Origin of the sequence: Natronomonas gomsonensis, assembly GCF_013391635.1 — an archaeon.
Lineage (GTDB): Archaea > Halobacteriota > Halobacteria > Halobacteriales > Haloarculaceae > Natronomonas > Natronomonas gomsonensis_A.
This window is the reverse complement of the sequence record NZ_JACAWU010000001.1, coordinates 434,275-547,693: the sequence shown is the minus strand read 5'-3', so window position 1 is coordinate 547,693 and position 113,419 is coordinate 434,275. Positions and strand designations below refer to the sequence as shown.

At 61.9% G+C, this 113,419-nt stretch carries 104 protein-coding genes, 16 tRNA genes, 3 rRNA genes and 1 other RNA gene (2 of these 124 running past the window's edge); 57 read left to right on the top strand and 67 right to left on the bottom strand.

The features are described from left to right. From HWX69_RS03030 to HWX69_RS03015, 4 genes are all read right to left on the bottom strand, one after another. Positions 1–775, bottom strand: partial view of a matrixin family metalloprotease gene (locus tag HWX69_RS03030; RefSeq protein ID WP_178915637.1) — the 5' portion only. The gene continues 239 nt to the left of window position 1, outside the view; 775 of the gene's 1,014 nt are visible here — the first part of the coding sequence; the start codon lies at positions 773–775; its stop codon lies beyond the left edge, outside the window. 95 nt (positions 776–870) lie between these two features. Beyond that, positions 871–1,239, bottom strand: an RNA gene (gene rnpB, locus HWX69_RS03025) — RNase P RNA component. Between the two features lie 160 nt (positions 1,240–1,399). Further along, complete coding sequence (locus HWX69_RS03020; protein ID WP_178915636.1) at positions 1,400–2,539, bottom strand: nicotinate phosphoribosyltransferase; 1,140 nt, start codon at positions 2,537–2,539, stop codon at positions 1,400–1,402. A 69-nt stretch (positions 2,540–2,608) separates the two neighbouring features. Then, positions 2,609–4,054 carry an Hvo_1808 family surface protein gene (locus HWX69_RS03015; RefSeq protein ID WP_178915635.1) on the bottom strand — a complete coding sequence of 482 codons (1,446 nt, stop codon included), beginning with the start codon at positions 4,052–4,054 and terminating at the stop codon, positions 2,609–2,611. Between the two features lie 106 nt (positions 4,055–4,160). Between HWX69_RS03015 and HWX69_RS03010 the strand changes: the two genes are divergently transcribed. Together HWX69_RS03010 and HWX69_RS03005 are read left to right on the top strand one after the other, a co-directional pair. Beyond that, complete coding sequence (locus HWX69_RS03010) at positions 4,161–4,739, top strand: cysteine hydrolase family protein (RefSeq protein WP_178915634.1); 579 nt, start codon at positions 4,161–4,163, stop codon at positions 4,737–4,739. A gap of 113 nt (positions 4,740–4,852) precedes the next feature. Beyond that, positions 4,853–6,133 (top strand): MFS transporter, encoded by a 1,281-nt coding sequence (locus HWX69_RS03005; RefSeq protein ID WP_178916592.1) that lies wholly within the window; start codon positions 4,853–4,855, stop codon positions 6,131–6,133. On the opposite strand, the gene HWX69_RS03000 is transcribed toward HWX69_RS03005, so the two are convergent. Then, positions 6,130–6,588 (bottom strand): PaaI family thioesterase, encoded by a 459-nt coding sequence (locus tag HWX69_RS03000; RefSeq protein WP_178915633.1) that lies wholly within the window; start codon positions 6,586–6,588, stop codon positions 6,130–6,132. The two genes, HWX69_RS03005 and HWX69_RS03000, sit on opposite strands and share 4 nt — an antisense overlap. 104 nt (positions 6,589–6,692) lie before the next feature. Between HWX69_RS03000 and HWX69_RS02995 the strand changes: the two genes are divergently transcribed. Next, positions 6,693–6,974, top strand: a complete 282-nt coding sequence (locus HWX69_RS02995) for a hypothetical protein (RefSeq protein WP_178915632.1) — start codon at positions 6,693–6,695, stop codon at positions 6,972–6,974. A 25-nt stretch (positions 6,975–6,999) separates the two neighbouring features. Here HWX69_RS02995 and HWX69_RS02990 read toward each other — a convergent pair whose 3' ends face one another. Further along, positions 7,000–7,656: a lactate utilization protein gene (locus HWX69_RS02990; protein ID WP_178915631.1), complete on the bottom strand. Its 657-nt coding sequence runs from the start codon at positions 7,654–7,656 to the stop codon at positions 7,000–7,002. A gap of 168 nt (positions 7,657–7,824) precedes the next feature. Here HWX69_RS02990 and HWX69_RS02985 point away from each other — a divergent pair, with 168 nt between their 5' ends. The 4 genes from HWX69_RS02985 (at position 7,825) to HWX69_RS02970 (ending at position 10,880) form a co-directional block, all read left to right on the top strand. Beyond that, entirely contained in the window at positions 7,825–8,001 is a 177-nt protein-coding gene (locus HWX69_RS02985) for a DUF5786 family protein (protein ID WP_178915630.1), read from the top strand. A 157-nt stretch (positions 8,002–8,158) separates the two neighbouring features. Next, positions 8,159–9,391: an MBL fold metallo-hydrolase gene (locus HWX69_RS02980; protein ID WP_178915629.1), complete on the top strand. Its 1,233-nt coding sequence runs from the start codon at positions 8,159–8,161 to the stop codon at positions 9,389–9,391. A 70-nt stretch (positions 9,392–9,461) separates the two neighbouring features. Beyond that, positions 9,462–10,031 (top strand): 5' nucleotidase, NT5C type, encoded by a 570-nt coding sequence (locus HWX69_RS02975; RefSeq protein WP_178915628.1) that lies wholly within the window; start codon positions 9,462–9,464, stop codon positions 10,029–10,031. Positions 10,032–10,061: 30 nt separating this feature from the next. Next, positions 10,062–10,880: an aldo/keto reductase gene (locus tag HWX69_RS02970; RefSeq protein ID WP_178915627.1), complete on the top strand. Its 819-nt coding sequence runs from the start codon at positions 10,062–10,064 to the stop codon at positions 10,878–10,880. Positions 10,881–10,887: 7 nt separating this feature from the next. Here the strand turns inward: HWX69_RS02970 and HWX69_RS02965 are convergent, their stop codons facing one another. The 5 genes from HWX69_RS02965 to HWX69_RS02945 form a co-directional block, all read right to left on the bottom strand. Further along, a complete protein-coding gene (locus tag HWX69_RS02965; RefSeq protein WP_178915626.1) occupies positions 10,888–11,205 on the bottom strand; it encodes a CPCC family cysteine-rich protein in 318 nt (105 codons plus the stop codon). Between the two features lie 25 nt (positions 11,206–11,230). Continuing rightward, entirely contained in the window at positions 11,231–11,512 is a 282-nt protein-coding gene (locus HWX69_RS02960) for a DUF6360 family protein (RefSeq protein ID WP_178915625.1), read from the bottom strand. A gap of 51 nt (positions 11,513–11,563) precedes the next feature. Then, the gene (locus HWX69_RS02955) at positions 11,564–12,436 is read right to left on the bottom strand and encodes a lipase family protein (RefSeq protein WP_178915624.1); all 873 of its coding nucleotides are present in this window, start codon (positions 12,434–12,436) and stop codon (positions 11,564–11,566) included. A gap of 480 nt (positions 12,437–12,916) precedes the next feature. Then, positions 12,917–15,535 (bottom strand): valine--tRNA ligase, encoded by a 2,619-nt coding sequence (locus tag HWX69_RS02950; RefSeq protein WP_178915623.1) that lies wholly within the window; start codon positions 15,533–15,535, stop codon positions 12,917–12,919. Between the two features lie 136 nt (positions 15,536–15,671). Next, positions 15,672–17,111 carry an alpha/beta hydrolase family protein gene (locus HWX69_RS02945; RefSeq protein ID WP_178915622.1) on the bottom strand — a complete coding sequence of 480 codons (1,440 nt, stop codon included), beginning with the start codon at positions 17,109–17,111 and terminating at the stop codon, positions 15,672–15,674. Between the two features lie 149 nt (positions 17,112–17,260). Between HWX69_RS02945 and gnd the strand changes: the two genes are divergently transcribed. The 4 genes from gnd (at position 17,261) to HWX69_RS02925 (ending at position 21,110) form a co-directional block, all read left to right on the top strand. Next, positions 17,261–18,163: a phosphogluconate dehydrogenase (NAD(+)-dependent, decarboxylating) gene (gnd, locus tag HWX69_RS02940; RefSeq protein ID WP_178915621.1), complete on the top strand. Its 903-nt coding sequence runs from the start codon at positions 17,261–17,263 to the stop codon at positions 18,161–18,163. A 43-nt stretch (positions 18,164–18,206) separates the two neighbouring features. Next, positions 18,207–18,821 carry a histidine phosphatase family protein gene (locus HWX69_RS02935; protein ID WP_178915619.1) on the top strand — a complete coding sequence of 205 codons (615 nt, stop codon included), beginning with the start codon at positions 18,207–18,209 and terminating at the stop codon, positions 18,819–18,821. A 193-nt stretch (positions 18,822–19,014) separates the two neighbouring features. Further along, positions 19,015–19,911, top strand: coding sequence for a universal stress protein (locus HWX69_RS02930; RefSeq protein ID WP_178915618.1), 897 nt, complete (start codon positions 19,015–19,017; stop codon positions 19,909–19,911). Beyond that, positions 19,908–21,110 carry an inorganic phosphate transporter gene (locus tag HWX69_RS02925; RefSeq protein ID WP_178915616.1) on the top strand — a complete coding sequence of 401 codons (1,203 nt, stop codon included), beginning with the start codon at positions 19,908–19,910 and terminating at the stop codon, positions 21,108–21,110. Before HWX69_RS02930 ends, HWX69_RS02925 begins: the two co-directional genes overlap by 4 nt. A gap of 3 nt (positions 21,111–21,113) precedes the next feature. On the opposite strand, the gene HWX69_RS02920 is transcribed toward HWX69_RS02925, so the two are convergent. The 3 genes from HWX69_RS02920 to HWX69_RS02910 form a co-directional block, all read right to left on the bottom strand. Then, the gene (locus tag HWX69_RS02920; protein WP_178915614.1) at positions 21,114–21,551 is read right to left on the bottom strand and encodes a universal stress protein; all 438 of its coding nucleotides are present in this window, start codon (positions 21,549–21,551) and stop codon (positions 21,114–21,116) included. Positions 21,552–21,625: 74 nt separating this feature from the next. Next, positions 21,626–22,486 (bottom strand): ATP-dependent sacrificial sulfur transferase LarE, encoded by an 861-nt coding sequence (larE, locus tag HWX69_RS02915; protein WP_178915612.1) that lies wholly within the window; start codon positions 22,484–22,486, stop codon positions 21,626–21,628. Positions 22,487–22,534: 48 nt separating this feature from the next. Further along, positions 22,535–23,773, bottom strand: coding sequence for an MFS transporter (locus HWX69_RS02910; RefSeq protein WP_178915610.1), 1,239 nt, complete (start codon positions 23,771–23,773; stop codon positions 22,535–22,537). A 92-nt stretch (positions 23,774–23,865) separates the two neighbouring features. Here HWX69_RS02910 and HWX69_RS02905 point away from each other — a divergent pair, with 92 nt between their 5' ends. The 6 genes from HWX69_RS02905 (at position 23,866) to HWX69_RS02880 (ending at position 28,510) form a co-directional block, all read left to right on the top strand. Next, a complete protein-coding gene (locus HWX69_RS02905) occupies positions 23,866–24,129 on the top strand; it encodes a hypothetical protein (RefSeq protein WP_178915608.1) in 264 nt (87 codons plus the stop codon). Positions 24,130–24,201: 72 nt separating this feature from the next. Beyond that, positions 24,202–25,110: an ABC transporter ATP-binding protein gene (locus tag HWX69_RS02900; RefSeq protein ID WP_178915606.1), complete on the top strand. Its 909-nt coding sequence runs from the start codon at positions 24,202–24,204 to the stop codon at positions 25,108–25,110. Next, positions 25,107–25,961 (top strand): ABC transporter permease, encoded by an 855-nt coding sequence (locus tag HWX69_RS02895; RefSeq protein WP_178915605.1) that lies wholly within the window; start codon positions 25,107–25,109, stop codon positions 25,959–25,961. The genes HWX69_RS02900 and HWX69_RS02895 overlap by 4 nt, the downstream gene beginning before the upstream one ends. Positions 25,962–26,006: 45 nt before the next feature. Continuing rightward, on the top strand, positions 26,007–26,426 hold the full coding sequence (locus HWX69_RS02890) for an Hsp20/alpha crystallin family protein (protein WP_178915603.1): 420 nt from the start codon (positions 26,007–26,009) through the stop codon (positions 26,424–26,426). A 262-nt stretch (positions 26,427–26,688) separates the two neighbouring features. Next, the gene (gene ilvA, locus HWX69_RS02885) at positions 26,689–27,897 is read left to right on the top strand and encodes a threonine ammonia-lyase (RefSeq protein WP_178915602.1); all 1,209 of its coding nucleotides are present in this window, start codon (positions 26,689–26,691) and stop codon (positions 27,895–27,897) included. A gap of 196 nt (positions 27,898–28,093) precedes the next feature. Continuing rightward, positions 28,094–28,510 (top strand): DUF5684 domain-containing protein, encoded by a 417-nt coding sequence (locus HWX69_RS02880; protein WP_178915600.1) that lies wholly within the window; start codon positions 28,094–28,096, stop codon positions 28,508–28,510. Positions 28,511–28,521: 11 nt separating this feature from the next. Here the strand turns inward: HWX69_RS02880 and HWX69_RS02875 are convergent, their stop codons facing one another. Further along, positions 28,522–30,024 carry a glutamate--cysteine ligase family protein gene (locus HWX69_RS02875; protein ID WP_178915599.1) on the bottom strand — a complete coding sequence of 501 codons (1,503 nt, stop codon included), beginning with the start codon at positions 30,022–30,024 and terminating at the stop codon, positions 28,522–28,524. Between the two features lie 96 nt (positions 30,025–30,120). On the opposite strand from HWX69_RS02875, the gene HWX69_RS02870 reads away from it, so the two are divergent. The 4 genes from HWX69_RS02870 to HWX69_RS02855 all read left to right on the top strand — a co-directional run bounded on the left by HWX69_RS02870 (position 30,121) and on the right by HWX69_RS02855 (position 34,943). After that, a complete protein-coding gene (locus HWX69_RS02870) occupies positions 30,121–31,101 on the top strand; it encodes a hypothetical protein (RefSeq protein WP_178915597.1) in 981 nt (326 codons plus the stop codon). Further along, positions 31,098–31,949 (top strand): mechanosensitive ion channel family protein, encoded by an 852-nt coding sequence (locus HWX69_RS02865; protein WP_218644657.1) that lies wholly within the window; start codon positions 31,098–31,100, stop codon positions 31,947–31,949. The genes HWX69_RS02870 and HWX69_RS02865 overlap by 4 nt, the downstream gene beginning before the upstream one ends. A 44-nt stretch (positions 31,950–31,993) precedes the next feature. Next, positions 31,994–33,343: a PQQ-dependent sugar dehydrogenase gene (locus HWX69_RS02860; protein WP_178915596.1), complete on the top strand. Its 1,350-nt coding sequence runs from the start codon at positions 31,994–31,996 to the stop codon at positions 33,341–33,343. Between the two features lie 109 nt (positions 33,344–33,452). Next, entirely contained in the window at positions 33,453–34,943 is a 1,491-nt protein-coding gene (locus HWX69_RS02855) for a site-specific integrase (protein ID WP_178915595.1), read from the top strand. 453 nt (positions 34,944–35,396) lie between these two features. Here the strand turns inward: HWX69_RS02855 and HWX69_RS02850 are convergent, their stop codons facing one another. The 4 genes from HWX69_RS02850 to HWX69_RS02835 form a co-directional block, all read right to left on the bottom strand. Continuing rightward, the gene (locus tag HWX69_RS02850) at positions 35,397–35,534 is read right to left on the bottom strand and encodes a hypothetical protein (protein ID WP_178915593.1); all 138 of its coding nucleotides are present in this window, start codon (positions 35,532–35,534) and stop codon (positions 35,397–35,399) included. A gap of 585 nt (positions 35,535–36,119) precedes the next feature. Continuing rightward, the gene (locus tag HWX69_RS02845) at positions 36,120–36,473 is read right to left on the bottom strand and encodes a hypothetical protein (protein ID WP_178915591.1); all 354 of its coding nucleotides are present in this window, start codon (positions 36,471–36,473) and stop codon (positions 36,120–36,122) included. After that, complete coding sequence (locus HWX69_RS02840; RefSeq protein WP_178915589.1) at positions 36,466–39,045, bottom strand: DNA primase family protein; 2,580 nt, start codon at positions 39,043–39,045, stop codon at positions 36,466–36,468. The genes HWX69_RS02845 and HWX69_RS02840 overlap by 8 nt, the downstream gene beginning before the upstream one ends. Before the next feature lie 940 nt (positions 39,046–39,985). Next, positions 39,986–40,300 carry a hypothetical protein gene (locus HWX69_RS02835; protein ID WP_178915587.1) on the bottom strand — a complete coding sequence of 105 codons (315 nt, stop codon included), beginning with the start codon at positions 40,298–40,300 and terminating at the stop codon, positions 39,986–39,988. A gap of 78 nt (positions 40,301–40,378) precedes the next feature. Between HWX69_RS02835 and HWX69_RS02830 the strand changes: the two genes are divergently transcribed. Continuing rightward, on the top strand, positions 40,379–40,708 hold the full coding sequence (locus tag HWX69_RS02830; protein WP_178915585.1) for a hypothetical protein: 330 nt from the start codon (positions 40,379–40,381) through the stop codon (positions 40,706–40,708). Between the two features lie 61 nt (positions 40,709–40,769). Further along, a complete protein-coding gene (locus HWX69_RS02825; protein ID WP_178915584.1) occupies positions 40,770–41,132 on the top strand; it encodes a DUF7344 domain-containing protein in 363 nt (120 codons plus the stop codon). Here HWX69_RS02825 and HWX69_RS02820 read toward each other — a convergent pair. The 4 genes from HWX69_RS02820 to HWX69_RS02805 all read right to left on the bottom strand — a co-directional run bounded on the left by HWX69_RS02820 (position 41,129) and on the right by HWX69_RS02805 (position 45,767). Further along, positions 41,129–41,359, bottom strand: a complete 231-nt coding sequence (locus tag HWX69_RS02820) for a hypothetical protein (protein ID WP_178915582.1) — start codon at positions 41,357–41,359, stop codon at positions 41,129–41,131. The two genes, HWX69_RS02825 and HWX69_RS02820, sit on opposite strands and share 4 nt — an antisense overlap. Next, positions 41,356–41,943 (bottom strand): TATA-box-binding protein, encoded by a 588-nt coding sequence (locus HWX69_RS02815; protein WP_178915580.1) that lies wholly within the window; start codon positions 41,941–41,943, stop codon positions 41,356–41,358. The genes HWX69_RS02820 and HWX69_RS02815 overlap by 4 nt, the downstream gene beginning before the upstream one ends. 40 nt (positions 41,944–41,983) lie before the next feature. Further along, positions 41,984–45,436, bottom strand: a complete 3,453-nt coding sequence (locus tag HWX69_RS02810; RefSeq protein ID WP_178915579.1) for an Eco57I restriction-modification methylase domain-containing protein — start codon at positions 45,434–45,436, stop codon at positions 41,984–41,986. A 61-nt stretch (positions 45,437–45,497) separates the two neighbouring features. Then, positions 45,498–45,767, bottom strand: coding sequence for a hypothetical protein (locus HWX69_RS02805; RefSeq protein ID WP_178915578.1), 270 nt, complete (start codon positions 45,765–45,767; stop codon positions 45,498–45,500). Between the two features lie 108 nt (positions 45,768–45,875). Between HWX69_RS02805 and HWX69_RS02800 the strand changes: the two genes are divergently transcribed. The 6 genes from HWX69_RS02800 to HWX69_RS02775 all read left to right on the top strand — a co-directional run bounded on the left by HWX69_RS02800 (position 45,876) and on the right by HWX69_RS02775 (position 51,518). Then, entirely contained in the window at positions 45,876–46,292 is a 417-nt protein-coding gene (locus tag HWX69_RS02800; protein ID WP_178915576.1) for a hypothetical protein, read from the top strand. A gap of 102 nt (positions 46,293–46,394) precedes the next feature. Beyond that, positions 46,395–46,628, top strand: a complete 234-nt coding sequence (locus tag HWX69_RS02795; protein WP_178915574.1) for a hypothetical protein — start codon at positions 46,395–46,397, stop codon at positions 46,626–46,628. A gap of 440 nt (positions 46,629–47,068) precedes the next feature. Next, entirely contained in the window at positions 47,069–47,371 is a 303-nt protein-coding gene (locus HWX69_RS02790) for a hypothetical protein (protein ID WP_178915573.1), read from the top strand. 147 nt (positions 47,372–47,518) lie between these two features. Then, the gene (locus tag HWX69_RS02785; protein ID WP_178915571.1) at positions 47,519–47,785 is read left to right on the top strand and encodes a hypothetical protein; all 267 of its coding nucleotides are present in this window, start codon (positions 47,519–47,521) and stop codon (positions 47,783–47,785) included. A gap of 1,014 nt (positions 47,786–48,799) precedes the next feature. Then, positions 48,800–49,579 carry a serine integrase family protein gene (locus HWX69_RS02780; RefSeq protein WP_218644656.1) on the top strand — a complete coding sequence of 260 codons (780 nt, stop codon included), beginning with the start codon at positions 48,800–48,802 and terminating at the stop codon, positions 49,577–49,579. A gap of 334 nt (positions 49,580–49,913) precedes the next feature. Then, positions 49,914–51,518 (top strand): sensor histidine kinase, encoded by a 1,605-nt coding sequence (locus HWX69_RS02775; RefSeq protein WP_348642971.1) that lies wholly within the window; start codon positions 49,914–49,916, stop codon positions 51,516–51,518. Between the two features lie 204 nt (positions 51,519–51,722). On the opposite strand, the gene HWX69_RS02770 is transcribed toward HWX69_RS02775, so the two are convergent. After that, positions 51,723–52,052 carry a hypothetical protein gene (locus tag HWX69_RS02770; RefSeq protein ID WP_178915570.1) on the bottom strand — a complete coding sequence of 110 codons (330 nt, stop codon included), beginning with the start codon at positions 52,050–52,052 and terminating at the stop codon, positions 51,723–51,725. A gap of 180 nt (positions 52,053–52,232) precedes the next feature. Here HWX69_RS02770 and HWX69_RS02765 point away from each other — a divergent pair, with 180 nt between their 5' ends. After that, entirely contained in the window at positions 52,233–52,526 is a 294-nt protein-coding gene (locus HWX69_RS02765; RefSeq protein ID WP_178915568.1) for a hypothetical protein, read from the top strand. A 202-nt stretch (positions 52,527–52,728) separates the two neighbouring features. Continuing rightward, positions 52,729–53,073 (top strand): HalOD1 output domain-containing protein, encoded by a 345-nt coding sequence (locus tag HWX69_RS18425; RefSeq protein ID WP_178915566.1) that lies wholly within the window; start codon positions 52,729–52,731, stop codon positions 53,071–53,073. 186 nt (positions 53,074–53,259) lie between these two features. Here the strand turns inward: HWX69_RS18425 and HWX69_RS02755 are convergent, their stop codons facing one another. Together HWX69_RS02755 and HWX69_RS02750 are read right to left on the bottom strand one after the other, a co-directional pair. Then, positions 53,260–53,430: a hypothetical protein gene (locus HWX69_RS02755; protein WP_178915565.1), complete on the bottom strand. Its 171-nt coding sequence runs from the start codon at positions 53,428–53,430 to the stop codon at positions 53,260–53,262. 534 nt (positions 53,431–53,964) lie between these two features. Beyond that, positions 53,965–54,037 (bottom strand) — tRNA-Gln (locus tag HWX69_RS02750). A gap of 130 nt (positions 54,038–54,167) precedes the next feature. Here HWX69_RS02750 and HWX69_RS02745 point away from each other — a divergent pair. Continuing rightward, positions 54,168–54,746: an IMP cyclohydrolase gene (locus HWX69_RS02745; RefSeq protein ID WP_178915563.1), complete on the top strand. Its 579-nt coding sequence runs from the start codon at positions 54,168–54,170 to the stop codon at positions 54,744–54,746. 12 nt (positions 54,747–54,758) lie between these two features. Here the strand turns inward: HWX69_RS02745 and HWX69_RS02740 are convergent, their stop codons facing one another. Then, positions 54,759–55,841 carry an ATP-binding protein gene (locus tag HWX69_RS02740; protein WP_178915561.1) on the bottom strand — a complete coding sequence of 361 codons (1,083 nt, stop codon included), beginning with the start codon at positions 55,839–55,841 and terminating at the stop codon, positions 54,759–54,761. A 170-nt stretch (positions 55,842–56,011) separates the two neighbouring features. Between HWX69_RS02740 and HWX69_RS02735 the strand changes: the two genes are divergently transcribed. Next, complete coding sequence (locus HWX69_RS02735; protein ID WP_178915559.1) at positions 56,012–56,671, top strand: metallophosphoesterase family protein; 660 nt, start codon at positions 56,012–56,014, stop codon at positions 56,669–56,671. Positions 56,672–56,684: 13 nt separating this feature from the next. On the opposite strand, the gene HWX69_RS02730 is transcribed toward HWX69_RS02735, so the two are convergent. After that, entirely contained in the window at positions 56,685–57,869 is a 1,185-nt protein-coding gene (locus HWX69_RS02730) for an aspartate kinase (RefSeq protein WP_178915557.1), read from the bottom strand. Between the two features lie 183 nt (positions 57,870–58,052). Between HWX69_RS02730 and HWX69_RS02725 the strand changes: the two genes are divergently transcribed. Next, positions 58,053–58,439 (top strand): hypothetical protein, encoded by a 387-nt coding sequence (locus HWX69_RS02725; protein WP_178915555.1) that lies wholly within the window; start codon positions 58,053–58,055, stop codon positions 58,437–58,439. Here the strand turns inward: HWX69_RS02725 and HWX69_RS02720 are convergent. Beyond that, entirely contained in the window at positions 58,436–59,023 is a 588-nt protein-coding gene (locus tag HWX69_RS02720; protein WP_178915554.1) for a DUF7474 family protein, read from the bottom strand. The genes HWX69_RS02725 and HWX69_RS02720 overlap by 4 nt on opposite strands. Before the next feature lie 419 nt (positions 59,024–59,442). Between HWX69_RS02720 and priL the strand changes: the two genes are divergently transcribed. Continuing rightward, positions 59,443–60,507, top strand: coding sequence for a DNA primase regulatory subunit PriL (gene priL, locus HWX69_RS02715; RefSeq protein WP_178915552.1), 1,065 nt, complete (start codon positions 59,443–59,445; stop codon positions 60,505–60,507). On the opposite strand, the gene HWX69_RS02710 is transcribed toward priL, so the two are convergent. Beyond that, complete coding sequence (locus tag HWX69_RS02710; protein WP_156707921.1) at positions 60,501–60,698, bottom strand: DUF7472 family protein; 198 nt, start codon at positions 60,696–60,698, stop codon at positions 60,501–60,503. The two genes, priL and HWX69_RS02710, sit on opposite strands and share 7 nt — an antisense overlap. 314 nt (positions 60,699–61,012) lie before the next feature. Here HWX69_RS02710 and HWX69_RS02705 point away from each other — a divergent pair, with 314 nt between their 5' ends. Next, a complete protein-coding gene (locus HWX69_RS02705; RefSeq protein ID WP_246286404.1) occupies positions 61,013–61,549 on the top strand; it encodes an SWIM zinc finger family protein in 537 nt (178 codons plus the stop codon). Here HWX69_RS02705 and HWX69_RS02700 read toward each other — a convergent pair whose 3' ends face one another. The 4 genes from HWX69_RS02700 to HWX69_RS02685 all read right to left on the bottom strand — a co-directional run bounded on the left by HWX69_RS02700 (position 61,550) and on the right by HWX69_RS02685 (position 64,878). Then, positions 61,550–61,717, bottom strand: coding sequence for a DUF7556 family protein (locus HWX69_RS02700; RefSeq protein ID WP_178915548.1), 168 nt, complete (start codon positions 61,715–61,717; stop codon positions 61,550–61,552). 145 nt (positions 61,718–61,862) lie between these two features. After that, on the bottom strand, positions 61,863–62,378 hold the full coding sequence (gene hjc, locus HWX69_RS02695) for a Holliday junction resolvase Hjc (protein WP_178915546.1): 516 nt from the start codon (positions 62,376–62,378) through the stop codon (positions 61,863–61,865). Between the two features lie 56 nt (positions 62,379–62,434). Further along, the gene (locus HWX69_RS02690; RefSeq protein ID WP_178915544.1) at positions 62,435–63,712 is read right to left on the bottom strand and encodes a D-arabinono-1,4-lactone oxidase; all 1,278 of its coding nucleotides are present in this window, start codon (positions 63,710–63,712) and stop codon (positions 62,435–62,437) included. Beyond that, a complete protein-coding gene (locus tag HWX69_RS02685) occupies positions 63,700–64,878 on the bottom strand; it encodes an alanine racemase (protein ID WP_178915542.1) in 1,179 nt (392 codons plus the stop codon). Before HWX69_RS02685 ends, HWX69_RS02690 begins: the two co-directional genes overlap by 13 nt. Before the next feature lie 100 nt (positions 64,879–64,978). On the opposite strand from HWX69_RS02685, the gene HWX69_RS02680 reads away from it, so the two are divergent. Beyond that, positions 64,979–65,692 carry an endonuclease NucS domain-containing protein gene (locus tag HWX69_RS02680; RefSeq protein ID WP_178915540.1) on the top strand — a complete coding sequence of 238 codons (714 nt, stop codon included), beginning with the start codon at positions 64,979–64,981 and terminating at the stop codon, positions 65,690–65,692. Positions 65,693–65,818: 126 nt separating this feature from the next. After that, entirely contained in the window at positions 65,819–66,826 is a 1,008-nt protein-coding gene (gene endA / locus HWX69_RS02675) for a tRNA-intron lyase (RefSeq protein WP_178915539.1), read from the top strand. Between the two features lie 2 nt (positions 66,827–66,828). Here the strand turns inward: endA and HWX69_RS02670 are convergent, their stop codons facing one another. Continuing rightward, complete coding sequence (locus HWX69_RS02670) at positions 66,829–67,773, bottom strand: methyltransferase domain-containing protein (protein ID WP_246286443.1); 945 nt, start codon at positions 67,771–67,773, stop codon at positions 66,829–66,831. 124 nt (positions 67,774–67,897) lie between these two features. On the opposite strand from HWX69_RS02670, the gene HWX69_RS02665 reads away from it, so the two are divergent. Both HWX69_RS02665 and HWX69_RS02660 read left to right on the top strand, forming a co-directional pair. Beyond that, complete coding sequence (locus HWX69_RS02665) at positions 67,898–68,461, top strand: TATA-box-binding protein (protein ID WP_178915536.1); 564 nt, start codon at positions 67,898–67,900, stop codon at positions 68,459–68,461. 43 nt (positions 68,462–68,504) lie between these two features. Further along, a complete protein-coding gene (locus HWX69_RS02660; protein WP_178915535.1) occupies positions 68,505–68,855 on the top strand; it encodes a DUF7473 family protein in 351 nt (116 codons plus the stop codon). 15 nt (positions 68,856–68,870) lie between these two features. Here the strand turns inward: HWX69_RS02660 and HWX69_RS02655 are convergent, their stop codons facing one another. From HWX69_RS02655 to HWX69_RS02645, 3 genes are all read right to left on the bottom strand, one after another. Continuing rightward, positions 68,871–69,728 carry a hypothetical protein gene (locus HWX69_RS02655; RefSeq protein WP_178915533.1) on the bottom strand — a complete coding sequence of 286 codons (858 nt, stop codon included), beginning with the start codon at positions 69,726–69,728 and terminating at the stop codon, positions 68,871–68,873. Between the two features lie 69 nt (positions 69,729–69,797). Continuing rightward, positions 69,798–70,643: an ATP phosphoribosyltransferase gene (gene hisG / locus HWX69_RS02650; RefSeq protein ID WP_178915531.1), complete on the bottom strand. Its 846-nt coding sequence runs from the start codon at positions 70,641–70,643 to the stop codon at positions 69,798–69,800. A gap of 30 nt (positions 70,644–70,673) precedes the next feature. Then, positions 70,674–71,048, bottom strand: coding sequence for a hypothetical protein (locus HWX69_RS02645; protein ID WP_178915529.1), 375 nt, complete (start codon positions 71,046–71,048; stop codon positions 70,674–70,676). 113 nt (positions 71,049–71,161) lie between these two features. Between HWX69_RS02645 and HWX69_RS02640 the strand changes: the two genes are divergently transcribed. From HWX69_RS02640 to HWX69_RS02610, 7 genes are all read left to right on the top strand, one after another. Continuing rightward, the gene (locus tag HWX69_RS02640) at positions 71,162–72,454 is read left to right on the top strand and encodes an amidohydrolase (protein ID WP_178915528.1); all 1,293 of its coding nucleotides are present in this window, start codon (positions 71,162–71,164) and stop codon (positions 72,452–72,454) included. Between the two features lie 134 nt (positions 72,455–72,588). Beyond that, positions 72,589–73,815, top strand: a complete 1,227-nt coding sequence (locus HWX69_RS02635) for a hypothetical protein (RefSeq protein ID WP_178915526.1) — start codon at positions 72,589–72,591, stop codon at positions 73,813–73,815. A gap of 56 nt (positions 73,816–73,871) precedes the next feature. Further along, on the top strand, positions 73,872–75,152 hold the full coding sequence (locus tag HWX69_RS02630) for an adenosylhomocysteinase (RefSeq protein WP_178915524.1): 1,281 nt from the start codon (positions 73,872–73,874) through the stop codon (positions 75,150–75,152). Between the two features lie 52 nt (positions 75,153–75,204). Next, the gene (locus HWX69_RS02625) at positions 75,205–76,254 is read left to right on the top strand and encodes a hypothetical protein (protein ID WP_178915523.1); all 1,050 of its coding nucleotides are present in this window, start codon (positions 75,205–75,207) and stop codon (positions 76,252–76,254) included. Between the two features lie 234 nt (positions 76,255–76,488). Then, positions 76,489–78,009, top strand: a complete 1,521-nt coding sequence (gene pheS, locus HWX69_RS02620) for a phenylalanine--tRNA ligase subunit alpha (protein ID WP_178915522.1) — start codon at positions 76,489–76,491, stop codon at positions 78,007–78,009. Continuing rightward, complete coding sequence (locus HWX69_RS02615; protein ID WP_178915520.1) at positions 78,009–79,823, top strand: phenylalanine--tRNA ligase beta subunit-related protein; 1,815 nt, start codon at positions 78,009–78,011, stop codon at positions 79,821–79,823. Before pheS ends, HWX69_RS02615 begins: the two co-directional genes overlap by 1 nt. 44 nt (positions 79,824–79,867) lie before the next feature. Then, a complete protein-coding gene (locus HWX69_RS02610; RefSeq protein ID WP_178915518.1) occupies positions 79,868–80,620 on the top strand; it encodes an SDR family NAD(P)-dependent oxidoreductase in 753 nt (250 codons plus the stop codon). Between the two features lie 6 nt (positions 80,621–80,626). Here HWX69_RS02610 and HWX69_RS02605 read toward each other — a convergent pair whose 3' ends face one another. Together HWX69_RS02605 and HWX69_RS02600 are read right to left on the bottom strand one after the other, a co-directional pair. Continuing rightward, positions 80,627–81,679, bottom strand: coding sequence for a quinone-dependent dihydroorotate dehydrogenase (locus HWX69_RS02605; protein WP_178915517.1), 1,053 nt, complete (start codon positions 81,677–81,679; stop codon positions 80,627–80,629). 56 nt (positions 81,680–81,735) lie between these two features. Beyond that, complete coding sequence (locus tag HWX69_RS02600; protein ID WP_178915515.1) at positions 81,736–81,933, bottom strand: hypothetical protein; 198 nt, start codon at positions 81,931–81,933, stop codon at positions 81,736–81,738. 236 nt (positions 81,934–82,169) lie between these two features. On the opposite strand from HWX69_RS02600, the gene HWX69_RS02595 reads away from it, so the two are divergent. The 7 genes from HWX69_RS02595 to HWX69_RS02565 all read left to right on the top strand — a co-directional run bounded on the left by HWX69_RS02595 (position 82,170) and on the right by HWX69_RS02565 (position 89,913). Then, positions 82,170–82,484, top strand: coding sequence for a non-histone chromosomal MC1 family protein (locus tag HWX69_RS02595; RefSeq protein WP_156707899.1), 315 nt, complete (start codon positions 82,170–82,172; stop codon positions 82,482–82,484). 931 nt (positions 82,485–83,415) lie between these two features. Then, positions 83,416–84,881 (top strand): 16S ribosomal RNA (locus HWX69_RS02590). Between the two features lie 103 nt (positions 84,882–84,984). Then, a tRNA-Ala gene (locus HWX69_RS02585) sits at positions 84,985–85,056 on the top strand. Between the two features lie 205 nt (positions 85,057–85,261). Further along, positions 85,262–88,181 (top strand): 23S ribosomal RNA (locus HWX69_RS02580). 111 nt (positions 88,182–88,292) lie between these two features. Continuing rightward, positions 88,293–88,414: ribosomal RNA gene (gene rrf, locus HWX69_RS02575) — 5S ribosomal RNA — on the top strand. The 16S, 23S and 5S rRNA genes sit together here with 1 tRNA gene alongside, the layout of an rRNA operon. Before the next feature lie 147 nt (positions 88,415–88,561). Next, the gene (locus HWX69_RS02570) at positions 88,562–89,755 is read left to right on the top strand and encodes an acyl-CoA dehydrogenase family protein (protein ID WP_178915514.1); all 1,194 of its coding nucleotides are present in this window, start codon (positions 88,562–88,564) and stop codon (positions 89,753–89,755) included. An 82-nt stretch (positions 89,756–89,837) separates the two neighbouring features. Next, positions 89,838–89,913: transfer RNA gene (locus HWX69_RS02565), tRNA-Cys, on the top strand. 157 nt (positions 89,914–90,070) lie between these two features. Here the strand turns inward: HWX69_RS02565 and HWX69_RS02560 are convergent. From HWX69_RS02560 to HWX69_RS02475, 18 genes are all read right to left on the bottom strand, one after another. Continuing rightward, complete coding sequence (locus HWX69_RS02560) at positions 90,071–90,247, bottom strand: hypothetical protein (RefSeq protein WP_178915512.1); 177 nt, start codon at positions 90,245–90,247, stop codon at positions 90,071–90,073. Between the two features lie 353 nt (positions 90,248–90,600). Continuing rightward, positions 90,601–90,864, bottom strand: coding sequence for a hypothetical protein (locus HWX69_RS02555; RefSeq protein WP_178915511.1), 264 nt, complete (start codon positions 90,862–90,864; stop codon positions 90,601–90,603). Next, complete coding sequence (locus HWX69_RS02550) at positions 90,842–91,444, bottom strand: hypothetical protein (protein ID WP_178915509.1); 603 nt, start codon at positions 91,442–91,444, stop codon at positions 90,842–90,844. Before HWX69_RS02550 ends, HWX69_RS02555 begins: the two co-directional genes overlap by 23 nt. A 58-nt stretch (positions 91,445–91,502) precedes the next feature. Beyond that, a complete protein-coding gene (locus HWX69_RS02545) occupies positions 91,503–91,796 on the bottom strand; it encodes a hypothetical protein (protein ID WP_178915508.1) in 294 nt (97 codons plus the stop codon). A gap of 60 nt (positions 91,797–91,856) precedes the next feature. Continuing rightward, a tRNA-Gly gene (locus tag HWX69_RS02540) sits at positions 91,857–91,929 on the bottom strand. A gap of 27 nt (positions 91,930–91,956) precedes the next feature. Continuing rightward, positions 91,957–93,486 carry a TROVE domain-containing protein gene (locus tag HWX69_RS02535; protein WP_178915506.1) on the bottom strand — a complete coding sequence of 510 codons (1,530 nt, stop codon included), beginning with the start codon at positions 93,484–93,486 and terminating at the stop codon, positions 91,957–91,959. A gap of 68 nt (positions 93,487–93,554) precedes the next feature. Beyond that, positions 93,555–93,629, bottom strand: a tRNA-Arg gene (locus HWX69_RS02530). Between the two features lie 481 nt (positions 93,630–94,110). Next, positions 94,111–94,186 (bottom strand) — tRNA-Glu (locus HWX69_RS02525). Positions 94,187–94,294: 108 nt separating this feature from the next. Beyond that, positions 94,295–94,367: transfer RNA gene (locus tag HWX69_RS02520), tRNA-Lys, on the bottom strand. A 3-nt stretch (positions 94,368–94,370) separates the two neighbouring features. Continuing rightward, positions 94,371–94,443: transfer RNA gene (locus tag HWX69_RS02515), tRNA-Glu, on the bottom strand. 34 nt (positions 94,444–94,477) lie between these two features. Beyond that, positions 94,478–94,602 (bottom strand) — tRNA-Thr (locus tag HWX69_RS02510). Positions 94,603–94,606: 4 nt separating this feature from the next. Then, positions 94,607–94,678, bottom strand: a tRNA-Tyr gene (locus HWX69_RS02505). 3 nt (positions 94,679–94,681) lie between these two features. Beyond that, positions 94,682–94,764 (bottom strand) — tRNA-Leu (locus HWX69_RS02500). Positions 94,765–94,804: 40 nt separating this feature from the next. Beyond that, positions 94,805–94,886, bottom strand: a tRNA-Leu gene (locus HWX69_RS02495). 47 nt (positions 94,887–94,933) lie between these two features. Further along, a tRNA-Ser gene (locus HWX69_RS02490) sits at positions 94,934–95,019 on the bottom strand. Positions 95,020–95,475: 456 nt separating this feature from the next. Then, positions 95,476–95,548 (bottom strand) — tRNA-Pro (locus HWX69_RS02485). A gap of 252 nt (positions 95,549–95,800) precedes the next feature. Continuing rightward, positions 95,801–95,874: transfer RNA gene (locus HWX69_RS02480), tRNA-Asp, on the bottom strand. 3 nt (positions 95,875–95,877) lie between these two features. Next, positions 95,878–95,953 (bottom strand) — tRNA-Gln (locus tag HWX69_RS02475). Between the two features lie 1,369 nt (positions 95,954–97,322). Between HWX69_RS02475 and HWX69_RS02470 the strand changes: the two genes are divergently transcribed. After that, positions 97,323–98,273, top strand: a complete 951-nt coding sequence (locus HWX69_RS02470; protein WP_178915504.1) for a helix-turn-helix domain-containing protein — start codon at positions 97,323–97,325, stop codon at positions 98,271–98,273. A gap of 23 nt (positions 98,274–98,296) precedes the next feature. Here the strand turns inward: HWX69_RS02470 and HWX69_RS02465 are convergent, their stop codons facing one another. After that, the gene (locus HWX69_RS02465; protein ID WP_178915503.1) at positions 98,297–100,627 is read right to left on the bottom strand and encodes an Eco57I restriction-modification methylase domain-containing protein; all 2,331 of its coding nucleotides are present in this window, start codon (positions 100,625–100,627) and stop codon (positions 98,297–98,299) included. 204 nt (positions 100,628–100,831) lie between these two features. Beyond that, entirely contained in the window at positions 100,832–101,143 is a 312-nt protein-coding gene (locus HWX69_RS02460; protein ID WP_178915502.1) for a hypothetical protein, read from the bottom strand. 384 nt (positions 101,144–101,527) lie between these two features. Here HWX69_RS02460 and HWX69_RS02455 point away from each other — a divergent pair, with 384 nt between their 5' ends. Next, the gene (locus tag HWX69_RS02455; RefSeq protein WP_178915501.1) at positions 101,528–102,790 is read left to right on the top strand and encodes a HEAT repeat domain-containing protein; all 1,263 of its coding nucleotides are present in this window, start codon (positions 101,528–101,530) and stop codon (positions 102,788–102,790) included. 89 nt (positions 102,791–102,879) lie between these two features. Here the strand turns inward: HWX69_RS02455 and HWX69_RS02450 are convergent, their stop codons facing one another. Continuing rightward, on the bottom strand, positions 102,880–103,167 hold the full coding sequence (locus HWX69_RS02450; RefSeq protein ID WP_178915500.1) for an amphi-Trp domain-containing protein: 288 nt from the start codon (positions 103,165–103,167) through the stop codon (positions 102,880–102,882). 99 nt (positions 103,168–103,266) lie between these two features. On the opposite strand from HWX69_RS02450, the gene HWX69_RS02445 reads away from it, so the two are divergent. Continuing rightward, positions 103,267–103,878 carry a hypothetical protein gene (locus HWX69_RS02445; protein ID WP_178915498.1) on the top strand — a complete coding sequence of 204 codons (612 nt, stop codon included), beginning with the start codon at positions 103,267–103,269 and terminating at the stop codon, positions 103,876–103,878. A gap of 214 nt (positions 103,879–104,092) precedes the next feature. Here HWX69_RS02445 and HWX69_RS02440 read toward each other — a convergent pair whose 3' ends face one another. The 6 genes from HWX69_RS02440 to HWX69_RS02415 form a co-directional block, all read right to left on the bottom strand. Further along, positions 104,093–104,434: a HalOD1 output domain-containing protein gene (locus HWX69_RS02440; protein WP_178915496.1), complete on the bottom strand. Its 342-nt coding sequence runs from the start codon at positions 104,432–104,434 to the stop codon at positions 104,093–104,095. 173 nt (positions 104,435–104,607) lie between these two features. Then, a complete protein-coding gene (locus HWX69_RS02435; RefSeq protein ID WP_178915495.1) occupies positions 104,608–105,972 on the bottom strand; it encodes a restriction endonuclease in 1,365 nt (454 codons plus the stop codon). 65 nt (positions 105,973–106,037) lie between these two features. Continuing rightward, positions 106,038–109,499 (bottom strand): ATP-dependent helicase, encoded by a 3,462-nt coding sequence (locus tag HWX69_RS02430; protein ID WP_178915494.1) that lies wholly within the window; start codon positions 109,497–109,499, stop codon positions 106,038–106,040. Continuing rightward, positions 109,496–110,401, bottom strand: a complete 906-nt coding sequence (locus HWX69_RS02425) for a RecB family exonuclease (protein WP_178915493.1) — start codon at positions 110,399–110,401, stop codon at positions 109,496–109,498. Before HWX69_RS02425 ends, HWX69_RS02430 begins: the two co-directional genes overlap by 4 nt. Then, positions 110,398–112,458: a PD-(D/E)XK nuclease family protein gene (locus HWX69_RS02420; RefSeq protein ID WP_178915491.1), complete on the bottom strand. Its 2,061-nt coding sequence runs from the start codon at positions 112,456–112,458 to the stop codon at positions 110,398–110,400. Before HWX69_RS02420 ends, HWX69_RS02425 begins: the two co-directional genes overlap by 4 nt. 5 nt (positions 112,459–112,463) lie before the next feature. Then, positions 112,464–113,419 carry the 3' portion of a phospholipase D-like domain-containing protein gene (locus tag HWX69_RS02415; RefSeq protein ID WP_178915490.1) on the bottom strand. 1,165 nt of this gene lie beyond the right edge of the window, so the window shows 956 of its 2,121 coding nt (coding positions 1,166–2,121); the start codon falls outside the window, past its right edge; its stop codon occupies positions 112,464–112,466.

Below are 113,419 nucleotides of genomic sequence, written 5' to 3'. Positions count from 1 at the left end.
ACGAGGTCGTCTCGCCGAACTCGATGACGATGTCGGCCGATTCGCGCGAATCGGCGGCGTAGAACGTCACGTTCTCAGGGACGGTGCCGTCGGCGCCGTCGGCGTAGTAGCCGAGTGCGGCCCGGACCTGCCGTCTGGCTTCCTCGCGGTCGGCCTCCGGCAGCGACTCGTAGTCGGCGTACACGAGGAGGTCGTTCGTCCGCCAGGGCAGCGCGCGGTCGGTCGCGTTCGGCTTCGGGACGGTGTTCAACGACGAGTACGCCTGCATGACTTCCTGTGGGGCATCACCGTGGCGCAACCCGAGGGTGTGTCCGAACTCGTGTTTCAGCACCTGGACGGTCGAATCGCCGGAGAGACCGGTGCGGACCCGCACGTCGACCGGCCGGTCGACCTGCCGGGCGTCGGTCAGAACGGGCGCACAGCCGGCGGTGTGTTCGTCGCTGTGGGCGCCACACTCGGAGACGCGCTCGACGAATCGGACGCGGATGTCGGCGTCCTCGGCGGAGTCGACCACCTGTAGCCCCACGTCATAGCCCGCGTACCGCTGGCTGTTCTCGGTCCAGTAGGCCGCCGCGCGGTGGACCAGCCGTCGGTAGTCGCGGTCGTCGCCGGCCGGTGGTTGGTAGCTGACCGTGATGACGTCCGAGCGCCAGTGGTTGTCGGGGTCGCCGTCCCAGTTGTCGGTGTGTTCGAGAACGTCCGGATTTATCGGTCCGACACACCCCGACAGGGCGAGCAACAGCGCGACAGCGACGGCACACCACCGACGATTCATCGACTCGACGGACGCGTGTGAAATAAAAGACAGTTTCGACCGGTTCGGCGGGGCGAAGCGCCGACTCTCGGCAGGGCCGCCGCTGTTCGCGTAGTGGCTGAGGGTAGTAAGCCCCCTTCTGTTTTCACCCGGCATTCGGCTGAGCACCCGTCGCGTCTCCGGGCTACCAAGTGCGACGGGCTTGCACCGGTGAGGATTCGCCGTTCCATCCGTTCTTCCGCGTCTACTCGCGGTCTAACGACCACGCGCGCTCGGCGGGTCAACTCCCTTCCCTTACGGGTCGGTTCGCGCGCTCGCGGCGGGGCCGCAAGCGCCGAGAGCCGCCGTCGGCGGCCCTCGCGCCTCATCGCTCGGCGGAAGTGGTCTCGTTTCTGTTCCAGTGCCAGCGGTCTCCCGCTCCGGGCTTGCGCCCGGTCACCTGCCCGGAGGGTGGGGGGACTTTCCTCATGAGCGTGCCCACGGCACGTTATAAATCGGCGGCATAGCCGCCGACACGCGCGCCCACGGCGCGAAACGCCGGAACGGCGAAGCCGTCGAGGGCGAACCCACGGGGACCGGGCTTCCTCTGCCGTTCGTCGGTAGGCGAGTCGCCCGTTTAAGGGATTCGGTGGTCCGAGCGGCGACTCACTCGGCGGCCCGGAAGCCGACGCGTCGGGCGTCGGCCGCCGCGCGGTCGATGGCCGCATCGAGGTCGAACTCGGCGACGACCTCGCCGTCGCGGACGAGCGGTTCGAACAGCGACTCGCCGTCGGTCGGCCCCGGTTCGTCGGCCAAGGCGACGTGGTGGCCGCCGTCGGGCGTCCGGTACACCGATTTCGTCCCCGAGAGTTTGCCCTTCTTGGCGGCCGGTTCGCCCTCGATTTCGACGATGTCGAGGGCGAAATCCACCGGGTCGGCGTTGGAGATGTAACTGCCGACGCCGAAGCCGTCGGCCACGTCGCGCAGTTCCCGAATCGTCTCGGGCGTGATGCCGCCGCTGACGAATATCTCGACGTCCTCGTGGCCCTCGGCGTCGAGTTCCCAGCGGGTCTCGCGGATGATGTGCCGGAAGTCGCCGCGCCGAGAGCCGGTCGTATCGAGGCGGACGCTGTCGAAGCCCAACTCCGCGGCGCGAACCGCCTCGTCGGCCTCGTCGTCGTAGGTGTCACACAGTGCGATGCGGGGAATCTCCTCGTCGACCGCCTCGTCGAAGGCCCGCCAGGCCTCCTCCTGATTCCCGGGACCGAAACATATCATCAGCGCGTGCGGCATCGTCCCCGACGCGGTCCGGTCGAGCTGGTCGCCGGCGGCGACGTGGGAGAAGCCGTCGAGGCCGGCCAACAGCGCGTTCCGCTCGACGACGGTGGCGATAGAGGGGTGGACGTGGCGGGCGCCGAAACTCAGAATCGAACTGTCGGGAGCGGCCCGCCGCGCCTCCAGTGCCGCCGTCGCGATGCCGGAGGCGTGAGAGAGAAAGCCCAGAAGCGACGTTTCGAGCCGACAGAACTCCAGGTACGGCCCCTCGATGCGCATCACGGGGCCGCCGTCGAACAGCGTCCCCTCCGGCAGGGCGTCTACGTCCACGTCGTAGCCCGCCAGTAGGTTCGCGGCGTCTCTCACGCCCGCGAACACCTCGAAGGCGCCGGTGGCGAACTGGTCTGCGGTCACTTCCGCGACGACTTCGGGGTTCCGACCGGCGTGTTCCAGCGCCTCCTCTGTCCGCAGGAAGTAGGCGTCCGTCGCCCGGCCCTCGACGATGGCGGACTCCGGAACGATGTCGAACATATCGGTGACTCGTGGGGCACGTCGAAAAAGGTAGTCGTTGTCCGCCGGAGTGTCGCTGTCGCCGTCCAATCAGCCGTCGGCCGGTGCGTACACGTCGCCGAGGTCGTCGACGGTCGGTGCGTGGACGACCGTCACCGACCGGCCGTCCCGCTCGACCCACACCGCGCCGTCGAAGGGGCTGTCGGCGGCGGTGAACCGCCAGACGGTCGACTCCTCGCGGGTTTCGACGGTCTCGGCGCCCCAGTACTCCAGCAGGTCGGCGTGGCCCCCGTGGAACTCGGTGGCGTTGGCCCGGTCGTCGAACGTGACGTTCCAGACGTAGGCGGTTTCGTCGCCGGCGGCGTAGGCGTGGAGTCGGTCGGCGTACCACCCCTCGGCGTAGGAGACGTCGTAGGTGAACGGCCGGGTCGAATCGAGTCGCCCGGTGGTCGCGTTGCGGTTGTAGAAGGCTCCGCTGTCGATGAGCGCGTTCTCGCGGTCGTAGTCGTCGGCGAGCGTGTAGGCGAACATCGAGACGAGGCCGGCCTGTCCGACCGTCGCGTAGTCGGGGCCGTTCGTCGGGGCGACGCGGTTCCACTCCTCGTCGGTTCGGTCGGCGACCGTTGCCGTTCCGTAGTCGTCAGTGCCGTAGGTGCGGGGATACACTATCTCTGCGCTGGTGTCGGGGACGTCGCCGTACATGTCGTCGATTTCACCCCATCCGCCGCGCTCGCGGTGGTGATTGACGAACGACGGCCCCTCGGAGTACGGGAAGAAGCCCGCGTAGTAGACGCCGAAGTGGAAGTTCTCCCCGGGGGCGCCGGCCGAGCTACCCGTATCGACGCTGACACACTCCCACTCGCCGCTCTCGCAGTTGCGGCGGTAGGCGTTCTCGACAACCGTCGCGTCGCCCTCGACGAGGCCGTTGCGAGCGTTGACCGTGTCCATCGTTCCGGTGGGCAGCGACGAGAGGTTGAACCGCTGGTCCTGCAGGGCGTGGACGAGTTCGTGGGCCAGCGTGAGTTCGCCCTCCAGCGTCGCGGGGTCGGACTCGCTGACGATGACGAGTCGTTCGCTTCCCGGTTGGTAGAACCCGAGGACGTTGTCGCCGCGGTTCCCCCGCCGTACGTCGACGCTGTCGCGGTCCGACCCGACCAGCAACAGCGCCTCGTACTGGGTGTTCTGCAAGATGCGAGTATTCTCGCCGGGCGTCGGCGTGGTGACGTTGCCGAACTCCTCGCGGTACTCCCGCCGAGAGATGATGTCGACGTCGACGCGCTCCTCGAAGCGCTGATTCCGCAGCAGTTGGACGCGTGCCATCGCCCGCGAGACGACCGCCTCCTGTTGACCCTCCGTGAGTCCGTCGGAAGCGTCGAACTCGAAGGTGTCGTTGTGCCAGTAGCCGTCGTAGTAGCCCAACTGCTCGTCGTCGGGCGGTGGGGCGGGTTCGGGCGCGGGCGACTGATAGCCGGCCGAACAGCCCGCTAGAACGAGCAGCACCGCCAGAGCAATCGCAGCCGTCGGTCGCCGCTTCATTACCGACACCGACGGCCTCCACGAGCAAAAGTTCACGGCAGTCGGACAGCCCGGTGGCCTCGCCCGCGGGATAACGGTTTTGCGCTCGCCGCCCGAATCGCAACCCATGAGCCTCCAATTGAACCCGGACAGCACCGCCGCCGTCGTCGTCGACATGCAGAACGGCTTCTGTCACCCCGATGGGTCACTGTACGCGCCCGGGAGCGAGGAAGCCATCGAGCCGTGTGTCGACCTCGTGGACGACGCCCGCGCCGCGGGTGCGTCAGTCGTCTTCACCCGCGACGTACACCCGCCCGAGCAGTTCGAGGGCAACCACTACTACGACGAGTTCGACCGCTGGGGTGAACACGTCCTCGAAGGGTCGTGGGAGGCCGAGTTGGTCGAAGAACTCGACCCACGCGACGACGAGTTGGTCGTCGTGAAACACACCTACGACGCCTTCCACCAGACCGAACTGGAGGGGTGGCTGGAGAGCCACGCCATCGACGACCTCCTCATCTGCGGGACACTGGCGAACGTCTGTGTGCTCCACACCGCCGGCAGCGCCGGACTCCGAGACTACCGGCCGATTCTCCTCGAAGATGCCGTCGGCTACATCGAGGACGACCACCGCGAGTACGCCCTCGAACACGCCGAGTGGCTGTTCGGCGAAGTCCACGCACGAGAGGAGATAACCTTCGCCTGATTCGCCTGCAACGTCGCCCGAAGCGTCGACCGCGTCCTCCCGTCGGACCGCCTTCGGCCGGACGCCCGCCGCCGGCACAACACTTAGGACGAACTGTCGAAAACGTGTCGGGAGTGAACGTCCTCACCGACCCGACGAAGCGTCGATGGCTCGCCTTCGGTGCGCTCGCGACGGTGTTCTTGCTCGTCAACCTCCACCGGCTCTCGACGGCCGTTCTCTCCGAACAGCTCACCGCGGATTTCGGGACGACGGCCGCCCAACTCGGGACGCTGCACGCCTCCTTCTTCTACATCTACGCGCTCATCCAGATTCCGACCGGCGTGTTGGCCGACCGCTACGGTCCGCGCTACGTCGGCAGCGCCGGAGCGGCCGTTCTCAGCACCGGCGCCGTCGCGTTCGCACTCGCGGACGGCTACGGCGCGGCGCTCCTCTCGCGGGCGCTCATCGGAACCGGCAGCGGCGTCATCTTCGTCTCCATCCTCCGGTTCTCCGCGAACTGGTTTCGCGCCGGCGAGTTCGCGACGATGACCGGTCTCACGGGGGCGATGGCCGGCCTCGGTGCGATTTTGGCGACGACGCCGCTGGCACTGGCCGCCGAAGCCGTCGGCTGGCGACCGACGCTGCTCGCGCTCGGTGCCGTCGGCTTCGCGGGCGGCCTCGGGGTGTTCGTCTTCGTTCGGAAATCGCCCGCCGATGCAGGCCTCGACCCCATCCAGGGCGTGCCAGAACAGCCCTCCGTGACGCTCCGGGAGACGGGCGCCCACCTCCGGCGACTGCTGGTCGACCTCGACCAGTGGCTGGTCTCGTTCGTCTTCTTCGCGGCGATGGGGATGCTCCTGACGCTGCTCGGCCTGTGGGGGATCCCGTATCTCGTGGTCGTCTACGGACTCGACGTGACGACGGCTTCCTACTACACGCTTCTCGGCAGCGTCGGCTCGCTGTTCGGCCCGCCGCTGCTCGGCCGGCTTTCGGACGCCATCGAGCGCCGTATCCTCCCGATGGTCGTCTCGCTCGGCCTGCTCACCGTCGGTCTCTCCATCATTCCGGTGTTCGGCAAACCGCCGCTGGCCGCCGTCGCCGTCGCGTACTTCCTCTCGGGGTTGCTCTTCGGCGGCGCGTTGCTCGGATTCACCATCGTCAAGGAGCGGTATCCGGCGGGTGCCAGCGGCGTCGCGACGGCGGTGGTCAACACCGCCGGCTTCGTCGGCGGCGCGCTGTTCCCGACGCTGATGGGGCTGGCACTCGACGCCTACCGGACCGACGAGGTCGTCGCCGGCTCGGTCACCTACACCGAGTTCGGCTACCGAGTCGCCTTCGGCATCCTCGTCGGTGCCGTCGCCATCGCCTTCCTGTGTTCGCTGTGGCTGTTCGCTCGCAACCGGCCGGCTGCCTAACTCCGGAACAGCCGGTAGGCGCCCTGTCCGACCGCGATGAGTTCCTCGGAGCCGTCGGGCGTCTCGCTTACGACTTCGATGTAGGAGACGCCGACGGACCCGCCGGCGCGGATGACCTCCGCCGTCGCCGTCAAATCGCCCGCCGCCGGTCGTAGGTAGTTGACGTTGAGGTTGATGGTGGCGATGTCGTCGTCCAGCGGGTCGGTGAGATACGGCCGCAGCGCGATGCCGCCGACCACGTCGATGAGCGTCGAGGCGACCCCGCCCTGCACCGTCGGCGGGTCGGTCGGATTCGTGAGTTTGTCGTCGAAGGGGATGGTACCCACCATCCGCCCCGTTTCGAACTCCTCGACGGTGAACCCGAGCCACGAGAGGAACTCGTGTTCGTTTTCGAGGTACTGCTGGAGCATCGCGACGGCCGCCTCGGGCACGTCGTGTGGTTCGACGTCTGTCATGACTCCTCCTGCCGAGCGCTGAGGCTTGTATGCTGGGGTCACCGCCAGTCGCCGTATTCCGCCCCATGCGTTCAAGTCGGCGGCGGTTCTACGTCGGGGCCACGATGGATGAGTTCGACGCCGAGGCACTGGCGGCCGGCCTGGAGACGTTCGGGGGCGACGAGGCCGAACGCCGTGCAGTCGCACGACACGCCCGCGACCTCGCCGACAGCGGCCGCTACGTCGAGGATGCCGACGTCGAACTCACGCCCGAACACGTCGTCGTCCAGTTGGCCGACGCCCCCGAAGGCAGTCCCGCCGAACGGTGGAACTGGTGGCTCGGCGCCCTGGAGTTCGCCTACGGCGGATACGCGGAGTTCCAACTGCGCCGCTGGAAGAGCGAATGACAAAGAACGGAGCCGAGAACGCCGCTTAGTACCCCAACTGCTCGCGGACGAGCACGACCGTGGTCCGACCCTCTTCGAGTTCCTGCCGGAAGATGAGCTGTTTCGCGACGGCCGACTCGACGCCGTAGGCCTCCTTCGCGCGTTCGTTCTCCAGCGGGTAGGCGACGGATTCGAGTCGGTCCAGTGCGTCCTCGAGCGTCGGGACGATTTTGTTCACGCCGCTGACGATGACGACGTTGCTCGCGGCGAAGGGGTAGGCGCCGATACGGCTCCCCGAGCGGTCCGCCGCGACCAACTCGCCGGTCTGGGCGATGGCGTTGATGCCGCCGAGGAAGTAGTCGGCGGTCTGGGAATCGCGCCGAGCGGCCTGTCGTTCGGCGTCGTCGTCGATGCTCCAAATCCGATCCGGGAGGCTCTCCCAGTCGTGCGTTCCCTCCGAGAGGTACTCGACGAACCCGACTTCTTCGAGCGTCGTCGAGTGGCCGTTCATCACCGAGGCGCCGCTGGGGATGTGTGACTGGAGCGTTTCGAGTGCCTCGTCGGCGGTGTCGACGACCACGACGTCGAATCCGTTGGCTTCGAGGCTCTCGACGGTCGTCTCGATGGCGTCCTCGTCGGGTGTACCGTCGAGTTCGCGTTCGATTTCCGTCTCGTCGATGTAATCGGATTTTTGCTGAGACATAGCGGGGTCGTTCTCGTTCGGTCGTAGTGGTCGTAGCGTGTTAAGCGCTCGCGGACGCCGGTGTTAGGTGGTTACAGTGACGATACGCGACGGTGTGACACGGAGCCCGATGTCATCCGGGGGCGGTATCCCGACGCTTTTCCGTGGCGGGCACGTATTATCGAGTATATGGGCTTCGGTAGTTACGATGAATCCGAGCAGAAGGACCAGAACGTCGAGACCGACGATTCGGAAGCCGTCAACGTCCACGAGAAGGACCACGACGGTGACGTGAACTTCGAGTTCGACGACGAGGAGACGCTCATCGACCGTCTTGGCGAAATGAAAGACGACGACGAGGAGTGACATCGACTGCGAGCGCGTAGCGCCGGCTGTCTCCGAAACAGCGTCCACCGACGGGTCGTGTTCTTTCGTCCGATAGCTTCTGCTCCGTCGGCTGCCTCTGGCGGTTCCGAGGCGAAAACCGACGAAGGCAAACCGCCCGCCCGCCAACGACGGCGTAGTGAACGTCCAGTTCCTCGGCGGCGCGGGCGAAGTCGGCCGCAGCGCCGTCTTCGTCAACGACGCGCTGTTGCTCGACTTCGGCATCAAGACCGACTCGCCGCCGCAGTACCCAATCGGCGACATCGACCCCGAGGCGGTCGTCGTCAGCCACGGCCACCTTGACCACGCCGGCGCGGTGCCGTCGCTTCTGTCCGGTGACGCCCGGCCGCCGATTCACTGGACACCGCCGACGTACGAACTCGCCCTGACGCTGGCCCGCGACACGCTGAAACTCCACGGCGGAACCCCACAGTGTCCGTTCACCGAGGAGGACGTCCGCCGCGTCACCGAGGTTTCGGAGCCCCACGGCTACCGCGAAGCCTTCGAGGCGGCCGGCCACCGCGTCGAGTTCTTCAACGCCGGCCACATCCCCGGCAGCGCCCACGTCCTCGTGGACGACGGGGAGACGCGCTTGTTGTATACGGGCGATTTCCACACCGGAACTCAGCGCCTCGTCTCGCCGACGACCGAACGGCCCGACGCCGACGTCGTCATCACCGAATCGACCTACGCCGACGTGGAACACGAACCCCGGGAAGCCGTCGAATCGCGGTTCGTCGACAGCGTGCGGACGACGCTGTGGGAGGGCGGTACCGTCGTCGTCCCCGCCTTCGCCATCGGTCGGACCCAAGAGTTGATGCTCGTCTGTGACGCCCACGACATCGACTGCTACGTCGACGGGATGGGCAAGGAGGTGACGCGGCTCCTCCGGCAGAATCCCGAGTTCCTCCGCGACGGCGAAGCGATGCGAAAGGCCAACTCCAACGCCCGGTTCGTGACGGGGCGGGACGGCCAGCGCAAACGCATCGCCGACCAATCGACGGTCATCATCACCACGGCGGGGATGCTCTCGGGCGGCCCGGCGATGACCTACATCCCCGAGATTCACGCCAACCCGGTCAACAAGCTCTGCTTTTCGGGGTATCAGGTAGAGGGGACGCCGGGTCGGGAGATACTGGAGACGGGCAGCGCCGAACTCGGTGGTCGACACCTGCAAGTGAGCGCACAGGTCGAATCCTACGACTTCTCCGCCCACGCCGACCGCGACGGCCTGCGGTCGTTCCTCGAAGCGTACCGCGGGACGCCGCTTCTGGTCAATCACGGCGACTCCTGTGCGTGGTTCGCCGGGCAACTGGAATCGGAGGGCCACGACGCGCAAGCGCCCGAGTTGGGCGAGACGGTCGAAGTGTGAGACGGCGTCGTCCGCCGTGTGACGGCGTCCCGAAGTGTAACTTAAGCCGCTCGAACTACTACATCCACTAATGAGTACTCGTCCCCTCTCTCCCGGTTCGACGCTGCTCGTCGACCTCGACGGCGTCGTCGCCGACCAGCTCCCGCGGCTCGTGACACACCTCAACGAGGAGTTCTCCCTTGGCGTTTCTCCCTCTGACATCGACGAGTGGTCCTACGAGCACCCGGCCATCGACGGCCACATCGGGGACGTCATCACCGAGTTGATGACCGAGCGACCGGAGTGGTACTTCGGTGGGATGGACCCAACGCCGGGTGTCGCCGACGCCCTCGGCGCACTCCGCGAGGAGTACCGCGTCGAAATCGCCACCCACCGCGTCCCCGAGACGCACGATGTCTCGAAGGCGTGGCTGGACGAACACGGCGTCCCTTACGACGATTTCCACGAGGAAGTCCCCCGGGACAAGGGCGCCGTACCGGGCGATGCGCTCATCGACGACTACCACACGAACGTCGCAAACGCTCTCGACGCCGGCAAAGCGGGCTTTCTGATGCGACAGCCGTACAGCGACCCCGCGGCCTGCGACGGTGCCCACGTCGTCGATTCGTGGGACGACGTTCGTAATCTCCTCGGCGTGTAGGCTTTTGTTGGTGGCGGCCGATGCTTGCGTATGGACACTTTCGACATCGGCGGCGAACTCACAGTCGGTCGACTCGGCTTCGGCGCGATGCGAATCACCGGCGAGGACATCATCGGCGAACCCGAGGACGTAGAGGGCGCCCGCGACGTACTCCGGCGGGCGAGTGACCTCGTCGACCTCGTCGACACCGCCGACTCCTACGGCCCGGGCGTCTCCGAACGACTCATCGGCGAGACGCTCGCGCCCTACGACGACGTGGTGGTGGCGACGAAGGGCGGGCTACTCCGGAACACCGACGGCGAGTGGCTCCCTCGCGGCGATCCGGATTACCTCCGTAACGCCGTACTGTGCAGTCTCGACCGTCTCCGCGTCGACGAAATCGACCTCTATCAGTTCCACCGGCCGGACCCCGAGGCCGACTTCGAGGAGAGCGTCGCGACGCTCGCCGAGATGAAAGACGAGGGGCTGATTCGACACGTCGGCCTCTCGAACGTCAGCGTCGAGCAACTGGACACCGCCCGCGATATCGTCGACATCGCGACCGTTCAGAACCGCTACAACGTCGGCTATCGCGAGGAGAGCGACGTGCTCGACGCCTGCACGGAGTACGGTATCGGCTTCATTCCGTGGTACCCGCTTGCGGCCAACGACCTGGATTCTGTCGACGGAATTGAGGAGGTGGCCGACGCCCACGACGCGACGCCACAGCAAATCGCGCTGGCGTGGCTGCTCGAACGGTCGCCGGTCGTGCTGCCGATTCCGGGCACATCCAGCGTCGCCCACCTCGAGGAGAACGTCGCCGCCGCCGATATCGAGTTGACGCCCGAGGACGTCGAACGGCTGGCCTGACCGTGGGTCACTCGTAGGGGTAGTTCGGGTCCCGTTCGTCGCCGTCGGGTTCGCGTGTCGACTCGACGACGCCGGGGAGACACGCGCCGAACTCCGCGACGTTCTCGCGGGCCGTCGACAGCGAGACGTAGTTGTAATCGCTCTGGGTGTCGGGGTAGTAGAACCCGAAGAGGTCGTCGAGCCAGCCGCAAATTTCACACACCTCGTAGGAGCCCGGCTGGTTCGGGGTTAGGGTCCGGTAGCCACAGCACGGACAGAACCCCAACTCCCGGGAGACGGGGTTCTCGTCACCGCTCGGGGACCCGCCGGTGCCCTCGTCTACCATACGGGCGATAGCCCTTCCGGGCGTCTCAGTCCTCGTTCGCCGCTACCTTCTCGGCGTGTTTTTCGAGGTCGGCCGCCAGCGTCCGGGCCTCCTCGGCGGAGAGTCGAACCGTCTCGGCGTGGGCTTCGATGTGGTCCAACTGCGTGTTGTCCAACTCCACCTGCAGCGAGACGTGGTCGGGGTTCTCCCGCGGACTCGTCACGTTCACCACGGCGTAGGCCTCTTCCTCGAAGCCGTGCCCCTCGACTTCGCCGTCGAGGAGGTCCAGCGTCGTGTAGGCGTTGACCTTCATGATGCGGTCGGCCATGTCCCGACGGAGGTCACGGAGTGGGGTAAGCGTGACGCCCTCCCGGGGCGTTCACTCCGGGAGGGCGACCTGGTGTTGGATGTCGTAAGGGTGTTCGCCGGCAGTCCACCGGTAGATGTACTCGAGGGCCGTCCGGTCGGTGCGAACGCCGTCGTGGTCCGTCTCGATGGCGACGTTGGTCGCACCCTCGAGTTCGGGGCTCCGCCGGCAGTTCCAGAACAGGGGGTCCTCGGTGCCCCGGAGCGTGTAGTAGTCGACGTCGCCGGGGGTCTCGTTTTCGTTGAGTCGAGCCAGCGGGTGGCCGTCGACCGAGTCGTGGTCGTCGCGGAGGAACTCGCTCACTCGGTAGGGGCCGCGAGCGAACCCGGTGTCCGCACACCACGTGCTGAGGACGGTTCCGTGGTTGGCGCCTGCGAGGCCGACGAAGCTATCGACCCACGACAGCCGGTTCCGGGCGGCGAGCCAGCAGCGTACGCCGGTGACGCCGAGGCTGTGTGCGACGACGTCGACGCTCTCGGCGCCGGTGTACTCCCGGACGGACTCGACGAAGGCGTCGAGTTTCTCAATCATCGCCGCGTGAGTTGGGGTTCCCTCCCGGAACGTCACCGCCCAGAGGTCGTCGCCGCCGTAGCCCCGCCGGAGGAAGAACTCGGCGTGGCGCTCCCAGTCGCAGGCGTCCCGTTGGTTACCGTGGACGAACACCACGGGCGTCCGCTCGCTGCCGGGCTCGGTCCCGTGGTACTCGTGGCCCCCCCAGCCGCCGTAGGCACCGTCCGTCGACCACGGGAGGCGCCCGTCGTCGGCACGGTCGTGGTCACACCCCGTCGCACACCCGCCACGACGGCGCGCGCGCTTGAGTTCGCGGACGCTACGCAGTAGCTCCCGCGAAAACGGCCACCCTTGAGTCGTAGTAGCGAGGGACACACTACCAGTACCCAGGGGGGCACTAGAATATATCCCACCAGCGGGACGAATCCTGTATCAGGGGAAAGTTACTTAACAATGTAATATATTGCCGCTTTCTCGTGGTTTCCATCGCCAGCGGTGTGCGTCCGGTACGCACACACGCGTGCGGTTCACAGTCTGTAAGACCGAACCGTAGACGAGATGAGCGAATCAATAGATGCGGAGCCAAAGCGGCCGCAGTTCAGGGGTTGTGCGTTCTGTTATGCTGGCGAATGGGCGTACTACGGTGCGAAACGGGCTGTCAGGCGGGTGCAGGATTCGAAATAGCGGCGGTTCTGCTCCGGTAGGTGGGCGTCGATGGCGACCTCGCTACTTGCGGGTCGCTTCGCTCCCCGCTCGCAAACCGAGACTCCTTCACGGTTCGCACACCGAGGCTTCTCGCTTTGCTCGAAGCCTCGCACTCACCGTTCCGCTACGAGGTCGCCACGGGCGACCTCGCTACTCCACCACCAACACCGTCGCATCCCCTGCTTCGAGGACGACGACTTCCTCGCCGCTCTCGGAGCGCTGTTCCTCGACGATGTCGAACATCTCGGCGTCGACGGTGACCATCTCGCCGTCGAGGTCGAACTCGACGTGCCCCTCCGTCTCCAGTTCGGCCTGCAGTTCCGCGGGGTCGGCCGCTTCCAGCTTTCCGATGACGGCGCCGGCCTGGTCGCGGAACGCCGGCCCCAGTTCGCTGTGTTCGATGTCCACGTCGACGGGGACGAGTTCGATGTTCGGTCGGCCCTGCTCGACGTAGACGGGACCGTTGACGGTGTCCGCGAGGTCGTAGGTGTCGAGCGGTAACTCCTCGTCGAGGTACACCTCGATGCGGCCGAGGTCGGCGTTCAGGGGTTTCCCCTCGTCGGATTTCCAGCCACGAACCGTGGCAGCGACCTCGGCGATGAGTTCACCGCGGCGTTCGGTTTCGGCGTCGCCCTCGGGTAATTCCGGCCACTCTGCGTTGTGGACGCTCCCATCGGTCGGGAGGTGGCTCCACGCCTCCTCGGTGATGAACGGCGCAAAGGGCGAGAGCATCCGCAGGGAGGCGGTCAACGCGGTGTACAGCGCGTGTTGGGCTGCCTTCCGCTCGCCGGGTCGGCCCTCGTACAGTCGGCCCTTCACGAGTTCCAGGTAGTCGTCGGCGAGGTCGTGCCAGACGAACTCCCGGACCTCGCGCAGGGCGCTGTCGAAGCGGTACTCGTCCATGTCTTCTGCGACCGACTCGGCGACGCGGGCGCACTTCGAGAGGATCCACTCGTCGGCGTCCCGGTAGGCGGGGTCGGTGATGTCCGCCGTCGACTCGTCGACGTGGCCCGAGGCGAACTTCGTGATGTTCCAGACTTTCGTCTGGAAGCGGCTCGCGGAGGTGACCTCCTTCCACTGGAACTGGATGTCGCTGCCGGGTTGGCCACCGAGCGCCATCGCCTGCCGGAAGGCGTCGGCGCCGTACTCCTCGACGACCTCCTCGGGCTGGACGAAGTTGTCGCGGGATTTGGACATCTTGTTGCCGTCCTCGCCGAACACCATTCCGTTGATGAGGGCGTCCTCCCACGGAATCGTGTCCTCTAGGGCGGCCGTCCGGAGGATGGTGTAGAAGGCCCACGTCCGGATGATGTCGTGGCCCTGCTCGCGCAGTTGGACGGGTTCGAAGTCGGCGTCGGGCCACCCAGCGACGTACAGCGGCGAAATCGACGAATCCATCCACGTGTCCATCACGTCGGTTTCGCCGGTCCACGACTCGCCGCCGCACTCGACGCAGGTCTCGACGGCCGGCTCTTCGGTCGTCGGGTCGACCGGAACCTCCTCGCTGTCGGCGATGTGGACGTGGCCGCAGTCGTCGCACTCCCAGGCCGGAATCGGGGTGGCGAAGACGCGCTGTCGGGAGATGACCCAGTCCCACTCCATCCCCTCGGTCCACTCCTCGAGTCGGCTGTACATGTGCTCGGGGAACCACTCGACGGCCTTGGCCTTCTCCAGAATCTCCTCTTGGTCGACGCGGACGAACCACTGCTCTTTCGAGAGGATTTCGATGGGCGTATCACAGCGCCAACACTGGCCGACGGACTGCTCGGTCGGCTCTTCGTCGTTGAGGTGGCCGGATTTCTGGAGGGCGGTCGCGATGGTGTCTTTCGCCTCGTCGATGGTCAGTCCCTCGAACTCGCCGGCGAGTTCGTTGAGCTTGCCGTCCTCGGTGAACACCGGGCGCAAATCGAGGTCGTGTTCGACCCACCAGTCGACGTCCTGTTTGTCGCCGAAGGTACAGATCATCACGGCGCCGGTCCCGAAGTCGCCGTCGACGTCGTCGTCGGCGATGAGTTCGACTTCTTGACCGAACAGCGGCACCTCGAAGGTGTCGCCGATGCGGTCCTCGTAGCGCTCGTCGTCGGGGTCGACGGCCATCGAGACACACGCCGCGAGCAGTTCGGGGCGAGTGGTCGCTATCTCGATGTCGTCGTTGTCGATGCCGTCGAAGGTGATGTAGTACAGCGTCCCTTCGTGGTCTTCGTTTTCGACCTCGGCGTCGGCGATGGCCGTCTCACACCGGGGACACCAGTTGACGGGGTGTTCGTCCTGATACACGTAGTCGTCCGATGCCATCTCGACGAACGACCGCTGGGTCTCCCCCCAGTAGTCGGGGTCCATCGTCCGGTACTCGTGGTTCCAGTCCTGTGAGAACCCGAGCGTCCCCATCGTCTCCTTCATCGCGCCGATCTGGTCGTTGGTGTGTTCGATACACCACTCCCGGAACTGCTCGCGGGAGACCTCGGTGCGGTGGATGTCGCGGTTCTCCTCGACTTTGACCTCCGTTGGCAGGCCGTGGCAGTCCCAGCCCTGCGGGAACAGCACGTCGTCGCCTTTCAGGCGGTGGTACCGCGCCGCGAAGTCCATGTAACACCAGCCGAGTGCGTTCCCGATGTGGAGGTTGCCGGTCGGGTACGGCGGCGGCGTGTCGATGATGTAGTCGGGGCGTTCGGGGTCGTCGTCGTAGCTGTACACGTCGGAGTCGGCCCACTCCTCGTGCCACTTCTGTTCTGCGGCGTCGGGGTCGTAGCTGTCAGGAACCTCGCTCATGATTGGGGTGTCGCGTAAACCGGTCGGTAGGCAGTTCGCGTGCGCGCCGAGAGAAAGGCGCGGTTACAGTCCACGTACTACCGACTGACTCGCGCTCATACCCGTTGGCATGGCTGTTGCCGGTAAAAAGGTTCGCTTACTGTCGTCCCGGCGGCGTCGGTGTGTCACAGCCGCCCCGGATGTCATCACAGGCGTGATACTGCTGGTTTCGGCCGGGAAAGGCCCGCTTCGAGCGATAGTGGAAACTGAGGTGGTTTCCCCACTCCTCGTCGGCCAGCAGCCGCGAATCGGCGTCGTGGTACCCCGATTCGTTCGGTTCTTTCAGCCATCGGTCGAACCACGCGACGGTGTAGTGGTCGGCGAGGGCGTTGCCGAACTCCCAGGACGTGGCGGGGAACGTCGGCAACAGCGACCACTCGTAGTGAGTCCCGCCCCGGACGACGAGCTGGTAGGTTGGAACGTCCGCATCGCGCCAGTCCTCGAACCCTCTCGATTTCCCGTCGGGGTCCGGCGGCCGCTCGTGGGGCGTCGGTGTCAGGAAGTAATCGCCGGATTGCCCCATCGCGGGGACGCGAGGCTCGATGCCGCCTTCGGGAACCGTCTCGAAGAACCGGGCCGCGTCGGTTGCCTCGCTCTCGGGTCCGTCGCCGGCCACGTCGTCGCCGCTTCCGAGGTTGTCCCACGCGACGACTGCATCGACGGGGTTGGCGCCGCCGGTCGGCCACGGCTCCAGTCCCTGTACGATGCTCGCGCCGATGGCGCCGGCGGAGTGGCCGGCGATACCGAGCCGAGAGCGGTCCAGCCGGTCGAAGGCAGGGTTGTACTCGACGACCGGCGCGTCGTCGCCGCGTTCGTAGGCGGCGTTCGGTGCGTACGGGTCGGCGGGCGTCGAGTGGAAGAAGTCGATGGCGTCGATTTGGTTCGTCACGAACACCTCGCCGTTGGCGTTGCCGCCGGGTTCGCCCGAGGGCGTGAGGCTATCGGAGCGGCCCTGTCCGCGGGGGTCGTAGGTCAACACGACGTAGCCCGCCGCCACGAGCGACTGGGCGGCCCACCAGTACAGCGGTTCGGGCGCCTGTACCGACCCGTTCGTGATGACGATGCCGGGGCGGACCTCGTCCGGTTCCGTCTCGATGGGCGTCCAGACGTGTCCCGACAGGCGGGCGCCCTCGCGGTCGTAGAAGGCGACGCGCTGCCGTTCGCCGACGGTGCCGTAGAAGTTCCGAGCATCGATGTCGCGGTACAGCGTGGGGTCGCCGGTACACTGTTCGCCCCACGTCGCACAGAGGTTCGCGTGGCTCCGCCAGCCGGGTTCCTCGGCGACGCGCTCGGCGTAACTCGCGGCGTTTTCGGTGCTTCGCCGCTGCCAGCGCCGCATGAAATCCGGGTCGGAGGACTGCTCTGCGGGTGCCTCCTGTGTCTTCGCGTAGTTGCGGAACTCCCGGCGCAGCCACTCACTCTCGCAGGAAACGTCCCCGAGTTCCGACAGCGCCGCGGCTTCCGTCCCCCCAAGGGCGGTGGTCGTAAGTCCCGCCGTAGCGGCCAACAGGGTCCGCCGTGTGAACTGCCCGCGCATCCTTTCGAGTCGATGTATCCGTAACTATAGCCAAAGGGTTACTGGCGCCTCTATCCGGTCATTTATGTGCGAATCCGACCCACGCCCGGTCGGCCGCGAGCGCACGCGGAATCACAACCCTCACTTGCGGCCCCGACGAGGAGTCGGATATGCAACTGGGCGTCATCGGACTGGGCCGGATGGGCCGTATCGTCGTCGACCGGGTACTCGAAGACGGACACGACGTGGTCGCTTTTGACCTCGACGACGATGCCGTCGCGGAGGCCGCCGATGCCGGCGCTACCCCTGCCGACTCCATCGAATCGCTCGTCTCGGAACTCCCTGAGGGGAAGCGCATCTGGTTGATGGTGCCCGCGGGCGACGCCGTCGACGCGACCCTTGAGGACCTCGACCCGCTGCTCGACGCCGACGACGTGGTCGTCGACGGCGGCAACTCCCACTTCGAGCGCTCCGTCGAGCGCGGGGAGGCCCTCGATGCGGCGTATCTCGACTGCGGGACGTCGGGCGGCCCCGCCGGCGCCGAGTTGGGCTTCTCGCTGATGGTCGGCGGTCCCGAGTGGGCCTACGAGGCGATGGTTCCCGTCTTCGACGCCGTCGCAACCGGCCCCGACGGCCACGACCGCATGGGTCCCTCCGGGTCGGGCCACTACGTGAAGATGATTCACAACGGCGTCGAGTACGCGCTGATGCAGGCCTACGGTGAGGGGTTCGAACTCCTCTCGGAGGGCCGGTACGACCTCGACATGGAATCCATCGCCCGGACGTGGAACAACGGCGCCGTCATCCGCTCGTGGCTGTTAGAACTCTGTGAGGAGGCGTTCCGCGAGGAAGGAAACGACCTGGGCGATGTCGACGACCACATCGCCGGGGGGTCGACGGGAACCTGGACCGTCCAGGAGGCCCTCGAACAGGAAATCGCGGTGCCGCTCATCTACGAGGCCCTCGGCGAGCGGTTCGACTCCCGCGCTCCCGAGGAGGGGAAGTTCTCCCGGCGCCTCGCCAACCGCCTCCGCTACGGCTTCGGTCGACACGAAGTGAAGCGACGGGACTGACCCGACAGAACACTCATACACGACGCCGGCGTACCCCCGCGAAATGACACACGTCGTCGTCGTCCGCCACGGCGAGACTGACTGGAACAAGAACGGCCGGATGCAGGGCTGGGCCCCCGTCCCGCTGAACGAGACGGGACGAGGGCAGGCCACGGCCGCCGGCGAGTTCCTCGCCTCGGAGTACGACATCGACCGCGCCTTCGCTTCGGACTCGGTTCGGACCCGTCAGACGGCCGACCGCCTGCTGGAGGGCGTCGGCGAGGTACCCATCGAGTTCGAACCACACTGGCGCGAGCGGGATTTGGGGGTGTATCAGGGCCTCACCTACGGCGACGTAGAGGAGCGATTCCCCGAGTTCGGCCTCGGCGAGGCCGCCTACGAGGCGTCGCTGCGCATCCCGGAGGGCGGGGAGTCGCTCCGGGACGTGGCCGACCGGGTGACGAACCGTTTTCGGAGCGTCGTCGATACCTACGACGACGAGACGCTGCTGGTCGTCACCCACGGCGGCCCGATTCACGTCCTGCTCGGATACGCGAAGGGGATGGACCTCGAGGAAGCGCTCGGCAGCCACCATCAGGCCAACTGCGCGGTCAACGAGATTCGAGTCGACGACGGGATGGCGGTCGTTCGAGAGAACGTGACGGAGTGGAAGCGATAGATATTCGTATAGAAGCGCGACGATGCGGGCGGTTTCGGTCACCCTCGGCGTTCACGGCGACCGGCCAGATGGTGTGTTACCGTAGCTCACGGCAAGGGGCACTCGACACGATTACCAATGTACCTGTAGCCTCGCACCGGAGGTGGATTGAAATATCGACAGGCGTTTGTGTGTTTATAGATAACAACACACGATGACTACGGACCCAGAGGTCGTTGTCGCAGTCGGTAATCCCGACCACGTCGAGCAGTTGGTTCGAACCGCTGGCGACCTGGCCCGGGCCCGAAACGGCCGGATTCGGCTGGTGAGTGTCGTCGTCAAATCCCACGACTCGCCGTTCGAGGTGTTCTCCGACGAGACGATTCGCCGGGAGTATTCGGGCGATCAGCAGGCGCTGTTGGACCGGGCGACGGCGACCGCACCGTCGGACGTTCCCGTGGAGGCCGAACTCGTCGTCGCGAAGTCGGTCGCGGCGGGCGTGTTGGATGCCGTGGCCGCCCCCAGCGTCGAAGCGCTGTTCGTCGGTTGGCACGGGCCGTCCCGCCGTTCGGAGGTCGTTCTCGGAACGAGCGTCGACCGGCTGCTCCGACGGGCGCCCTGTGACGTCTACGTCGAGCGCATCGGCCGCACCGCCGACGGCGTCGACCGAGTGCTCCTGCCGGTGGCCGGTGGCCCACACGTCCGGCCGGCGGCGAGAGCCGCGGCGGCCATCGCCGCCAGCAACGACGCGACGGTGACCGCAGTGTCCGTGATTCCCTCCGGAGCAGACCGCGAGGAACCCAGTCGGTGGCTCGCGGAGGCCGTCGAGGCGCTCTCGACTGCACCCGGCCCCGAGGTGTCTATCGAGACGGGTGTTCGTGAGTCCGACCACGTCGAGGACACTCTCGTCGAGACCGCGGCCGACTACGACATCGTCGTCTTCGGTGCCACCAGACAGAGCGGATTCCGAAAGCGACTCGTCGGGTCGGTCCCGCGTCGCGTCGCCGACCGCACCGACCGGACAGTCCTGTTAGCGCGGGCGGCCGACGCCGCCGAGGGCCCGCTGCGTTCGCTCATCGGCCGCCTGGAGTCCCGTCGCCGGGGCGTATGACGGCGACGTTCTGGGTACTCGTCGGATTCGCGGCGCTGGCCGGGTTGTTCATGGCGTGGACACTTGGCGCCAACAGTAACTCCCCACCGTTCGCCCCGGCGGTCGGTGCCAACGCCATCCCGACGATGCGTGCGGCGTTTCTCATCGGTATCTTCGCGGCGCTCGGCGCGCTCACACAGGGCGGGAGCATCTCCGAAACCGTCGGCACGAGCCTCATCGGCGGCGTCGCCATCACGCCGCTGGCGGCGACGGCTGGCCTCCTCACCGCCGCGACGTTCATGGCACTCGGCGTCTACACCGGCTACCCGATTCCCGCGGCTTTCGCCACGACCGGCGCTATCGTCGGCGTGGGGCTCTCACTCGGCGGCTCGCCGGCCTGGAACACCTACAGCCGACTCGGGATGTTCTGGCTCGCCGTCCCCTTCATGTCCGCCAGCGTCGCCTACGTGACGGCGACGCTGCTGCGCCGCGACGACGTCTCGGAGGCCGTCGGCGTCCCGCTGTTGGCGGCGGTCGTCGCCGGCATCGTCGCGAACATCCGACTCGGCATCATCCCCGCTCCGGACGCCGACCAGGGGACGATAGCCGGTGCGGCCGGCCTGCCGTTCGGGAGTCCGACCGTCGCCGGCGTCGATGTCGTCGCCCTAGTGACGACTGTCGCCTTCGGGGCCGTTGCGTTCCGGTATCTCCGAGGACGCATGCTCGAGGACGTCGACGCCGGTATCAGGATGTTCCTGTTGGTACTCGGTAGCGTCGTCGCCTTCTCCAGCGGCGGCAGTCAGGTCGGGTTGGCGACCGGCCCCCTCGAGAACCTCGCTCGCGGGGAGTTGGGACTTCCGGCCATCGCGCTGTTGGCCTTCGGTGCCAGCGGCATCCTCGCCGGGGCCTGGATGGGCGCCCCGCGGCTCCTGCAGGCGACCTCTCGGGAGTACGCCCAACTCGGTGTTCGGCGCTCTATCGCCGCCTTGGTCCCCGGGTTCCTCATCGCCCAACTCGCGATTGCACTCGGCATCCCTATCTCGTTCAACAATATCATCATCTCGGGTGTCATCGGGGGCGGACTCGCGGGCGGCTCTGCGGGCGTCTCGCGGGAGAAAATCGTCCGAACCGTCGTCTTCTGGTTCATCACGCTCGGCTCGTCGGTCGCCGTCGGGTTCGGGCTCTACAGGGGGCTTACGACCGCACTGGGCATCCGATAGCCACTATCTGATGACCGTGACCGGAACGGGCGAATCGCCGACGACGGCCGTCGCGACGGTGCCGAGCAGTCGTCGGGCGAGCGCGTTTCGCGATTCGCTGTGACTCCCCATCACGATGTGGTCGACGCCGTGGCGCTCGGCGTAGTCGATAATCGTCTCTGCGGGGTCGCCCGTCTCGACGGCCGTCTCGACGGTCCCTTCGGCGCCCCCAGCCTGCTCGCGGGCGCGCTCTAACACCGCCTCGGCGTGTTCTTCGGCCGCCTCGCGCCGGTCGTCGTCCAACTCGAGAATGCCCCCCTCGCTCAACGGCCCATCGAGCGGCGTGACGACGTTCAGCACCGTCACTCGACAGTCGTACACCGCGAGGGCGTGTTCCAGTGCCGCTGTCGCCAGCGGTGAGCCGTCAAGCGGCACTAGCACGTGTGTGGGCACCCTGTCCATATCGCCGCTTCGTCGTCCACCCGCAAGTACTCTCGGCCGACCGAGGTGGCGGGTCCGCCGGTCGAACGCTCGGACTACGTCGGGTACTCGGTGTCCAGTACGTCACTCTCCTCGGGGGTGGTCGTCTCGCCGGCCGGCGAGACGCTCCCCGTTCGATAACCCGCCAAATCGAGCGTGACGTGGTCGAAGCCGGCGTCGGTGAGGTGTTCGCGTGCGGCGGCGGCGAAGTCGGAGTCGAGCGCCCGCTCTAGCTCCGATTCGCCGACCTCGATGCGGGCGAGTCCGTCGTGGTCGCGCACCCGGAACTGCTCGAAGCCCCACGTCCGAAGCAGGGTCTCGGCCTTCTCGACGCGGCTGAGTTTCTCCTCGGTCACCTCCAGTCCGGTCGGGATGCGCGAGGAGAGACACGCCATCGACGGTTTGTCGGCCACTGAGAGGTCGTAGTGGCGGGCGATTTCCCGGACCTCCTCCTTCGTGATGTCGTGTTCCAAAAGTGGAGAGTAGGCGTTCAACTCCTCGACGGCACGCAGGCCGGGGCGGTGGCCCTCGCCGGGGTCGGAGGCGTTCGTCCCGTCACAGACGATGTCGATGCCCAACTCCCGGGCGGTGTCGAACATCCGGCCGAGTCGCATCGACCGGCAGTGATAGCAGCGCTCGCCGTCGTTTTCGACGAACGCCTCGCTGTCGAGCTCCGAAAACGAGACGATTTCGTGGCGGACCCCGATTTCCTCGGCGACGCGGGTGGCGTCTTCGAGTTCGGCCTCGGGTAGCGTCTCGCTTTTGGCGGTGCAGGCGACGGCGTCGTCGCCGAGGGCCTCCTCGGCCAGCGCGGCGACGACGGCCGAATCGACGCCGCCGGAGAACGCGACGAGGACGCCGTCGCGTCCTTGGAGGTCCTCGACTGCGGCGACCCGTTTCGCCTCGACGGTGGTCATGTCCGAATCGTCGTGACGCGCGTAGAAAAGCCCAGCGTCAGCGTCACGTCACCACGCACGGAGCGCGTCGGTCCCGTGGCGGACGACGAGGACGGTCAGGAACGCCCCGACGGCAACCAGCGCGCTCGCGCCGCCGACGTAGAACACCGAGGTCATGCTCACCTCGACCATCAGGAACCCGCCGAGGATGGGTGCGACGACGCTGCCCGGCCGCCAGACGAGTTCGCGAACGCCGAAACTGGCGGCGATACCGCCCTCGTCGGCGCCTTCGTCGGCGAACAGCGCCATGCTCGCGGGCTCTCTGAGGCTGTCGGCGACGCCCAACGCGGCGTTGAGCCCGACCAGCGGGAGGAACGCCGCCGACAGCTCGCCGAGGGGGCCGTAGGTCGCCGGCACCCCGAAGGCGGCTCCGGCGGCGGGCGCGAACGGCACGGCCAGTGCGACGAGGCCGTAGGCGCCCCCGCCCAACGCGACGAACCACGCCCGGCCGACGCGGTCCGAGAGCCGGCCGGTGAACGGTTGACACACCATGTTCGTGGCCTTCTCGGCGGCGATGACGATGCTGACCGCGAAGGCCGCATACGCGAGGCCGCCCCGCGCGGCGGAGACGCCGGCGAAGATGGGCACCCACGTCCGGACGAGCGTGACCGAGACGGCGTAAGGCGCCCGGAAACTCGACAGCGTCAGCAGCCGACGGTTCACCGCGAGGTCGAGAAAGGAGAACTCGCTCCGGGTCTCGTCGGGCGGACAGAACAGCGCCAGTCCGAGGAAGGCAATCGCCATCAGCGCGACGAGGACGCCGAAGACGGCGTCGAAGCCGAACGTCTGATACAGCGCGCCGGCCGACAGCGTCCCGCCGACGCTGGCGGCGAACCGGGCGGCGTTGGCCTTCCCGATGTAGTTGGCCGTCTCGCCGGCCGGGGCGAGTTCGCCGACCAGCGCCAGCGTCATCAGGCCGGTGCCGGTGGCAGCGATTCCCTGTGCGCCGCGGGCGAGGACGAACTGCCCACCGGTTTCGACGAAGGCGAAAGCGGCGTAGCCGACCATCCCGATAGCGAGCGCGACGAGCAACACGAGTCGCTTGTCGCCGCGGTCGCCGCCGTAGGCGAAGGGGACGATTGCGGCGGTCTGGGCCAGCGTCAGCCCCGTCGTGAACAGCCCCAACAGCAGCGCCGACGGCTCCAGGAGGTCGATGTAGGTCGGCAGCAACGTCAGCAGCGTCACGAGGCCGAACCCGGCGGAGAACCGCGTCAGGTACAGCGAGTACAGCGCGCCCCGGTTGCTCACGGCGGAACGCCGGCCGTCTGGCGAAAAGCCGTTGCGGTTCGACGCGACGAACGAGCGGCAGTTACAAGCGGCCGGCTCACCCACCCTCGATAATGACTGACACCGAACGCGTCTGGCTGGTCGAACGCACCTACACCGACCGTGACCTCGTCGTTCTCATCTACGCGACGCCCGACGGAACGCGCAAACTCCGAAAGGAGCTGGCACCGACGATGCTCCAGCGGACGACGGTGACCGCGGCGACCGACGCCGACCCCTCGAACCTCGAAGAAATCGAGGACGGCGAGACGATAGACCGCTACGCCACCGAAGTCGAACGGGTCCGTGAGAGCCACGACACCGACGACCCGATTTGATCATGTGGGTAACTAACACGCCGCAGGAGAGCCTCAAGGCCTATAATCCGTCGGTTTGAACCCCGACCCGATATGGCCGCCATCGAATTGGACGACGTACGAAAAGGGTTCGGCGACGTGCAGGCGTTGCGCGGCGTCGACCTCGAAGTCGAAGAAGGCGAGGTGTTCGGCTTCCTCGGTCCGAACGGCGCCGGCAAGTCGACAACGATCAACATCGTCCTCGATTTCGTCCGGCCGGACGAGGGCTCTGCCCGCGTGCTCGGTCACGACGCCCGCGAGGAGAGCGTCGCCGTCCGGGAACGAACCGGTGTCCTCCCCGAAGGCTTCGACCTCTACGACCGACTGACCGCCCGCGAACACCTCCAGTTCGCCATCGACTCGAAGGACGCCGACGAGGACCCCTACCCGCTTCTCGAACGCGTCGGCCTCGAAGACGCCGTCGACCGGAAGGCCGGCGGCTTCTCGACGGGGATGCGCCAGCGTCTCGCACTGGCGATGGCGCTGGTCGGCGACCCCGATCTCCTCATCCTCGACGAACCGTCGTCGGGGCTGGACCCCAACGGCGCTCGCGAACTCCGCGAACTCGTCGAGGAAGAGGCCGCCGACGGCACGACGGTCTTCTTCTCCTCGCACATCCTCGGGCAGGTCGAGGCGGTGTGTGACCGCGTCGGCATCATCCGCGAGGGCGAACTCGTCGCCGTCGACACCATCGAAGGCCTCCGGGAGAACGTCGCCGGTGGTGAGACGCTCGTCGTCGAAGTCGATTCGGTCCCCGACGACGTGAGCCACCGCCTGAAGAGCATGGAGGGCATCGACAGCGTCACCGTCGACGGCACGACGCTCCGTGTCGGCTGTGACGACGACGCCAAGATGACCGTCATCTCCGAGCTAGAGGAGATGGGTGCGACGGTGTCGGACTTCTCGACGGAGGAAGCGCCGCTCGAGGACCTCTTCGCCGCCTACACGGAGGGTGAACAATGAGCGTCCGTGCCGTCGCCGAGAAGGACTTCCGGGACGCGGTTCGGTCGCGACTGCTCATCGTGTTGACGGCGCTGTTCGCGCTGTTCGCCGCCGGCGCCGCCTACGTCGTCAGTAACATCCAGCCGCCACAGCAGGCACAGCTCACCGGCGAGGTGACGACGGTGCTGCTCATCAGCGGTCTCGTGGGGGCGACGGCGGTGTTCATCCCCATCGTCGCCATCGCGGTCGCCTACCGGTCGCTGTCCGGCGAGCGACAGAGCGGGAGCCTGAAACTGCTGTTGTCGCTTCCGAACAGCCGTGCCGACGTGGTCGCGGGCAAGTTCCTCGGGCGGTCGGGGGTCGTCTCCATCGCCCTGCTCATCGGCTTCGCCATCGGCTTGGTGTTCACCTCCGCCTTCGCCGACGCCTTCTCGGCGGTGGAGTATCTCGCGTTCGTCGGTGTCTCGCTGCTGTTCGCGTTCGTCTTCGTCGCCATCGCCGTCGGCGTTTCGGCGTTCACTTCCTCTACCTCTCGGGCGGCTTACGGCGCATTCGGACTGTTCGTCGTCTTCCAGTTCCTCTGGAGCATCCTCGTTCAGGCGCTCGTCTACGTCCTCAACGGGTTCTCCTTCGAGGGACTCGAACAGGGTGACATGCTCGTCGAACTCTCACAGGTGTTGCAGATTATCAGTCCAACGACGGCCTACCAGCAGGGGACGCTGTGGACGGTCCGTCGCCTCGCGGAGAACCAAGAGGCCCAGAGCGCCGAGGCCTTCTACCTCGAACCGTGGTTCGGCTTCGTCACGATGGCGCTGTGGATTATCCTGCCGCTCGCGGTCGGCTACCTCCGGTTCGAGGGTTCGGACCTGTAGGGCCGATACGCTTTTTCTCGCTCGCGTCGATACTTCGAGACTGCCATGGCCCGAAATCCATTCGACGAAATCGAGCGGATGTTCGACCGGATGAGCCACCAGTTCGAGACACTCGACGACGACTTCTTCGAGGGCTCTGTCGCCGTCGACATCGAGGATACGGGCGAGTCCTTCGTCGTCACCGCCGACCTCCCGGGGTTCGACGGCGACGACATCGACGTGGAGCTGTCGGGTGAGACGCTGACGCTGTCGGCATCTCACAGCGAATCCACCGAAACCGAAGACGAGGACGACGACCGTCGCTATATCCGCCGGGAGCGCCGCGAGCAGTCGGTCAATCGGTCGATCCGCCTGCCGAAACCCGTCGAGGAGGAAGCCACCGAGGCGTCGTACAACAACGGCGTCCTGACGGTGACGCTTCCGAAGGTCGGTTCGGGAGAGGGTCACGACATCCCGATCAACTGACGGCCTGACCCGCCTCTTCGAACGACGATTCGAGCCGTCTGTCGACCGTCGAACGACCGTCTGACACCAGTTTCACTACGCTTCACTCTTGCGGTTTCACTTTCAGTCCGCATGGCCGGGTTTTATGATACTCCCACCCCCAGCAACGGATGCACACGCTCCTTCCCCTTTGGCCTCACGTCGCCCAGCGGTGGCGCCGGGTTGACCGGTGGTCAGCCTCGGCGTCGGAAGGCATACCACACAGCCTCCAGTAGTCGATAGTATGCTCGAACTCGCGGACGTGGAGGCGGCCCGTGGCCGCGTCGCTGAGACGGCCCGGCAGACGCCGCTGGAACAGTCGAACACGTTCTCGAAGCGCACCGGCGCCGACATCCACCTCAAACTGGAGAACTTCCAACGCACCGGCTCGTTCAAGATTCGCGGCGCGACGAACAAAATCGCACAACTGAGCGACGCCGAACGCGAGGCCGGCGTCGTCACTGCCAGCGCGGGCAACCACGCCCAGGGGGTCGCACTGGCGGCGACGCGGGCCGGCGTCGACTCCGTCATCGTCATGCCGGAGTACGCGCCGATTTCGAAAATCAACGCCACCGAGTCCTACGGCGCCGAAGTCGTCCTCCACGGCATCGACTACGACACCGCCGCCGAGCGCGCCCACGAAATCGAACGCGAAGAGGGTCGGACCTACGTCCACGCCTTCGACGACCCCGCGGTGATGGCTGGGCAGGGCACCATCGGCCTCGAAATCGTAGAACAGTGCCCCGACGTGGACACCGTCGTCGTCCCCATCGGCGGCGGCGGTCTCATCTCCGGCATCGCCACTGCGGTGAAGGCGAAAACCGACGCCCGCGTCATCGGTGTCCAAGCGGAGGGTGCCTCCAGCGTCGCCGAATCGCTACAGAAGGGTCACCGAATCGAGCGGGAGTCAGTCGACACCATCGCCGACGGCATCGCGACCCGAACGGTCGGGGAGTTGACCTTCGAGGTCATCAAAGAGCGCGTCGACGAGGTGGTTACCGTCACCGACGCCGAAATCGCCAACACGCTCACTTCGCTGCTGGAGCGGTCGAAGACGCTCGTCGAGGGCGCCGGCGCCGTCCCGCTCGCGGCCGTCGTCGAGGAGCGCTTCGAGTACGAGGAGGGCGAGACCATCGTTCCGGCACTCTGTGGTGGCAACATCGACCTCAACGTCCTCACGACCGTCATCACCCGCGGACTGGTCGAGCGCGGCCGGTTTTTGCGCATCAAGACGGTTCTCAAGGACCGCCCCGGTGCGCTCCAGGAACTCGTCGAGTTGCTCGTCGACCACCGGACGAACATCCACGCCATCGAACACGACCGGGCCTCGAAGGACATCGCGATGAACGCCGCGGAGGTCGAACTCGACCTCGAAACCCGCGGCGAGGAACACGTCTTGGAGCTGTTGGACGCCTTGGAAGCGGCGGGGTACGAAGTCGAAGTGCAGGTCTGACGACGAATCTACAGGTGTAAATTGTTCGTCTCTGGTCTGTCCGTCTTCTGCTCGGTCTCCGAATAGTAACGACCCGGCCTGATTCGCGCTTTTGATGGCGGTACTGTCCCCAAAAGACGTGTTCGCATAGTTCTTGATGGAATATTTATATCTATTAAAAACTGTTAAGTAACACCCGAGACATGTGTGCCGACGTATGTTCCCGAACATAGCACAGACGCTCGTTCCGTTGCAGAACGGCGGCGGTGGTGGCGGATTCGCCGGCATCGTCGGACTGCTCGTGTATCTCGCGATTATCGTCGTGGTGATCGCCGGCATGTGGAAGGCCTTCGAGAAGGCCGGCGAACCGGGGTGGGGAGCGATTATCCCCATCTACAACCTCTATCTGATGATTCGAATCAGCGACAACGACTGGTGGTGGCTCCTGCTGTTCTTCATTCCACTCCTCAACATCATCGCCGCGTTCAAAATCAGCATCGACGTGGCCAAGGCGTTCGGACAGGGCATCGGGTTCGGCATCGGACTCACGATTCTGTCGTTCATCTTTTGGCCGCTGCTCGGCTTCGGCGATTACCAATATCAGGGCGGCTCCGGCGGCGCTGCGGCCATCTGAGGCGGTTCTTCTTACAGCCAGTCGAGGAACGTACCCTCGATGAGCGTCTCGGCCTGTTTGTCGATGTACTCCGATTGCATCCCCCAGACGGCCTGTGCGAACGGTTCGCCGCGGCCGACTGCTTCGGCGACGTGTTCGTGTTTCCAACTGGCGGGAGTCACGCGGCGGTCGATGCGCTCTCTGAGCGGCTGGATGTAGCGGTTGGCCTCCTCGGCGTCCAGCCCTCGTAACTCGAGGCCGTCGCGAGCGAGTTCGAACAGTTCGGCGTACAGTTCGTCGGTGTCGGTCGTCTCGGTTCCGTCGGCGGTTATCCAGCGCAGCTCGGCGTCGAGTCCATCGCGGACGGCGGCATAGAAGTTCTCGCGTGCGTCGGCCCACGGTTGGTTGTAAATCGGGTGTTCGCGTCGCGGGAGACTCTCCAGTAAGCCGGCGAACACCGCTTGCAGCGCGATCGTGTCCCGAACCGTCGGCTGACACGGCAGCGGTCGGAACTCGATGCGTGCGTTGGCGCTCTTTCTCGTGGGACCGTCGAACACCGGCCGGACCCACCGCCAGAAACTGCCGTGTTTGTGTCGGAAGTGCTCGAAGCGGTCGTCGAAGCGGTCGCCGCGCTCCAGAAGCGTCGGGACGACGGTCTCGTCGTCGGCGATGCGCTGGAGCGCCTCGTCGATGCTGTCGATGTCCTCGGGGAACGTCACCTTCGGGTCGCCGTCGGGATTGAGGACGGACTCGAACACCGGCACCCGGTTTTCCATCCACCCTTCCGAGAGGATGGCTTCCGGGCCGGCGTCGTAGAGGTCCGGCGGGAAGAACGGCGAGTTGACCGCCATCGCGAGCAGCGGCCCGGTGACCCGCAGCGCATACCGGAAGTTCTCCGGGAGGTCGTGGGCGTGGGCGACCTGATAGTGGGGCTGAATCGACGTGATGAGGCTCTCGGGCATCACCGTGTCGGCCTCGAGGCTGACGTGTGGCGCGTCGAGTTGGAGTTCGGCGGCGTAATCCGTGTTCGCCATCGCGTGGTACCGAACCGACGCCGACATGTTCGTCGCCATCCGGATGCCGTCCTCCTCGATACTGTCGGTGAGATACCCCGTCGCGGTCTCGCCGACCGGCGGCACCGTCCAGAGGCCGTCACTGACGAGGGCCATCCCCTCGCGGGTCACTTCGTTTTCGGCGGCATCGAGTTTCGCTTGCACCTCCGCTTCCTGTGCGCGAAGCCCGTACTTCGACAGCGGTTGGGGCGCCGTCGACAACTCGGCGTTGTGCAGACCCAACTCCTTCTCGAAGCCGATGTACTCCAGCAGCCGCCGGGGAACCCGCATCAGTGCGTCCGTTTCGGCGTCGACCGCGTAGAACTCGTATTCGAGTCCCACGATGGCCTGTGGGTTGTCGAAGGTGCCGTCGTCGATTTCCGCACGAAGCGCCTCGACTTCCTCGTCGACTCGCGACGCGAACTCCTCGCCGTCGACTTCGAGTGCCTCCCTGACCTGCGCCGCGAGTTCTGAGGCGGACATGCGTGGCTCTGTGCGGGCAAAGGGTTTGAAAGGTACGGCTCCCGGGGCGCCCCGAGGTATAACTGCGATGGCTGTGAACGGGTATCAGAGAACTGGATGACGACGACCCAACTCGACGATGGGGGTGTCGACCTCTCGGCGCTGCTCGGTAACGACGAGGAGCCCCTCGAGCGAGCACTCGATGGCCAAACGTCCGGACCACTCGCGGTCCTCGGGAGTCCATTCGGCGGGCGAGAGACGGTGCTAGCGCGTGCCGCCGACCGCCTCGACGCCCGTCACGTCCGCTTCGACGCCGACACGAGTGCAGCCGATGCCGTCGATGCCCTCGCCGGCGGGCCGACCGTCGTCGAGGGGTGTCACCACCTCTACACCCGCACCGTCGGTGGATTCGGACCGCTGTCGCGGTTTCTCGACGCGCTCGCCGAAACCGAAACGACGGTCGTCACCGGGTGGAACCGATTCGCGTGGTCGTATCTCGACGCGGTTCGTGATATCGAGATGGTCTTTCCGACCCACATCGAAACCCGGGGGCTCTCCGGCGAGGAAATCGCGACGTTCGTCGAGGCGAACGCGACCGAGCGGCCGACGTTTCGGCGGGACGAGGCCGACGAGAGTCCGTTCACCGTTCACCGACGCGAGGTGACGGTGGCCAATCGCACGGTGTCGGTTCCCCTTCCGGCGTTGGACCGCAAAGCTCTCGTGGCCCGCCGAGCCGATGACCTCGACCCCAAGACGGCGGCTTTCGAGCGGCTCGCGGCGGTCTCCGATGGAAACCCCGGCGCGGCGCTCGCCATCTGGAAGCGCTGTGTCGACGGTGACGTCCGTCCGACGGACATCGAGGCGCCGGACCTCGACGCGGACCTCGACCGTGTGGCAGCGTTCTGTCTCCGCATCCTCCTCTCGACGGAGCGGGTCGACCGGGCGACGCTGGCCGACCGAATCGGCCCGCGGACGCCGCGACTCCTCGGGCGGTTCGCCCGGGCGGGCATCGTCAGGAGCGAAGACGGGACGGTTCGGCTCCAACCGGCGGGCGTCCCGGCAGCCGTCGCCGTGACCGAACGGTGGGGTGTGCTGTGATTCCGCTGCAGTCGGACGGCTCGGCGACGGCCGCACCGGAGCAACTCGCCAACGCCATCGACGCCTCAATCGTGCTCAACGCGCTGTTGGTGTTCGTCGTCGCGTACGTCTTCGCGCGCGTTCTGACGTTCCTGCTGTCGGCGACCGCCGAACGCAGTCCGACCCGTCGTATCACCATCAAGATGTTCATCCCGGTGATTCGACTCCTCGTCTACGCCGTCGCCGTCTACGTCGTCGTCGTTCCCCTCCTGGAACTGAACTCGACGCAACTGCTCGCGGCCTCGGGGCTGTTCGGCGCCGCACTCGGGTTCGGACTCCGCGACGTCGTCGCGGGGCTGTTCGGCGGCCTGTTCATCGTCTTCGAGAAACCGTTTCAGGTCGGCGACAAGGTGTCTATCGGCGACGACTACGGCGAGGTGACCGCCATCGGCCTGCGGTCGACCACGTTGCGGACGCCCGACGACACCGCCGTCGCCGTTCCCAACGACCGGCTGTTCACCGCCAACGTCGGCAACGCCAACGCCGGCAGCCCACACATGATGGTCGTCACCGAACTGAGCATCGCGCCCGGTGCCGAAATCGACCGGGCGAAAGCCATCGTCGAGGAGGCCATCGTCACCTCACCGTACGTGTACGTTGACGACGACTACCCCGTCACCGTGCTGGTTGACGACGAGACCTACTATCAAAAGATTCGCGGCAAAGCCTACGTCGACGACCTCAGGGACGAGTTCCCCTTCGCCTCCGACGTGACCAAACGGAGCCTCGAAGCCTTCGAGGAGCGGGGCATCGAGACACCCGAGTTACCGCCGCCGGACTATCGGCTGGAGACGAACACGAGCGGCTGATTCCCCGCCGAACGATTCATACGTCGGTGGCCGACACTGTGGGTATGGTTCACGGTCCGACCCGACGGCACTTTCTCGCCACATCGGCGACCGCCCTCGCCGTAGGCGCGGCCGGCTGTGGTGCTGTTTCCGACGGCGACGGCACGCCTCCCGACGACGGCACGGACTCACCGGGGTCGGACGCCGGAACGCCCGACGCCGCCCTCCCCGAGTCGTTCGCGCTCGAAACGCTCGCTTCGGGGCTCGACGCCCCGCTCGATATTCGGTTTTCGCCCGAGGCCGACCGCCGATACATCGCCGAACAGCAGGGACTCGTCCACGTCCACGGGAGTGGGGGACTCCGGTCGGAACCGCTCCTCGACCTCCGGGAGGCCGTCGACTTCGGCGGCGAGAAGGGACTGCTCGGCATCGAACTGCATCCTGACTTCGCCGAGACCCGTCGGCTGTTCGTCCGCTACAGTTCTCCGCGGCGGGATGGGTCGCCGTCGAACTACAGCCACACCTTCGTCCTCGCCGAGTTCGAGGTGCGCGAGGACGGCCGCCGCGTCCGTCCCGACTCCGAACGGACCGTCCTCGAAATTCCCCAACCGCAGGGCAACCACAACGCCGGCGACCTCGCCTTCGGCCCCGACGGCTACCTCTACGTCGCCGTCGGCGACGGCGGTGCCGGCGGCGACCAGGGCCGGGGTCACGTCGAGGATTGGTACGACGGCGTCGCCGGGGGCAACGGACAGGACGTGAGGGAGAACCTGCTCGGCAGCATCCTCCGACTCGACGTCGACGCCGGCGAGCGCGGGGAGTACGAGGTCCCCGACGACAACCCGCTGGTCGGCCCCGAGGGACTCGACGAACACTTCGCCTGGGGGTTGCGCAACCCCTATCGGATGTCCTTCGACGGTGCGGAGTTGTTCGTCGGCGACGTGGGACAGGGCCGCTACGAGGAAATCAATCTCGTCACGGCGGGCGGCAACTACGGCTGGAACGTCCGCGAGGGCGCTCACTGCTACGAGGCCGACGACTGCCCGACCGAGACGCCGCCGGACGTACGAGGTGGCGAGGCGCTCGTCGACCCAATCGTCGAGTATCCACACACGGACGCGCCCGTCAGTGGCATCTCCGTCATCGGCGGGTACGTCTACCGCGGGTCGGCCTTCGAGGGGCTCGGCGGTGCCTACGTCTTCGGCGACCTGCAGGCCAACGGTCGGCTGTTCGTCGCGACACGTCCGGGGGAGGGCCGGACGTGGCCGACGCGGGCGATTTCTCTCGCCGGTGACGGAGACGAGCGTCTCCAGCGGATCCTCTCGTTCGGTCGGGACGGCGACGGCGAGGTGTACGTTCTCGGGTTGGGGTCGGAGGACGGAGCGGTCCACCGGCTCGTACCGGCGGCGGAGTGAGGATCGACGGGACGCACGGCGCGCTCGACACGTGGCGTCGGAAGAAGTAGTCCATCCTGGATTCGAGTCGCAAAGGTACTAATCCCCTCTACCAGAACAACCGACTATCGTGCCCAACGTCAACGACCCTAACAACGATAAAAGTAGGCTTGAATCCCGCATCGAAGACTTGGGGAATATCCCACGTGAAGACCGCAAAAAACTGCAATACTGGCTGACGAACTTCCGCGATAGCAACGCTGACTCCACCACTCTCGGTTACCTCGGACGTCTACTCACACTACAAAGCGAACTGGATGTCCCGATATCTGAAGCAACAAAATACGACTGGACAGCTGCACTCGCACGAATCGAAGAAGAACGCGACTGGTCGTCAGGCACGAAGCGAAATTGGCAAAAAGCGGTTCGCGCCTTTCTCGTCGAAGTGGATGAAACCCCTGCAGAGAAGGACGATATCGGCTTGGCAGAAGACGATTCCGGGGGTAAAATCGACGAAGACGACATCCTATCACTCGAAGAAGCCCGCACCCTGATTGACGAAGCCAGCAACCGCTTACGTGACCAAGCGATGTTCTCAGCCCTGCTCGACCTCGGTCTGCGCGTCGCAGCATTATGCTCGCTCCGCGTGAAAGACTTCGAATTCGAAGAGGGTGCTCGCGTCGGCGAAGTCACTTTGAACGATGAAGCACTCGGGCAGAAAGGAAGCGGTGGGCGCACACACGTCGCAACAACCAGCTCCGGCCACATCCGCAGTTATCTCCGCTCGGAACACCCACGCCCGGACGACCCCGAAGCCCCGCTATTCCACAAAATTGGTAGGCACTATGACCCCGATAACCCGGACGACGACGGCTCCATCAGCCCACCCGCTTTTCGCCGCCGAATGCGCCGGTTAGCTGCGGATACAGACATCCCAGAGCGAAAACTGCACCCTCACAACCTGAAGCACTCCGCAGTCACGATTTGGGCACTCCGCGGCATGTCTGACCGCGAGATTGAGTATCGAGCTGGCTGGGCACGCGAGTCAGGGCAGCTAAAACGGTACGAGCATCTGACGGGAGACGATATCAACACGCAAATCTTGGACACGTTCGGCATCGAGACCGAGCGCGAGACGCAAACCGTGTCGGCCATCGAGAGTTGTCCGAACTGCAACGTGTCCATCGATACCGGGATGCGGTTTTGCCCGCAGTGCGGTCAACAAATCGATATGGAGATGCGGCCTGACTGGTTCGTCGAGTACATCGACACGTACGGCGAGGATGACGGGCTGGCTACGGAATTGTTGGATAATCCAACACAGATCGCATCGAGACCGGAAGACCTGCCAGAGTCTATCCGTACGCGTCATCAAGATAAAATTGAGGAGGTTGTCGGGTATTCGTTGATGGGTTCGGTTTCGCCGGCGGACTCCGATACGGTGCCTCTCTCGCTACCGTACGAAAATGATGACCGGGAGCGAAGTGTGTCCGTGTCTTTCGGCACGCTAACCGAGCATGGAGACGATTTGTATCTCCGCCGTACGGATGAGGGGTTGCTGTCCGTGGTGACTGGTGACGGTGAGGTTGTTGAGACGGTTGACCCTCTCGGTGTCGAGTGACTGGATGCTGAATTAGTTCATCGACTCTGAACTCTACTTCTTCGATGCTGAATCACGGGTGAACGTGTATGCGAGACGCTTCTCGACCCTCTATACCAGTACTGCGAGTGTATCGAGAACGAACGGAACAGCGTCGGTCACGCTGGTGAGGAGGTCGCCGACGAACTAGGGAACTGCGTCTGGCAGCGACGGCATATCAGGCATGTCGGGGAGGTCTTCTGCCAGTAGTCATTCTGAGTCTGTACAGAATTTATCGAAGTATCCTCTCCTGCTTCGCCACCGATGTTCTCCGCTGGGAACGGCGAATACTCCTCGCTGTAAATCGTCCAGAGTCGATTGACCACTCGCTCCGCACGCGACTCCACCATTGGTAGCGAGAAATAGGTCGTCGGCAACAAAGAACCACCGCGTTGAACCAAGGGCGAATGTGTACGTGAGACGCTTCTCGTCCCTCTATACCAGCGCTACGAGTGTATCGAGAATGAAAGGAACGGCCTCGGTGAGGCTGCCGATGATGTCGCCGACGAACTCCGGAACCTTGTCCGGTAGCGATGGTATCTCCAGCATCTCGGGTATGTTGGGTCGGTTCACTGTTCTTCACTCTCCGTTTCGGCGAATTCTGCTTCAACCATGCCGACGCAGAGTTGGTAAGAACAATTGGTTGTGTCAACAACATTTACTATCAAAATCTTCTCAACGATTCGGACTGAGAATATACGACGAAGCCCCTACCGAGTTCGTCGTATATCCACTACCGGAGTGACCACAGGTCTCGCCACGCGAGCAGCACACTACACCCTGTTTCACCACCGGCCATCGACACGATCAGCGACACTCCCTTCTCGAACCGCCCCTCCCACACCCCTCAAACATACCCAGAACAACACAGACAACGCTGCTACCCATCGATAACTACCTTTTAGACCCCGCCCTTTTTGTATACAGTTTTTATATATCGTTATCGAAGCAATATCTGACGACCTGACGCATCGAGACCACCCAAAGCTCCCTGAACACCCCCTTGCATGGTCGGGTATCTATCTCAAGGTATAGTGGATGATGCAAGAAAATGTGGACTGGAAACGATGGGGTTCACCGGAAGCGAGAGTGGAGGTCGGTTTGCGACCGACAACGCTATGATAAAAAAGTGATAAGAAACGAAAGAACGACTATCGGCTACGGATGGAATGCCTCAGCAGGCGGCTCATCACGACACCGCTCACACTCACCGTCCTCCGTGACAGCCTCATAATGCCGACACCGCGAACAGAGCTCCGGCAAGGCATCATTCCAATCATCGTAGCATTCCTGGCACAGAGGCTCACCCTCGGGGCCGTGGCAGTCCGTATCTTCGCTCCCACACCACTCACACCGCACATACTCCGACCGCAACGTCGCATCCCTATCACGACTCGCAACTCCCTCCACATTCTCGTCATCGGCCAGCAACTCCTCGTCAATCAGCGACTCGATACCCTCCGCTCGACCCAACTGGTGGAGCCAGACCTGGTCAACGGCAGCCTCATTCATCCTTCTTCACCTCCTCAGTCACTTCGAGAACGTCCTTCTGGGGAAGGTAGATCACGGCGTCCTTGCGGAGAGTCTTGATGGCCGCCTTAACCTCTTCAGACGAGTACGACGTTTCGCTGGTGGCGTTCCCAATCAGCACGGAGGTATTGATTCCGTCTTCGCCGGCGGCGCGCACCGTCTGCAGCACCCAAGACTCGACTGATGACCGGTCGTTCTCGCCATCGCTCTGAGACGCGCGTGACGACGCTCCCGACACATCGTCCGTGTCAACACCATCGTCATCGTCGTTATCTTCGCCACTGCCGGCTGGCGAGCCGCTATCACCATCGTCACCATCGTCGCCACCGCCGCTGTCGTCGTCGGAGTCGTCGGAGTCGTCGGAGCCGTCGGAGGCGACGAGGTATTTACCACCGTCAGTCATCTCGAACGTACCATCTACGACACCGTCCAACAGTTCCGCCTTCAACTCCTCGACGGAGTCAACATCCACCTCGTTCCGATTGAGAATCTCACCGAGACGCGCACCACGCCCATGACTGTTACCGAGCTGGGTAATGGCCGTCGTGAGTGCAGCACGCAGACCCTCACCACTATCATCGTCGTCCGAATCATCCTCGGAATCCATACTCGGGACATCAACGTCATCAACACGCGTAGCGAAACGCTTCTGTGTCGAAGTAATCGCGTGCTCGAACCCGGTATCGGTGAACGCGAGGAATTTCCGCGAATTCGCTCCATCGGCGTCTGCAGGGTGATACTTCTCGATATCCAAGCTCCCGATTTTGTTCAGTTCCTTCGCCAGGTCACCTTCATCCATCGGCTGCTCGTCACGTTCGTGACAGTAGGATGAGTAGGCGCTGTAGATTTCGTTGAACGTCAGGTATATCGGGCGGTCGGTGTCGTTGTGTGTGGTGCGCACGTTCCGCAGACATTCCGTCTGGAACGACCAGAACGTATCAGCCGTTGCCTGATACTCATCGAACAGTTCCTGCTGCGATTGCTCGTACGAGAACCCGTCATTTTCGCGTAGACGCCGGAGTCCGTCGGCCATCACTTGCAACCACGCAGCACGATTAACATCCGACGTCAACTCCTCTTCGAGATCCTGCTGACGTACCTTCTGGTAGTCATCATCATCGTCTACCTCGCCCTCCGGCAGGTACGTGTACGGCAAATGAATCGGTTTGATACGCCGAACGACAGCGCGCTTCTCTTCGTCAAATTTCGACGCACCATTCATTCCGAACAGCATTTTTGCCGTGTTCACCGCGCTGAACTTGTCTTTTCCTTTCCGTTCGTGCGATGTCGCATCGTTACCGGTGTTGTTCTTAATCTCGCTCGCGTCGTAAATCGTCGAATCCGGGATTTCCGGGTCAATATTCGCCAACGCGCCGGTACCGCCAGCCATCATCGCACTGCTCCACCGTGTACTCGCCACATCATGAAGCGACTCGCTCGATGCGTTCTCGTCGCCGATAGTGTACCGCAGACAGTTCATCAACAGCGACTTCGAGTTCGCCCCTTCGCCGTAGAACATAGCGAACCACTGCCGGCGGTAATGCTTCGTCAGCACATCACCCATCATCTCCGCGATGACTTTCGCATCCTGTTCACATTTCGTGATGTCCTCCAGGTACTCTTCGACCCGGGACGTATCGATATCTGGCACCCAGCGAGCGTTCAGCCGACGCGTGAACCGATACTCTGGGTCGTGCTCGTGTAGTTCCCACGTCTCGATGTTCAACACGCCGTTTTTCACGCAACGCAGCGGCGCATCGCCCGCGTTCACGCCGTCAACCGACGTGACTTTGTTCGCATCCCTGAGTTTCCGTGCGACCTCGTTAACCTCGTGGGTGTTGCTGTGCCGGCCCAGCTTCTCGTCCATCAACGCGCCGATCCGGTCTTTCGCATCCTCTCGATAATACCCGACTGAGGGGTCGTACCAATAGAATTCTTTGATTCCTTGGGTTTTGTCAACGAGGTACATCCACGCGTACTTCTCGTTCATGAAGTCAACGCATTTCTCGCGCGCCCACTCCGTCGCGTCTCCGTCGGTGCGGATGTCCTCGGCACCGATGTCATACGGTTGGCGTTTGTACGCGAAGCGTACGCTTTCCCACGTTTTTTCGCCGTTACCCATCGCTCGGGCTGATGCAGACATCACCCCGACCACATCGCCGTCGTTCACCGACGCGACGATGTTCAACGCTTCATCGACGTCGTCGGGGTCTTCACCGAGTTCGTGGGCCAGCTGGAATTTGAGCTGTTTGAACGGTACGCTCCCGTCTTCGTCTTCGACTGCTTCCTCGACCCGCTCTTCGAACTCGTTTGACGTGGCGAGACTCGTCTCTTCATCGTCGTCTTCTTCGTTGAGTTGGTCGAATGAATCCGCGACGTCCTGCATCGTCGTCTCATCCTCATCCCCAGTTGCGTCTTCAGGGACAGAACCACCGATATCTCCGTCGAGATCGAGTGCTTCGTCGTTACTATTGGTTGTATTCTGTGCGTCTGCGTCTGTCGTTTCGGGAGAGTCGTGAGACTCGTCGTCCCGAGGGCTATCATCGGATACCATGTTAGGTGTGCCACAACGACAATGAGCGCCTGGTTAGGACGCAGTGAATCGTTGCTTACATCACCATACCCCCTTGTTTGCATTAAGAGTTTGGCAAATACTACTTAACCCAGCAGCAGGAGTAATCACCACCCCCGCACTTTCCGCAACGACCGCACAGAGGAGCGAGGATATTGAGGGTATTGGGGTCAATCGAGATTCCTTTTGGGGGGGTTCAGAGAATCGTTTTTGAGACCTTCGCCAGAGATATTGTTTACACCCCAATCACCCCGATATGGTTAAATTTCGGCTCGCTGTCTTGCGGTTTTGATATTGGGGTGGTCTTAGTGGCACACAGAAGCTCTGTCGCTGTCGATTCCAAGATCGGCTGTGCGTAAAATCTACATGTACGCGGGAGAATAGATAGTTGGTCACCGGTCAGGTGACTGTGGCATAGAAAAGCCATGTTAGGTATGGTGCCACATGACGGGGGTGGTTCCCCCGTCGCTTCTCATACTATTACTCGGTAGTGTGTGTTGTTGGTTATTCGCAGACGAGAGCAGTATCATCGGGTTGTATTGATGGGTAATACTTAAGTGGTTGGGTGGTGTATATTAGGATAGGACACATTAGTGTCCGAGTGCCACAACGACCCCAGGTGGTACCTGGGACACTTTCCTTCTCGTAACTAAACTCGACCAGCGTTGGCTGTCGCGGGACGTCACCTCGGTTCATCACTGTAAACCTCAGAATTACCAGAGAACATATCGATGACACCCGGGGTACCCTGTCATCGATATGGTCTCTGTCACCTGACTTCGTCACTGTATAAAGCGGGCACACCTCGGTTCATCACTGTGAGTTGGCTCGACCTCGCTTCATGAGTGTATAAACCACCCCTCACCTCGCTTCATCACTGGTAAGAACCTCGATACCCTCGAACACAGCCACCTCAACACCTCTACGCGGTCGGTTCGTCGTTACCATTAACCGTATCTAGATCCTCAATTCTTACACCAACAACAACTATGAAAAAAAAAAACATAACAACCTCGAAGAAGCACTGCAATTGATTGCCGAACGCGACCCAGTTGACTGTGCCGAATGCGGCGAGATGGCCGAAGGCATCGACATCCTCGAAGAGTTGATTGATCGCGGAGAAGACTGGGTTTGCCACGACTGCCGGAACGACTGAGAAAATGTCGACAAAGCCGTTTTTCGCAATATTTGCCGGTAAATCGCTGTATACGGGTTGGAGGAGTGGTGTCTTCGACACTCGAAGGTAGGGTTTAGGCTTCCCCTTTGGTGGTTTAGACCCATCGTATACATATGAGGTGGTCAGTCAACGTCGTGTATGGCCTCGGCCCCGAAACCTGTCGAGCGCGTGATGCTCGAAGCGGTTGCGTATCATGACCCCATCGACTATCACCAATTGCGGAGTGTTGTCGGTGACCGTGTGAGTGGTGGGTACAGTACTGATCGACACAAAGGTGCATTGGATAATCTGAAAGAATTGGACATGGTCGAGCGTGGTGGCCTCGCGCACGAATACGTACATATCACCGACAGTGGATGGCGTCATTTAGGTGGCGAAACGTCGCGTCACGACGGTGATGTCGAATCGGTCGATGGACTCGTGTGTGATGTGTGCGCCACAGACGAGCAGGTCGAGAACCCTTGGTAAGACCGCGCTGGTCTTCAGGTTTATACATAGGCATTGAGCAGTCACAATCGAGTTCCCGGTGATGCAACTGCTCAACGCTATTCGAGAACAGTTCGACACGACCGACGCAGAATCGGACTCACCGAACCTCCCTCCCACCGTTGTGTACGAACTCCTGAACAACGAACGTCGTCGTCGAATAATCGAATACCTCGTCCAATACGACGTCGGTGAAGAGGTGGCCTGCAGCGACGTCGCAGACCACCTCTCGACTCTCGGAGACGACAGAACCTGCGCGTATGTGTCGCTCACACAGCAACACGCTGGGCGCCTCGACGCCTGCGGAGCGTGTGCATATAATGACCGCGAAAAGACGCTGAGAGTCCGCTCAGAGATTCACGCCGTGTACGCAGCTCACGAAGCGGTCGAACAGACGCTCGACTAATCGTCGGATTCTGACGGTCTGAGGTCGCGCCAACGGAAATACATCGAACCCTCTTCAGACTCGACGAGGTACTCGACGCTATCTCTCGCGTCGCCGGTCGCTCGGCCCGCGTCGTCCTCGCGTATGGCAACAACGACACCCACGCGGCCATGCCAGCGGTCGTGATCCGGGTCAGTCGCATCCGGGATATCCACGCGTACGCGGTCGCCTTCGACGAATCGACTCATGATATCAACTTCCCCTCTCTAAGCGTCTGCTCAAGATTTTCATACACCTCATACGCATCCTGAACGTTCCGAACTCCCGTGATAGTGACCTTCCCAGTAGAGAACAACAACACCGTACAGTCGATATTCTCCGGCCTATGAATCACCGCTGGGAACTGCTCAGGCTCATACTCCGAACTCTCCATCCCCAACGCCACCACCACAGCAGCTAAATCCAATCCATCACTCAATGCACCAGTCACAACCATATATTTCACCGAGACAGAATCCAACATCTCCTCTCGATTCACCCCTGCCCCGATACTATCGAGAGTCTCAAAAAGCCAATCAACGACCTCTAGAACCGACTCCCAAGAAGACGCGCCAGCGATAGTGTACGAACCTGAACGAAAAACCATCGACACCGGCGAATGATCATCCGACTTCAAATACACGCGTCCCGGCATCACAGTTTTCTCAACAGAAAGCTCAGCACCCAACACATCAGTATCTATCTCACCAGCCCCGAGTACGCCTGACGCGACAACATTCACTATCTTCAGGCCTCGAAACTCGGTTCCTTCTGTTCCAACAGGCGTCTCCATTCTACAGATACCTACGGGAAGGGATGGAATCAGCGTTTGGTCAGTCGTCAGCGTAGGTTTCCAACGTCTCTGACTCAATCTCGTCCGGTGTTCGGCCATACTCCGCGTCGAAGTTCTTCATGTACTCAATCTCCTCCTCATCAAGACCATACATCGGCCCGATAAGGTCATCAACGTCATCGACAATCGGCTTCAGCTCAGCAGCATTCTCGATAACCGTTCTCGCTTTCCCAACAAACCGCTGTTCCATCGCATCCCACAGTTCGTTACTGATCTCGATGATCTCCTCTCGATTCTCTTCGAGAGTCTCCTCGTCCGGGAATGGGAACGGGTTAATCTCCCACCAGTCGATGTTCCGCCCGTTCTTGTACACCATCCAGTACCAGTAGAACAGTGAGGACTGGAGCGTAATCAGGCTAAATCGACGCTCCAAATCCGATGAGAAATACATTCGGTACATACTGGTTGGTGTGTCTTTGTCCATCTCATCGTACAGATTTACGAACAACGGGTTAATCCAATAGAGCGCCCCACGACGCCGCCACATCAAATGGTCTGTTTCCTCGTCACAAAGCGCATCCTCGAACACTCTGTCACTCGCGTCTTTGAGTTTCTCCAACGCAGACCGAGCGGTTTCGTGCCCTAACTTCGGGATGGACCGGTTCTGACCATCACCGATTTTCTCTCCAAGCGCTAACCCGTTCGCCTTCGCGTAACTGATGTTCGAGAGTACCTCGTTCCGGTTCTCGCTCGTGAAACGGATGTAGCGGCTGGTGTAGATGTCCGGTTCGTGTTCATTGGTAAGACGCCCGGTGACGATGGCCGGCTTCACGTGCGCACCTTCGAATATACGAGACGGTCTGTGCGCGAAACACGCCATCTTCGTCTGCTCCAACCGTCGAGTCAGGTGCTTTCGAGCTGGTTCCTCCCGTTGGTCGTAGGCAATACGGAGCGTGGTGATGTTACCGAAGTGCCCGCCGAGTTTCAGTAGCTGCAGTTCACGCTCAACGAATTGAGCTGCAATATCGTTGATGCCACCGGTCTCGTACGAATCAACGAGGTATTTTCCGTGGTCTGAGAGGATATCTCCGTACGGTGGGTTCCCGACAACGATGTCGAAGCACATGTCGTAGTTCCCGCTATCGTCCTCTCTCCGAGCTTCTGGGAACTCTGCCGTCCAATGGAACGGCTTCCCTTCGATGCGCTTCAGGTCGGACAGCACAGGCCGTCGAACAACTTTGTTGTAGTAGAACTCGTCCTGCTCTGCAAACTCGATTAACGCTTCTAAAATGTGTTCTGCGGCTTCAGATTGGCTTGATATACCGTTTCGATTAGTTTGCTTCTGAAGCTCCTCCATGTAGTCCGCGATGTCCATCTTCGCGCTCTTATGCAAGTAATGGACGTCGAACCCGGCATCTTCCAGGTCGGCGATTTGACTGTTGGTGAATTCATCATCGTCCCTTTGCTTCACTGACACCGAATCGATATACTGACGCAACTCGACCGGGCTGATGTCGTCAGCGAGTTCCTCAAACAGGCTCGCGTCTCGGATTTCGTCTTCAACAGTTTGCGTAAGCCGGTCGATGAACTCTTTGTTGAGATCGTCTCGAAGGTCGTTCCGCAATTCATCGATATCGGTTTTCGACCCTTCGTTGTCCTGCTTGTATTCCTTGCGTTGCGTGAGTATCTCGTCCATCCGGTCGCTATACTCACCCAGCGTTGTGGCGCCATACCCAACGCTCGGAAGACCGATGAGCGAGTTCCCTTCGAGAATATTCACGTCGATGTTCGGAAGCCGCCCGTAGCTCTCCTCCCAATCGTTCCCCTCCAGAATTTTCAACCATGTCCGTAGCTTGGCGATTTCCGTCGCTACCCGGTCAACGTCCACCCCGTAAATCGAATTCAACGCGATATCGCGTTTCTGATGGTACTTCTCCTCTGCAGACGGGTCTTCGCCTCTATGCTGTCCCCGATGGATGGATTGGAGTACTTGGTGTAGTTGTTCCATCGCAGCTGTCAGAAAGTGACCCGAACCACACGCAGGGTCGAGAACAGTGAGGTCGAGTATCGCTTCCTTCGCATTATCGAGTCCTTGCGTGCTCCCATACCACCCTTCACCCTCCTCAATATGTGCCAAAATCTGCGTTAGAGACTCCGACTCTGCCTCGCTACGAAGGGTAGACTCAACCCCGTCATCTACCGCTTCAGCAAACGCATCAACGATTCGTTCCTTGACCTGCCCGTCAACGGCCTGCGAATTAATCAGGTGAGTAACGTCGTTCGGCGTGTAATACGCCCCGGTCTCCTTTTGTCGGTCTTCAGACTCGCTGATGTGGTTGATGGTCATTTCGAAGACGCTACCGAGGATGGCCGGGTCGATTTCGAGGTCGAGTTCATGGTTGCCCTCGATGAGCTTATCGATGACCAACACCATCGATGGGTTCCGAACGTCGTAGTCATCTTCTTGCGAGAGGTTCTGTCGGAACAACCCACCGTTCAGGTACGGGACGTCATCGTACCAGTCACCATGGAGGTCTCGGTCGCTTCGTGGTTTGTTGAACAGATCGTAGAACAGCGGTTTAATCGTCGTTTCGTACAGGCTCGTGGGGATACCGTCACTGTAGTCCTCGACTCGCTCGTGCAGGAACCCTTCTGATAGTACGCCGCGTTCTTCCAAGAACCGAATGAACATGAGTCGGTTCACCAACGTGACCGCGAACACGTCCTTGTCTTTCCGGGAAGCCCCGTCGGGCGCGACGATATCGTTGCGCAGGCAAGTGTCGTAGTTGTGTTCGTCAGACTCGCCGAACAGTACCTCGATGTAAATCCCGAAGAAGTCGTCAACGTCTTTCTGGCGTCTGTCGCGGAATTCGGAGGGCGCCGTTTTGGTAAGAAGGGGGACGAGATGGTCAGGCTGGAACGTGAGTGCGAACGCTTCTAGCTCGTTGTCAACGTCGATTTCAACGTCCAGGAGTGCCTGTTGACTGATGATGTTCTCGTCACGAGCCAGTTGTCGGAGAATGTCACGGAAGCTGTGTCGCCTGACAGCTTCGTGTTCAAAGAAGTCGCCACCACGTTCAGTACGATACACTACCCAGTCGAGGCCGTCGGTGGCGATACCGTCGTTCGGAAATGAAATATTGGATAGATAGTCCGAAACGAGTTCGTCTTCGGCGTCTTCAATTTTGTTCAGAGATTTGTTCTCGCCGACGATTTCGAGAGTTTGGTCGTTGAAGTCTTCTTCGAGTTTGAAGTCGGGTGTTTTCCGCTGGGAGGTTGGGCGTCCCGGTGTTTTGTGTAGGCCGACAGCTCGCAGGACTGGGTTGATGAGGATGTCTTCCGTCCATGTTTCGGGTTCGGCTGAGATGTCGCGGCGTGTGATTTCTCGGTCGCCGTTGAGGATGCGCTCGATTTCGTGGGGGTCGTCGAATTCTTCGTCGAGTTCTTCGAGGAATTCGTGGAGGACGTCCCGTAAATCGGCTACAGTAGTCACGTTGTCACCGTGTCGCGGGTGACCGGCATTAGATTTTCCCTCATCGGCCTGCCGTTTGCCGTCAGTTGTCTACATTTTCTCGGATCGCAGCGATGTCATCTTGGATGTCGTTGAGGACGTCTTCTAATCGGTTGTGTTCGGTCGCTGTGCAGATGGTGTCGCGGAGTTTTTCGGCGAGTTCTGGTTCGTGATCTGCTAAAATTTGTAAATCTTCTTCTAAGCGTTCGATGCGGTTTCTGACGCGTGTTTTGACTTCTGGGCGGCGGTCGTTGTTCGGTTCGTTCGGGATGATTTCGCGGTCTCGTTCCGTTAGGATGCCTCGGTCTCGCATGTCTTGGTGTAGGGGTTGGGCACGGTTAAAACTCCCGTCCATATGCTAATACATTAGCGCAGACGCCAAACCCTTTTATTACTGCATACCCTTCCTTCACACGAAGTCATGACAGAACAAATCAAAATCGAAGTACACGCAACGACCTACCCCAACGGCAATACAGAATTCAACTACAAACACTACGACGACCTGCTCACCCCCCTCAAACTTACAGAAACCCAACTGAACGACCTATACCAAGAAGTTTCGGACAACATCATTGTGGACGCCACCAACCCGTTTAGCCTGGTAGCAGTTGCCACATTCGACAGCGATGATGACACCAACCCCGACATCGACTATTCCGTTCGAGACGACAGTAAAGCGCCTGACGTGATCGTCAAAAACGACGACAAGGACGATGATGAGGCTGAAATCACCGTCGTGGAAGACGACGACTGCATCCACATCGACAACAGCGATGACCACCCAACGCTCGACGAATCAATCGAAGGTACTGACATCATCGTGGCAGACAACTAACCGGCCCGATTTGCGACCCCTTGCCCTGCGGTGGCGGTGTGGGTTCGAATCCCACAAGGGCACTCCAACGGAGCGTCCCCGCTTCGTCACCCCCTCCAAATTATGAGTAAAACGCACCCTCCGAAAACGAAAGACGCGATTGAACAGCGCCAAACCAAGGACTTCTGTAACGACTGCGACCGCTACAAAGCGTTCTGCAGCGGTCGCAGAATCTGGTTCAACAACGACGACTACTGGGTTTGCGACCAGTGTATCGCCGACGGACGACCCGAACAGGACGACGACGATGACACCGACCAACAGTCGATACTCACATTCATCGGGGATGGTCGATGACCGGTGGCGTCGGTGGGTACGAGTACGGAGTGACGTGCCCCGAGTGCGGTGAATATACGCCCCTCCACGGTAGCGACGACCCCAGTGAGGGCGTTGAATGCACTGGGTGTGGCCGAACGCTTCGCGTCCACGTCGCAGTCGTCGAAGGTGATGGGCAATGACGTACGTTGTCCAAGAGTCTGTGAGCGTCGATACCCCGGGTTCAGACGCGCACTCCACGCGTTCCGGACGTCGATTACTGGTTGGTGTTGATGGCCGGACGGTCACGTTCCGGATTGAGCCATCGAGGGTTTTGCACGTGGTCTCCGACACCCACCAGGAGTCGCCCTCCCCGAACGAGATTCCAACCGAGATTCGAGACCACGTACTGTACGTCGGGTATCGAATCCAGGGAGAAAGAACCGGGCAGGCAAGCTTCGAGCTGATTCGAGGTGACGTCGATGAGTAGTGTTCCTCGGAGCGTTCGGATGGAATCGGCCATGGCCGACCCCTCCACGACGTTCACTCCCGGCCAACGAAAGGGGATTCGAGCCGCCATCAACTACTGCTCAGTCGTCGAACCCTCGATTGCCGACCTCGAACGACTCCACCGCAAGGGCGAGAACAACGCTGTGTTGACGAAACGAGATCGTCGTCGCCTCCAGAGCGTTCTCAACAAGTACGGAGCGCAGCGGCTCGACCGCGACGAGCGTCGATTGAATTCGTGGGCAAAGTCTGAGCTGTGGGACGCGCACCGGCCATAACTCTCGACCCCTTTTTCTGCGGAACCGTACCAACCATCTCTACCAGGGATGGTTATGACTCGGTTTGTTGATGTCGAATACCCCTGGTAGTGTTCGACGCCGCCTAATAATCGCCGTGTATTAGTTACACGTCAATAATCGACCAGTATGGTTGTAATGGACGATTGGCATGGCGATACTGTATGGGTACTAATGGATGCGACAGCTGGCAATGTCGTCGAATCTATCGTTGGAGTATTTAGTAATAAGAAGGATGCAGAAGAGGAAGCACATGACTTGGTGAATATTCACCGTGGTAAAGTCCGTCAGGAAACTGGCAAAGAGTACGAGGTCGAGGTCGAAGAGATTGGTGACGATCAGGTAATTACCTGTGGTGATTTTGGATACTACTTGACACACCAGAAACTTGAGTAACCACCCAGACAGAAGGCTGTTCGTACGGCAAGCAGTGACCTGTGGGACGCGCACCGGCCATAACTCTCGACCCTTTTTGCGGAACCCTACCAACGCGTACTAGCGATACCCGCCACGTCTGCTTCGACTGCGGTTCCTGCTGTTTTTCGCTACTTTCACCGCGAGGAAGACGAACAGACCCAGCGTCAAACCGAGGATCGTTAAAATTGCGAGGAGCGGTTGGCCGAGCAATGATTGCCCCGCAAGCGCCATCAGAAAGTATGTAACTCCACCAACAGCACCAGCCTCCGTAGCGGCTTGTGTTATTCCTAAAATAACCATGAGCGGTGGAATGATGCCAAGAACGCCGATGTACAACCAGGCATACGGTGGTTGTGAGAGGACTTCCGAGGTGGATGGAACATCGACGAGTATCACCCAGGCGATGTGCTGTAGTACTGGTACAATCACACCGAGGAAGATTGCTGCCTGAAGTGCTCGTCCACCGAGGATTCCTGCGGTGCTAGGGTGTGGCGTTGGTGTGGTTCGTGACGCCATGCATACAGATATGTTATCTTTTGGTAAGTATCTGTGGCTGATTTGTCATTGGACACTATCGAACGCATATTTCGATGGTTTGGTGATCTCTTCGGCGCTCAGGAAACCGGGAGTTCGTGAGTGACTACTATCCACCCATTATAGTTATAAAAATAAGGCACTAAGTAATACATAGAGTAAGGCAAACAAGAAACCGCCCGAAACTCCGTCCAATCATGACACAAAGTAACGTAATTTACGGTGTGCAACTCGCCGCACCATGTCCACTCTGTAACGTTGACTGTCTCGGACATCTCGATATGGTCGAAGACAGTGATGAATTTACCTGCGACAACTGCGGAGCGTCGCTCTCGACAGGCATCAAAATCGAGGTTCAATAGATGACTGACGAGCGAATTTACTACAAGACGAAAGCCTGGCCACGTGGCCAATCCAGCGTCGCCTCCACAGTCCCGAAGCAAATCCGTATGATGAAGGATGCTCCACCCGCTGAAGACCTCGAACTCCGCTGGAGCATCAACCCGGATACCGGTGCTGTCGAAGTCGAGTTCCACGAGCGAGAGGAAGAAGACGATGAGTAAGGCGCTCGCGTGGATCAGGAAATCCAAAGGCAGTGACGACGACATTGGTCTCGAAGACCAACGTGAGAAGGTCAAAGCTCTCGCCGACGAACTCGCCACCACACGCGAAGACCTTGACCTCGGCGTACAGTCGGGTTTCTCGACGATGAGTCGTAACGATGACTCGGGACTTCTCGACCAGAACGAACGCGTCACGGACACCGTTGAACGCATTCGAGACGGTGAGTACGACTACCTCGCGGCATGGGACGACCGCCGAGTCTGTCGAGACGAATACTTCGCAGTTATCGAGTATGCAGCCAACCAAGGCGGCTGCGAGATCGTATATTTCGCCGACGTTGACGACGACGACCTCACCTTCGACCTCAAACGCCGCATCGAGCGGGACACGAAGGAGGAAGAGATTCGGAAGGCCAAACGAGCAATCAAGGTCAAGAAAGAACTTGGCGACGACCTCGGTCGCCCCCGTTTCGGGTACACGTACAACAGCTCGAAGACAGAGCAACTCCCGGACGAAGATGACTTTGAACGAGCGCTTCGAGTGATTCAGCTACGCGAAGACGGCGAAACGTATGCAACCATCAGCAACAAAACCGGTGTGTCGGAAGGAACGATATCGAACATCCTCGATCGGCGCGACGAATACCTGGCCGACGCGAATACGCTCTCCTCGTAACTGTCTTCTTTTCCTCAATAGGCTCGATTCACGACACACAGACACGTCTCTCCTCGCTCATATCTCGCTACACCCTACCTTTCAGGTTGGTAAGGGTCGGTTCTCTGGCAGTGATGGTGCCTTCTCCGACACCAACAGCTACTCTCTCGGATCTTTCGTTGTAGGCTGTTCATAGCTCGGTCAGTTGAAGCAATACCGAGTCATCCAACATGAGTTGAACAAGGAGTAGGGGACTGGTTCATCCCGTTTTGGCGTACATACTTACAGGTGGGCGGAGATGTTTTGCTTAATGAATGTCTTGCAGCCACTTTCGTTCTCTCCACTTTGGGGGTACGTGCTGACGTTCGCCGTCGCTGCGGCCCTCTGTTTCGGCAGTCTTCTCCGTACACGCTACATCGAAGATGCCGATTCGCGGCGAGGCCTTGCCGCCTTCCTCCTTCTGAGTGGCGGGTGGGCGCTCGCACACGTCGGGTATCTGACTGCCCCCACGCCAGCCACCCAGTACGCGTTGTACGTCGTAGGACTCGTCGTCGGCTTCGCCGCCGTCGGCCCGTGGCTGTACTTCTGTTCGGCTTACACCGGACGGTCGCTCCATCAAAACCCGACCGTCCGCTGGATCGCCATCAGCGTCCTCCTCGCCATCATAGCCCTCAAAGTCACGAACCCACTGCACGGCCAGTACTTCACGACGGAACTGACGAGCACACCGTTCCCACATTTGGTGATTCATCATGGCCCGCTGCATTGGGTCGTGATGGGGCTGGCATACGCGCTGGCCTTCATCGGCTTTTTCATACTCTTCGAGTTGTTCGCGCAGGTCAGCTACGACACGAAACCCCTCTTCGGCGTTGTCTTATTGACGGGGCTTCCGGTCAGCCTTGACGTACTCGGAGCGACCACCCAGTACCTCCTTCCGCTCACTTACTCGCCGTTAGGTGTGGCAGCGTTCGCTGTCGGCGTATTCTACGTCTACCTAGAGCGATTTGAGGCGGTTCACCTCACGGGTGAGACGGATAATCCGATGATACTGCTCGACGCGAACAGGAATGTCCATGATTGGAACCGGGCTGCCCAGCAACTCTTCCCGGCTCTCACGGAGTCGCGGGGCGAACCACTCTCGATTGCTGTACCATCGGTTGGTGAGTCATCGAATGAACGTGATTCGATACTCGAACTCGACAGACACGGGCAGACACGGTACTACCGGATGACGGTAAACCCGTTTTCGGCGAATAGCACCCGGTTAGGCCGGCTAGTCACGTTCACAGACATCTCCCATCGAGAGCAATACCGGCAACAGTTGGAACGGCAAAACGAGCGGTTAGAGCGGTTTGCGAGTATCGTCTCCCACGACCTTCGGAACCCGCTTTCGGTGGCCAAAGGCCGCGTCGAGTTGGCGCTGGAGGAAGGCACTCAGCAGGAACATCTGGAGCCAGCGAGTGCGGCCCTCGACCGGATGGGGGAACTCATCGATGAATTGCTCACACTGGCCCGCACCGGGCAGCAAATCGACGATACCGAGACCGTACAGGTTCGGGACATCGCGCTCAATAGTTGGAAGATGGTTGATGTTCCCGAGGCCTCGTTAATGGTTGACGACGAGTTTGATGTGTCGGTAGAAGCCGACCCTGAACGGTTTCAGCAGTTGTTCGAGAACCTCTTTCGGAATGCTATCGAACACGGAGGAGCCGATGTTACGGTCATGGTTGGAGGGTTAGACGAAACTGGGGGCTTCTACATTGAGGACAACGGGGCAGGGATTCCTGCTGAGGTTCGTGAGGAGGTGTTCGAGCCAGGGTTTTCGACGACCGAACAAGGGACTGGGTTTGGGCTGCCGATTGTACGGGAAATCGTCGAAGCTCACGGGTGGACGATTCACGTCGCGGAGGCCGCTGATGGCGGGGCACGGTTCGAGGTTCGAACGGATTCGTCTCGATAGTCATCGCAGGACGGGTCTTGTGTGGGTTGTGGAACTACTCAACCTGTTTCATTCTAGTTCGATAATGCCCTGGGGTCGGTCAATATAGGCATCAGAAGCATCTGATCATACTTGCCAAGTTCCGGTGTACGTGATGGATACGATGATACGGTTGGCTTGAGGCGTACCGTTTCACTGCCATTGGTGTTGGCTCAGCAGCCAGTGTCACTCTAACGTCCGAATCAACATTCTCACGACATCGTCTTCATACGCTATGTACCCCGTCGGAAGGTCGCCAATCGGGTTGGCCTCTCCATTCGGAACTCGTCGTTCTGCGTACCCACCACCATTGACTGCTTCGGGCACTAATTCACGGGCATACTCGTTCGCCTGTACGTGTTCGTTACTGTAATCCGTGATTTCCTCGTCTGGGGGCTCTTCTTCCACAACACGAGCAACGACATATTTGTCTTCGACAGCGGAGAACATCCCACATCCAGAAAGTGAACTCCCGATAACGACCCCACCTGCCTGAAGCAGTTTCCGTCGTTTCATAGATTTCGCTTACCAAACTACGGATAAATATTTTCTAGCAGGCAATCCAGGGCATGGGTCAATCGGTCAATACAGGGGATAGACGTATCAATCAGTACAGAGGACTTAGTCATCGTGCAGACAGAGAACGAGGGTACAACTAGACGTAGTTCTATAGGGAAAGAGTCCAATCCCGTCATAATGGTCGATACAGCCCTTCTTTGGATTGGACTGACAGCGAGTCTCGGTGTCGGCTCTCTGGGCTATTTCGTTCGGACTTACAAGAAGTCGAGCGAACTTGAGTATCGGGCCTTGGCAGTTGCACTTCTCTGCGGTTCTGGGGTTATCGAACTCAGCATGGCGAACGGCAATATTCCTGCGACACGACTACTGAGCCTCGTTAGTGGTCTCTCCTCGGTAGTGGCTATCGGAGTCGTAGTCGTCGCAATATGGACTCGTGGGACGCACCCGACAGTGCCGAATAACGATACCTGAGAAGCGCGAATATCTCTATCAGACCCGTTGATTCCACACCTCGCAGGTTAATACGCACGTCTACTGACCGGCCCTTGCAGCGTACTTAGGTTGGAATCTTCCGTAATCGACTTGTCCCATAAATCGGTCGGTATAGAATACAGACATATTCGCACGCATATTATCACACCAGTATTTTATAGCGTTGGGTTGTTTGTGAACTATGGAAAATCGGGGTGAACTACTCGTCTATCGAGGATGTACACCGGTCGTTGATGCGGAATACGACTCCGAGAGTGATAGTTCCGCTACGGAGGCTATTATAAGCGCTCTAGCGGAGGCTGTCGGAGTTGAACCAACTAATCTCCCACCGCTATTCGATTACGTTGACCCGGACGCCCTCAACGCGTTGTTTGAACCTTCTGATAGCGCCACAAACGGTGACACGCTCCTCAGCTTTCAGGTAGACACGTGGAACGTGTTCGTCCGCTCCGACGGTCGCATCCGCGTCTGTGATGCGACTCAACCCACCGATCCAGAACCGGTCTTCGAGTCCACCACCGCCTAACACGGATTCTCTGTGCGGCCAGCGCTGCTGATTCATTCGCTCGCTCGTCCGAACAGCTGATTCATTTAATCCACGTTGAAACCAGATGCTGGAGTTGTTGTTACTCGTTGTCTCTCTATTCTCGAACCTCCCTACTCTGGGTTGGTAAGAAACGAGAACCCACCCCTCTATCGATATGTTCAGCAGTTATTCGACGTCGCTTTCGTCGCCGTCGACGAGGTCGTCCGGGTACGACTCCATCCACTCCTCCGGGTCTGCATCCTCGTCGTACGGCAGTTCGACGTCCCCTTCCGGCCACCCTTCGGTTGCTTCGACACCCTCCGGATACGGCTCCTTCCCGTCGTCGTCGTTGGTCATTATCGACGCTTAGAACCGCTCACGGATAATTCTACGACCCCACAACTTGTGACTGAGACGGGTGAAACCCACCATTCACAACGACCTTTCACAATCACTCGTCACAACCACAAATCACAATCACACGCCACAGTCACAGAGAACATTCACTACGGCCACACCCCCCCACTTTTCATGAGAGATTATTCCACCCGTTACCGACTGCATTTACTACGGACTATACCCCGCTAACACGCCACACGCCTTTACTGAGAGTCTTCGCCGATCGCGTCGCTCGGGTACGGTTCCTTCCCGTCGTCGTTGGTCATATCGACGCTTAGACACACTCACGGATAACTTCTCGACCCTTTCACAACGACAGTTCACAGTCACAGACCACAATCACAGGTCACAGTCACAATCCACTGTGGGCATTCACGACGAACTCTCACAGGTCACAGTCACAATCCACTGTGGGCATTCACGACGAACTCTCACAGGTCACAGTTACGGGTGAATTATCTGGAAATACGAGGATTCGCGTCAAAATGATTATAGTCCATCCTGGATTCGAACCAGGGTCGAAGCCCCCAGAAGGCTTCAGGATTGGCCACTACCCCAATGGACTGTGCGCATTGGAAAGCAAGCCGTGGGTCTATTTATGATTGTCGTGTTCGGCCGACAGTTGGTCGCTCCCCGAGCGTCCGTCACGACGCCGAACCGACACCGACATACTGTCGCCGGGGGCAGAGACGGGTATGTACGTCGGTCGCTTCATCGTCGTCGCACCGGACCGAGCCGCCTATCGCGTCTCCTCGCGGTCGTTCCCGAACCGCCGCGTCATCGAACGCGAGGGCGCGCTCACAGTCGCCCCGACGCCAGACGCTCCCGAGACGGACAACCCCTACATCTCGTATAACTGCCTGCGAACCACCGAGGACGGCACGCAGGCCGTCATCGGCAACGGGACGCAGGTCGACCCCATCGTCGAGAAACTCCAGTTGGGCTACCCCGCCCGCGACGCCCTCGTCGAGTCGTTGCTCGCACTGGACTACGAGAAGGACGACTACGACACCCCGCGAATCGCCGGCGTCGTCGGCGAGGAGAGTTACGTTGGCATCGTCCGACGGGACGCCGTCCTCGTCGAGGCGGTCGAGGAACCGACGCTCGTTGCCACTTACGAGAAGGACCGCCCGGAGGCCGTCGACTTCGAGTCGACCGACGCCGACGCGATGGCGGAGGAACTGTACGAGTTCGACTTCGAACATCCGGTGTGTGCCGCCGCGGTCGCACGAACCGACGACGGCTTCGAGACGGGCTACTACAACGGCGAGTAGTGCTCGCCCGCCTCAGGCCTGCTGGAGGCGAATCCGGACGCGGTTGCCACCGAGGTCGCTCTCCTCGAAGGCGAGTTCGCCGCCGGAGCGGTCGACGATCCATTTGACGAGCCACAGCCCGAGGCCGCTGCCGTGGTGTTTCGGCGTGATGTCGGCGCTGCCGGTGACGACGTTTCGCTCCATCGGCGGGATGAGCGGCGCGTCGTCCTCGACGAGGATGTCGACCCAGCGGCCGCCGTCGACGTCGTCGATGCTGACGTGGACGCGGGGGTCGTCGCTCGGGTTGTGTTCGATGGCGTTCTCGACGACGTTCTCGACGGCGAGTTGAAGCCGTCCGGTCGCCGAGACGGTTCTCGAATCGGGTACCTCGACGGTAATCGTCGCCTTCGGGGCGGCCGTCCGGACGCCCTCGACGGCGGCACGAACGACCGGTACGCAGTCCAGCGTTGCCGTCTCCGCTTGTGGGGACTGCAACACGTCGTTGATTCGGGCGGCGTCGCTGGCCAGTCCGAGCAATCGCTCGGCGCGGTCGTTGATTATCGTCGCGGTCCGGACGGCTTCCTCGTCGTCGGCGTCGAGGATTTCCAACAGCCGGTCGGCGTTCCCGTCGATGATGTTCGCCTCGGTGCGTAAGTTGTGTCGGAGGACGCGGCTCAACACCTGTAGCTGCCGTTCCTTCTGATTGATATCGGTGAGGTCGGTGTAGACCGCGAAACCGTCGATTCGGGCCGTCTCGTCGCTATAGGGGATGCCTCGGTAGAGGAACTCCCGGAGTCCATCCGTGGTCCGTCGCTGGACGCGCTGGTAGTTGATTTCGCCCGAAGCGGTCCGTTCGTCGAGCGTCGCGGCCTCCTCGACACGCCACTCGGGGACGATGTGTTCGTTGAGCGGGGCGTCGAGGACGGTGTCGCGGTCGTAGCCGAACAATTCGAGGAACGACGCGTTGACGCTCCGGATAATCGGTTCCTCGTCGACGAGTTCGAACGCCACGACGGCGTCCTGAATGTGGCCCAAGAGGTGTCGCAACCCGTCGGATTCCTCGATGTCGAAGGACTCCTCGTCAGTTCCGTGGCTACCTTGTTGTGCTTCGTTCATCTGATTCTGATTTTGGTGTCTGTATGTCTGTCTATCCTGCATAAAGTTAAAAACTACCGTAGATATTGGCCAAAAGACACAAACAATGTCACGATATTTCGTGTCGAACTGGCCTGTCGGAGCAACGCTGACCGACAGGCCTTACGGGACTGCGGTCCCAGAACGAATCGATGCGAGTGGGGGTACTCTCCGACATCCACGCCAACCGGGTCGCACTGCGGGCCGTACTCGGTGATATGCCTCCAGTCGACGCCGTCGTCTGTGCCGGCGACGTGGTCGGCTACAACCCCTGGCCCGGCGACTGTATCGACGCGCTTCGCGAACGGAGCGTGCCGACGATTATGGGGAACCACGACCGAGCAGTCGCAACGGGAACCGGCTTCAGTGGCAACGGGATGGCGGACGCCGGGGCTCGCTACGCTCGCGATGTGCTCGACGAGAGCCAACTGGCGTGGCTCCAAGACCTGCCGACCGAGCGCCGTTGTTTCGACGGCCGCCTGAAACTCGTCCACGGCCACCCGGAGGACCCGAACCGCTACACCTACCCGGCGCTGTTCTCCCCCGAGTTGCTCGGAGCGGAGGACGTCCTCGTGATGGGCCACACCCACGTCCAGGCCTACGAAGCCTACGACGAAGGCGTCGTGATGAACCCCGGGAGCGTCGGCCAACCGCGGGACGGCGACCCCCGTGCCGCCTACGCCGTCGTCGACCTCGATTCGCTGACCGTCGACCAGCGGCGCGTCGAGTACGACATCGAACGCGTCGTCGAAGCCGTCGCGGAGGCAGGGCTGCCCGAAGGAACTGGAACTCGACTGCGAAAAGGGCGATAACGTCGTTCGCGCGTCAGACTGCCTCTTGGATGATTTCGAGCGCGTCCTCGCGGTCGTCCCAGTCGACGAAGACGGCGACGGAGGTGGCGCTGGTGATGAGGTCGTGGATGGTGATGTGTTCCTCCGACAGCGGGTCGATGATGCCCTGGAGGATACCCGATTGGTTGGGCAACTCGCCGCCGGTGACGCGAATGACGGCGACGTTGTCGTCGACGGTGACGCTGGAGAGCGGTTCGGCGTCGATGACCGCCTGGTGGAGGACGTTCTCGGCGCGCTCGGCGATTTCCTCGTCGATGTAGAACGTCACCGAGTCCATCCCGCTGGCGACGGCGTCGACGTTGATGTCCGACTCCGACAGCGCGACCGACAGCTCCGAGAGGATGCCGGGGGTGTTGCGGATTGCGCGGCCGGCGACGGTGAGACACGCGAGCGGCGTCTCCCGAAGGTCGATGAGGTTCTCGAACTGCCCCTCGATGGTCGTCCCACCCTCCAGTAAGTCGCCGTGTTGGTAGTGGGCGACACGGACTGTCATGTCGCTAGTCTTGTACGACAGCGCGGAGGGGGCGACGACTTCGGCGCCGCGGAAGGAGAGATTGCGCAGTTCGTCGACGGTGATTTCGCCGACGTTGCGTGCGCCCTCGACGACGCGGGGGTCGCCGGTCATGACGCCCTCGACGTCGGTGATGATGACGACCTCGTCGGCGCTCATGTAGTTGCCGAGCATGACGGCGGTGGTGTCGGAGCCGCCGCGGCCCAGCGTCGTCACGTTGCCGGCGTGGTCCTGGGCGAGAAAGCCCGTGATGACGGGGACGTACCCCTTCGAGGACATGTCGGCGGCCAGCTGTTTGGCACGGCGCTTGGTCTCCTCGACGTCGACTTCGCCGTGTTCGTCGGTGATGACCGGCCAACTGTCGGTGCCGGGTTCGAGGAACTTCGCGTCGATGCCGCGGGCGCCGAGGGCGGCCTTCAGCATCCGGACGGAGGTACGTTCGCCCATCGAGACGATTTCGGCCTCGTCGGCCTCGTCGGCCTCGAACTCGATGGCGTCGAGCAGGAAGTCCGTCGTCGACCCCATCGCGCTCGCGACGATGGCGACCTCGTGGCCCTTCTCGACGGCGGCCGCGATGGAGTCGGCCGCTCGGTTGACTCGGTCGCCGTTGCCGAGGCTCGTTCCGCCGAACTTGGCGACTACGCGCATACGATCACCTGCTGTACGGTGTGATGGCTCATACCCGCCGGTAGCCAGTCACAGGAGATAATCCTGTCCATGTTCCGTGGGCCTGCTTCGGGGGCGGCTTACGGCGATTATTGCGTCGCCAGCGAGGTCATTCTTCCTCCCGTGCGGGGGAAGTTTATTTCCCGCGAGTGTCTTATCGGGTGTATGGACATCCGGGACGCCGTCGAGGCCGACGCCGAACGGCTGGCGACGCTGACCGGCGCGCCGACCGACGTGATGCGCAACCTCGTCCACGACCGAACGGTTCGGGTCGCCGACGCCGACGACGGCGTCGCGGGGTTCGTCAGCTACGACGCACAGGGGACGACGGTCCACGTCACGCAACTGGAGGGCGACGCCGACCTCTGTGAGCGACTGCTCGAAGAGCCGACCCGCTTCGCCGAACGGGAGGGAATGTCCGTCGAGTTGCTCGTCCCCGACGGCGACGAGGCGGCCCACGAAGCCGTCGAACGCGCCGCCTTCGAGGAACACGGCCCCGGTCCGCGCTTCGACGGCACGACGACGACGCGGTATCGGTGGTCGCCCGACTAGAGGTGGCGGTCGATGACCGCCTTCGCGGCCTGTGCCTTCTCCTTCCAGCCGTAGCCCTGTTCGTAGACGTGTTTCTTCGAGTCGACCAACTCGGCCGGTGAGGCCTCCTCGAAGCCGCCGCGGTTCCACGTTCCCGAGGTTTCCAGCCAGTCGATGGTGTTCTCGCGGGTCTCCTCCCACGAGAGCCCCACCATCTCGTAGAACGCTATCATGGCGAAGACGCTGTTGTCGTGGGCACCGGGGACGCTGCCCTCCTCGTAGATGGTCTTCAGCGGCTCGAAGGTGGGTTGAGAGACCCGCTCTTTGTATTCCTCGGGCGTCAGCAGTCGGAGTTCGTCGTCTTCGTCGACGACTCGTTGGTCCCCTCGGAGGCGACCCAGAACGGCGGCGTGGAGGCCGCTCCACCGCTCCGGAAGCGCCTCGCGGAGTGCGTCCTCGTCGTCGTAGGGACGGGCCGACAGCGGCGCCAAGAGGTCCGTGTAGGCCTTCTCGATGTGTCGGCGGTCGGTGCCCTCGAACTCACAGTCGGGGTCGTGGAGGTTACTCGTCGTCCGACAGCCGGGACAGCGATACCTGAGGCGCACGGGTTGTTCCTCGCGTTGGGGGCGGCGAGTATAGGCGTGTCGACTCTCTGGAGATGGCGTCGATTTTATTCGGCCGGGAGCGCGTGTCGGCCTTGGCCGACCGCGCGACATGCGCGGCGCTACGCGCCGCGATGTAGGTTCGCGGGCCGTCGGCCCGTGCAACCCGGGGAAGGGCAGGGCTACAGGGGGTCGAACAGCGACATCCTCGGCGGACTGAAAGGGCGAGGCACGGTGGCGCCGAAGGAGCGTCGCTGCTCGGGCACTACCCGAACGAAGTGAGGGTATCCCGAGCAGCGACCGCCAGCGCGCCGAGGGCTTTCGAGGTCGTGCTGTCCTCGTTCCCACGCCCGATTCCCAAAACGAATAATCCTGCGGCCGGGGTCGGTGCGTTTATCGGCCCCGCAACGATACCCGAGAGCATGCAGCGGCTCCACGCCCGGTACCCGTTCCTCGACGCTTCCCGTGAGGCCGTCGAGGCCGCGGAGGTCGACCTCGCAGCCCTCGTTGTCGAGGGGGGACCGGCCGTCGAGCGCGGCCGCGAGCGCGTCCAGCGCGCGCTGTTGGAGGGGACGACCGAAGCCGAGGACCCACGAGCTTGGAGCGACCGGGCGGAACTGCTCTCCTATCCGGTCGCTCGCGTGCTCGTTTCGCTTCTGGACGTGCCGGGTGCCGTCGAGAAGTACGCCGCCGCCGAGGCCGCGACGGCCCGCGAGCGGTTCGTCGAGGATTTCGAGGCCGATTTGGAGCTGAAGAGCGCCGGCGGCGAGCGACTCACGCTCGACCGCCTGCTCGCGGATTTCGGGCTATCGGGGCGCATCGAACCCACTGGCGACGGGGAGTTCAGCGTCGCCGTCACGGCGTATCTCGAACTCGCGGCGGCGCTGTCGGGCGAGCGGTGGCGTCTGGTCGGCCGACCGCTCGACTCGGGGCGCGTCCCCGTCTCGCGGCCGGAGTTGTACACGCTGCTTCGGGAGGCCGTCGGGCGTCGCGTCGAGGAGGGGCTTCCGCTGTCGGTGCCCGAAGCCATCGGGGAGCCGCTCGATACGGAGTTGTCGGCGATTCGCCGTAGCGTCGCGGACCTCGACCCGCCGACGGCGTTCGACGCGGTGGTACCGGGACTGTTTCCGCCGTGTATGCGTGCGCTGTTGACCCGTGCTCGGGAAGGGGAGGCGCTTTCGGACCGCTCGCGGTTCTCCCTCGTGGCCTTCCTCGTGAGTGCGGGACTGGACCGCGACGAGGTCGTCGAGTTGTGCGCGGTCTCGGGAGAGGCCGCCGAGTCGATTCGCCAGCAGGTCGACCGACTCCGCGAGGAGGGCGGCGAGGGGTCGGTCGCGGCGCCGCCGTCGTGTGCGGTCATGGACGACTACGGCGACTGTGTCGACAAAGACGAACTGTGTGAGTCCATCGAGCACCCGCTGTCGTACTACGAACAGCGGCTGGAGTCGGCCCCCGAAGAACAACTCGCTGACTGGCGCGCTCAGTAGCGCCGGGAGAGTCCGACGCCGATGACGGACATGAAGACGATGAAGAAGGCGATAGCGCCGACCAGAGCGACGCCGCCGTCGCCCGAAAGCCCGCCGTCGTTGTAGGTGTTGCCGATATAGAGGATAATGGCGGCGAGTGTGGCAACGCCGACGAACGCGACGATGGCTTCGACGACGGCATCACGGTCCATGGTCGGGATTCCGACGGTGTGGGCCAAAAGCGCTTCGAAGGCGAGGCGCCGGCGGGTCGACGATGACCGATGGACGACTAGCGGTTCGAAGGGACACTCGAAATAGGGGGTGGTGGCGCGATATTTCGGCTGAAAAACGGCGTGAACGGTCGTGAAACGTCGAGTGACTCATTAGCCTTCGACGCCTACGTTTCGACTGGAACATGACGCATCCAGAACACACACCAGCGTCATCGGACTCCTCGCGTCGGCGGCCTCTGGCGCCCGATACGCGCCGGCTGGACGACCGGTCGGCGCGGGCGTGGACGGAGCCGATGGCGGTCAGACCGCTCGGTAGCGGCCGATACGCCGTCGACAGCAGTTCCGGTGCCACCTACGTCGTCGACCTCCCTCGTGGCGACTGTACCTGTCCGGACCACGAAATCCGCGGCGAGCGCTGCAAACACCTCCGTCGAGTCGCACTGGAGGTCACCGAACGACGCGTCCCGGCGCCGGGCAAGCGGCGGGCCGACTGTGCAGTCTGTGGCCACGAATCGTTCGTCCCCGAGTCGGGACCGGCGGTCTGTGGCGACTGCTGGCTCGAACGCGGCGACATCGCGACCGACCGCGAGACGGGCGATACGGTCGTCGTCTATCGACTGACCGACGAGCGCGCAGACGAGCGCTACATCGACGCCGCTGGGTGTACGGTCGCGGAGTACCCGAAAAACGAGGGGTATCCGCCCGATGACCCGGTCGTGGAGGTCGTCTACCCGTTTTCGGGCGAGGCCGACTCGCCCCTCGACGAGCGGCCGCGTTACGCCTTCCCGTACGCGCGGCTTGCGGTCCGCGAGGAGATGCTTATCGAGTGACTACCGCCACTCCGAGAGGTCCGTTTCCTGTCCGGCGGGGACCGACAGCCACGCGTCGTCGGTCGTGACGTCCGCGATGATGAACGCGGGTTCGCCGTTCCGGTAGTCGTACGACGACTGTACACCGTTCTCCGAACCCGACGCCCGAACGTTCTCCGAACTACTCATTTCAGTTTACGATTATCCACCAAGCACATGAACGTTTCGAAGATAATCCGATAATATTCCGAAGAGGTATCCGTTCGGGTGACTGTGATGGGTGGCACTGTACCCACGTTCACTCAATTAACTAAAAACGAGACGAATCGGGTTTCTACAGCATTTCGGCGGCATCGTCGACCGAGAGGTCCCCGCGTGCGAGGGCTTCCAGCACGTCGCGGTCGGGGCCGTCGTCGGAGTCGACGGCGACCTCTTCGAGCGTAACTTTCTGGGAGTCGCCGACGAACTCCGCGAAGTCGGTGCCCTCCGCGATGGCGGTTTCCTTCTTCACTCGGTAGTTACCGCCGTCGGTCGTATAGAGGTCGCCGGGATGGAAGAAGTACCAGTCCTCGCGGTCGAAGCGGGCGGCGACCCGCGGTTTCGCGCCGAAGTTCCGCGAGAAGTACACGAGCGCCTCGATTTCCTCGCCGGTCAGATAAATCGGATCGCCGCTGGAAGATTTCGCCTCGATGGCGTAGAACACCTCGCCGTCGCCCGCGAGTACGTCGGGCAGTTCCCGCTCGGTCGCGCTGCCGGAGGCCGGCGCTCGCATCACCGCGAACCCGGCCCCGTCGAGTTCGTTGACGAGTTCGCGCTCCCGGCGGTCACCCTTCGCGTTCGAGTTCGGCATCTACCGAGCGTCGGTGTCGAACGGTATTAAATCGGCCGACGTAGTGGCCCTTGGAGTCAGACGCCGAAGACTCCACGGAGGTGGTCGTTCAGGAACAACCCCTCCGGGTCTAACTCCGCACGCACGTCGAGGAACGACTCCCACTCGGGGTACAGTGACTCGAGGTCGGCGGCGGTCTTGGTGTGGTGTTTCCCCCAGTGGGGGCGGCCCTCGAAGCGGTCGAAGACGGCTTCGGCGCCGGCGACGAGCGACTCGTAGGGCCGGCGATGGTAGGCGTGGACCGCGATGAACGTCGAATCGCGGCCGGTCGCCGGCGACAGCGGTATCGAATCGCCGGCCACGTCGCGGAACTCGACCGGGAACAGCACGTCGTGGGATTCGACGACATCGCGGAGTTCCTGCAGGGTGTCGGCGGCGTCCTCGCGGGGAACGCCGTACTCGGTCTCGTTGAACCGCACGTCGCGGGTCGTCGGGTAGATGTCCTTCGCGGGGCCGACCCGCTCGGAGTCGGCGAACGTCCCCGTCGTGATGCAGTTCAACATCGGCGCAGCCCGCGGTAGCCGTCTGCCGATGCGGTTGATGCCTTCCCACGCGAGGTTCTCGATGCGCTCTTCGATTGCGTCGAGACGGCCGGGTTCGCCAGCCGCGTCGGTCTCTTCGAGCGTCTTCACCAGCGCCGTATCGGTGTGCGGGAACCACCAGAATTCGAAGTTGCGAAACTCGCGGTAGGCCTCGAGGTTCGCGAGTACGTCCTCGATGTCCACCGGCCGTTTCCGCTCGCGGAGGCGATAGCCGTCGACCACGTCGAGGGTGACGGTACTGAGGACGCCGAGCGTGCCGAGTGATACCTGTGCGTGGGGGAAGCGGTCGTCGTCGCCGTCGAGGTCGAGGACGTAGCCGTCGGCGGTAATCAACCGTACTCCGGCGGCTTGCGTCGCCATCACGCCGAAGTCGGTACCCGTGCCGTGGGTGCCCGTCGACAGCGCGCCGGCTATCGACTGGGCGTCGATGTCGCCCATGTTCTCCAGCATGAGGCCGTACTCCGCCAGCGTCTCGGTCAACTGCCACAGCGGCGTCCCCGCACGGACGGTCACCTGCCGCGCTCCGGGGTCGGCGTCGACGATTCCCGTATAGCGCTCTAGTGAAACCAACGTCGCCTCGGATTTCGCGACCGGTGGGAAGGAGTGGCCCGCACCGGCGACCCGGAGCGTTCCCTCGGCGTTTTCGACGACCGTTCGGAGTTCGCTCTCGGTTTCGGGGTAGTGGACGTGTGTCGGACGTGCGCTGACGCTCCCCGACCAGTTCTCCCAGATGCCGTCGGTCAGATGTAACATCGGCCATCACCTCGGTACGTACTCCAAGTGTCGACGACTTCATCGCCGTCGACGACCGCCAACTCCTCGAAGAACCGACACAACTCGCCCGCCTTCCCGTGTCGCATCACGACCGGGTCGCCGACCGCGAGGTCCCCGTCGTAGCGGACCGGCGTCTGGACTTCGCCGGCGCCCTCGTTGTCCAGCAGGTCGGCCCCCTCGGGGAGCCACGGGACGGGAGCCTTGTCGGGACCGACCGGCCCGGAGGCGACGTAGCCGCCGCCGCGGCACGTGTAGACGCCGTCGGTCGGTTCGCGGGTCACCTCGATAGCGTAGCCGGCGGCGGGTTCGTAGTCGAGGTCGTCGTACCAGTCGAACTGTCGCGGCGCGAAAAAGCCCGACCCGACGGTTACCTCCGTCACGTGTGGGTCCTCGCGGGTGAACTCGACGCTTCCCGTCCCGCCGCCGTTGACGAATTCGAGGCCGTATTCCTCGTCCAGCGCCGCGGCGACGGCCTGTCGGCGCTCGCGGACGATGGGTTTCGAGCGCTCCTTGAGCAGGCGCATCGCGGCGTTTTCGAGGGCCCCGTTGGCGGGGTTTCGGTCCGGCAGGCCGGCGATTTGGGCCTCATAACCCATCAGTCCCGTGAGGTGGACGCCCGGTGCTTCGGTGACGGTTTCGGCGAGGGGGAGGGCATCCTCGACCGTCCGAACCGGCGACCGACGGACGCCGAAGTACACGCCGAAATGTTCCGTCGAGCAATCGAGGTCGAGACACAGCGGCACGTCGGCACCCGCTTTCTCGGCGGCGTTCGCGATTCGCTCGACGTGTTCGACGCAGTCGACCAGCAGCGTGATTTCGGCGCCTTCGGCGACGCACTCGGCGACTGCACGGAGTTCAGCGTCGCCGACGACGGGGTAGGCGACGAGCAAATCGTCGAACCCCGCGTCCGCGAGGTCGACCGCCTCGCGGCCGGTGTAACACATCACGCCCTCGAAGCCGTCCTCGGAGAGGATTCGCTCCAGCGCCGCCCGACACCGTACGGACTTCGAGGCGACGCGAACCGGGAGGCCGTCCGCTCGGTCGGCCGTGCGCGCGATGTTCGCCGCCAGCGCCGCGCGGTCGACGAAGGCCGTCGGTAGCTCCCGCCCCTCGAAGGCGGCTCGATAGGCGCTGTGCTCGTTCATACGTTCAGATTCGCCTCTCGACACCTGAGGTTTCGGGCGTCGATGTGTGGTCAGTTTAATCGCCCGAGTCTTCAAGTGGGATGCCGGGACCACCACCCGTATGCCGACGACCACCATCGCCGGAGACTGCAACGTCTACTTCGACGGCCGCCGAGAGACCCGACAGCGCGGTCACGTTCTCATCGTCGTCAAGCCCGACGACACCGTCCTCGTCCACGATGCCGACGGCTACCAACCGGTCGCGTGGCTCACCCGTCCGGCGGACCTCTCGCTGACCCACGACCCCCTCTGGCTGGTCGCCACAGACGGCGAGGAGACGCTTCGTATCGAAGCTGCCGGCGAGGTGGCCGTGACCGAACACGACGTGGGTGAGGCCGGGACGCCGGTCGGAGACTGTCGCTGTGGCGGCCAACTCGTCCGTTCCAGCGGAGAAGTCCTCTGTCTCGACTGTGCCGAGCGCCACTCGCTTCCCTCGGGTGCCACGACGCTCGATTCGACCTGCGACTGCGGACTCCCACTGTTTCGGGTCGAACGCGGCGCCGACTTCGAGTTGTGTCTGGACTACGAGTGTGGGTCGCTGCTGGACGCCGTGGTCGAGCGCTTCGACCGGGAGTGGGACTGTCCGAACTGCACCGGAGACCTCCGTGTTCTCAGACGCGGTGGACTCATCGCCGGCTGCGAGAACTACCCGGATTGTGATACCGGGTTCTCCATACCCGACGGAACGGTCGCTGGAACGTGTGACTGCGGGCTTCCACGGTTCGAGACGGCCGGCGGAGAGCGGTGTCTCGACTCCGGGTGTGAGGTTGTGTAGCCGTGTCCGAGGGCTTTCGGAGCCGGTATTGATGGAATATCGCAACCCGAGCAAGAACCGACGGAGAACAAGTCACGGCCTAGCGACCGTAGCGGCTATACGCCCGCACCCGCCAACCCTCACACGATGGAAGGACACCTCACCGACGGCGTCGTCGAAGTCGGCGCCAACGGCCGCGAGCGCTACTACGACTCTCGTGGCTACGGCCGCCCCCAAGGGGATGGGGTCGCCCTCTCCCGCGTCGAGGCTGCCCACCTCCTCTACCGCGGGGACCTCGATTCGGTCGACGGCGAGGCCTTCGCCGGCTTCCTCACCGAACACGACGACATCGTCGTCGACTTCCTCGTCTACCGAGACCTGCGGGACCGGGGGTTCTATCTCTCGGTCGCCCGCGAGGACTGGGTCGACGCCGACGAGGAAGTCGACTTCGTCGTCCATCCACGCGGGGACGGGCCGTGGGACGGCTCCGTCGAACACCGGGTTCGCGTCGTCGGCGAGCGGGCGTCCGTCGAACTCGCGTCGCTCGGTGATGTCGTCCTGGCGGTCGTCGACGAGGAGAGCGAAATCACGTACCTCGAGACCGACGCTCCCGATGTCACCGGTTCCAGCGACCTCGCTCTCGACGACACTGTCGAGGGGGTCCTGCTCGATGACCGGGTGCTCTGCTGGGACCCGCCCGAACCGCTCTACGAGCACGGCTTCTACGGCCAGCGGATGGGTCGCGACGACGACACGCTCCAGTTGTCGCTTCTGGAAGCCGCCCATCTGGTCGAGACGGGCGTTCTCTCGATTGCTGGCGGCACCGAGGCGGTCACCGAGCGCGGCCGGGCCGTCGAAGGCGAGCGGTTCGACCGCCGGCTGACGGTGTATCGTGAACTCCGCCGGCGGGGCGTCGTCCCGAAGACCGGTTTCAAGTTCGGTGCGGATTTCCGCACCTACGCCGACGTGGAGTCGGTCGACGACCTCGGCCACTCGGAGTTGCTCGTCCGGGTACTGCCAGCGGATACCGAACTGTCGCCGCGGGATTTGGCGCTCGACGTTCGACTGGCTCACGGCGTTCGAAAACGGATGGTGTTCGCCCTCGTCGATGACGGAACGGTGACGTGGCGTTTGGCCGGACGGCTGACGCCCTGAGCTCAGACGAGGACGTGAACGTAGCGCGTCAACGACCGGTGGACGCGGCGGTCGAACCGCGATTCGACGGTCCAGCCGGCGGCGTCGGCGGCGTCGTCCCACGGACGGTCGCCGACGACGACCGCGCAGTCGGCGACCCGCCGAACTTCGCAAAGAGCGTCGCTGACGAGCGATTCCAGCGATACGCCCTCGATTTTCGACTGGCGGCCGTAAGGGGCGTCGAAGACGGCGCCGTCGAATCCTTCGTCGGCAAACGGCAGACGCGTCGCGTCGCCGCGGACGACGGCGAAGGAATCGAGGTAGTGAGCGAGGTTCTCCCGTGCGCCCTCGACCATCTTCCGTTGGGCGTCGACGCCGACGACGTCGGCGCCGGCGAGGCCCGCTTCGACGAGGATGCCGCCGGTGCCGCACATCGGGTCGAGCAAGCGAGCACCGGGACCGGCGCCGGCGATGTTGGCGAGCGCGCGGGCGTCCATCGGGTCCATGCTCCCCGGTTGGAAAAACGGCTTGTCGGTCGGCTGTCGGGCCGTGAAATCCCGAGGCGTCTCGGTTTCGAGCCAACCGAGGGCGGCCGTCTCGGAGAACAGCGCCACCAGCGTGTGGTCGGGGTCGTCGAGGTCGACCTCGAATCCACGGTCGACGAGAACGGACCCGAGGCGTCGTTCGACGGCTTGGGTGTCGACGCCGGTGTGCCCGCGTACGTCGCGGGCACGAACGGCGACGGTTCCGGTTCGGTCGGTGCTCGTGGCATCGAGCAGGGTGACGGCGTCGTCGACGGTGGGGTCACACGCACCGAGGAGTCGACAGATACGTCTGGTGTAGGCCAGCGTTTCGGGTCGAACGACGCCCCGTGCGGTAGCGAGGCCGGGAGCCAGCAGTTCCACTGCCGAACAGCGGCTCTCGGCTTCACGCACCGCGAAGCCGTCGTCGTCGCCGGCCAACTCCAGGAGGTACACGCCCGCAGGTGGCTGCCGACGGGAAATAAACGGCCCGGTCGGGGGTTGCTCGTGCGAGGCGAGGGGAACGACCACCCACATTTATAAACCTTAAATACGTGTTTTAAGTCGAGTTATGCAGGACCCCAAGGAGACTATCAATATCGAGAACGTCGTTGCCTCGACGGGGATTGGCCAGGAGCTCGACCTCCAGAGCGTCGCCATGGACCTCGAAGGCGCCGATTACGACCCCGAGCAGTTCCCCGGTCTCGTCTACCGGACACAGGAGCCGAAGTCCGCGGCACTCATTTTCCGTTCGGGGAAAATCGTCTGTACGGGCGCGAAATCCACCGACGACGTCCACGAGTCGCTCCGCATCGTCTTCGACAAACTCCGCGAACTGGAGATTCAGGTCGACGAGGACCCCGAAATCGTCGTCCAGAACATCGTCACCAGCGCGGACCTCGGCCGCAACCTCAATCTCAACGCCATCGCCATCGGTCTCGGTCTGGAGAACATCGAGTACGAACCCGAGCAGTTCCCCGGTCTCGTCTACCGTCTCGACGACCCCGACGTGGTCGCGCTGCTGTTCGGCTCCGGTAAACTCGTCATCACTGGCGGCAAGAAGCCCGACGACGCCCGCGAGGCAGTCGACAAAATCGTCTCCCGGCTCGAAGAGCTCGGCCTGCTCGACGGCTAACGGAGAGCGGCAACTACTCCCGTGACGGCTCCCTAATTCCGGTATGCTTCCGCTGCAGGTGGAGTTCGTCGGCGGCGGCCCGCTCGCGCTCGTCGTCGCGTTCCTCGTCGGGACGCTGTTTTCGGCCGTAACGCTACATCTCGCCGCGCTGTGGGTGCTCGGCGACGAACCGCACCAGCGCGCCGTGAAGGCCGCCCCCGCGCCGGTCGTCGTCGCGATGCTGTTCAGCCAGTACAACGGCGCCGTGATGGTCGCGCTGTCGTTTTTCACCGCCGTCGCTGTCGTTCGGTACGTCTACGAGTTGAATATCCGGGGAGCGGTGCTGCTGTCGGTGTTTTACTTCTCCATCACCACGATATTCGCCTTCGCGTTCGGCAATATCTTCCTGACGTGAGGTGCGGCGCCATCCTCACTCGCTTTCGATATCGACCGTCCGAACCGGCGAGCCGTCACGCCAGACGAGATGGAGTTCCATCGACGGGTCTTCCATCTCCTCCAGTTCGGAACTGTCGAGGCTGTGGGTGTACTCCCAGTCGGCGTTTTCGCCGGCCTCGATGTCCAGTCGCACCTCGGTTTCCGGGGCATAGGCGATTCGTGGTCCGACCCGGTTTATCGCGCCGACGAACGTGCCGTCGACATCCGCGGTGTTCCCGACGGTCACCGTCGCCGTCACGGTCTCGCCGACCGTCGCCGAATCGGGCGCCTCGAAGGTCACGTCGAACGTCGCTGGCGGCCGGTTCAGCAGTTCGAGGACGGCGTCGTCGACGGCGTGTTCGCCGCCATCCCACGTTAGCCTCGCCGAGTCGGCGTCGAGCGGTTTCGGGACGTACGCCGCAATCCACCCCGAAGATGGCCCGGTTTCGCCGTCCTCGCTGGCACTGGCGCTGGGCGTCGGACCGTCCGAGGCCGGTTCGTAGGCTTTGCCGAACGTCTCGAGTTCGAAGCCGCGGTAGATGTCCGTCGTCACCTCGTATCGCTCCCCTCCAGCCTCGACGGCGAACGACGAGACCGGATGGTCGTCGGGCGATTCGACGGTGATGTCGGCGATAATCAGCTGCTCGTTTCGGTCGCCGTAGGTCCCATACGAATCCGGGGAGTTCAGCGTCACGACGGCCGGCGTCGCGGTGACGTCCTGTACGCTCACACCGCTGTCGCCGCCGTTGCCGTCTTCGTTCGTCGGTTCGTCATCGGAGAGGCAGCCGGCGAGTGCCGTCCCCGCGACGGTGGCACCGAGCGCTCGAAGCGTTCGTCTCCGTGTCGGGGTCATACGTGAGGGTCGGGCTCTTTCAGGGGAGGGCTTTGTGTAAGCTAAAACGGCGGTTTCAGTAACGGCGGTTCAGGGGACCAACCGTTCGATTTCGGTGACGAGGATGTCGCTGGCGCCGGCGGCCTTCAGGTCCGGGATGACCTCGAACACCTTCCGCTCGTCGACGACGACGTGGACGGCGAGGGCGTCGCTGCCGGCCACGTCCATCACCGTCGGCCCGCCCATCCCGGGAATCACGTCTTCGACATCCTCGAGGGCGTCCTCGGGGACGTTCATCATCAAATAGCGCTTGTCGTTGGCGTCGAGGACGGATTTGAACGCCGTCTTGACCTGTTGGACCTTCGGGTCGTCGGCAACGTCGGGGTTGGCGAACAGCCGCACCGACGACGACAGCACCTCGTCGATGACTTCGAGCCGGTTCATCCGCAGGGTCGTCCCCGTCGAGGTGATGTCGACGATGGCGTCGGCGATGTCGACGTGTGGCGTCAGCTCCGTCGCACCCGTCACCTCCACGATGTCGGGCGAGATGCCCAACTCCGCGAAGTACGCCTCGGTGATGTTGGGAAACTCGGTGGCGACCGTGCCGCCCGTCAACTCCTCCGGCGAGGAGACGCCGCCGTCCTCGGGGGAAGCGAGGACGAGTCGGCAACTGCCGAACTCCAAATCCAGCAAATCGACCAGTTCGACGTCCGACTCCCGAGTCTGGTCGAGTCCGGTGATGCCGAGGGCGGCGGCGCCGTCGGCGACGTACTCGGGGATGTCCGCGGCGCGGGCGAACAGCACCGACACCTCGGGGTCAACGGTGTCGGCGTACAGTTTCCTGTCGGCACCGTTCTGGACGTGTAACCCGGCGCGTTCCAGCAGTTTCAGCGCCGGGTCGTGGAGACGGCCCTTGTTGGGCACGGCAATGCGCATACACCCGGTTGCAGGCGACGGGCCTTTGCCCTATCGGACGCCGAGGCGTCGTCGGATGGCGTCGGCGGCGTACCCCACGCCGGCGACACAGAACGTCGACAGCGACAGCGCGAACAGGCCGACAGCGACCGTCTCGAACGGCATCGGGTCGAGTGACGGTCCCGTCGTGGTGCCGGCGGTACTCCCGGCGAGGAGGTACAGGACGGAAACCAGGAGGAAGCCGCCGAAGGTGGCCGCTCCCGCCGAGACACCGTATCGGAGCATCCTGACGCCGGTCGCATCGTCGGGAAACAGCGATTCGGCGTGGAGTCGGACGGCGTGGTGATACCAGAGGTACGACCCGAGGAAGAACAGCCCCGCGAGGGCCGCAAGCAACACGGCGACGGGCAGGAGGAGGGCGTTCATCGTTCGGGATTCCGAGTCGGTCAGTAAAAACCCACGCACCGATTCACCGGCGAGAACCGACCGTCGCCCGATGGATTCGGCAGTTTCAACGCCCGCCGTCGACAACGCCGGGTATGAGCACGCTCCAGATTACCGGCGGGCGCGTTCTCCGCCCCGACCTGACCGTCGAAGCGGGGGACGTACTGGCCGACCGGGAGACGGGCCGCATCGTCGAGGTGGGCGACACCGCCGTCGGCGACGAGACGCTGGACGCCGAGGGCTGTCTGGTCGTTCCAGGGCTCGTCAACACCCACTGTCACGTCGCCATGACGCTGCTCCGCGGGTACGCCGACGACAAACCGCTCGACGCGTGGCTACAGGAGGACATCTGGCCGACCGAGGCTGCCTTCGATTCCGAGGACGTTCGCGCGGGCGCGAGACTCGGTCTCGTCGAGATGCTGAAAAACGGCGTCACGACGTTTGCGGACATGTACTTCCACGTCCCGGAGGTGGCGGCGGCCGTCGAAGAGGCCGGTCTCCGTGCCCGTCTCGGCCACGGCGTCGTCACTGTCGGGAAGGACGACGCCGACGCACGCGCGGACTTCGAGGAGGGGTTGGCCGTCGCCCGCGAACTCGACGGCGCCGCCGACGGCCGGATTCGAACGGCGCTGATGCCGCACTCGCTGACGACGGTCGACGCCGACCTTTTGGAATCCTACGTCGCCCGCGCACGCGAAGCGGGCGTCCCGGTGCACTACCACGCGAACGAGACCGAAGACGAGGTCGACCCCATCGTTTCCGAACGCGGCGTCCGGCCGCTGGAGTTCGCCGACGACCTCGGACTGTTGGAGTCCGGCGACTTCGTCGCCCACGCCGTCCACGTCGACGAGACCGAAATCGAGTTACTGGCCGACCGCGATGTCGGCGTCGCCCACTGTCCCGCCTCGAACATGAAACTCGCGAGCGGCATCGCCCCCGTCCAAGAGTTGCTCGATGCGGGCGTCACTGTCGGTATCGGAACCGACGGTCCGGCCTCGAACAACGACCTCGACGTCTTCGACGAACTCCGGGACGCGGCGATGGTCGGCAAACTCGCCGCCGAGGACGCCAGCGCTGTCGCTGCAGAAGACGCAGTTCGGGCGGCGACCGAACGCGGCGCCGAACTGCTCGGCTTCGACGCCGGACGCGTCGAGACGGGTGCGCTGGCCGACCTCGCGGTCGTCGACCTCGAGGCGCCGCATCTCACGCCACAACACGACCTCGTCAGCCACCTCGCCTACGCGGTTCGCGGGTCGGACGTCCGACACACCGTCGTCGGCGGAGAGGTGCTCGTCCGCGACCGCGAGGTGCTGTCGCTTGAGGAAGGGGCCGTTCGACGGGAGGCCGACCGGCACGCACGCGCCGCAATCGAGCGTGCATCCGAATAGAGGGTTAAACGCTCAGATTCGGTTTTGAATCTTTTGAACGGTTCTGAGTGCCTCTTTCTATATACAAACCAACTGGTAAACGAGTTGAACGAGAGTCCCGGTTTATCCCTCTTACCCGCTTGGTGGGGAGTGTGATGCGCTCGAATAAACGACTCGCTGCAATCGCGCTGTCGGCGCTGCTGATACTGTCAGTTGTCGGCCCCGGCCTCGCGATGGCACAGACCGACGACGAAGCCGGCAACGTCAGCTCACTGAACATCGACCTGACACAGGACGGTGAGAACGTGACCGTGACGGTGACCGACGCGGACGGGGCGGTTGACGGCGCGGACGTGACCGTCACGCAGGATGACGTGGACGCGGACGAGGATGACGAAGAATCCGACGACGACTCGGAGGACGATGATTCTGACTCCGACGATGAAGACTCGGACGATAGCGACTCCGAAGATTCAGAAGAAGAGGACTCGGACAGCGACTCCGACGTCTCCGATGACGGTTCGGAGGAAGACGACAGCGACTCTGATTCCGACGACTCGGAGTCCGAAGACGATGACTCGGACGATAGCGATGCTGACGACTCGGACGACGAAGAGGACGACTCCGAGGATTCGGAGGAAGAAGACTCGGACAGTGAGTCCGACGACGACAGCGACTCCGACGACGACAGCGACTCCGACGACGACAGCGACTCCGACGACGACAGCGACTCCGACGACGCTGACGAGGAAGACGAAGAATCCGACGACTCGGACGACGAAGAGGATGGCTCCGAGGCTGAAGAGGACGACGACTCGGAGGACGACTCCGACGACGAGGACTCCGAGTACGAGGGTACGGGCACGTACACGACCGACGAGAACGGAACGGTCGAGTTGCCCGCCCCCGAGGAGGGCGTTCGCCTGACCATCACGGCCGAGGACGGCGACCGAACCCAGACCGTCGAGGTCACGCTGACTGGCTCCGAGGAGGCGACCGTTCCCTTCGGCCAGCGCGTCTCGATGTTCGTCCAGCAGCTGTTGGACGGCTCCGGTGATGCGAACGTTGGACAGGCTGTCTCCGACTTCGTCCGGAGCAACAACCCGGGTAACGCACCGGAGAACGCCGGTCCGCCTGAGGACGCTGGCCCGAACAGCGATACCGAGCGGGGTCCGCCCGAGGACGCCGGTCCGAACAGCGATGATGACCGACGTGGCCCGCCGGAAAACGCCGGTCCGAACGGTGACGACGCTGACGACTCCGAGAACGACACCGAAACGGACGGAACCGCGACGCCGACCGAAGACGGTGACGATACGGATGAGGACGACGACTCCGACGACGACCGACGTGGCCCGCCCAGCGACCGCGGCAACAACTGACGACTGAGGACTTTTCCTTCGGTAGCGTTTTCCGGCCCTCGCCCGTTTCGAGGGGTATGAGTCACCCTACGATAACCGAACAGCTCTCGGACCCCGAGAGCGCTCGGGAATCGGGCCGCAAGAAAATCGAGTGGGCCCGACAGCACATGCCCATCATGACCGCCGTCGCCGAGGAGTTCGGCGCCGAGACACCCCTCGAGGGCGAGGTCGTGGCGATGGCGATGCACGTCGAAGCCAAGACGGCCGTTCTGACCGAGGTGCTGGCGGAAGCGGGCGCCGAAGTGGCCATCACCGGCTGTAACCCGCTTTCGACCCACGACGACGTGAGCGCCGCACTCGATGCCGTCGACGGCGTCACCTCCTACGCCAAACGCGAGGTCGACGACGAGGAGTACTACGCCGCAATCGAGGCGACCATCGACCACGACCCCACCGTCACCGTCGACGACGGCGGCGACCTCGTGATGGCAATCCACGAGAACTATCCCGAACTCATCGACTCCATCGTCGGCGGCTGTGAGGAGACGACGACGGGCGTCCACCGCCTGCGCGCGATGGACGAAGACGGCGAACTCCACTACCCGATGTTCGCGGTCAACGACACGCCGATGAAGCGACTGTTCGACAACGTCCACGGGACGGGCGAGGCGTCGCTTTCGAACATCGCCATGACGACGAACCTCTCGTTTGCGGGCAAGAACGTCGTCGTCGCCGGCTACGGTTACTGTGGGAAGGGCGTCGCGATGAAGGCGTCCGGACAGAACGCCCACGTCATCGTCACCGAAGTCGAACCCCGCCGGGCCTTGGAGGCACACATGGAGGGCTACGAGGTCACCTCGATGGCCGAAGCCGCCGAGAAAGGCGACATCTTCGTGACGACGACGGGCAATCGCGACGTCATCGTCGAGGAGCACTTCGAGTCCATGCAGGACGGCGTCGTCCTCGCGAACGCCGGCCACTTCAACGTCGAAATCGACCTCGACGGCCTCGACGAGATGGCGGTCGGCCGCCGAGAGGTCCGTGACGGCGTCGAGGAGTTCGAACTGCCCGACGGCCGACGCATCAACGTCCTCGCAGACGGGCGGTTGGTCAACCTCGCCTCGCCGGTCGCGATGGGTCATCCCGTCGAGGTGATGGACCAGAGCTTCGGGGTGCAGGCCGTTTGCGTCCGCGAGATGGTCGAGAACAGCGACGCCTACGACGCGGGCGTCCACGAGGTGCCCGACGACCTCGACCGCGAAGTCGCGGAAATCAAACTCGAAGCCGAAGGCATCGAGATAGACGAGTTGACCGCCGAACAGACCGAATACATGGATAGCTGGCAGCACGGGACCTGACGGCTATAGCCGGTGGGTATCCCTTTTAGGGCTCGCCGTCCAAGCGGAGTCCATGTCGAGTGACCTTCTCAAGCGACTCGAACAGCCGGAGTACACCGGAGAGAACCGGTGTACGCCCTGTACGCTTCTCAATCTCCTCATCGCGGCGGGTGTTGCGGCGCTCGTCGGCCGCCGGAACCGTGCGCTGGGACTGTTGACGTTCGTAGCGAGTGTGGCACTCGTCTCACTCCGGGGATATCTCGTTCCCGGGACGCCCGAGCTGACGAAGCGCTATCTCCCGCAGTCGGTGCTTGCGGCCTTCGACAAGGCCGACCCGCCGGGCGAGGACCTGCCCGTCGAACTCGCCGAGCAGGCGGCCGCTCGTGTCGACGAAACTGCCGACTCGGAGGAAGACGACGACTCCGTGACGAGTGAATCCTCCACGACGGAATCGGTCGATGTGGTCGACGAAAGCGACGACGACAGCGACGAATCGGAAGACGCGGAACCGGAAGTCCTCCCGGAACGGGAGGCCGTCGAGGAACTGATGGGCCAACCGATGGAGGAGGTGCTCTCGGCGTTCGGGGTCGTCCGACCGACCGAAGACGGCGAGGACCTCGAACTCGTCGACCCCTTCCGCGAGGAGTGGGAGGGAGCCATCGAGACGCTTTCCGAGGACCACGAACGTGTCGAGACGCTCGCGGACCTGTTTCGGGAGGACGAGGCCGCAGTCGAAATCGAGACTCGAGACGACGGTCGCTACTACGGCCTCGTCGACGGGAAGGCACAGTACAACTGGATTACGGAGGCGGCGCTGATTTCGGACCTCGCGGCCCACCGGGCGGTCGCCGGCGAGGACCGACGCTGGAGCGTCCTCCTCCCGGAGGAACGGCTCTCGGTTCTCAAGGGGTTCCGCGTCTTCCTCGAGACGTGTCCGGAGTGTGGCGGCCCCATCGCTCCCACCGACGAGAGCGTCGAGTCCTGCTGTCAGAGTTGGGAGGTCATCGCCGTCGAGTGTGCCGACTGCGGCGCTCGGGTGCTGGAGTTGCCCGCTCCCGACGGCCGCAACCCCAACGAGGGCGGTGCCGGCGCGGCGGGCGTCCCCGGCGGGTTCACGAGATAGTCGAACGCGACGGTTCGACGGCAACGCTTTTATCGACGCCTGCCAAGGCGTCGCGTATGGCGCCCGAACCCACTGCTGCCATCGGTGTCGCGTCGGAGAAACCCACAGGCAACGGGTTCGGTTTCTTTTTCGCTCGGTAGACGGCGTGGACTTGGAGGCAACGCTGTCGCGCCTCCGGCGAAACGCCGTCGTCGAGTCGGAACCGCTAACAGAGAGCCACGCACACACCCGTCAATGAGATTGCCAGAAACGCAGGTCGCGCTGTTGGAAACCGCCAGCGCGACCGAGACGAAAACGGTTGCACAGCTCGCCGAGGAACTCGGCGAAGACCCCACGGCCGTCACGCGGGCCGCCTTCGAACTCGAAGACGCCGGCCTGCTCGCGGTCGACGAACACGTCGCCGAGGACGTCCACCTCACCGACGAAGGTGAGACCTACCGCGAGGACGGCCTGCCGGAACTCCGCCTGTACGAGGCCGCTATCGACGCCGGTGCCGACGACGACCCCGTCCCGATGGGTGAACTCATCGGGGCGGCCGGCCTCGAAGGCCCCGAAGTCGACATCGCGCTGTCGAACTTCGCCCGGAAGGGACTGGGCCGAATCGACAGCGGTGAAGTAATCGCCGATACCACGGAAGGACCGGACGTCGACCCCGACGCCGACCCCGAGACGGAGGCGCTGGAGGCTATCGCCTCGGGCAACGCCGGCTACACCGACCCCGGCATCCTCGACCGACTGGAGACACGCGGCCTCATCGAGCGCACGGAGACGACCGTCCGGAGCGTCACGCTGACCGACGAGGGCGTCACCGCGATGATGGAGGGCGTCGAGGTCGCCGAGACGGTCGGCGCCGTCACGCCCGAACTGCTCACTTCCGGGGAGTGGGAGGAGGTGGAGTTCACCGAGTACAACGTCGAAGCCGACGCCGAAACGGTCCACGGCGGGAAGGAACACATCCTGCGTCAGACCGCAAACCGCGTGAAGGACGTACTGGTCGGGATGGGCTTTCAGGAGATGGAGGGCCCCCACGCCGACGCGGAGTTCTGGATCAACGACTGTCTGTTCATGCCCCAGGACCACCCCGCCCGCACCCACTGGGACCAGTTCGGCCTCGACGTGCCGCCGATGGAGGACCTCCCCGAAGACCTGCTGGAGCGCGTCGAGTCGGCCCACCGCGACGGCGTCGGCCCCGACGGTGACGGCTATCACTCGCCGTGGACGACCGACGTGGCCCGACAGGTCGACCTCCGGGGACACACCACCTCGCTGTCGATGCGGTACCTCTCTGGCGAACAGGTCGGCGACCTCGAACCGCCACAGCGGTACTTCAGCGTCGAGAAGGTGTACCGAAACGACACCCTCGACCCGACGCACCTACTCGAGTTCTTCCAAATCGAGGGGTGGGTCATGGCCGAGGACCTCTCGGTGCGGGACTTGATGGGGACGTTCACGGAGTTCTACGAGCAGTTCGGCATCACCGACATCGAGTTCAAGCCGCACTACAACCCCTACACGGAGCCCTCGTTCGAGCTGTTCGGCAAACACCCCGAGACCGGCGAACTCATCGAAATCGGCAACTCGGGCATCTTCCGGGAGGAGGTGCTGTCGCCGCTCGGCGTCGAGTGTGACGTGATGGCGTGGGGACTCGCTTTAGAGCGACTGCTCATGTTGATGTACGGCTTCGAGGACATCCGGGACGTCCACGGGACGTTGTGTGACCTCGAGCTGTTGCGGAACGTGGAGGTGGTTCACTGATGCCCGTCGTCGACGTCGACCCCGAGGAACTGCGGCAACTGACGGGCCACGACGAGAAGAGCGACGAGGAACTGAAAGACGACCTCTTCGCGCTCGGCCTCGAGTACGAGGGCGAGACCGAGGACGGCGAGTTCCAACTGGAGTTCGCGCCGGACCGACTCGACCGCCTCTCGGTGGAGGGTGTCGCCCGGTCGCTGCGGTATCAGTACGGCGACGACCGCGGTGTGTACGTCCCGAAGACCAACGACGCCGAGTGGACCATCGAAGTCGAGGAGTCCGTCCCCGAGGAACGGCCCTACGTCACCGGTGCGGTCGTCCGTGGCGTCGACCTCGAGGGAGGCGAACTCGATTCGCTCATCCAACTGCAGGAGAAACTGCACGCGACGATGGGCCGGAAGCGCGCGAAAGGCGCCATCGGCGTCCACGACCTCGCCATGCTGAAAGGGCATTCCGGGGACGGCGCCGGCGAGAAATCCATCTCCTACCGTGGCGTCGAACCGGACGGCGACACGTTCGTCCCGCTGGACGACGACGAGGAGCGGACGCCCGCGGAGGTACTCGTCGAACACGACACCGGCGAGCAGTACGCGCCGCTCGTGGAGGGATTGGAGCGGTATCCGGCCATCTACGACGACATCGGACTGTTCTCGTTCCCGCCGGTCATCAACGGCAAGCGGACGGAAGTCGAGGAGGGGTCTCGTGACCTCTTCATCGAGATGACCGGCACCGACCAGTGGACCATCGACAAGATGTGTGCCATCGTCTGCTACGCCCTGGACGCCCGCGGCGGACGAATCGAGGAGGTGACAGTCGAGTACCCCGACCGCGAACTCACTCGTCCCGACCTCTCGACGACTTCGAAGACCGTCTCCCACGAGCGCATCGAGACGACGCTCGGCATCGACATCGCCGGCGAGGACGTCGTCGACCTACTCGAACGGGCGGGGTTGGACGCCGACACGTCGGATGAGGAAGGTTCCGACGACGATACGGTCGAACTGGAGGACGTACCGACACAACGTCTGGAATCGAGGTCCGAACCGGACGTCACGGAGCCGGCGACCGCCGACACGTCGGGTGAACTAGTGTACGAGGTCGAGATACCGCCGTACCGCGTCGACGTGCTCCATCCGATGGACATCGTCGACGACGTGGGCCGAGCGTACGGGTTCAACGGCCTCGAACCGAAGTACCCCGACGTGTCGACGGTCGGTGGCCGCCACGAAACCTCCAGACTCGAGGACGCCGCACGGGACGCGCTGGTCGGGTTGGGCTTCGAGGACCTGCTGAACTTCCACATGACCAACGAGTCGGAGTTGTTCGAGCGAATGTCGCTGTCGCCCGACGACGAGGCTCTCGGCGCTCGGGTCCCGGCGACCATCACCGAACCATACAGCGAGGACTACACTGTTGTCCGGACGTGGGCGCTGCCGTCGCTCCTGATGGTCCTGGAGAACAACACTCACCGGGCCTATCCGCAGGACCTCTCCGAAATCGGCCTCGTCGCCAGCGTCGATTTGGAGGAACCGACGAACGTCGCCGAAGGCCGCTCCGTCGCGGGCGTCGTCGCTCGCACCGACGCCTCCTACGAGGACGCCAAGGCGCGGCTGCAGGCCATCGCGCGGGCGTTCGACGCCGAGTTGGAGACGCCGCCGACGGAGCACCCCTCCTTCATCTCCGGACGCACCGCCGAAGTCGTCCTCGACGGGGAGTCGGTCGGCGTCATCGGCGAGGCTCACCCGGCGGTACTGGTCGAACACGACCTCGAAGTGCCGGTCGCCGGCTTCGAGTTCGACCTCGAGGGCTTGCGCTGAGCGGAAGGGAAACGCCTGTTTTCTCCGACCGTCTATACGGCGTCATGACCGAACGTGCTGCACTCGTCACCGGTGCAGGCGGTGGGATTGGTCGCGGTATCGCGCTGGAACTCGCCGGCGACTACGCCGTCGCAGTCAACGACATCGACGAGGAGTCGGCCCTCGAGACGGCCGCGGAAATCCGAGACGACGGCGGCAAAGCGGTCGCCGTTCCCGGCGACGTGGCCGACAGCGAGGCAGTCGAGGCCATCGTCGCCGAGACGGCTTCGGAACTCGGCCCCATCGAGGTGCTGGTGAACAACGCCGGTATCGAGACGGTGTACCCGTTCGTTGAGTTGCCAGAAGCCGACTGGGACCGCGTTCTCGACGTGAACCTGAAGGGGCAGTTCCTCCTGAGTCAGGCCGTCGTCGAGCGAATGATAGCCGACGGCATCGAGGGAGCGGTCGTCAACGTCTCCAGTTACCACGATACTGTCCCCCGGACGCAGAAAATCCACTACGACGTTTCGAAGGCGGGCGTGAAGATGCTCACGAAGGATATGGCCCTGGAGTTGGCCGAGTACGGCATCAACGTCAACTGCGTCGCACCGGGCGTCATCGAGTCGCCGATGAACGCCGAGATACTGGCCTCCGAAGAACGAACCGAGGCGATGCACGAACGCGTCCCATGGGGGCGGATGGGAACGCCCGAGGACGTGGCGAACGTCGTGACGTTTCTGGTCTCCGATGCCGCGTCGTATCTCACCGGTGTCCGGATTCCGGTCGACGGCGGATTGCGGCTGGACCCCTGTTACTGACGCAGTTCAGAGGTCGACACCGACGGCGTCTTCGACGGAGTCGAAGCCGTCCCGTTCGAGCAACTCGAGGAGTCCGCTGTTGATGTCTCGGGCAATGGCGGGCCCCTCGTAGACGAGACCGGTGTACAGCTGGACGACGCTGGCGCCGTTGCGTATCTTCTCGTATGCGCCCTCCGCATCGGAGACGCCGCCGACGCCGACGACGGGCTTGTCGGTGCGCTCTGCGACGAACCGGACCATGCTGGTCGCTTTTTCCTCGATTGGCTTTCCGGAGAGGCCGCCTTCCTCGGCAGCGGCCTCTCCCCGGAGCGAGGCGGGGCGGTCAGTGGAGGTGTTGGTCGCGATGACACCGTCCAAATTGAGGTCGTCGACGACGGCCAGGGCGTCCTCCGTGGCGGCGTCGGTGAGATTCGGCGAGAGTTTCACCAACAGCGGCGAGGCGCCGGCATCCTGGAGCGTCCCGAGGATGGACTCCAGGCGGTCCCGCTGTTGGAGTTCGCGGAGTCCCGGCGTGTTCGGCGAGGAGACGTTGACGACGAAGTAGTCGCCGCCCTCGCGGACGCGCTCGAAGGTGTAGCGGTAGTCGGCTTCGGCCTCGTCGTTCGGGGCCGATTTCGACTTGCCGATGTTGACGCCGACGGGTACCTTGCAGTCGGTGTCGGCGAGGCGTTCGCCGATGATGTCGGCGCCGTCGTTGTTGAATCCCATGCGGTTGATGAGCGCCCGGTCCTCCGGCAGGCGGAACATCCGAGGACGGGGGTTGCCGGCCTGCGGTTCGGCGGTGACGCCGCCCACCTCGACGTGACCGAAGCCGAGGGCCGCCAGCGTCCGAGGGATTTCGGCGTTCTTGTCGAAGCCGGCGGCGACCCCGACCGGGTTGTTGAAGCGCTGGCCGAAGACCTCGGTGGAGAGTCGGGAGTCGACGACGGTGTAATGGTCGGCGAGGAGTTGCTCGGCAGCCGTCCCCTCGATGGCATCCAGGAGGGTGTGGACGCTTCGGTGGGCTGTTTCGGCGTCTAACTGAAACAGAATCGGTTTCGCCAGGTCGTAGAGACGCATTACCGAGAGAGGCCACCGAAATCGCTTAAATACGGCGGTCTTGGGGTATCCCGACCTCAGAAATCGTGTTCGAGTTCGTCCGGGTCCGCCTTCTGGATGATTATCTTCCCGTCTCGGACACGGACGAACACTTCGTCCCCGATCTCCATACCGGCGACGGCGAGTTCGTCCTCGTGGAGGTTGACGTGTACGTTGTGGTACTCGCCGTCCTCGTCTTTGGCGCCACTCGGGCTGAGCTTCTTCTTTCGCACCATCGGGCTATATTGTGCCCGTCACCGCACGAGATACATAAGTGTACCGTGCGCGCGGTGTCGCCCTCTGCCGCGCGCGAGTTCTGAAGGACGGAAATCGGCACCGATTTGACGGGTTTCGCCCCCTGTTTTCGCCCGACACCGCGGCCCTGTTTATAAATGTAGTGGCCGAAATTACCTCGTTCGGGGGATATATTTATATCAACGTGTGTGCAGACCTCACACGGAGGAGAGAAACCATGGCACGTGACGACGATGGCAAGCGAAACTTCGCGCTTCGAGACCAGACAGGTAACGAGACGAGTGTGTTCTCCGGTCGGACGCCTCGTCAGGCGGCGCTGAAAGCGGCACGCCGACTCGACCCCGCGGACAGCGAGCAACACGCCGAACACAAAGAGCTCCGACTCCGTGAGAAGGGGACGAAGAAGGTCCACATCTACGACGGGTGGGCGTGGGAAGAGGAGTCCCCGAGTGACAGTCCGGACTGGATGCCCGAGGAGATAACTGAAGCAAACGTCTCCAAACAGGGCATCGAACACCTCGAAGAAATCTAAGCCCCTACGTTTTTCCGAACGGCTATGAGTCATCCGCCGTTAGCGGCAGGTGCGCGGCAACTCACCCGTGCCCGACCACGCGTGTGCGCGTAGGGAATGAGGGCTACGACTTCCGACCGCGCGACATTTCATATCCGAATACGGACACGTTTTTCGATTCGAATCGCCGACTGCGCGCGCTGGAGTTCGGAACTCGCGAGCTCGAGGCGTGATTGGTTGGCTCCGTATGGCGTGAGTCCGCTTGCCAAGGCCTGAGAGCCATGAAAACGCGTGACGTGGCGGATACACTTCGACGGGCTTAAGGTGAACACTCCCATCCGAACGAATGCGAACAACACGGGGCGTGATGCCCCGGCCGGGACGGCCCTCCGGGTCGTCTCGTCTCGACATCTCGACTGTGGAGGAAGTCGGATTGGAACACACCACTCGGTCGGACGCGTCGTTCGCGCCGAGCGGGATTCCGACGCCCTTAAGTGTAATAGGGTGTTGGTGTTGAAGTACGACGGGCGACGTGGAATCGCATTCCGGCGTCGTCCCGAATCCGGTGCCCTTAAGTGTAACAGGACACTCGGATTGAAGTACGAGGGTCGCACCGAGATTGGCTCGGTGTGGTCCCCAATCCGACGCCCTTATCAGTACGAGGGTGTTCGGGAATAACACGACGTGGTTGAGTTCGGTTCGAACCCGAACTCACTCACGGGCCAACGTGTTCCGGTGGGTTTATGACCCATCGCGGAATACGATTAGGTCCGAAGGAAATGAGGATTTCACCCCTGCGGTCCGCCGTATAGATGAAATCTGATGTTAGCCTTGGCAGTTCGGTGACACTCGGTCGGTCCGATGTCGCCGAACGTCGATAGCATAGGAAACACACCATCTTGGTGTGTTCCCGCCAACCCTCCCCGAGCCGGGAATCAGGCACGGGGAATACATTCCGGTTGATCCTGCCGGAGGCCATTGCTATCGGTGTCCGATTTAGCCATGCGAGTTGTACGTATAACGTAGCAAACTGCTCAGTAACACGTGGCCAAACTGCCCTATGGACTAGGATAACCTCGGGAAACTGAGGCTAATCCTAGATAGTACATCCAGCCTGGAACTGGCGGATGTATCAAATGCTCCGGCGCCATAGGATGTGGCTGCGGCCGATTAGGTAGACGGTGGGGTAACGGCCCACCGTGCCGATAATCGGTACGGGTCATGAGAGTGAGAGCCCGGAGACGGACTCTGAGACACGAGTCCGGGCCCTACGGGGCGCAGCAGGCGCGAAACCTTTACACTGCACGCCAGTGCGATAGGGGGACACCGAGTGCGAGGGCATAGAGCCCTCGCTTTTCTGTACCGTAAGGTGGTACAGGAACAAGGGCTGGGCAAGACCGGTGCCAGCCGCCGCGGTAACACCGGCAGCCCAAGTGATGGCCGATATTATTGGGCCTAAAGCGTCCGTAGCTGGCCGAGCAAGTTCGTCGGGAAATCCACTCGCTTAACGAGTGGGCGTCCGGCGAAAACTGTTCGGCTTGGGACCGGAAGACCTGAAGGGTACGTCTGGGGTAGGAGTGAAATCCCGTAATCTTGGACGGACCACCGATGGCGAAAGCACTTCAGGAGGACGGATCCGACAGTGAGGGACGAAAGCTAGGGTCTCGAACCGGATTAGATACCCGGGTAGTCCTAGCCGTAAACGATGCTCGCTAGGTGTGGCACAGGCTACGAGCCTGTGCTGTGCCGTAGGGAAGCCGTGAAGCGAGCCGCCTGGGAAGTACGTCTGCAAGGATGAAACTTAAAGGAATTGGCGGGGGAGCACTACAACCGGAGGAGCCTGCGGTTTAATTGGACTCAACGCCGGACATCTCACCAGCTCCGACAGCAGTGATGACGATCAGGTTGATGATCTTATTCGAGCTGCTGAGAGGAGGTGCATGGCCGCCGTCAGCTCGTACCGTGAGGCGTCCTGTTAAGTCAGGCAACGAGCGAGACCCGCACCTCTAGTTGCCAGCAGCATCTCGCGATGGCTGGGTACACTAGGGGGACTGCCGTCGCCAAGACGGAGGAAGGAACGGGCAACGGTAGGTCAGTATGCCCCGAATGAGCTGGGCTACACGCGGGCTACAATGGCCAAGACAGTGGGACGCGACACCGAGAGGTGGAGCTAATCTCCTAAACTTGGTCGTAGTTCGGATTGTGGGCTGAAACTCGCCCACATGAAGCTGGATTCGGTAGTAATCGCGTGTCACAAGCGCGCGGTGAATACGTCCCTGCTCCTTGCACACACCGCCCGTCAAAGCACCCGAGTGGGGTCCGGATGAGGCCGAGTTCCTCGGTCGAATCTGGGCTCCGCAAGGGGGCTTAAGTCGTAACAAGGTAGCCGTAGGGGAATCTGCGGCTGGATCACCTCCTACTGATCGGGATCGGGGCGTTGTCCCCGACCCACCTTTGGCGTCTATCGACGCTCGTCGACGGTGACCGACCGAGCACCTTTGAACTGCCAAGGCTAATGGTAGGGCCCATAGCTCAGTGGTAGAGTGCCTCCTTTGCAAGGAGGATGCCCTGGGTTCGAATCCCAGTGGGTCCATCTCACGTACCCGACTTCGAACCGTGTCCCTTAAGTGGGAAACGGTGATTCGTCTGGGTACGAAGAACCGATGCACCACTCCGTGCAAACGCGAGTGGGAAGGGTGGACGCTCCCTGTTGTCAGCAGGGTGTGTATGAGACCGTGTGTACGTGCGATCCAGACGCTCACTGGACCCGTTTCATCGGGTTTATGAGCGATCTATCATTACCGTGGCTACTGTGCCACCTGGTGAATAGCTCGGCTCAGGCGCCGAGGAAGGACGTGTCAAGCTGCGATAAGCCGTAGGGAGCCGCACGAAGGCTAAGAACTACGGATCTCCTAATAGGAATCCTCTAAGCAATTGCTTTGCGCAATGGGGAACGTCCCGGATTGAAACATCTTAGTAGGGACAGGAAGAGAAAACGAATGTGATGTCGTTAGTAACCGCGAGTGAAGGCGACACAGTCCAAACCGAAGCCCTCACGGGCAATGTGGTGTTCGGACTGACTTTCATCGACAGAAGGTTCTCGAGAAGTCTCCTGGAACGGAGCGTGATACAGGGTGATAACCCCGTATCGAGAACTAGTACGTCGTGCGTCAGCTCCAGAGTAGCGGGGATTGGAAATTCCTCGTGAATTCGGCAGACATCGTCTGTCAAGACTAAATACGTCCTGAGACCGATAGCGAACAAGTAGTGTGAACGAACGCTGAAAAGCACCCCGAGAAGGGAGGTGCAATAGGGCTTGAAATCAGGTGGCGATAGAGCGACGAGGCACAAAAGGTCCGCTGAAGAACGACCGAGGCGCGAGCCTCCAGTAGGACTCATCGGAAGCCGGTGTCCCGTCGTGCGTTTTGAAAAACGAACCAGGGAGTGTACTTGTTTGGCGAGTCTAACCCGTTCATCGGGGAAGGCGTAGGGAAACCGACATGGCCGCAGCGCTTTGCGCTAGGGCCGCCGTGTTCAAGCGCGGGGAGTCAAACGGGTACGACCCGAAACCGGGTGATCTAAGCGTGGACAGGACGAAGCGTGGCGAAAGCTACGTGGAGGTCCGTTAGAGTTGGTGTCCTACAATACCCTCTCGTGATCTACGTTTAGGGGTGAAAGGCCCATCGAACCCGGAAACAGCTGGTTCCGACCGAAACATGTCGAAGCATGACCTCTGCTGAGGTAGTTCGTGGGGTAGAGAGACTGATTGGAGGAGTGGACTTCGAGAGAAGTTCACCCTCCTGTCAAACTCCGAACTCACGAACGCCGTCGACGCAGGGAGTCCGCTGTGCGGGGTAAGCCTGTGCAGCGTGAGGGAGACAACCCAGAGCTTGGTTAAGGTCCCAAAGTGTAGACTAAGTGCGATTGAAGGTGGTCCCGAGCCCTAGACAGCCGGGAGGTGAGCTTAGAAGCAGCTACCCTCTAAGAATAGCGTAACAGCTTACCGGCCGAGGTTCGGGGCGCCCAAAATGATCGGGGCTCAAGTCTACCACCGAGACCTAGCGGCACACTTCACCGTGTGCTTCCGTAGGTCGGCACTCCGGTTGGGTGGAAGCTCGGGCGAGAGTTCGAGTGGACCAACCGGTGACGAAAATCCTGGTTACAGTAGCAGCGATAGTCGGGTGTGAATCCCGACGGCCTAATGAGCAAGGGTTCCTCGGCAATGTTTGTCAGCCGAGGGTTAGCCGGTCCTAAGACTCACCGCAATTCGAATGAGTCGAAATGGGAAGCTGGTTAATATTCCAGCGCCGTTATACAATGAACGCTGACGCCCTGGGGTCGACCAAGCTGGGCTTTCGCCCAGTCGAACTGTCCAAATCCGTGGACGCCGTAATGGCACGAAGCGGACGAACGGCAGGATAGCGCAAGTTGGTTCAACCTGGGGCCCGTGAAAAGGCAAGTATAACGTCCGTACCGAGATCCGACACAGGTGCTCATGCCGGCGAAAGGCAAGGCCTGTCGGGAACAACCGACGTTAGGGAATTCGGCAATCTGGCCCCGTAAGTTCGCGATAAGGGGTGCCTGCCTCGGAAAGAGGCAGGTCTCAGTGACTTGGACGCTCCGACTGTCTAGTAACAACATAGGTGACCGCAAATCCGCAAGGACTCGTACGGTCACTGAATCCTGCCCAGTGCGGGTATCTGAACACCCAGTACAATGGGACGAAGGACCCGTCAACGGCGGGGGTAACTATGACCCTCTTAAGGTAGCGTAGTACCTTGCCGCTTCAGTAGCGGCTTGCATGAATGGATTAACGAGAGCGTCGCTGTCCCAACGTTGGGCCCGGTGAACTATACGTTCCAGTGCGGAGTCTGGAGACACCCAGGGGGAAGCGAAGACCCTATGGAGCTTTACTGCAAGCTGTCGCTGGGACATGGTCGCTGATGTGCAGGATAGGTAGGAGACGTTACACAGGTACGTGCGCTAGCACGCCACCGAGTCAACACTGAAATACTACCCGTCAGTGACTGTGACCCTCACTCCGGGAGGAGGACACCGATAGCTGGGCAGTTTGACTGGGGCGGTACGCGCTCGAAAAGATATCGAGCGCGCCCTAAGTCCATCTCAGTCGGGACGGAGACCCGACGGTGAGTGCAAGAGCAAAAGATGGATTGACAGTGATCTTCCCAACGAGGATCGCTGACGCGAAAGCGTGGTCTAGCGAACCGATGAGCCTGCCCGATGCGGGCCATTGATGACAGAAAAGCTACCCTAGGGATAACAGAGTCGTCACTCGCAAGAGCACATATCGACCGAGTGGCTTGCTACCTCGATGTCGGTTCCCTCCATCCTGCCCGTGCAGAAGCGGGCAAGGGTGAGGTTGTTCGCCTATTAAAGGAGGTCGTGAGCTGGGTTTAGACCGTCGTGAGACAGGTCGGCTGCTATCTACTGGGTGTGTCTGATGCTTGACAGGAACGACCGTATAGTACGAGAGGAACTACGGTTGGGTGCCACTGGTTTACCGGTTGTCCGAGAGGGCACTGCCGGGCAGCTACGCACCACGGGGTAAGAGCTGAACGCATCTAAGCTCGAAACCCACCTGGAAAAGAAGCATCGCCGAGGTCTCTCGTAGAAGACGAGTTCGATAGACTTGGGGTGTAAGCACCGAGGCAACGAGGTGTTCAGCCCGCAAGCACTAACTGACCGAAGCCACCAATCATTGCTCCGCCCGATGAAGCGGGTCCGGGCGTAAACTGGATCGCACGTACATACGGAATTCACCACCGACGCACGGTTGCGTTATCGTGGTTCGACTCCACGAGTCGGCGTTAAGGCGGCCATAGCGGCGGGGCGACTCCCGTACCCATCCCGAACACGGAAGATAAGCCCGCCAGCGTTCCAGCGAGTACTGGAGTACGAGAGTCTCTGGGAAATCTGGTTCGCCGCCTCCCATTCATTCAACCCTCGACCAGCAACGCGCTGGTCGGGGGTTTTTGTATTTATTCACCGAGAGTGGCGACACGAACAGCCCCCTCAAATAAACTCTCAAGAGGTGGTTAGTTGCATAGTTTAAGTAGTTCCGGTCCTGAGGCGTGTGTATGACGGTATCACAATCCTCACAACCGGGGTTCGAAGAGACCCAGGAGTTGGAGATGATTCGACAGACGGCCCGCGACATCGCGTCGGATTACGACGACGACTACTGGCTCGAAGTCTCCGAGGGGCGAGAACCGACGGAGTTCTGGAACGACTGTGCCGACGCCGGATTCCTCGGTACCACGATTCCCACCGAGTACGGCGGTGAAGGCATGGGCTTTTGGGAGCTATCGGCCATCGTCGAGGAGCTGTGTACCAACGGCTGTCTCGGTGCGGAGATGCTGTTCGTCGTCAACGTCTGTTTTGGTGGTATCACTCTCACCGAAAACGGCAGCGAAGAACAGAAGGAGGAGTGGCTGCCGGGCATCTGTGACGGCTCCGTGAACTTCGCGATGGCGCTGACCGAACCCGACGCCGGTCACAACGCGCCGAACATGACGACGTTCGCGGAGGAGGACGGCGACGAGTACGTCATCGACGGAACGAAGCAGTGGATATCCGGCGTCGACGTGGCCGACCAGATGCTGCTCGTCGCCCGAACGTCGCCGAAGGACGACTCCGCGAAGATGCAGGGTATCACTCTATTCCTCGTCGACCCCGACGACCCGGCTATCGAAGCTCGGGAACTCGACGTGGGCATCCCGACGCCCGAAAAGCAGTTCGAGCTGTCCTTCGACGGCTACCGCGCCAACGAGGAGGACATCATCGGGACGAAGGGGATGGGGCTGTACCAGCTGTTCGATACGGTCAACCCCGAGCGGCTCCTCGGTGCCTCAGGTGCCATCGGCGTCGGCAAGTGCGCCATCGAACGGTCCGTGGAGTACGCGAACGAGCGTGAGGTGTTCGACCAGCCCATCGGCGCCCATCAGGGCATCCAACACCCTATCGCCGATTCGTGGGCGAAACTGCAGTCGGCGGGCCTCCTCGTCCGGAAGGCCGCCTGGATGGTCGACAACGAATCCGACCCGAAGAAGACCGCCGAGGTCTCGAACATGGCGAAGCTCCGCGCGACCGAAGTCGGTCACGATGCCACCGACGTGGCGGTCCAGACCCACGGTGGCAACGGCTTTTCCCGTGACTACACCGTCATCGAGATGTGGAAGGGCTCCCGCCTCGGGAAGGTCGCTCCGGGGTCGACCGAGATGATGCGGAACCACGTCGCCGAGCACACGCTGGGACTGCCCCGCAGTTACTAAGCCCCTCTCGCTTTCGGAGCCTTCGCCGCCGAATACGACGTACCGCTACGCTTAAACCGACCACTCCGTTACTGACAACTGCGCCAAGGTGGCAGAGTCTGGCCTTACGCGGTTGCCTGCAGAGCAGCTCTACGCCGGTTCAAATCCGGCCCTTGGCTCTCACACGATACCCTAAAGCCCAAGACGACTATGTCTTGGGTTTATCCACTTTTCCGCAGCTACATCTATAGATTCTGATAGAATCAACCGGTACTTGATCGGGTTCTGGTGGATAGTTCTTGTTTCTCCCTCTCGGTTCTTCATCGGATCGCACCATTACGAGTAGAGGTTCTCTTCCATCTCTTCGAAGACCCCCTGCCACCGATTGGGCATATCATCGGTGTCGTAGACTCCCTCGTTCGCCAGCTTCAGGAGCTGGACGGCTTCGTCGGCGTCGAGGTTCTGAAGATTCAACTCCTGCACTACCCGTTTTCGCGCTCGTTCAGTACTCATGGGTCGGTCGCGTCGGACCGCCCCATAGAAATGAAACCAGAACATGAGACTGCCTTCGGATGGGACAGCTGGCCGCTGATCTGGATTGGGCTGGTCGAGAATCCGTGGGAGTAACGGTACTGCTGAGAGAGCGCTGAGGAACGACCGTCGAAACATGCCGTCGACAAAGTGACTCCCCTTCTAAAATCTACCTCCGCCTCGGGTACGTGCCTATGTACGTACTCACGTACATACGCAGGTGCGTGTGTGAGCACTCACCTGGTGGTGTAGGCTGGTCGGAGTATTGTCTAACGGAATCCGTTCAGTAGACGCGACAACATGTCCCTATTCGGGTAATGCTGCGAGTGACTCGGCTACTTCGATTCAGCGTCGGACTCGCTGCTCGCTTCGATGATCTCGGCCGCCACGTCCTTTACGTGTTGCTGATGCGACGCCGAAGTCTGCACGCTTTGGGCCGCATCAAGTTGGTCGTTGACGACCGCATTCTGCTGCGGTCCCCACGTCTCCGGTGATTCTGATTTGATGTATTCGACCCAGCGCTTGATACCCTCTATGCGTTGCTGACGGTTTCGTTCGTGCTTCGCGTCGAGGTGTTCAGGCGCGTTTGAGTCGCTCATATTCGTCTTCGACGTCAAGTCGCGTTACCCATTCTTCGAGGCGGGGCACACTAAGACTTTCCTCGAATAGCGTGTAGAGGTGAACCGCGTCCTCGATGTCCTTCTGTGCGTTGAGGTGGAGCTTGTATGCGATCTGGAGTTCTAACGGCCCAATCGGGATCGCCTCATTGCCGACTCTGGCTGTGATCGCATTTTGGAGGGATGCGCGGTCGAACTCGTCACGCGCGAACTTCACTTCGAGATGCGGCGTAATCTGATCTTCCGGGGCGACCCAGATGTTGTCGCCGTTATCGAGCATTTCGTACATCGAAGTGAGTGGCATCGCCGGGCCCCAGAACCCCTTCTCGTCGAGCGTCTCTGCGAGTTCGTCTACGGTCTCCTCGTCGATTTGTTCGATGAGGACGTCGACGTCTTCGGTAGAGCGCGCCCGCCCAGCGAGGATAGAGACGTACCCCGCGATGTAGACGTGCTTGATGTCGAACTGACCGAGAATCTCGGAGAATCTGATTGCCAGCTCGTCGAGCTGATTCGGCTCGCGTTCGACGACGAGTGTTCCATTCCGGAGCTCGATACCGCCCATAGATGTTCGTCAGCAGGTGACCGCATAAATCGTCGGGAAGGGCGGGGTTCGAGTCAACTCATCCGATCCGCTCAATTGACTCAAGGCCGGGAACCTCGGCGAGCCGTCTCCTCACCTGCGCATCGGTCATTGTCGTGGTCCAACGAATGGTGATGCCGACGGTGATGGTCGTTGCCGAAAGCTTCGGAGCGATACCGTGCAGATCGTCAACCGTGACGGTATCGATGTCCTCGGGACGTGAGAGGCGCTCTTCAGCGTCGGTGACGAGGTCGCCGTCTGCGCCACATGGGATGCGGATCGTGACGACAACAGTCGTCGTCGGTTCGGGGTCGTTGTCACTGGAGATTGCCATGATGTCACCTCTGCTGAAGAGCGTCGCTCGGACTGTCTGGTCTACGAGCTGCGCTCCGAGTGCGCGAGGGACGATTCGAACGCCCGTCTCGGTCGTGGCACGACCGCGTGATACCGAATTACACTACTCGCGCTTGACGAAGAAAGATGAGAGGGCAACGCTATGCAGGTTCGAACGCGTCGATTTCATCGATGACCTGCTTCGGGTTTTCGGCGTGTTCGATGAACGAGAGGACGTTCTCGGACCAGCCGGAGACGTTGTAGACGTTCTCGTAGCCTTCCGGCGTCACGAGGTCGCCGTAGGACGCAAGGTCGACGAGATACAGCGAGGTGTCCGAGGAGACATCGTTCCGATACGCGTCGAACGCTGCCTTGACCGTCTGGGTATCGTGTGCCGTGAATGGTGTGCTGTCCCAGATCTGCATGTCGGTGAAGACGACGATGCGCTCGACGGGTTCGCCTCGGTCGCGGAGGTACTCCAGTGCCTTCCAGCCGTTCGTCGAGTTCCCGACGTCCTCGTCGATGGCCAGTACCGCATCTTGACGCTGCAGTACTGGCGTGTCCACGTGCATCGGAACGGTCTGGAAGTCGTCACCGAACCCGCCGACTTCAGCGCCTTGGTTGGCCAGGATCGCACCGAACAACGCACCGATCTCCTTCAGCTTGAGCGTGCTGTTCGTGGATAGCGCCATGTCCATCGACCCTGAGAGGTCCACGGCGACGAACGTGTCTCCGAGTCCTTCGGGCACCGTCTCGACAGCGACGTCGATTGCGTCCTCCAGCCACCGCTCGACCGTCGATGCCTGGGTGTCAGCATTCTGGAGCGCGGTGTACGCCTGGTAGTACCGGAACGGGTACAGCGGCGCGTACCGGACTGCTTCCAGGTCAAGGTGTTCCACGACGGTGTCCTCGTCGACGCCGGCTTCGAGCATGTTCCGGAGGTTCCGGATCGACGCGAAGATCGGCAGCGAGTACGTGTCGTCCTCGATGAGCGTCTCCCACGCGTCTCGGGTGTTGCCGCGCTCGGAGATAACTGTCTCCCAGGTGTTCGGCGACGGCAGTGGTTCGATGTTGGGATAGTCGTCGAGATCGCCGCGCATGAATCGCTCGAACAGCACCTCTTGGTCGGCGTCGACTGGCTCGGGGTGGACGCGATTGAACACGTCGTGCAGCGTCACCTCACGCCGCGACAACTCGTACTTGCCCAGGGTGTAGGCGTCGGCCATCGAGACGAGCGCGTCTTCGATGCCGCGTCGAAGCGGCCACGGGGCAGTTCCGCCGAACAGCTGGTCGTGGATGGCGAGTACGGTCGCCGTCTCGTCCATTCGCTGGATGATCGCCGGGGCCCATTCGCGGATGAGCGACTCGGGGGAGTCGTCCTTGAACCGGTCGTCGTTGGCTGCCAGTACGAGCAGGACCTGTGGGATGTCCCGCAGGTAGAGCTCCTGGCGCGCGTACGCGGCGAGCTTCAGGACGAACTCCGGATCCTCGTCTGCCGCGGCGTCGAACCGCCGGACGACAGCAGCGAGTTGCTCGTCATCGGTTTCGTAGAACGAGTCTTCCAGCAGTTGGTTGATCGTGCGCTTGTACAGTGCGAGTCGAGGGTCGGCAGGCTCGAACGCTTCGCCACCTTCGCAGTTGGTGGTTCGCGTCGCCTCCGCGACCGTTTGCTTTGGCGTGTTGAATTCCATACTATCACTCGGAGCCGCAACAGGCGACTCCGATACCGGTGCTGCTCACACGCGGTGCGAGCAGCGAACGTCCCCGGCACGATTCGAACGTGCGACACCCGGCTTCGAAGGCCGGTGCTCTGTCCAGGCTGAGCTACGGGAACATGAGAGTGGCCGGAAACTGCTGGAGCCGGAACAGCGTGCTACCTGGTTACACTACAGCGGAAAAACGGATTCCACCACCGGGATTCGAACCCGGACTTCCGGCTCCAGAGGCGAAGGATGGCTCCAACTCGACGGCCACGGGATGAGTGATGGCGACCGGGAAACTGTCGAGGCGGATCCGGTGTCGAGAGCACCCACGTGCTCTCTTTGTCCGGGATGTTCTCGATGGACAGGGCCACCGACAGGATTTGAACCTGCGAGTTCCTGGCGAAGCAACGCCCCGACTCGACGGTCGCCACGTGCGGTCGGGAAACTGACGGCGCGACGGGCTATGACTCCCGGTGTGGGCCTTGCGGGCTGAAGGAACGCACCGTCTCGTCGACCGCACGCTATGGGAACCGACAGGGGACGCGTCACCGGTCTACGTCGTTACCTCGATGGTACGACGCAGAGCGTCGCTGTCCACTGCCAGTTCCCGAGTGCTCCCGAGGGGAATCGAACCCCCGACCTCCAGCTTGAAAGGCTGGCGTCCCTCGCCAACGGAGACTCCGGGAGCATCACTGCTAGGAACTAGTGGTTCCGAGCGCCTGGGGAAGGACTCGAACCTCCCGCGACTGGTGTAACAGCCCGGCACCCCCTCCAGGGGCGTCTCCCAGGCACCGAGAGGGCCCGACGGGATTCGAACCCGCTATCCTGCGGTTAAACGCCGCTTGCCTGTCCTCATAGGCTCCGGGCCCGTATGCTCCAGCCCGGATTCGAACCGGGGGATCGGCCGTGAGAGGGCCGTGAGTTTGGCCGCTACTCCACTGGAGCGGGTTGGCCTCTCCTGGAATGGGTCATCGGCCAGTGGGACGGGCAGGATTCGAACCTGCGTGTTCTCGTTACAAGTGAGATGAAGGAGCCCTCACCGTCGCACCGGGTCTCCGGTGAAAACTCGGTGAGAGCGTGAATGCCAGGCTCTTCCACCGTCCCGCAGTCTCCCCGGCACGACTCGAACGTGCGTCTCCTCCTCTACAGGGAGGCATCGTAGCCGCTAGACCACAGGGAGAAATGTCGCCGCAAGGATTCGAACCTCGGAAGGACCTACGCCAGCGGTTCTGAGCCGCTTCCCGTTGACCACTTGGGTACGGCGACAGGGAATACAGGGAATCGTCTACCGGTACAGTGACCGGCATGCCGCCACCAGGATTCGAACCTGGGAAGGACTAACCACACGGTCCTCGACCGTGTCCGTTTGACCACTCTGGCATGGCGGCGCAATTCGAGAATCGCCAACGAATCTGCGAACCACTTCGGCACGCAGCGGCGGGAGAGTGATTCGAACACTCGTGCCCTCGCGGACGCCGCGGTTCCAACGCGGTCCCTTGGCCGGGCTAGGGAAATCCCGCCAACGGTGAGACGGAGAGTCGAACTCCGAAGCCTCGCGGCTCTCGGTTTCAAACCGAGCGCAGTCACCAATCTGCTTGTCTCACCACACGCCGTCGGAGCAAGCTCCAACGAGCCCCCTTCGCGCTACTCACGGGATGTCGGAAGGTGCGTAATGCTCAGCTTCTGACCCTCGCTTTCGGAGTGTGTGAGTTCACCAGCTCCCAGTCACGGGCGGGCCGAATGGCGGTCACCTCGTTCCGTGAAAGTACGTGCCTTCGTCGGTGACGCAGATTCTCACGCTTCCAATCGTGTCGATGGACGTTGTTTCGCCGAGCGGGACGTGGCGGAACGCTTCTTCCTCGCAGTCAGGGCAGACATTCTTTGGCATCACGCCGTGTCCCGGAGTTGAACCGGGAACCCGTCGCCGGGGCTGGCGTAGCAGGCCAGTGGGGTCACCATTCCCCAGACACGGCACACTGAGCCGACGAGGATTCGAACCTCGGTCCTGTGTGCCCAAGGCACAGATCGTCGTCCGCTGGACTATCGGCTCACGGGTACTGCCAAGATCTCGGCAGTTGATCATCTATCTGTACGACTGTTTCCAACTGCGCAACTGCGACCGAGTGGTCGTGATTGCGCGTCTCATCGCGGAGGCGTACTTCGGGTGCTCCCGGGAATACCACACCGGCTCATGTAGGTTGCAGACCCTGCTGGGCCCAGCATCGTGGGAACGATCCAGATGATCGCACCAACGGGCTGCCTACCTCGATGGGTATCCCCACGTGGTTTGTCCACGCGTCCACGCCGACGCCGGGATTCGAACCCGGATCACGGCCGTGACAGGACCGTATGCTCGCCGGATTACACCACGTCGGCATGTCGCCCCGGCCGGAATCGAACCGGCGGCCTCCGGATTCAAAGTCCAGCGTCCCTCGCCAGCGGAGACTCCGGGGCTCGACGTAGCCGCAGCTAACGCTGCGGGGGATGTGTGCTAGCGACTCCGAGTACGCTCAGCGCGTATGGGATCGCTCGTTCGTTCCATTGTCAGGAACGAACGTAGACCAAACTGCCACGAGCTTCAGTTGCCGTACTCGCGTGACGCTGTGAGCTAAGCGAGTACTAGGCGAAAGCAGGCGGCAATCCCGTGTTCCCCAGCCCCTGACGGGTAGTCCGCGTGGGAGCCGGGTTATGCGGGTGAGAGTGTCCGGAGATCGCCAGACTGCGTCGCACTTTCGCGTTCGATGGCGACGCAGACCCAGTGATTCCCGGCCGGACTCTTCGCACGCTGGTCTTGTAGATACTCGCCGAACACGCGACCCGCGGCTAAGCGAGAACGAGCACGCCGCGGTTTGAAGCGAGTATCGACCATGTTGCGAAATTCTCCGTTTTCGGGATTTGTTTCGGGCTTCAATTACGGAATATCGTGGCAACTGTATTAAAGTTAGTCAGGGTGTGGTAACCACAGACAAGAAGGTCGTGAAGTCCTGTGCCAGGTACATTATTAGAGGTTACTGCTGCAGGGCACAGAAACTATTTACAGCAAACTGCTGTCTATTATTGCAGATGGTTGGTCCACCGTCGGTCCGGTTCTAGCCGGGAACCCAGTCACAGACGTGACTGATGGTTCTCGGTTAGAGACCAATGACCGAGAATACTGACGCAGGCAAGTCTGAACAGACAGAGTGTAGCGACGCGCCTCCTCAACCGATTGACCCTACCGACTGTTCTTCGTGTCGGGAGACAAGCCCCATCATGGCGTGCGATGCGTGCGACACCACGCACTATGCCGAACTCCACGATGTCTCGCTTGGTGACTCTGAGTACGATGTGTGTAGCGACTGCCTCCAGTTGCTCGTCGATCAGGTCGAGCGATACTACTGGTGGGAACGCCTGACTGAGGCGCACTACAATCGCGCAGCGGAATTTCTCCGGTCACTCGATGAAGTTTGGTGCGTCAAGGATCAGGCGTACGCTGGCGGCGAGTTGTGGGTTCACACGCCATATTGTGATGCGGCAGTCGTTAGAGATGTCTGCGATCACTTCGGATTCCAAATCCGGTGGTTCAGCGTCGTGTATGCTTGTGACGCTGGATTCGATTGCATCTCAGAGCATGGTCGCTGTATCGAAATTAACCTCACCTACACGAATCGCCCCTCGAATCCGCTTCCGTTAGAATACGACATCCAGGATGACGTGACGTACCACGAGATCGAGTGGCTCGAAAACCATCACCGCCTATTCGACCCAACGACTGATTGGAGTAGGCCACCGTAAACAAATACTCAAGAACACTTATTATTGATTTACTATTTTGTTTTACAGCAGTGCTTACGAACGCGGGAATCGAACTCCTCGACGCCCTTCACCGGGGGCGCGAAGCGACCGTGCACGAGCTCGCAGACGAAACGGGGCTCAGCACTTCGCAGATCTACCGGACGGCCGACGAGCTACGCACCGAAGGGCTCATTGACGAGTCCAGGGGGCACCACAATCAGCGGCTTCTGCGCGTTACTAGCCATCCCGTGATCGAAGCGTACCGAAGCCTGGTCTCAAAACTGGGGCACGTCGACTGGCCCGATTTGCTCTCGCCGGCAACAATACGCATTTGCTGGTTTCTGGATGAACCACGACGCGCAACGACAATCGCAGATCGACTTGATATTACTCGACAGGCGGTCCATCACGCGTTGGATCCGTTGAAATATCGCGCGATGCTCTCTCCATCCGGGCCGGAGTATGCGCTCGTCCCCGGCCTCCAACCGCTACACGACTTCGCAGAAGCCGTTATTCTCCACGAGCACCGCACCCGTGTCCGGCGTCTCGCGCCAAGTGCAACAGTCGAGTGGTTCGACCCCGAGCGGGCACTCGTCCACGTCCACACCAAAGACGACACCGCGGCTCTCCGAGCCGCTGATGAATGGGAGATGACCGGGCTTGCGCGGTTCGCCTCATTCGACCTGCAGTTCTTCCTGGCCGGTGAACCCGCTTTCTGGTACGCACCGGACGAGCATCTCAGGCCCGCCCAAGTTGTCTGTCACAGTCTCGTGGCCGATACCGGATCAAGGCGAGTGAGCTACGCGCTCCTCCTCATCGAACACGCGGACATCGACGAGAATGATCTGCGCAATACTGCAACGTGGTACGGTTTAGAATCTACAGTCTCGGATATGTACGCGTTTCTCAACGGTGAGGTTGAACAACGAGACAGCCGTGAGACTGTGCTTCCAGACCCGGCCGAGTATGAGTCATTGAAGTCTCAGTACGGAGTGAGGTAAGTCACTGGATAGAGCGATACCTGCTACAACTCCCGTTTGAGCACTGAATCGATTCGACTGATGATGGGCTCCTCATCCTCGTCACGTCGTGCGGCTTCCCGAAGGTCGTCGAAAGAATCGGCGAGCGTGGAGACGACAGTGTCAGGGACCTCTCGTGGATCGATGACAGGGATGTCTTTCGCGTCTCCCGGTTCGATTTTCTTCAATCCGCCTGACAACGTGTGTAGCCCACGAGAGATGATCTTGTTGACGAAAGTGGAGTTCAGATACGCCAGGAGCGCTTTCTGCTCGATTCGTCCAATCATCGGATCAGGATAGATTCCGTAATAACTGTTCAGGTGTCGCGCGTTGGTCTCGTTCAGCAGGAAGCGGAGGCTCGACCGACCCATCGGTGCTATCAGTATCGGCGCGATATCACCGCGCTCAACACGGTACCAGGGCTCCCGACTGTGGACGGTTGACCGTGTTGATAGGTCATCATGTTCGGCTAGGCCGTGTCGTAGATACTCCACTACCGAGAAATCTGGTTCTTCAGTTGTTGCAACTTCATTCCAATCTGCACGGCCAGCCTCGTCATCGTAAGTCGTTGCAGGCACTCCTTTGATGCGCTCGGTATAGTATAGTAGCCACGTAGGCCGATCGTCATCGCGGTAGTGTTCCCAGTCGTCTGAACGAATATCGTATCCTTCGACGTACTCCGGCTTCGGAACCATCCGTTCGAGGAATCGTGGTTCGATTCCCCACGCGTCGACGGTCTCCTGGGTGAGGCAAAAGAAATCGTTCTCGCCGGTCTGTAACCCGCGGCGGACGTCTGCGAGTTCTGAGAGCGGCGTGAGATGAGGGGACGTTTCGACGTCAATCGGGTCGAACAAACGGTCCCACTTCTGTTCGGGATTCAAGTCTGCCTGTTCAACGCAGTGTACGACTCCCCAGTCCGGGTCCCGTCGCTCGCCGTTTCGGACCGCGTCGACGAGGCTCGGAACATCCTGCCTCTCGTCGACGCGAACGAATCGCGTCACATCCGTCTCCTCACTCTCACTTCGTGCTTCGAGAAACAGAATCAGCTCGGTCGTCTGCGCGTTCTCGAATGCCGACTCGGTGTTCGGATCAAACAGGAGGAGCGCGTTCACGTGAAATTCCCGCAGCAGGAACCGCTTGAGTGGCGTTCCGTAGGCCCGTGCCAAGAAGACGTGTGGGACGATGACCGCCGCCCGATCCCCAGGGTCGAGGAACTGCCGCAAGTGGTACAGGAAGTACGCATACAGCGGCGAGGTGCCGGGGATTTCTAATCCTGTCCGGTCTTTGGCTTGGGCGTTGCGTTCGGTTCTGTACGCTGTGGGGAGCTCCTGATATCGTGTATACGGCGGGTTACACACCACTGCGTCGACGTCGTGATCCAAGTCTCCCGGGGCGAGGTCGAGGAAGTCAGTTAGTTGGGCTGTCGTGGCTTGTCTGGCCAGTGTCTGTGCTGTGATGCCCATTCGGGCGGCGATTGGACTCCGATCGATTCCCGTGATGTCTCCTGGGTCAGTGCTCACGTCCCATCGTGGATGAAACGGCGTCGACAAGCCGCTGGCACCCATGCCCGGATCGAGGACGGCGTCTCCACCGCTGGTCGCCCACGTCTGCATTAGGTTCCCAATTTCTGGCGGGGTTCTGTGTTGGCCAATCTTCCTGCGGCACTCGTTGGGGAGCAGCGCTTCGTAGAGTCTCCCGATGGCCTCTGCGGGCTGGCCCGAATACAACACCCTGTGACGTTCGCCGAGTACCGCCTCTAGATCCGTTGCCTCGAATAGCTGCACGACGTCATCAAGCACACACGCTTCGAATCCAAGGTGTCCTGTTCGTTCCTCGATTTGGCGAAGTGCGTTCTTCGAAGTAGTATCGAGTGCTGGCCACCCGTGCTGCTGCCGCAGTCGTTCGTAGAGTACCGCCTGTAGGAGGACACCCAGGACTGCCTGGCGTGCAATAATCGTCTGAACGGCTGTGTGTTCCAGTGACTCGAAGCCGTGTAACTCACACCAGTCTTGGAGCCGTCTTCGAAGCGACTGAGGTAGCTCTGAGTTCAGAGCCGGAACGACGGTCTCGGCGGCAGTTTTGATGGCCTCGATCAAGCCCTTTCCGACTACCGGTACGAACGTTTGGGCGACTGAGTCCCGTTCGTAGTTGAGTTCGTCGAGTATCCGACCAGTGAAACGCTTCTTCACCTCTGGTTCCCAGACTGGAATCCCGACATCTGCGGCTGTCCGATAGAGCTCTGATTCGGAGAACGGTGGTGGGTGGTCGTGGTCGTCACCGGTGAGCCGTTCGATGACCTCTTCGATCTGCTCACGTCGACGGGCTTCTAACCCCACCGGTGTGATCGGTAATTCGTCTCTCCCGTCGCTCGATCCTACGGATGGTTCGGGGGTCGGATGGTACGTGCGCGTGTCGCACGTCGTCCCTCGTCGATGTAGGCGATTGATACGCCTGGGTTCTGGCATAAGCCTCGCTTCGGGAATGATCCGAAGTACGCCGCCCACCTACCGGGTTGTGGGCTTCCGAGGCGGCTCCTAGAGCTACGTTTCGACTAGGTGGCCGAACTCGTCGACGACGATCTCGCCGTCAATCGCTCGCTCTTCACACCAGTCCAGCGCTTCTTCGTCGGTCAACAGCTGGATCTCTTCGCCAGGCGTGCGCTGATTGCTGATTTTATCTGCCCATTTCGTGGCCGCGCCGCCGTCGCCGTGAAGGAAGTACTCGCTGTCGGCGGTCTTGTACAGGGTTTCGATCAGGTAGTTGAAATCGCCCCTGTCGGTCAGTGGACCGTACCTAGCGATCTGTTCGGCTTGGTCTGTATCGTACAGCTTGCGGTCGATGACTTGCTGCATGCACACCGGCAAAATCCGCTGGGAGTTATAAACATTAGGGCACGATTTCTAACGGTACAGGCCGTTAGAAGCCAAATCCGGACTCACAGCACGACCACCCGACTGACAGCACGACCATATCGCCGATCATGATGATTACTCAACCAAATCGCGCCTGAATAGGAGATGAATCAAGAAGGGAATCGCGCGCGTCGGGAAACCGGCGTGGTTTCGTGAACGATGTTTTTGTAATCCCGGTTCGACGCAGCGGACACCTACCGAGTTCCCGTCTGAACTGAAGCAAGCCAGAATCCCCTCCGGAATTAACTATCTGAGCCTTCAACGGGTATAGCAGAGCCCACGTTGCGCTCCGGCCTCGGGTCAACGCAGTCTCTACGAACAAGTATGACTGGCAACGATGAACCGTCGAGTGACGGGATGGAAGAGAACTCTGACCGCGCGTTCGAAAGCGGCCACGAGGAGCGAGAAGCCCACTATCCGGACGCTGGCTACAATCTCGTTGAGATTAATCTGATGCGACCACCGGGTGAGGCACTCGCGGTGGTCAGCCACCATCTAGCACTCTCCAGCATCACGATACCTCCAGCAACCGAATTCGAAGATTACGTAGTGTACGACCAGTACGGTCACGCCTACGACCACGACGATCTTCAGAATCCTTTGGAAGCCGTGGACACGACCGATGTTGACGGGATGGTTGATACTATCCAAACGGGCGAGAGTAAAGCGCAGCGACTGGCCTTATTCAGGCTCGCACGACTCGCAGAAGCAGACCCCAGCGCTGGTCTTACGGCTGTTCCCGTACTAACGACTGAATTACAGGGATCAGACCCGGCTATCCAGGCTGAAGCTGTAACAATACTCTCGTCTGTCGCTCAAGAGCATCCTGAAGAGGTAACCCCCGCTGCTGCGGACGTCATCGAATTTCTCGCTTCGGAAGCAGATCCTGACGTTCTTGCTGACGCGATTACCATCGTCGCGGAGATTTCCGATTCGAATCCCGGTGCTGTCGTCGATGCGGTACCGAAACTCGCGGCACTCCTCCAAGATGGCTCACCCGCTGACACGACAGCAATCACAGCAATTCAACGCGTCGCAGAAGCATATCCAGACGCTGTCGTTCCAATCACTCCGCAGCTCACCGCATACCTCGGCGAGAGTGATGAGTCACACCGGATTGGTGCACTCGCCATCCTCGGAACACTCTCGAAGGACTACCCCAACGTCGCTGAAGACACGATCCCAACGGCAATCGAATTGCTTGACGCGGATCACTACAAACTTCGCGCGAATGCAGCCGGTCTGTTGGCAGACCTGGCTGACGCATACCCTGATCAAGTCAAGCCAGTGGTCCCACGGGCAATCGAGCTGTTGGACGACTCAGATGAGAAGGCACGGTACAACGCGACATCAATTCTCGCACGAATCGCCAAAGCAGATCCGGATGCCGTCGAACCCGCAATCGAACCGTTGATCGACGCATTAGACGAGGACTTCGCGTACACCCGATCCAATGCCTGCTGGGCACTCGGTTATCTCGCAGCCGAAGACGCACTGGAGCGGTTACGAGAAATCAAAGAAACAGACGAGAACGAAGAAGTACAGCAAGCGTCGTCGATTGCAATTGACGAGATCGAAAGCCGCTAACAAGTGTGAGAGTGTCATAGAATCGCCCCTGAGTGTTTCTTTTCACTTGTCTCCCCAGCGAACCTGCCGTTAGATACGTGGCTAATTAGTCACTCGATTTCTAACTGGCCGGTCCCACCGTCCCCTCCATTACCGTTCTCGTCCCATTCGAGTTCGAACTCAATACTCAATTCACCGGGTCCGTCCGTCGGTCCCTCGCGTTCGGCTTTAACCTCAAACGTCGGGCGCGCTGGTGGCTCCATTGTCACGGACTCAGAACCGGATTTGAGTGTAACTGCATCCCCTTGTTCAAGCTTATCAGCGACGCTACGGAGATACGATGCGATTTCTTCTCGGGTCTGATCACTCTCTGATTTGAACAGGACTTCTTCAGGCATAATCAACAATACGCTACCTGCACCGATAAGTGAATCCCCCTTACAACTACCAACGATTCAGCCCAATCGTTTTGTACTCACAATTGGGATGAGAGACTAATGTCGATTGATTTCCCCTCTCTCGTGGCGGATTTCAAACAGCGAGCTACCTACGCTTCTGTAGTGTTCATAGACCAGAACGGTGATCGACAAACTGACTCAGATCCCTGTTTTAGTACTATCTCGGACCGCCTGCAATCGCGTGAGTATCTCAAGAAAGACGAGCTTCTTGAGATTGGACGGTGGAAAGTCCAAGGCGGTAGAATTGATCGTCACCTCGAAAAGAACTCGCCGGTAACGGTCAAAGAACAGAGTGAGATCGCATTTTCTGCCGATAAAGATGAAACGAAAATTGCTGCGCTATCTGAATTAACGGGTGTTCGAGTGCCGGTCGCGTCTACGATATTGGCAATGTGGAAACCAACAAAGCACGCGGTGATTGATTATCGGGCGCTTCGCGCGCTTCCCGCAGCCAAACCACAATTACTCGACCACACCGAATATGCCGAGTTCGCGGAATTTTTAGAACTATTCCGAACATACGGATCTGATCCGAGTGCCTACGAATTCTACATAGACCATGTCCGCGAACTAGCCGAACAGAATGGCCTCCTTCCGCGCGAGGTCGATATGGCTCTCTGGGAGTATGACCGCAAACGAACGGAATCATAACTCCCCCTTCGACAATCAGACCCCCTTGCTAATCCCTCTCGTTTAGCCGACTCTCGGTACATCCCATTTGGTGGATATCTACAGAAATAGACGAGAATGGCCCTGTTGGAATCCTTAGAAACTGATACAAATGAAGTGCTGAGTATTGGGCGCGTATGCACCACTGTTCTCGGCAGAACAGTCCTGTTGGAGTTAGAGTACTGAGCGAGTCGAATTAGACGGGAGTGGATTCGAAGACGGGTTCCGGTTCGGTGGGTTGGGTGTTATCGCAGACTCGAATGCATCCATCGGCCCGGACGAACACGTTCCAAGTCTCGACCTGAAAACTGAGGAGAGCATCCGCGTGGGCTGCGCCGTCGTGCTCTCCGAAGAGATGATCGAGCGCGTCAGGATCGACGAACTCGTACAGTGGGGGGAGTTCGATGGGATCAATCCCGGCGGCTTCTGCTAGAGCCTCGATGATGACTTCCGTGGGCGACACATCGCTCCCGGACTCGTACTCAGCATCCACCACTGGTGTACAGCCACGATAGACGTTCAACGATTCCTGCTCCATATCGAATCTCAAGCCGGGAGTACCTTTACTCTATCGCGGCAGAAGGCTCGGGATTCAATACGCACTCTTCAGCGACCGGTTGTTTCAGACGATAATATATCTGAAGAATCCGATTTCAACAGACACACGAGCACTATTCTATGCCACCCAGAACGTGCCAATTAGAGGCGTCGTCAGAGCCCGCCAACGCTAGCCAGCACTCCAAGAAGGACGATTATGACGAGCACGACTGTACCGACAGTGAGCGGCGTGTTTTCCATCGCTTTCTCGTAGAACGGCATCGCCTCGTACTCTTCCCGGAACGCGTCACGGTTCGCCTCGTCGTAGAAGTACTTCGTTTTGAACGCAAAGCGCTCGGTTACGGCACATCCGGTACAGACCGGCGTCCCCTCCAGTCGCTCAGTTTCGATGTGTGAGTCGCAGTTGATGCTCCCGCAGTTCGCACAGAACGTATAGGTGTTGTCGGTGCCGGCTGTATCGCAGTGGACGCACTGATGGATCCCGTCTTCGCTCGTCACGCGTGATGGCCCCGCCGCGAAATACTCGTAGGGATACGAGTATGCTTGTAGGTCGGTCGTGTGCCGAACCAGCGGTAGATACACCGGGTCGATTGACTCCACCGAGATGTCTGAGCGGTTGGGCTCGCAGGTCTTGTTGTAGGTGACGTTGTTGTCGCCTGTATAGGAGACGGTCGTCGTGTGGTGGTCTTGTAGTCGCTCGACGGCCCACTCCTTGTACGCTGTCTGGGTCTGGCCGAACCGGCGTTCCTCGACCGCGTCAAACACCTCCTCGAACTGGTCTGCATCGAGGTCGATGGTCGCGTGGCGGTTCTCCAATACGAGATTTGATACCTCTCCTGATGCGGTTCGGGGCTGACCGCGTTCTGCGTAGATGGCGAACTGTGACCGGTCGTTGATCCGGTGTATCACGCCAACCGATGTCTCGAAGACGGCGTTCGTGTTCGCAGTCACAACTACGACCGGACGGAACGTCACTCGTGAATACGGCGCGGGAAGGTCCGACGAATCGATGTTTCCGATGTCCTGAAACGCCTCTGTGACGGGCGTAGTCACCGACGTTGCTGGGTCGTACGGCCGGAGCGTCTCGTCGCATAGGATTTCAATCCGGCCGTTATAGAGGTCGAGTCCGATTTCGTCGGCGATCTCACGGAGGTCTTCACCGTCAATGAGTTCGATCGGATACGGATCGTCGTTCCGTTGGAGTCGCTGGGCATACTCGATAGCCGGATTGGTGAACCGCCCAGTCGTCACCGCCATTCCACGTTTCGACCCGTCGAACTCGAAGGTCGAAATCGCCGAGTGGAGTTTCTGCACCACCGGCCGCCCGACTGTCCCCGTGTGTTTACACTCGACGACAATGCCTCTCCGAGTCCCGTCCACGACTTCTTCCATGAGGATGTCGCGCCCTTCGTCAGCCGTCCGTTCTGCTTGTCGAACGTTCTCGTAGCCAAGATTCCGGAAAACATCTTCCATTACGTCCTCGAACTCGAACCCGGAGAGCTCATCCAAGACGGGCATTGGGTTACTCGAATTGTTTCATTTATGTCGTAAATACGTTGCTTCGGTCGGTAGGCTATCTTAGCTTACTCTTCAAACCCAGGACCGACCGTGAACGAGTCTGGTGCGCAGGTCAGTTGGTTGTGTTGGCACCACTGGCAGTGCTCGCCAGCCGTGTACCGGCTGTACGAGAACTCAGCAATGCGGTTCATTGACTCTGTCACGTCATCTCTGACTGCTTCTAGGTCGCCATCGTTGAACGTTCGAGATTCGATCTTCGGCCCAATCTCACCGACATAGGCGTATCCCGCCCGGGCGACGGGCTCATCGTACAGGTCACCACACGCTAACAGGTAGATCGGGAGTTGCTTATCGTCCTCCACGTCGCGGTGACGTTCGGTGGCCTTGTAGTCGATGACGAGGAGCTCGTCGTCTGGGGTTCGGTAGACGGCGTCGATGTAGCCGACGAGTTCGTGCCCGTCGATGTCGAGTTCGAACTCTCGCTCCGCATCGACGATCTCGTACCTGGGGAGGTCTAACTCGAAGTACCGGTCGATACACTGTTTCGCCGCCGGGAACGCGTCCTCGGCTCGGTTCTGACTGGCGAGGCGCTCACAGATTTCGTACCAGTCCTCACGCCGTTTCACATCTTGATTCGCGGCTTGCTCTGCGGTGTCGTGGAACAGCAATCCGATCTCACGTTGCGATACACCGTCCCCGGCATCGCTCGTGGATACCGTCTCTTGATAGTCGGCGAATGCGTTGACCACGTAGTCGAGGTAGTGGCTCCGCGGGCATTCTTCGTAGGCAGCCAATGACGTGTAGCTGTGCGAGAGCGACGGCGACGGTGTCGACGGGCCGGTCAACGACGTAACCTGGAGGGTCTCCCGCTCGGCTCTCGGTGAGAGCTCTCCGTTGAGGGTGGCTGTTGCGAGGTCTATCACGCGATCGCGCGCTGCCACGACTGTGAGTTCTTCTCCATCGTGATTGACGGCCCCACCGACGTGCCCGACGGTCTCGCTTGCCAGCGTGTCAGTCCAGTCTACCGCGTCCTCCGGAAGACACTCCTCGACGTCGGTCCAGAGCAGGAGTTTCCCGCGCTCTGGCTGCCACGGGATCCTGGGGGGTAGAATCCCGTCAACGGCCTCTGAAACCGGGTGTATGTCCGAAGCATCGTCGTCTTCTTCGCTGCCACCCTGTAGGACGAGGATGTCTTCGGCACGCGTAATCCCGACGTGGAACACGCGACGGGTTTCACGTGCATCCCGCTCGACGAAGTCCTCGGCGAACGCTGTCTCTGCGCCATCCGAGAGGCTGGTTTCGAGCGCGTCGTAGGTGCGTGAGCTCGGTGCCCACTCGTCGGCTGTGACTTGCGGGATGAGGACGACCGGGAAGTCCAGGCCCTTGCTCTTGTGGATGGTCATTACGTTGACCGCGTCGTCGGCGACGTCCGGCTGACTCGTGGGTGTCGAGCCACTCTCGTCGAACAGGGAGTCGTAGTGTTCGAGTGAGTCGATGAATTCTGGAGTGAGCGGTGGTTGGACGGCACTGTCCCCGTACTGTTCTATGACGTCTTCGAGTTGCGCGAGATCGCGGCGCTCCTGCTCGCTGAGGTACCACTCGATGTCTGTGATGTCCGTGAGTTCGCGGTACAGGTGGCTGAGCGACGCCGAATCCCGGATATCGAGGAGCTCCGTGACGTGCTCGCGGGCCTCTGCGACGCGGTCGGGCTCCTCAAACTCTTCGAGTGACGTCTCGCGGAGCGTGTCCACGAGAGGCTCTTCGCCCGCGTTGAGGGTACGGAGATCCGCATCGCAGAGCCGGTATCGCATCAGGAGGACGCGATTCCAGCTCACCTCGTCTTCGGGCCGTGCGAGCGCTTTCAGGTAGGCGGTCACGGTTCCGACGCCGACGGATTCCGTCGCCAGATCGCCAGCAACCTGGTACGGGATGCCGGCGTCCTCGAATTCCTCAATGACGGGCGTCGCGTGGTCGTTCTTCCGGACGAGTAACGCGATGTCACCTGGGTCGTACGCCTTATCGAGGTTCCCTGCTGCCCCGCTCAGCAAATTCTGGACGACGGTGCGAAGTTGGGTCGCGCCGTCATCGCCGTCTTCGTCCGGTAATTCGACGGTTGCGACGGTGTCGCCGTCGTATGCGGGTTCGTCGACGCGTTTCAGTGTCTTGTGTCGTTGCCGGTGATCGAGCTTCTGAATCGCCTCGTTCGCCAAGTCGAGGATTGGCTGTCGGGAGCGGAAGTTCTCCTCTAGTGGTTCGTCGGTGAGTGCCGCGAATACGCGGTCGAGTTCGTCAGTGATGTTGGCGACGTGTGCGCCGCGCCACTCGTAAATCGCTTGATCATCGTCACCGACGACGAACAGGTTGTCGTCGGTAACGAGTGACGTGACGAGGTCGAACTGGAGGCGGTCGGTGTCCTGGAACTCGTCACAGAACACGTAGTCCCACCGGTCGGCGATTTCCTCGCCGACCGGCGAAGCCATCAGTGCGGCCGTCTCCACGACAAGACCGTCGAAGTCGATGAGGTTCCGTTCGTCGAGTTCACGCTCGTACGCTGCGTACCCCGCAGTCAGGTCACGGGCCGTGAGACAGTCCGAGAGGAACGAGTCGAGATGATCTGTGAGTTCGAGGTCCAGATCATCTGGGATGCCTGTCGGCGCACCGCTCGCGTACCCTCCGAGCAGGTATTTCGGGAGCTTGTACGCGTTGTCCGGCAACTCCTGGCCACTTGCCTCGTGAGCTTCGAACGCCGTTTCCAGCTCGTCGCAAAGATCCACGAGGCGGTCGAGGAAGTCGCGTGCGCTGGCTTCGATACCGTCCGTCCCGAGCGCGTCGCGTTCAGCGACGAGGTCGGCACGCGCGTCTGGGAGCGAGTCCAGTACGCTCGACACGGACCGGCCACCTAGATGGTCGCTGGCAATAGCCTCAACGCGCTCCGAGAGGTCAGCGAGTTCGTAGACGCGGTCAGCAGGCCCGAGGAAGGCGTCGATGTCGTCGGGCGTGATGCCGCTGCGCTTCATCGCTCCGATGAAGTTGAGCAGCTTCGACGCGGCCCCTGACGCGTACCCATCGCTCCCGTATACGTTGGGTTTCACAGACCGGTACTTGATGTCGTCCAGGACGTCCAGCACGATGGCGTACTTCTCGGCGTCCGTGGCGACCTCGAAGTCCGGATCGATCCCGGCTTCGTACGCGTAGTCGGTGAGTATCTCGTTACAGATCGAGTGGTACGTGTACGCGTCGATGTCGTATCCCGCTGTCCCGAGCTTCGCGTTGAGCTTCTCCCGCATCGAGTCCGCGGCATTGTTCGTGAACGTTAACGCGAGAATTCGGTCCGGGGACACGTCCTCCTCATCGATGAGGTGCTCGATCTTCCGCACCATCGTGAACGTCTTCCCCGTCCCCGCACCGGCGAGCACACGCATCGGGTACGCGTCGGAATCGATGATCGTCTCTTGCTGGGGTTCCGGGGATACATCCTCTTCCGGGACCGGGTACCACGACGGGTAGTCATCACCGTCGTCGCTCATCGCCGCACCTCCGTCGACAGGCGATCCGCACACATCTCTCGATAGTCACAGTCCGGGCACGCCTCCTCGTTGAGGAGATTGAACGGTTCTGGCTCGTGGGCTCCGTTCGTGATTCCGTCGTGGGCGGCACGAATGAGCCTCCAAATCGTCTCGTAGTGGGCTTCGTAGATCTCCGTCGTTTCCCGCGGCCATCCACGCGCAGACACGTCATATCCAGACGCTGTGCTCTCGAACGACGTTTTGTTGAGGAGGCCGTAGAAACTGAACCTGACCTCCATCCCGTCCTCGTAGAACGGTTCGTTCTTCACGCCCTCGATGTACGTCGCCGTCTGGAACGCGTTCCGCACACGCTTCGGCTCGTGCGCCTCCCCGTCGAGGTGGTCGCCAAGGTACTCGGCTGTCCCGTCAGAGAGCATCCCGTGTGTTTTCCGCTTGTAATCGACGATGTGGAGCCCCTCGTCCGTCCGGATGACGTTGTCTGCTTTCCCGTGAAGCCCTCGACCATCTACTTCACATTCTACCCAGCACTCGGTTGTGATTGAGCGACGGGCGTGCTCGATGCCGACCCCGCCGTCAGGATCGAAGAACGACTCGATGGCAGCCAGATTCTCTGCGCGCTGATACTCCCGATGTGCTCGTGATTCGTAGTCGTCCGCGCTGCTGTGTTCGTCCCACTTCGCATCGAAAATCTGCATCGCCCGGTCGTGAATCACCGCTGGTGGGTCGTCGCGGTCGGTCTCATCACACGTGTCTTCGATAGTCTCGTGGTAAATCGTTCCCTGATTGAGGTAGAGTTCAGTCCTGTCTGGCGCGTTCACGTCCTGTACGTACCGGTAATCGTACAATCGCGGGCACGTCGCGTAGTTCGCTAGCCGCGACGGTGAGAGCGACTTCTGGCTCATCGTCGCACCTCCCCGTTAGCGAACTCGACACGCGCACGCAACGCCTTCCGGAGTTCCTCGCCCCGCGCCCCGCTCTTATCGAGTAGATCCTGAACCTCCCCGAGTTCCGCTTCCAGGTCGTCGAGCGACACCGTCACGTCCCGGCTGTTGGCGCGGCGCACCTCCGCGAGGGCGTCGTCGACGCGCGACAACAGGAAGTCCTCCGCTGCTTGCTCGCTCGTGATGTGTGGGTCGTCAGCTTCGGTGACCCACGACAGGCGCTCGTACGCCTCTGTGAGGAACCGTGACGCCTGCGCACGCTCTTCGAGCGCGGTGTCCTCGTACTCGTAGAGACAACAGTACAGGTGCTCGTCCGCAGCACCAGCCCCAACCGCCAGGCGTCGCCGCGCGTGTTCCGTGTGATACCGCGCGAACGGCCGACTCGACGCCGTGGACGTCGTCGGGAACGTCGCATCCACGTCCGGCGCGTCGAGTTCCGTTACACCAGGGTAGTCCGGCATCGATGCGACCCGCTCGGTCGGGAACAACCCTGTCAGGAACGGGTCACCCGGGTACTCGCCGTCGACGAGATTCACGAGAAAGACCGCGCGGAAGGACTCGTTCTTGATCGCTTGTAAGTGATCGACGCGGACACCGCCGTTGAGATCCGTCGCGCTCGTCTGGTTTTGTTGTGGTGCGTACTCGTGGGCGCGTTCGAGCATCTCTTCGAAGGACTCCCACGTCGCATCCACGAACTCGGTCTCTTCGAGGAACTCAGCCATCTGGAATGTCCGCCGGACGTTCCCGAACTGCGCCCGTGCATCTAACGGAGTCGAGCGCTCTGCAATTCGCTCTTTCAATCCCGAGTCTGTTGCCCACCAGCGGACCGCATCTTCGAGGCTGTCAATATCGCTGACGCGGTCTAAGCGCTCTGTATCGAGTTCCGGGCCACGGTCGGGTACCTCATCCTCCTCATCTGCGGCAAGATGTCTCACGACAGCGAGGAGTTCTCGGATCGCGGGGTCGTCACCGAACCCAGTGACGGTCGTCGATTCCGCCGGAATTCCGGTTCGTTCGAGCACTTCGATGGTGTCCGTAACAGTACTCCCACTTTGCTTTGTAGCAACAGCGATGTCGTCGTAATTCCAGTTTGGCTGCGCAACGAGTTCTTCGATCTCGTTGGCAACCTTGGCGAGTTGCTCGTCACTGGAGTCTGTAGCGAGGATCGAGACCGACCCTGCTTCCGGGTCTACCGGAACCGTTTCTTCGGCGAAATACGCTGCTGTGGCAGCCGGTCGCGTCGACGGTGCCTCCGATGCCCCGCGACGAGACCCGCTGAACGAGACATAGTCGGTGACTGGCCCAGACTCGACCCACGTACGGCGCACACTCGCGTTCTCTTCGGCGATACAGACGAGGTCGCAGTCGCCCGCGAGCGCGTCGAGATACGCGCGGTCAAGTGGGAAGAACTCCTCAAACTCGACTGCGAGCACCGCCTCGAAATCGACGACATCATCGCGGGCATCCCCTGAAAGGACATCGAGCGCTTCCGAGATGAGTTGCCCGCGTTCCATATGGCCGTGCTCGGCCAACCACTCGTGGAATGCGTCGAGCGCAGCCGTGATGTCGCGGAGTTCCGGGGTTTCCTCGGGCGTAATCGTCTGCCAGGAGAGCGTACCCATCACGGCGTCCACGTCCTTGATGAACGACGGCTGATCAGACGCCCGCTGGAGGTACTCCGTTTCCCACTCGTAGTCTGCGAGGAATCGGTGAAGGAGCTCTCGCCGTAGCGCGTCAGAGAGAATGACGCGGTCGTCGGTCTGGTTGAGGACGTCGGTCGCGTGCACCACGAGCGACGTCACGTACGGCGTCGCCGCACCAGGCAACTCCGTACCCAAGGCCTCCCGGAACGTGTCCGTACTCGTCGGCGCACCCGTGACGACGAGCACATCCTCAGAATCGCGCTCGTCGAGGAGCGTCCGGTATTCGTCCCGCGCTGTTCGTTCGACGTTTTCGCCCCCGAACGGTACCGTGACTAACGTCCCGTCGAATCGCCGGTGAGATGCGTGGTCAGACATGGCTGTTACCCTCGGACGAGCCGCGTGACCCGAGACAGAACACCGGTGTTGTTAGCCGCTGTTTCAGTGTCGCGTCGTGCATCTTCGATGACATGGGGCTCATCTATCCAATTCTGGAACCTGTTTGCGCTTTCAAACTGGACTGCCGGCCCGTAAATATTGGCCCGGATGTGGGCTGGCGTGGCCTTCTGAAACTCCCAGCACTGCTGCTGATCCAGATTTGCGGAGAAATCGGCGACAATCCGCCCGTCGTCCTTGAAATCGAGTTCACACAGCCCGTCGGATAGCGCACTGATCCACTTCCGTCGTCCTGGGTCGTGTTCCTGCTCGGCGGGTTTCTCCAGCGGCACGTACCCCGGTGGTTCCTTCTCAGCATACGCGTACAGCTCCGCGAACACGTCCCGAGCATCCGCGAGCCGATCCGACTGGTCTGGCAGCGAGATATCCCGCTGCAGGAACAGGTGAGCGAACCACGGGAACAAGTTACAGCTGTCCGCCTGACCCGCGATCTGCGCGGCGGCTTCCCGTTCGTCCTTCTCCAGTTCGGAGAAGTTGACGTTGAAATCCAGCGTCTTCATGCGGGTCCGGAGTTCAGATTTGGGTTTCGTCGAGTCGTTCGAGGAGAAGATGAACGTCGGCATCTGGATGGAGCCATCCCACTTCCCCTCCCAATACGACTTGATGATGTCCCGGTCGATCTTCGACTTCGCCACGTCGTCAACGATGTACGGGAAAACAGTGTCCGACGCACGAGCACGCTCGATGTTGTTTTTGACGAAATCGTCACCGGTCGTGACCTCCTGCACGTACCCGTTCGAGATGAGCCGCGCTCCGAACCGCAGGAACATTCCCTTCCCGCTGTCATTGTCGCCGTGAAGGAACAGGAACGGCAGGTCCTTGTCCAGTTCCGCAGATTCGTATTCGGCGTAGTGATGGGCGCAGTAGTTAGCGAACGGAGCCC

Coding starts and splice junctions, on each gene's coding strand:
- HWX69_RS02970 (WP_178915627.1), top strand. CDS start 10,062: ATGGACACTTTCGACATCGGCGGCGAACTCACAGTCGGTCGACTCGGC.
- HWX69_RS02645 (WP_178915529.1), bottom strand. CDS start 71,048: ATGAACGCCCTCCTCCTGCCCGTCGCCGTGTTGCTTGCGGCCCTCGCG.
- HWX69_RS02560 (WP_178915512.1), bottom strand. CDS start 90,247: ATGAGTACTGAACGAGCGCGAAAACGGGTAGTGCAGGAGTTGAATCTT.
- HWX69_RS02535 (WP_178915506.1), bottom strand. CDS start 93,486: ATGGAATTCAACACGCCAAAGCAAACGGTCGCGGAGGCGACGCGAACC.
- HWX69_RS02450 (WP_178915500.1), bottom strand. CDS start 103,167: ATGCCTGAAGAAGTCCTGTTCAAATCAGAGAGTGATCAGACCCGAGAA.
- HWX69_RS02625 (WP_178915523.1), top strand. CDS start 75,205: ATGTCGAGTGACCTTCTCAAGCGACTCGAACAGCCGGAGTACACCGGA.
- HWX69_RS02830 (WP_178915585.1), top strand. CDS start 40,379: ATGGCCTCGGCCCCGAAACCTGTCGAGCGCGTGATGCTCGAAGCGGTT.
- HWX69_RS02925 (WP_178915616.1), top strand. CDS start 19,908: ATGACGGCGACGTTCTGGGTACTCGTCGGATTCGCGGCGCTGGCCGGG.
- HWX69_RS02845 (WP_178915591.1), bottom strand. CDS start 36,473: ATGAATGAGGCTGCCGTTGACCAGGTCTGGCTCCACCAGTTGGGTCGA.
- HWX69_RS02935 (WP_178915619.1), top strand. CDS start 18,207: ATGACACACGTCGTCGTCGTCCGCCACGGCGAGACTGACTGGAACAAG.
- HWX69_RS02860 (WP_178915596.1), top strand. CDS start 31,994: ATGGTTCACGGTCCGACCCGACGGCACTTTCTCGCCACATCGGCGACC.
- HWX69_RS03015 (WP_178915635.1), bottom strand. CDS start 4,054: ATGAAGCGGCGACCGACGGCTGCGATTGCTCTGGCGGTGCTGCTCGTT.
- HWX69_RS02595 (WP_156707899.1), top strand. CDS start 82,170: ATGGCACGTGACGACGATGGCAAGCGAAACTTCGCGCTTCGAGACCAG.
- ilvA (WP_178915602.1), top strand. CDS start 26,689: ATGCTCGAACTCGCGGACGTGGAGGCGGCCCGTGGCCGCGTCGCTGAG.
- HWX69_RS02660 (WP_178915535.1), top strand. CDS start 68,505: ATGCTTCCGCTGCAGGTGGAGTTCGTCGGCGGCGGCCCGCTCGCGCTC.
- hjc (WP_178915546.1), bottom strand. CDS start 62,378: ATGCCGAACTCGAACGCGAAGGGTGACCGCCGGGAGCGCGAACTCGTC.
- HWX69_RS03020 (WP_178915636.1), bottom strand. CDS start 2,539: ATGTTCGACATCGTTCCGGAGTCCGCCATCGTCGAGGGCCGGGCGACG.
- HWX69_RS02890 (WP_178915603.1), top strand. CDS start 26,007: ATGGCCCGAAATCCATTCGACGAAATCGAGCGGATGTTCGACCGGATG.
- HWX69_RS02870 (WP_178915597.1), top strand. CDS start 30,121: ATGACGACGACCCAACTCGACGATGGGGGTGTCGACCTCTCGGCGCTG.
- HWX69_RS02635 (WP_178915526.1), top strand. CDS start 72,589: ATGCGCTCGAATAAACGACTCGCTGCAATCGCGCTGTCGGCGCTGCTG.
- HWX69_RS02615 (WP_178915520.1), top strand. CDS start 78,009: ATGCCCGTCGTCGACGTCGACCCCGAGGAACTGCGGCAACTGACGGGC.
- HWX69_RS02665 (WP_178915536.1), top strand. CDS start 67,898: ATGCAGGACCCCAAGGAGACTATCAATATCGAGAACGTCGTTGCCTCG.
- HWX69_RS02630 (WP_178915524.1), top strand. CDS start 73,872: ATGAGTCACCCTACGATAACCGAACAGCTCTCGGACCCCGAGAGCGCT.
- HWX69_RS02570 (WP_178915514.1), top strand. CDS start 88,562: ATGACGGTATCACAATCCTCACAACCGGGGTTCGAAGAGACCCAGGAG.
- HWX69_RS02735 (WP_178915559.1), top strand. CDS start 56,012: ATGCGAGTGGGGGTACTCTCCGACATCCACGCCAACCGGGTCGCACTG.
- HWX69_RS02605 (WP_178915517.1), bottom strand. CDS start 81,679: ATGCGTCTCTACGACCTGGCGAAACCGATTCTGTTTCAGTTAGACGCC.
- HWX69_RS02990 (WP_178915631.1), bottom strand. CDS start 7,656: ATGTCTCAGCAAAAATCCGATTACATCGACGAGACGGAAATCGAACGC.
- HWX69_RS02770 (WP_178915570.1), bottom strand. CDS start 52,052: ATGAAACGACGGAAACTGCTTCAGGCAGGTGGGGTCGTTATCGGGAGT.
- HWX69_RS02785 (WP_178915571.1), top strand. CDS start 47,519: ATGGTTGTAATGGACGATTGGCATGGCGATACTGTATGGGTACTAATG.
- HWX69_RS02930 (WP_178915618.1), top strand. CDS start 19,015: ATGACTACGGACCCAGAGGTCGTTGTCGCAGTCGGTAATCCCGACCAC.
- HWX69_RS02780 (WP_218644656.1), top strand. CDS start 48,800: ATGCTCCACCCGCTGAAGACCTCGAACTCCGCTGGAGCATCAACCCGG.
- HWX69_RS02950 (WP_178915623.1), bottom strand. CDS start 15,535: ATGAGCGAGGTTCCTGACAGCTACGACCCCGACGCCGCAGAACAGAAG.
- HWX69_RS02820 (WP_178915582.1), bottom strand. CDS start 41,359: ATGAGTCGATTCGTCGAAGGCGACCGCGTACGCGTGGATATCCCGGAT.
- HWX69_RS02960 (WP_178915625.1), bottom strand. CDS start 11,512: ATGGCCGACCGCATCATGAAGGTCAACGCCTACACGACGCTGGACCTC.
- HWX69_RS02725 (WP_178915555.1), top strand. CDS start 58,053: ATGGACATCCGGGACGCCGTCGAGGCCGACGCCGAACGGCTGGCGACG.
- HWX69_RS02460 (WP_178915502.1), bottom strand. CDS start 101,143: ATGCAGCAAGTCATCGACCGCAAGCTGTACGATACAGACCAAGCCGAA.
- HWX69_RS02685 (WP_178915542.1), bottom strand. CDS start 64,878: ATGAACGAGCACAGCGCCTATCGAGCCGCCTTCGAGGGGCGGGAGCTA.
- HWX69_RS02875 (WP_178915599.1), bottom strand. CDS start 30,024: ATGTCCGCCTCAGAACTCGCGGCGCAGGTCAGGGAGGCACTCGAAGTC.
- HWX69_RS02455 (WP_178915501.1), top strand. CDS start 101,528: ATGACTGGCAACGATGAACCGTCGAGTGACGGGATGGAAGAGAACTCT.
- HWX69_RS02600 (WP_178915515.1), bottom strand. CDS start 81,933: ATGGTGCGAAAGAAGAAGCTCAGCCCGAGTGGCGCCAAAGACGAGGAC.
- HWX69_RS02555 (WP_178915511.1), bottom strand. CDS start 90,864: ATGAGCGACTCAAACGCGCCTGAACACCTCGACGCGAAGCACGAACGA.
- HWX69_RS02895 (WP_178915605.1), top strand. CDS start 25,107: ATGAGCGTCCGTGCCGTCGCCGAGAAGGACTTCCGGGACGCGGTTCGG.
- HWX69_RS03000 (WP_178915633.1), bottom strand. CDS start 6,588: ATGACAGACGTCGAACCACACGACGTGCCCGAGGCGGCCGTCGCGATG.
- HWX69_RS02755 (WP_178915565.1), bottom strand. CDS start 53,430: ATGACCAACGACGACGACGGGAAGGAGCCGTATCCGGAGGGTGTCGAA.
- HWX69_RS02640 (WP_178915528.1), top strand. CDS start 71,162: ATGAGCACGCTCCAGATTACCGGCGGGCGCGTTCTCCGCCCCGACCTG.
- HWX69_RS02965 (WP_178915626.1), bottom strand. CDS start 11,205: ATGGTAGACGAGGGCACCGGCGGGTCCCCGAGCGGTGACGAGAACCCC.
- HWX69_RS02825 (WP_178915584.1), top strand. CDS start 40,770: ATGCAACTGCTCAACGCTATTCGAGAACAGTTCGACACGACCGACGCA.
- HWX69_RS02815 (WP_178915580.1), bottom strand. CDS start 41,943: ATGGAGACGCCTGTTGGAACAGAAGGAACCGAGTTTCGAGGCCTGAAG.
- priL (WP_178915552.1), top strand. CDS start 59,443: ATGCAGCGGCTCCACGCCCGGTACCCGTTCCTCGACGCTTCCCGTGAG.
- HWX69_RS02435 (WP_178915495.1), bottom strand. CDS start 105,972: ATGCCCGTCTTGGATGAGCTCTCCGGGTTCGAGTTCGAGGACGTAATG.
- HWX69_RS02420 (WP_178915491.1), bottom strand. CDS start 112,458: ATGTCTGACCACGCATCTCACCGGCGATTCGACGGGACGTTAGTCACG.
- HWX69_RS02985 (WP_178915630.1), top strand. CDS start 7,825: ATGGGCTTCGGTAGTTACGATGAATCCGAGCAGAAGGACCAGAACGTC.
- HWX69_RS02690 (WP_178915544.1), bottom strand. CDS start 63,712: ATGTTACATCTGACCGACGGCATCTGGGAGAACTGGTCGGGGAGCGTC.
- HWX69_RS02800 (WP_178915576.1), top strand. CDS start 45,876: ATGACAGAACAAATCAAAATCGAAGTACACGCAACGACCTACCCCAAC.
- larE (WP_178915612.1), bottom strand. CDS start 22,486: ATGACCACCGTCGAGGCGAAACGGGTCGCCGCAGTCGAGGACCTCCAA.
- pheS (WP_178915522.1), top strand. CDS start 76,489: ATGAGATTGCCAGAAACGCAGGTCGCGCTGTTGGAAACCGCCAGCGCG.
- HWX69_RS02655 (WP_178915533.1), bottom strand. CDS start 69,728: ATGACCCCGACACGGAGACGAACGCTTCGAGCGCTCGGTGCCACCGTC.
- HWX69_RS02745 (WP_178915563.1), top strand. CDS start 54,168: ATGTACGTCGGTCGCTTCATCGTCGTCGCACCGGACCGAGCCGCCTAT.
- HWX69_RS02425 (WP_178915493.1), bottom strand. CDS start 110,401: ATGAGCCAGAAGTCGCTCTCACCGTCGCGGCTAGCGAACTACGCGACG.
- HWX69_RS18425 (WP_178915566.1), top strand. CDS start 52,729: ATGGAAAATCGGGGTGAACTACTCGTCTATCGAGGATGTACACCGGTC.
- HWX69_RS02440 (WP_178915496.1), bottom strand. CDS start 104,434: ATGGAGCAGGAATCGTTGAACGTCTATCGTGGCTGTACACCAGTGGTG.
- HWX69_RS02710 (WP_156707921.1), bottom strand. CDS start 60,698: ATGGACCGTGATGCCGTCGTCGAAGCCATCGTCGCGTTCGTCGGCGTT.
- HWX69_RS02805 (WP_178915578.1), bottom strand. CDS start 45,767: ATGCGAGACCGAGGCATCCTAACGGAACGAGACCGCGAAATCATCCCG.
- HWX69_RS02900 (WP_178915606.1), top strand. CDS start 24,202: ATGGCCGCCATCGAATTGGACGACGTACGAAAAGGGTTCGGCGACGTG.
- gnd (WP_178915621.1), top strand. CDS start 17,261: ATGCAACTGGGCGTCATCGGACTGGGCCGGATGGGCCGTATCGTCGTC.
- HWX69_RS02945 (WP_178915622.1), bottom strand. CDS start 17,111: ATGCGCGGGCAGTTCACACGGCGGACCCTGTTGGCCGCTACGGCGGGA.
- HWX69_RS02610 (WP_178915518.1), top strand. CDS start 79,868: ATGACCGAACGTGCTGCACTCGTCACCGGTGCAGGCGGTGGGATTGGT.
- HWX69_RS02550 (WP_178915509.1), bottom strand. CDS start 91,444: ATGGGCGGTATCGAGCTCCGGAATGGAACACTCGTCGTCGAACGCGAG.
- HWX69_RS02445 (WP_178915498.1), top strand. CDS start 103,267: ATGTCGATTGATTTCCCCTCTCTCGTGGCGGATTTCAAACAGCGAGCT.
- hisG (WP_178915531.1), bottom strand. CDS start 70,643: ATGCGCATTGCCGTGCCCAACAAGGGCCGTCTCCACGACCCGGCGCTG.
- HWX69_RS02905 (WP_178915608.1), top strand. CDS start 23,866: ATGACTGACACCGAACGCGTCTGGCTGGTCGAACGCACCTACACCGAC.
- HWX69_RS02840 (WP_178915589.1), bottom strand. CDS start 39,045: ATGGTATCCGATGATAGCCCTCGGGACGACGAGTCTCACGACTCTCCC.
- endA (WP_178915539.1), top strand. CDS start 65,819: ATGGAAGGACACCTCACCGACGGCGTCGTCGAAGTCGGCGCCAACGGC.
- HWX69_RS02790 (WP_178915573.1), top strand. CDS start 47,069: ATGAGTAGTGTTCCTCGGAGCGTTCGGATGGAATCGGCCATGGCCGAC.
- HWX69_RS02995 (WP_178915632.1), top strand. CDS start 6,693: ATGGATGAGTTCGACGCCGAGGCACTGGCGGCCGGCCTGGAGACGTTC.
- HWX69_RS02975 (WP_178915628.1), top strand. CDS start 9,462: ATGAGTACTCGTCCCCTCTCTCCCGGTTCGACGCTGCTCGTCGACCTC.
- HWX69_RS02740 (WP_178915561.1), bottom strand. CDS start 55,841: ATGAACGAAGCACAACAAGGTAGCCACGGAACTGACGAGGAGTCCTTC.
- HWX69_RS02430 (WP_178915494.1), bottom strand. CDS start 109,499: ATGAGCGACGACGGTGATGACTACCCGTCGTGGTACCCGGTCCCGGAA.
- HWX69_RS02765 (WP_178915568.1), top strand. CDS start 52,233: ATGGTCGATACAGCCCTTCTTTGGATTGGACTGACAGCGAGTCTCGGT.
- HWX69_RS02920 (WP_178915614.1), bottom strand. CDS start 21,551: ATGGACAGGGTGCCCACACACGTGCTAGTGCCGCTTGACGGCTCACCG.
- HWX69_RS03010 (WP_178915634.1), top strand. CDS start 4,161: ATGAGCCTCCAATTGAACCCGGACAGCACCGCCGCCGTCGTCGTCGAC.
- HWX69_RS02700 (WP_178915548.1), bottom strand. CDS start 61,717: ATGAGTAGTTCGGAGAACGTTCGGGCGTCGGGTTCGGAGAACGGTGTA.
- HWX69_RS02730 (WP_178915557.1), bottom strand. CDS start 57,869: ATGCGCGTAGTCGCCAAGTTCGGCGGAACGAGCCTCGGCAACGGCGAC.
- HWX69_RS02880 (WP_178915600.1), top strand. CDS start 28,094: ATGTTCCCGAACATAGCACAGACGCTCGTTCCGTTGCAGAACGGCGGC.
- HWX69_RS02545 (WP_178915508.1), bottom strand. CDS start 91,796: ATGGCAATCTCCAGTGACAACGACCCCGAACCGACGACGACTGTTGTC.
- HWX69_RS02795 (WP_178915574.1), top strand. CDS start 46,395: ATGAGTAAAACGCACCCTCCGAAAACGAAAGACGCGATTGAACAGCGC.
- HWX69_RS02680 (WP_178915540.1), top strand. CDS start 64,979: ATGCCGACGACCACCATCGCCGGAGACTGCAACGTCTACTTCGACGGC.
- HWX69_RS02705 (WP_246286404.1), top strand. CDS start 61,013: ATGGCGGTCAGACCGCTCGGTAGCGGCCGATACGCCGTCGACAGCAGT.